Consider the following 114821-nt stretch of genomic DNA (forward strand, 5'->3'; position numbering starts at 1 on the left):
CGTTGCGCGCGTGCTCGAACCTACTGGCGATCTTTCGAAGGCATTGTCGGGATTAGAACAGAGGATTGCTCTCCATCCGGCGCTTAAAAAGGCGTTCCTATCACTCTATGGATATACGAGCGATGAGAAGGGCATCCGACATGCGCTCTTAAGTGAGGCTGAAGCGGACGTTGATGAAGCTGACGCGATCTTCTTTATCGGAGCATGCGCATCGTTCCTCACCTATCTGATTTCCAAGTCGCACACCAGGCGGTAGGGCAATCGGAGTAATCGACGACGTCCGTAAGTGGCTAAACGACGTACCGCTATGGAAGGAACTCGGGACGATACCTGATCGGACGAAGGCGCTTGAGGAAAAGGTTGCCGCATTGGAGGCGGCCCTAAACGGCAAACGGCCAGGCGACGTATGCCCTTCTGCGGTGCCCAAGGCGGTTCCGATGGCGACGATTTACGCAACTCTGGAAGCCCTCGAAAAGAAGGGGTTCGAATCCATGAAAAAGTGCTGCAATTAGCGTAACGCAGCGTAACGGAGCACTAGTCAGCAGAACTAAGGCGCTGCAATCCAGCGCGCGAGGGCGCTGCGATTCGGTGCGAACGAGCGCGCGGATTAATGGACGGCTTCGAGGGCTTCGAGCGGATTGAAGAACGGCTTCGGTTGGCCGCAATACAATTCTTGCCTGCGCTTGAACTTAGCAGCAACAATGAAGACACATTAGTACGGGCTTTGATCTGGGGATCATGCTGTCGGGAATGAGGGTATCAGATGGTCACGTATCGTCTATCGAAACCCCGAATTGTAAAGCAACCATCGGTAGAACTGGCGACGACGAAGTTTCACTGCCCGTGTGTTGGGCTTGCGCCCTTAGCTCCTGGCTTGAAGCCACTCGCGGGGTCAGTTGGTCATATAGCTCAATCATCCAAATGTTTCAGATGTACTGCAATGGAAATGCGCTCGATCTTGCGTACTTTGGTGAGATTGCAAACAGCCTCTCGATCAACATGGATTACGAGGAAATCGACAGAGCCGACCTCACGTTCGACTATGTATACGAAAAGATGTTTCCTCTGGCGGGGCGTCCGGGAACCATCTCTACATAGTAATGGAAGGGAAAAACCCAGCTCATGTAGTCGTCGCTTATGGGATTCAGCGGGACAACACCGACTACATCGCGATTATGGATCCGCTTCGGGGTGTGCTCGCTGCTCCTACCCTTTCTACCTTCAGAAACAAGGCCACTGGCTTCTTGATAGGCTGGCCCAGGCGATAACGATTGTGAAGCCTACGTCGGGCGGCGCAGCGATTTCTTTCTATTTGTTGCGTTGTAGCCCCGCCCTTACCATTTACCACCGTCGCCGTACCCCGGGCAGTTGGGCGCGGTCTCTCTTGTGCTCTATTTTCTCTCTCTTTTTCCTGTCTACACATTAGTGTCCTGTCCATTTCAATTCACTTCCAAGTTGACTCATGTCGTTGGTTCACTGGTTCACCTATAGGGATAACCAAAGTGAAATCAAAACGATTGGAGCCTTCAACCATAGAAGTCGCGCTGGAGCTTGAACGGATCGCTGCTGTGTTGCGGAATAGCCAAGCCATTGCGGACCAATCTCGGAAGCAAATAGCTGAGATGGAAATGAGCGCTTCACCTTGGCAAAGGATCAAACAAGACGGGTATCGAGGATTTGCCGATTCAGATTTGATCAATGCCTTCGAGAAGATATGTGTTGCGTCGCAGGCCATAGGTCTTCTGATCTTAAGGGAGGGAGAGCTAGAAGGCTTTTGCAGGAGCTTTTCCCGCAAACAAGGCCGAATGGTTAGCGTCAGTCTTACAGCTGGACCTTGAACAAGACGAAAGACTGGTCGAGGCTCGAATCTTTGCGACTAGCATGCTGAGCGTCGTCGCTCGAGTAATTGATGGGCTCCCTCGACTCAAACCTGGATCAGCCACTCTGTAGTTTGATGCCGGGGCGAGGGCGGCGGGCGTGCCGGTCGAGCTGCATCTGCTCCGCGAACAGCCGCACAATTACGCGCTGATGCCGACGCCGGAGGGCGACGCGCGCGTGCGATCATTCTGCGGGCGGTGGCTTAAGGGGAAGGTGTGATCGTTGTCACAAAGCGTGCCGCCGCAATGGGGCTGGCGCTGTCGATGCCCGCGCGGAAGGACGATGCGGCCTCCGGGGCGTTTCCTCGTTCGTCGTCTTGGTGTCGGTAGTTTCGCGGGGCCTTAGGCGTGGCCCTTGACCTCGTAGCGACCCGGAACGCATTTGTAGCGATCGAGCCGCCAGTTGGCGTGGTAGATCGGATGCTCGCCCATCCATTTCGCCAATGGAGCCTGTGCGCCGATCGCACACTGCATCATCGACATCTCGGGCGTCATGTTGCTGTCGGTCACGATTTCCTCGATGCAACTGCCTGAGCTGGCTGCACTCAGCCGGCAGAGCACGGCAACGACGGTCACGAACATTCCAGTCACCTCATCGGTAGTTTCTGACCACGAAGAGGATGCAAGCGGAGTGCCAGAGCCTGTGACGCAAACGACACGCTGGCCTGGCCGACTCGACCCAGCGTCCGGATTCCATTTAGCGATTCGGATTGTAAAAAAATTGCCCCTAAACCGAAGCCGGGCAAATACCGGGAACCGGGTCAGTAACAACCGCAGGGATGTCGAATGCTGGGAGCAGCGCCGCGCCGGTGGCGCTTCACAGGCCGCGCGCAGCCGGTAGGCTCGCAGCACCGTGGCCACTCGCCAAAAGAGCGGGGCCGCCACAAGGGATATGGAAACGCGAGGGCAGACCATGAAGGCACGACCGACCGGCGTGATTCCGCCGATGACGACGCCGTTCCGGAAGGATGGCGAGATCGACTACACTCTTGTGGCGCCACAGGTCGACTGGATGATCGGCGCCGGCGCGCATGGCGTCGCGGCCGGCGGCTCGACCGGCGAGGGGCACACGCTCGATCACGAGGAATATCGCGACCTGATGGAGGCGACGGTCGCGGCGGTGAAGGGGCGCATTCCCGTGATCGCCGGGATCATCGTCGATTCCACGCGCGATGCGATCCGCCGCGGCAAGCTGGTGCGCGACATGAATGTCGCGGCCCTCCAGGTCACGCCGGTGCATTATCTGTTCAAGCCGGACGACGAGGCGATGGTGGCGCATTTCCGCGCCATGGCGGACGAGACCGGCATGCCCATCATCATCTACAACGTGGTGCCGTGGTCCTATCTTTCGCCGGCGCTGCTGACGCGGATCATGACCGAGGTGCCGCTGGTGGTCGGCGTCAAGCAGAGCGCGGGCGACCTGAAGCTGTTCGCGGACCTCATGATGATGGCGCCGGACAAGCTGATCTACAGCGCGGTCGATGCCCTGATGTATCCGTCCTACACATTGGGGGCCCATGGCTCGATCGCCGCGATCCTGACCGCCGCGCCGCATGCCTCCGTCGCGCTGTGGGATGCGGTGAAGGCGGGTGATCATCCGCGCGCGCTCGATCTGCACAAGAAGCTGCTGACGCTGTGGAACGCTGTCATCGCCGACAATCTGCCGGCCTGCACGCGCCATGCGCAGACGCTGCAGGGCCTGCCCATGACTTATCCGCGCGCGCCGATGCCGGAGGCCTCAAGCGCGCAGCAGGCGGCGATCCGCAAGGCGCTGGACGGCCTCGGCGCGTTGAACGGGCGGCGGGTCGAGGCGGCCGAATAGTCCGCGCCCCGAAATAACTGATGAGCACGGCAGCGCCGATCCGCTTTTACCTGCGGATGCGGCGCTGCTACATTTTGCGCGCGCTCCGATGCGTGGCGTAGCCATGAAGAAACATACCGACAGGGGAGGGGCCGAAAGTCCCATGAATGATTTTGCAGGAAAGATCGCCGTCATCACTGGCGGCGGTACGGGAATGGGACGCGAGCTCGCGCGGCAGCTCGTCGCCGAGGGCTGCAATGTCGCGATGTGCGACGTCTCGGAAGCCGCGATGGCCGAGACCAAGCGGCTGTGCGAGGTCGAGAAGCTGCCGCAGGGCTTGCGCGTCACGACGCATGTCGCCGACGTCTCGATCGAGGATCATCTCAAGCGATTCCGCGACGAGCTCGCCGAGCAGCAGAAGACCGACCGGATCCACCTTCTGTTCAACAACGCCGGCATCGGCGGCGGCGGCAGCCTGTTCACCAACACGCGCGAGCAGTGGGAGCGCACCTTCAACATCTGCTGGGGCGGCGTCTATCTCGGCGTCCGCACCTTCCTGCCGATGCTGGTCGCGGCCGACGAGGCCCACATCGTCAACACCGCGAGCGTCAACGGCTTCTGGGCCTCCATCGGCATGAACCAGTCGCACACCGCCTACAGCGCGGCGAAGTTCGCCGTGAAGGGATTTACCGAAGCGCTCATCAACGACCTCCGCCTGCACGCGCCGCATGTCAAATGCTCGGTGGTGATGCCCGGCCATATCGGCACCTCGATCGTCTCCAATTCGCGCAAGGTGCAGAGCGCCGACGGCTCGGAGCGGCTCAACGCCGACGAGATCGCGCTGACCCGCAAGCGCATGGTCGCGGCCGGCGTGCCGGATGCCGACAAGATGTCGGACGAGGACATCCAGGCGGCGTTCGCCGAGCGCGCCCGCAGCTTCCTCGAGGATGCGCCGACGACGGCGGCTCAGGCCGCCAGGATCATCCTCGACGGGGTCAAGGCGGAGCAATGGCGCATTCTCGTGGGTGAGGATGCAAAGCGCCTTGACGAGCGCGTTCGTGCTACGCCGGAGCAGGCCTACGACCGCGCCTTCTACGAAAGTTTCACGCAGGAGGTCGGCTGGCGGCTCGGCTGACGCAGGCGACGAGCGCGCGCCGATATAGGTATGATGCGCATCATGGCAAGAGGCGCGCAGGCAATTTCACGTGCCACCTCTTGCCAGTTCGCTGCCGGCGTTTCTTGGCCGTGTCGGCCACTCCTGACGCATTGGAATGTCACGCATGCGACACGTCCCTGCGTTCAAGCGATGGTGATCTCGAACGGCTCTCATTGGGCGCGCCGCAGCTTGGTCAGGGAACCAAAATAGTTTATTCAGTCACGTGTAAGGCGATGACCAGAGCGTAGCTCCCGATGATACCCGCATGCCTCTCCGACGACTGGATCCTTTGCCCGGAGCGAGAGGACATCTCCGCTGAGTTCACGCGGCTCCTCACCGCGGCCCAGGACGGCGGCGCCACGATCGCCGAATGCCTGATGATCGCGCGGCAGCTGAAGCGGGGCGACGACCAGTCCTGGCATCGCGAGTGGAAGAAGCTGGCGCAGGCCAATCGCCATCGTGCCGAGGCCGCGTTCGCGGAAGGTCACAGGGCGACCGCGCAGCGCAATTGGCTCCGCGCCATGAATTACTACAGCGCGGCCGCAATGCCGCTCGATCAGGCGGACGAGCGCCGCTGGGTCGCGGTCCTCGCGATGCAGGATTGCGCCCGCCGCTTCCTCGCCGCGCGCGACCCTGCCGGGGAAGTCGTGACGATACCCTGGCTCGACGGACATTCGTTGCAGGGCTATTTCCTGCCCGCGCACGCGCCGTTGGGACGCGTGCGAGCCCCGACCGTGATCTGCATCGGCGAGCCCGGCCATCGCAAGGAAGAGTTTCTGTTCAAGCTCGCGCCGCACGCGCGCGAGCGCGGCTTTTCGCTGCTGGCGCTGGACCTCTTCGGCGACCAGCGGGACGATTATCTCGACGCGCTGTTGCGGCGCCGGGATCTCGAGAGTGCGATTCCGTGCGTCATGGACTATCTGGAGACGTGCAGCGAGGTCGATTTCGAACGCGTCGCGATCGTCGCCGATGGCTGGGGCTCTTCCTTCGTGGCGCGCGCGGTGCTGCAGGAGCCGCGGCTTGCCGCCGCCGTCTGCGATGGCGGCCTGTGGGACCTGCACGAGCGGGCCTTCTTTGCCAGCCGATTCGCGATGAGCGACGTCAGCATCGTTCCGGTGCCGCATGCTCCGCTGATGGCCTCCAGCGCCGACTGTCCGGTGCTGATCACGCTCGGCGAGGACGGCTGGCTCAAGGCCGATCGGGCGCGTCAGATCGTCCAGACCTCCCGGCTCGGCAGTTCGGATGTCATGTTGAAGGTGTTCACCGCGGCCGAAACTGGCGCGGCGCAGGCCCATGCGGACAATCCGAGCCTTGCCAATGAATACATCTTCGATTGGCTGGAATCGCGGCTCGGCGCCGCGGGGCGCATCTGAGGACGTCGCCTCAGAAGTCGAGGGTCAGGCGGACGCAGGCCTTTTCGAGACGGGTCTTCAACATCGCGAGCTTGGTGGTGAATTCCGTCAGCTCTTTCTCGTCGAACTCCTGGAAGACGAATTCCTTGATCGTCTTGTACTGCTCGTTGAGGCTCGCCAGGTGCTTTTGCGTCTTCTCGGTCAGTGATAGTCGGACCACCCTTGCGTCGGTCGGTGAGGGGCGCCGGCGCAACAGGCCCTTCTTCTCGAGCAGCTTGGACTGGGTGGTGACGAACGACGGATCGACGTGGAGCAGTTTCGAGACGACGTTGACCGGAATGCCGTCGTCCTTGTCGAGGTCGGAGATCGCCATCAGGATCAGCCATTGCGGGCCGCTGATGCCGAGCGTTCTCGCCCAGAACTGACGCAGCTCCTCCAGATACATGTTGATCGACGATATCTCCCAGGTGAAGCGCCTGATGATATCCAGATTGCCGATGGTGCGGAGGCGCGCCCCTTCTTTCCTCGTCGCTGACACAGCGTCACTCCCGTGATCTGATTTGTATGCGGCCGGTGTCGTGCAAGCCATAGTCCACGCAAGCCTGCTCTGACGCAAGTGCAGACCAGGGTAATTTTGTCAGTAAAACTACAAAGATGATCAGCTCACGGAATCGGTTCGCAATGGTGTTGCGAACGGGGCACAGGTTTAGCAAAACCAACAAAGCTGACTAAATAAGGTATTTTGATTACCGAAAGGCGCAGGCATATTGCTTCGTGGCGGTGGGGGGTACTCGATCGTCCCGTTGCAGGTGGTTTGCTCACGTCCCTCGCGTCGAAAGAGGGTGTGTCCGAAGCGCAAAGCGGCCGAGCGGATTTCAAAGACGGGGATCTTGGGGGGCCTCACGGTCCGGTCTTCGTAAAATGAGCAACTTGGAGGTTTTAATATGAAAGTGGTGAAGAGCCTTTTGCTCGGCACTGCGGCGGGTCTGATCGCCGTCGGTGCAGCTCAGGCGGCTGATCTTCCGGTCAAGGCCAAGGCGGTCGAGTATGTGAAGGTCTGCTCGCTCTACGGCGCGGGTTTCTATTACATCCCGGGCAGCGACACCTGCATCAAGCTGGGCGGCTATCTGCGTGCCGAAGTGGCGCTCAATGCCGGCGGCAATTACAGCGCCCAGTACAACAACGTCTTCGCGGCCAACAACCGCCTGACCAACTATTACTCGATGCGCGCTCGTGAAGATCTCAACATCGACACCCGCACCGCAACCGAATACGGCGTGGTCCGCACCTATTTCGATGCGGTCTTCACCTGGACGACCGGCAACTATGTCGGCGCCGGTTCGGGAACGGGTGCGACCCAGTACAGCGGTACGCTCGGCCTCAACGCCGCAGGCACGAGCCTGATCGGCTCCAGCGGCGGCGCCGTCAACGGCACCGACGGCACGATCTCGGGCGGCGCGCTCGGCGTCTACTACGCCTTCATCCAGTTCGCCGGCTTCACCATGGGTAAGGCCGTATCGCAGTTCGACGCGCCCTGGATCAACTATCCCGGCAACAACTTCGACCAGCTCGTCGGCGGCAGCGGCACCACCAACGGTGTTGCCCAGTTCACCTACACTGCCGATCTCGGCCAGGGCGTGACGGCGATCGTCTCGGCCCAGGACCAGACGCAGGTGTTCCAGACCGCGCTCTGGAATACGGCCGGCATGTCCACCGCCGGCGTCCTCGGCGGTGCCTACGGCTCCAACGATCTCGGCGGCACCCGCTCCCCCGATCTCGTCGGCACGCTCCGCGTCGACCAGGCCTGGGGCCTGTTCCAGGCCTCGGTCGCTGCGCACGACAACCACGTCGGCTATTACGGCGCGAGCGAAGTTACCGGTCATCCTGAAGACAAGTGGGGCTGGGCCGTCCAGCTGGCGCTGTCGATCAAGAACATCCCGACCGGTGCAGGCGACGTGATCAACATCTCGGGCGTCTACACCGACGGCGCGAGCCGCTACAACTTCCAGGAGCTGGCAGCGACCAGCTACTCGATGTTCGGCGGTTCGGGCGGCGCGTATCAGAGCATCGGCTTCGCCGGCGTGTCTGACGCGGTGTTCGCACCCGGCAGCGGCCTCGAGCTGACCAAGACCTACGGCTTCCGTGGGGCCTACACTCACAACTGGAGCCCGTACTGGAATTCGGCGCTTTATGGTGCGTGGGCTGCCGTCAACTACAGCGGCACCGCCAAGGGCATGATCTGCGGCAGCGCCGCGTTCGCGACCCTGACCGGCACCTGCAACCCGGACTTCAACATCGGCCAGATCGGTGTCATCACCCGCTGGACCCCGATCAAGAACCTGACCTTCTCGGCTGACTTCACCTACAGCCATCTTGACCAGAAGTACTCGGGCGTGATCACGACGCCGGCGCTCACCAGCGTTGCCAAGCCCGCGGCGACCTATGAGCTAAAGGACCAGGACACCTACAGCCTGTTGGTTCGCGCCCAGCGCAACTGGTAAGCCTTGGTCCTCGGACTTGGGTCTTCACACCTGGGTCTTCGGATAGAACGCAGCCCCGGCGGGACACCGCCGGGGCTTTTTTATGAGATGAGCTTTTTTTACGAAGATGGCCTTCGGAAAATCCGGCGCGTGCGGGCGGCGAAGACGTGCCATGCGAATCGATGGGCCCAAATTTATTTACTTACCTGAGCTACTAAGCTATATTACTTCCAGCCGATGACGAAAGTTGCGGCTCTGACTTGATGCTAAACCTCCAGAAACCTCCGGCAATGCCCTGCCGGAGGTTTTTCGTTTTGGGCATGGCTCCAGGACTCGCCTCCAGGACTTGGCTCTAGCCGCGCATGACGCGCGCGCGGGAATTCGGCCGGTAGGCGAGGCGGCTGTGGCCGGCGCAATAGGACTGGCCGTCGGGTGCGGAGTTGCCGCAGAAGCAGAAATCGTCGGCGCCAGGTGTCGAGATCGGCCAGCGGCAGCGGTTCTCGGCAAGCTCGAGTAGCGAGCAGCGATTGGCGGCGTCGATCGGACCGGTGACCATCGGCGCGCCGGTCTCGCCGTAGATCGTGGCGAGCATCTCATATTGCAGCCGCGGCACGGTCCGCGGCGCGCGCGCCGCCGCCAGGCCCCTGTCGTGAACCTTGCGATCGTCGATGGTTCGGCCGCGCGTGAGATTGAGGCGAGACAGCTTGCCGATCACGGCGTTGCGGCTGACGCCAATGTCGGCGGCGATCTCGCGGCAGGAGAGCCCGGCCTCGAAATGCTGCCTCAGAAGTTCGATGCGTTCGTCGGTCCAGGTGGGTGAGAGAACAGGCATGTGTAACGGTCCCAGGTTGCAGATGTCGGCCATCCGCCTCTCGAGATCCGTCCGCCTCACGTTCGGCGCGCGCTCACGTCCTGCCATTGTCGCGAATCGACAAAAGCCCGTCCTTGATGGCGAGACGGATGCCTTCCTCGATCAAGGTACGTGCGACGCCGGGAACGCTGGTGCCGTGGGTGCCCTGTCTCACCAGCTTCTCCAGATAGGTGATGGTCGAGAGCGCCAGGGTTACGGGAATGCGGTCAGTCTCGGCTTTTTCGGTGGCCATGGCCGAACGCTAGCCTCTTACTCGGGTACATAAAAGTTACGATTAAGACTCTATTTAGGTTTGGAGGCAGAAGTCAAATGCAGGCTGCGGCGCCTGGTCAGCCCGTTGGAATCGCGAGGGAAATTTAGGCATGGCAAGGCACGCCGCGCGGCAGGCCGGCGGCGGCGTGGCTTCGACCGGTCAGGAGTGGGCCGGTCGGCTCAGCCGTGCACGATCGTCTTTTCGATCATGCAATGGATGCCCTTGGAGCCGTTGACGGTCTGGGTCACCCGCAGATCGGCCGCCAGGCTGCACAGCGTATAGGCGTCCTCGCGCGACAAATTGCGCCTCTCGCCGAGCAGCACGATCATGTCGCGCAGCGCCCGCACCACGCACTGGTCCAGATCGGGGTCCATCGCCATGGTCATGTAATGCGTCGCCGTCTCGCCACGGGGATAATCGAGCCTGAGGTCCTTGCGCAGCGTCAGGCGAAAGCGGCCCTGAAGCGCGGTCTCGATCGCGGTGACGCAAACCTCGCCGTCGCCCTGCACGCCATGGCCGTCACCGCAGGAGAACAGCGCGCCCGGGACGAACACCGGCAGATACAGCGTCGCCCCGGCGCCAAGCTCCTTGTTGTCGAGATTGCCGCCCATGGCGCGAGGAACGAGCGAGGAGATGCGGCCCCAGGCCGGCGGCGGCGAAACGCCCATCACGCCGAAGAACGGCTTGAGCGGCAGGTCCAGCCCCCACGGCATGCGGGCGACCATCCGGGAACGGTCGAGCGGGATGTTCAGAATGCGCGTCTCGTGGAAATCGTCGGGCAGGGTGCCGGACAGCGGCTTGATCATGTTCCAGCCCCAATCCTGCCGGAGCTGGACGTCGAGGATCTCGACCGCGAGCACGTCGCCGGGCTCGGCGCCCTCGAGCGCGATCGGGCCGGTGAGGATGTGGCCGGGCAGCATGCGCTCGTTCTGGGCATGAACCTCGTGCATCTCGGGCGGAATGTGAAATTTGCTGCGGTCGGGCAGCATGTCCGGACCGCCACTGATGGTGTCGACCGTGACCTCGTCACCGCTCGCGATGGTGAGGACGGGCTTGAGCGCAGCCTCGAAGAACCCCCAATGGCAGGTCTCGGGGCTGGAATGCAGGTGGTGATGGGTCATGTGGCGTCCGTCCGTTTCACAGGCCCGGGCTTGACCAGGCAATCGATCCTCTTCCAAGAAGCTTTTCTGAAGATCGACGGGCGGGTCAAGCCCGCGCGCAACAGGCACGATCATTCCAGCGAGGCTCCCCTGCTTTTTGTCCTGTCCAAGACCCTCGGCGCAGCGGTGCTGCCGATCAACTTGATGATCGAGCTCGGAATCGTCTCGGTCGTCCTGATGGCGACGCGCTTTGCCGCCTTCGGCCGCAAGCTCGCCGCGGCCACGCTGATCCTGCTGGCGCTCGCCGCGTTTTCGCCGCTCGGCAACCTCTTGCTCTATCCGCTGGAGTCGCGTTTTCCGCCGTGGGATCCGTCGCGCGGTGCGCCCGATGGCATCATCGTGCTCGGCGGCTCGATCGACACCGATCTGTCGGCGGCGCACCGCACGCCGGTCGTCGCGCACGCGGCCGATCGCCTGTTTGCGCCGGCCGAGCTCGCGCGCCGCTATCCGAACACGCGCATTGTCTTCACCGGGGGCACCGCGAACCTGGTTTCGACGGACTCCCGGGAGGCCGACTACTCCGCGCCCATCCTGGAGAATCTGGGCATCGCGAAGCAGCGCCTGATCCTCGAGCGGGACTCCCGCAACACCTACGAGAATGCCATCTTCACCAAACAATTGGTGGCGCCGAAGGCGGGCGAACGCTGGCTCCTGGTCACGTCGGCCTTTCACATGCCGCGTTCGATGGGAATCTTTCGCAAGGCGGGATTCGACGTCGAAGCCTATCCCGTGGACTGGCGAATGGGCGGGCGTGACGATCTCTTCTCTTTCACCAATGTCGGCACGGACGGGCTCGGCCGAACCGAGGTCGCCGTGCGCGAATGGATCGGGCTCGTCGCCTACCGCCTGATGGGCCGGACTGGCGAGTTGCTCCCGGGACCGACGAAGGACTAGAACCGTTCAAGAAGCAATAACAGCACCGGCTCACGGTCGCCGGCCCCGGAGGACGCCATGCAACAGCAGAGTGCAGACAGCATCGATCTTGCCGGCCTCGTCGCCGATCTCAACAGCCTGTTGCGGCTGAAGACCACGGTGATCGGCATGAAGCTGTTCACGCGGACCGCGGACATGGAGGCAATTCCGAAAGTCCGGCGGCCGAACGCGGTCCACACCACCGACCAGATCGTCAGCATGGCCGCGCGTCTGGGCTGGACCGTGGGCATCACGGCCGACGATCTCGTCGGCGCACAATGCCGCGCGGTGATCGGCCTTGCACCGCAGGACGAGAAATGGCTCGCCGGCGAAAACTATGTCGGGGTCTGGCACGGCACCGCGGAGGACGCACGCAAGCGCCAGGAGGCGCTGGATGTGGTTCCGTTCGGGCAATATCAGGCGCTCGCGGTCAGTCCGCTGGCGAGCGGCCGGCTCGATCCGCCCGACATCTGTCTCGTCTATGCGACGCCGGGGCAGATGATCATCCTGATCAACGGGCTGCAATACACCGGCTACAAGAAGTTCGAATGGGGCGTGGTCGGCGAGACCGCTTGCGCCGATTCCTGGGGCAGGGCGCTCAAGAGCGGTGAGCCCAGCCTGTCCTTGCCATGCTACGCCGAACGGCGCTATGGCGGCGTGCCGGACGAGGAGATGCTGATGGCCCTGAAGCCGGAACATCTCGCCAAGGCGGTTGTGGGCATGAAGGCGCTGGCGAAGAACGGCCTGCGTTATCCGATCCCGCCCTATGGTATTCAAAGCGACGTCCGTGCCGGCATGGGCGTGAGCTACGCGAAGAAGTAAAGCAAAGGCGGATCATGAGCTCTGCGAAATTCGACATCGTCGTTTATGGCGCGACCGGTTTTACCGGCCAGCTCGTCGCCGAATACCTGACCCAGCGTTACAAGAGCGACCACGCGCTCAAATGGGCGATGGCAGGCCGCAGCCTCGGCAAGCTGAAATCGGTCCGCGATGCGATCGGCGCGCCCGGGAATACGGCGTTGATTGTCGCGGATGCGTCGGATGCGGCTTCGCTGAAGGCGATGGCGGAGCAGACCATGTCGGTGATCACCACCGTCGGCCCGTATCAGCTCTATGGTGAAGAACTGCTCGCCGCCTGCGTGGCCACGGGCACGGATTATTTCGACCTCTGCGGCGAGCCGATCTGGATGCGCCAGATGATCGACAAGTACGAGGCGGCTGCAAAAGAGAGCGGCGCGCGGATCGTGTTTTCCTGCGGCTACGATTCCGTGCCGTTCGAGCTCGGTACGTTCTTCGTCCAGGAAGAGGCCAAACGTGTCTTCGGCGCGCCGGCCCCGCGGGTGAAAGGGCGTGTGCGCGACATGCGGGGCACGCTCTCGGGCGGCACCGCCGCCAGCGCTAAGGCGACCTTCGATGCGGTGGCCAAGGATCTCAGCCTTGTCGCCATTCTCAACGATCATTTTGCGCTGACGCCCGGCTTCACCGGCCCGAAGCAGCCGAAAGGCAACAGGGCCGCCTTCGAGGAGGATCTGCAATCCTGGGCCGCGCCGTTCACGATGGCGCTGATCAACACGCGCAACGTTCACCGCTCCAACATGCTGATGGGATTCCCCTACGGCCAGGACTTCGTCTACGACGAGATGGTCCTGACCGGTCCCGGCGAGAAGGGCGAGGCCAACGCCAAGCTCGTGATGGCTGCCAATGCGGGCAAGACCGGCCCCGACGCACCGAAGCCGGGCGAGGGGCCGTCGAAGGAAGAGCGTGAAAACGGTCTGTTCGATCTGCTCTATGTCGCGATCGCACCCGATGGCCGCATGGTTCGCGCCGGCGTCACCGGCGACCGCGATCCCGGCTACGGCTCGACCTCGAAGATGATCTCCGAATGCGCCATCTGCATGCTGCGGGACACGACTGACGTCGCAGCCGGCTTCTGGACCCCGGGCGCGGCGATGCAGCACAAGCTGATCAAGCGGCTGGTCGAGAATGCCGGGCTGACGTTCGCGGTGGAGAAGTAGAGGCGGTCACTTGCCGCAATCACGGTGTCATCGTCCGGCTCGACCGGACGATCCAGTATTCCAGAGACGGCACCGATTGAATCGAGAGGCCGCGGCGTACTGGATGCCCGCCCCGGTGCGCAAGTGCGCACAAGGCGGGCATGACAGCGTTCGTGCCACTACACCGCCCGCGCGTCGTAGGCGTACATGAACTCCATGCTTTTCGCGCCCAGCGGCAGCAGCCATTTCATCATCTGATTGCGAATCCACGCGCCGGTGGCGCTGAACTCGCGCTTGTTGTTGCCGTTACGGCGGGCCATGGCGACGATCTTTTCCGTGCGCGGGCGCCGTTCGGCCTCGAAGGCCTGGAAGGTGGCGCCGAGCTCCCGGCCTTGCTGCATCAACCGGGCGAGGCGCATCGCATCCTCCAGCGCGAGCGAGGCGCCCTGGCCGGCATGGGGGCTGGTCGCATGGGCGGCATCGCCGATCAGCAGCGAGCGCTTGCGCGACCAGGTCGGCAGGGTGGCGACGTCGAGCGTGTCGGTGACCACGATGTTCTCGGCTGCCTCGATGATGCCAGGGATCGGATCGTGCCAGCCGCGGTGGAAGCTGCGCAGGTGCTGCTTCAGCGTTGCATGGTCGAGCGCGCGAAACATCGCCGCGTCCATGCCGTGCGCGGGTTGCGTGCTCCACCACATCACGCCGTCGTTCGGATCGGGGCTGCAATAGCCGTAGCCAAAGAAGCCGCTCTGTCCGAACGTGGTTTCAACGTGCCGGCCGATCGGCCGGCCATCCAGGACGGCGTGCGGCACGAAGCCGCCGAAGCCGATCAGTCCGGTATCGAACGGCTGCGGCCCGTCCGGGACGACTTGGCGCCGCGTCACCGAGTGCACGCCGTCGGCGCCGATCACGAAGTCGCCTTCGGCCGTGGTACCGTCGGCGAAGTAGGCGATGATCGGCTGGTCGGCGCGATCCTCGATCTTGATCAGGCGCTTCTCGAAATAAAGTGAAACGCATGCGCACCAGGCCTTGTCGATCAGCATCTCGTTCAGCGTGGCGCGGCAGACATTGACCGCGGGCTGGCCGAAGCGCCGCGCCATGTCGCGATTGATCGAGCCGAGCCTCTCTCCGGCTTGCGAATAGAAGTCGAACGATTCCGCGATCGAGCCGCGGCTGATCAGCTCATTGGAAAGGCCAATCTCGTCCATGACTTGCATGCCGTTCGGCGCGATCTGAAGGCCGCCGCCGATGCCTTTCGAATAGGGCCAGCCTTCGTAGATCGCGGACTCGATGCCGGCGCGGCGCAGCAGGACCGCCGCGACGGGGCCGGCGATGCCGGCGCCGATGATCAGGGCCTTGCGAGGACGATAGGACATGGCTTGCTCCCGACGTTTCCGTGGTGCTAGGAGAATTACAGTCGCTAAATCTCTTAGTGACTAAGATATATATCGACTAAGATACGAGGTTTGCCTTGTCAAGGACGAAGGCGCGCGCCGCGCTGCTGCAGGAGCTCGAGGAGGCGATGCGCAGGTCGTCCGCGCAGGGCGTGCTTTATGGCCAGACCGTTGCGAACGTTGCCGGAATCGCCAATTCCGACCTCGAATGCATGGACATCCTGTACCTCGAAGGCCGCGTCACCGCCGGCCGGCTCGCCGAAGTCACGGGGCTCACGACCGGCGCCATCACCGGCGTGGTCGACCGGCTCGAAAAGGCGGGCCTGGTCCGTCGTGAGCGCGACGATGCCGATCGTCGCAAGGTCTTCATTGCCGTCGTGCCGGAGGCGATCGAAAGGCTCGGCCAGTTCTACGTGCCGATGCAGCAGGCGATGGAGAAGGTTTTTGGCGGCTATTCCGACCAGGAATTGCGCCTGCTGCTGCGCTTCGCCAATGAGGGCTACAAGGGCGTGCTCGCGGCGACCGCGGCGCTGAAGGGCCTGCTCGACACGCCGCCGGAGAAACGCCCCGATCTCAAGCTGAAGAAGCTTCGTCGCCAGACCTAGCCTTGTAGATCTGTGCAGCCGCGATCATGCCCCACATCGCGCCCAGCATCATCCAGAAGTGCCGCCAGTGGTCGGTGTCGATCACGAAGCTTTCGCCGACGGTGCCGACGAAGGCGGAGAACACCGCCAGATAAGCGCGCTGCCAGGGCACGGGCACGAAGATGTGCCTGACACCCATGATGACGGTCGTGAAGACCAGCGCGGGATAGCAGATGCCTGACAGCCAGCCGCCGGACATGAAGGCGTTGAGATAGGAGTTGTGGGTGTCCTCGGGGAAGAAGCGGTGGAATTGCAGAGGGCCGATGCCGAACGGCAGGTCGAGCGCCATCTCCGCTCCCAGGATGTGCCGCCCGAACCGGCCGAAGCGGCCTTCGTCATAGCTCTGATCGAAGCTCGCGCGCTGCTTGAACATCTCGGCGGTGGAATCGAACGACATCAACACCGCGATCAGCGCAAGGCCCAGCACCGCGGCCAGGATCGCCATGACGATGATACGCGAGCGTTGCGCGTTGGTGCGGCTGGTCAGCACCATCAGCGCCAGCATGAAGGCGGATGTCAGCACCAGCCCGCCCCAGGCGGCGCGGGAGAAAGCGAGCAGGATCGCCAGCGACATGATGCCGAAGGCGATGACGTTGCGAAACGCCTTGCCGAACTTGTCGGAGACGACGCTCTGCAGCGAGAACAGTGCCGGCAGGATCAGGAAGGCGCCGAGCACGTTCGGATCCTTGAAGGTGCCGCGCGCGCGTCCGTACAGCGTGAGGAGGTCGTCGCCGCCGGGAACCAGGTGGAAGTAGCCGGCGACCGCCGACAGCGAGGCGACCATCGCGCCGATCACGAGCCCGCGGCGGAGCATATCGAGCCGGGCGGCGGTGTCCTCCGACGTGACCATGGCGAAGAACACGACTGTGACCGCCATGTACCAGGAGGTCGCAATCCAGCTCACCACCTCGGACTGCTCGAACAGCGGGATCGCGCTGATCGTATAGCCGATATTGAGCAGGACCAGCATCAGCACCAGCGGCATCAAAGCGAGCCGCAGACGCAGTCCGGTGGCGAAGAAGGTGACGGTGGCCAGCAGCGTCACGATCTCGTAGGGGCTCGGCTCGATGAACACGATCGCGCCGGAGGCGCCGACCAGCCATACCAGCGCGCGCTGGAGCGCCAACACGCCGGGCGCAGCCCGAACCGCTGCATTCATCTCCCCGGCTGTTGCCGCATACGCCATCACACGCTCATACGTTTACGCAACTGGTACGCCACAAATACCGCTGTCATCGCCCGGCTTGACCGGGCGATCCAGTACTCCGCGGCGTCTATTGCGGAAGCGGCCGGCGCCGCGGAGTACCGGATGCCCCGCCCCAGTGCGCAACAGCGCACAAGGAGGGGCATGACGGAAAAATTCAACTCAATACGCGTTCTCGTTCTTGGTCAGCAGCGAGATCGGCGTCTTCAGCAGAATGACGAGATCGAACAGCACCGACCAGTTCTCGATGTAATAGAGGTCGAACTCGACGCGCTTCTGGATCTTCTCTTCGTTGTCGATCTCACCGCGCCAGCCGTTGATCTGGGCCCAGCCGGTGATGCCGGGCTTGACCCGGTGGCGGGCGAAATAGCCGTCGACGGCTTCGTCGAACCGGCGGCTCTGCAGCTTGCCCTGTACCGCATGCGGACGTGGGCCGACCAAAGAGAGATCGCCGGAGAAGACCACGTTGAAGAGCTGCGGCAGCTCGTCGAGGCTGGTCTTGCGGATGAAGCGGCCGACGCGGGTGACGCGCGAGTCGTTCTTGGTCACGACCTTCGAGGCCGTCGGATCAGCCTGATGATGGTACATTGAGCGGAACTTGTAGACGTCGATGCGCTCGTTGTTGAAGCCGAAGCGCTTTTGGCGGAATAGCACGGGTCCGGGGCTGTCGAGCTTCACGGCCAGCGCCACCAATCCCATCACCGGCAAGGCCACGAGCAGCGCGAGGGTACCGACCACGCGGTCGAACAGCCATTTCATCACCAGGTCCCAGTCGGTGATCGGCGCCTCGAACACGTCCAGCGTCGGTACCTCGCCGATATAGGAATAGGAGCGGGGGCGGAAGCGTAGCTTGTTGGTGTGTGCGGAGAGGCGGATGTCCACCGGCAGCACCCAGAGCTTCTTCAGCATCTCCAAGATGCGCGTCTCGGCGGAGATCGGTAGCGCGAACAGCACGAGATCGACGCGGGTGCGGCGGGCGAATTCGACGATGTCGTCGACCTTGCCGAGCTTGCGCGCGCCGGCACAGGTGTCGAGCGCGCGGCTGTCGTTGCGGTCGTCGAACACGCCGAGCACATGGATGTCGGAATCCTCCTGCTGCTTCAGCGCCTCGACCAATTGTTCGCCGTTGCGGTCGGAGCCGACGATGATGGTGCGGCGGTCGAGCCGGCCCTCGCGCCCCCAGGCGCGCACTAGCGAGCGCAGCACCAGACGCTCGCAGAGGAGCGCGGCGAGCCCGAGGACGTAAAAGGCGGCAAGCCAGAGCCGCGATATTTCGCTGCCGAACTTGGCGAAGAAGGAGATGCCGATGAACAACAGGAAGACGAACGACCAGGACGAGATCATCCGCGTCATCTGCCGGAGCTGACCGCGGAACAACTGCACCTGATAGATGTCGGCGGCCTGGAAGCAGACCACGGCGGAGACCGCGACGGCGATGATCTGCGCGGGATAGATCCAGCTGAAGGAGCCGGCGTGCGGCATGACATAGCCGAGATAGAGTACGATGCCGACGAGGCTCAGCAGCGCGAAATCGGCGAGGCGCACGAAGCCGGTGATCACGATCGGCGAATAGGCGCGGGCGACCTTCTGGTTGACGACGTCGAGCGCGGCGGCCGAGAGCCGTTGACGCCGCTCCACAAAGGGCCAGTCAGCCGGCTTCGCCGCGGCGCTGGTCGCGGCATCGAGCATCGAGCGTGCGTTGAGCGGTTCCACGGGCGTCCACGTCCATTCAAAAAACCCGCGGGCCGCGTCCTTGCGTCCCGGGCGAGTATCCCCTGGCGCTTGGGTTATCGGACAAATCGGAAGATTCTCTAAAGCGGGTCTTAAGAATGGTTAGTGATTGGTAAATGCGTCGCGATAGCCCGCGAGCACGCCCTCGACCATCGCCTGCTGCGAGAAATGCGCGGAGATGCGCTCGCGAAGCGACAAGGCGCGCTGCGCTGTTCCCAGCGGATTGTCGAGCGCGGCCGCGATCGCCTCCGCCATGGCTTCCGCGTTGCTCGGCGCAAACAGCGCCGGGTTCTCCGCGCCGAAAATCTCGAGAATGCCGCCGATCTTGGACGCAATCATCGGTATCCCGGCGGCACCGGCCTCGATCACGACATAGGGCATGGAATCGCCACGCGAGGGAACGACCAGCAGCCGCCCCTTGGAAAAGCCGTAGCGTGCCTTGACGTGACCGATGAAGCGGATGGCGCTGGAGAGGCCGAGCCTCTCGACTTGCGCTTTGAGCGCCGCGGTCTCCTCGCCGTCACCGCCGAGCGTCAGCGTGACCTTCTTACCGCCCTCGTGCAGGCGCGCCACCGCGTCGACCAGCAGATCGGCGCCCTTGATGTGCCTGAACTCACCGACATAAGCGAGGTCGGTGGCGTCGTCGGCCATGACGACAGGTTCGAATTCCTCCGGCGTCACGCCGTTGAAGACGCAATGCACCACGCCCTTCGGCTTGCCGACGATGCGCTGATAGGTGTCGCGGGCAAACGCGCTTTCGAACAGGAACAGGTCGGTCGCATCCATCAGCGCACGCTCGAGCCGCGCGTAAAACTCGCCCTTGAGGGTGTTGAGGGGATAATGCAACGAGCCGCCATGCGGGGTGTAGATGCGGATGGTGTCGTCGGATCGCCGCCGCATCCGGATGAAAGCGCCGGCCTTGGCGCCGTGGCCATGCATGACGTCGGGCTTGAGCGTGGCGATCAGGCGCCGCAAGCGAAACCAGACCAGGACATCGTCAGGCGACGGTTCGCGGCGGATCGCCATCCGGTGCACGCCGAGCTTCAGCCGCGGTGCGAGCTCGGCAAGGGCCTTGTCGGCGCGCTCACCGCCGGTGAGACTGTCGGCGAGAATTCCGACGTGATGGCCACGATCGACCTGGCCGTTGGCGACGTCGAGGATGTGGCGGAAGATGCCGCCGACCGGAGCGCGCACGGCGTGCAGGATGCGAAGCGGCTGGTCGGGAGAGGGGGGCATGATCAAAACCAGCGCTCGACGGCGAATGCTCGAACAATCTGACGAAATATCGAGACGGATTAAGAGGCCTCGTGGTTAACAAACGGTGACGGACGCACCTGCGCGAGCCGCCCGACGCTGCGATTAACCCAGCGGCAACCTTAATGGAGTGTAATCGCCCTGGTTGAGGTAGGTTCGTGGCGTTGCGCCTGCGGGAGTGTTCGATGCGTTTAGCGTTCTGGCGTGCCGGCAAGGACAAGGCGGTGGTCAAGCGGGCTGTCTCGAAGGCAGCAGCCAAGCGGGCTGAACTCGAGCCCAGCATTGAAGCAAAGCCTGCGCCCGTTGCTCCGCGGTCGGCGCCAGTCGAATCCGGCGACATCGACCTGCACGCGCTCGGCGCGGCATTGGCGCGCAAGCGCGGCTGGATCATCGTTCCGACGGTGCTGGCGCTCGTCGCATCCATCGCAATCGTCAATCTCATCACGCCGCGCTACAAGTCTGAATCCCGTATCCTGATCGACGGCCGTGAGAACGTGTTTCTGCGGCCCAATAGCGATCGCGCCGAGGAACGGCAGGCGCTCGACGCCGAAGCCGTCACCAGCCAGGTGCAGCTCGTGCTGTCGCGCGATCTCGCGCGCGAGATCATCAAGAAGAACAAGCTTGCGGAGCGGCCCGAGTTCGATCCGGTGCTGCAAGGCGTTTCGCCGCTGAAGTCTCTTGCGGCGCTGGTCGGCATCGGCCGCGATCCGTTCTCGATGACGCCGGAAGAGCGGGTGCTGGACGCCTATTACGAGCGCCTCCAGGCCTACGCCGTCGACAAGTCACGCGTCATCGTGATCGAATTCCAGTCTGCCGATCCCGATCTCGCCGTGCGCGTCGCCAATTCGATCGCCGACGGCTATCTCGTGCTCCAGCAGGATGCGCGCCAGGACCAGGCCCGAAACGCCAGCCAGTGGTATGCCGGCAGGATCGATGAGCTGCGACGGAATGTCTCCGAGGCCGAAGCGAAGGCCGAGGACTTCCGCTCCAAGTCGAGCCTGTTCGTCGGCACCAACAACACGACGCTATCGAACCAGCAGATGGGCGAGGTCAACACCCAGCTCAACAATGCGCGCGCGCTCAAGGCCGATGCCGAGTCCAAGGCGCGCCTGATCCGCGAGATGATCCAGAGCGGCAAACCGATCGAATCGTCGGAAATTTTGAACTCGGAATCGATGCGCACGCCTTCGCAGCAGCGCGTGGCGTTGCGGGCCCAGCTGGCCGAGCAATCGTCGACGTTGCTCGGCAACCATCCGCGCATCAAGGAGTTGAAGGCGCAGCTCGCCGACCTCGACACCCAGATCCGCGACGAGGCCGCCAAGCTCGCCCGCACGCTCGAAAACGATGCGCGTGCCGCCAGCGGGCGCGTTCAGGAATTGTCGGCGAGCCTCGAGCAGCTCAAGAAGCAGGCGACGGCCACCAACGGCCAGGACGTGCAGCTCCGCGCCCTCGAGCGTGAGGCCAAGGCGCAGCGCGACCTGCTCGAAACCTATCTCGCGAAGTACCGTGAGGCCAACACCCGCGAGACCATCGACACCGCGCCGACGGATGGCCGCATCATCTCGCGCGCCGTCGTCTCGAACACGCCGGCCTACCCGAAGAAGCTGCCGATCGTGCTGATCGCGACGATCGCGACACTGCTGCTCTCGTCGGGCGTCGTCGTCACCGGAGAGTTGTTGCGCCAGACCGCGCCCCGTGCGGTGGCGGTGTTCACGCCAACGCTCATGCGGGCGTCGGCTCGCCAGGAACAAATCGTCCAACCGGTGGTCGTCGAGCCCTTCGCCGATCCGGTCGTCGACCCGGTCATGGCAGAACCCGCGCCGCTGCAGCCGGAGATGACGGCCGATGCCGATGTCGCCGAATTCGCGGAGATCGAGCATCTGGCCGACAGCCTGCGCGCCGCCGGAGCCATGGCGAAGAAGGTCACGGTGCTCGGCACTGCGAGCGGCGAAGCCATCACGCTGTCGACGCTGACATTGGCCCGGCACCTGGCGCGCGATGCGCGGGTCGTCGTGGTCGATCTCGCCGCGTCCTCGCCGACCATGGCCGCCGTGTCCGTCGATGCCTCGGCACCCGGCCTCGCCGAACTGATGCAGGGCGAGGCGTCGTTCGCGCAGATCATCACCCGGGACAAGCTCTCGCGGCTGCATCTGGTCATGGCAGGCCGCCCCGGCTTCGATCGCAGCCTGTTGCAGTCGCCCCGCGTGACGCTCGCGATCGACGCGCTGCTGCGCGCCTACGACCACGTGCTGCTCGATGCCGGCAGTGCCTCCGACCTTCCGGCGGAGCTCCTGACGGCGAATGCCCGCGCCGTCGTCGTGCCCGACGCGTCGATGGCGCCGGATGCGCGCGCACTGATGTGCGAGCAGCTCAGCGCCGTCGGATTCAATGAAGTGACGATGCTGAACAGACCGGTGCAGCCGTCGGATGCGAGGGACGCGCCGCGCGTCGTGGCGGCGTAGGCGTTTCTTACCCTCTCCCCCTGTGGGAGAGGGTGGCTCGCCGCGATAGCGGCGAGACGGGTGAGGGGTCTCTCTCCGCGCGTGCCTCTCGCATTTTGACTTGCTGATACAACCCCTCATCCGGCGCTTCGCGCCACCTTCTCCCACAAGGGGAGAAGGTGGGCAGTCGTGCAATGGCGAGAGCTACCCGAACGCTCGCCGCAGCCGCTGCGCCAGGTCGAACAACATCTGGTTCTGTTTCACCAGCCGCTTGCCGTGGCTCAGCGAGGACATCGCCATGGCCGCGAGCTTTCCGCGTGACGTCAGCGGAACGAAACTGTCGAAGATGTCCTGGTCGTCCTTGCAGAACATCCGCTTGTACTCGTCCGAGCCGATGCCGAGGTCGAGCGAGCGGTAGCCGCGCTCGGCGCAGCGGTCGATGATGTAGCGCATCAGGATCAGCCCGGGGCTGTAGCGGGCGTGCTCGGACATCGTGTAGGTGTTGAACATCATCGAGAAGCGCTGGCCGTCGGCGACGCCAGCGAAGATTGCGATCACCTCGTCGTCGCATTCGAGCGCGTGGATGTCGATGACGCGGCCGTCGCCGCGTGGTGCAAGGCAGGCGCCGCGGACGAATTGCTCGACGCCGGGCTCTGCGAAGACGTTGGGCAGCTTCTGTTCGGCCATCCGAGCCGGCTTGATACGGAAGAACCAGTCGAGCAGGCGGGTGATGTCCGCATCGGTGGTCGCCAAATGATAGCGATAGCCGGCGAGCGCCTGGAGCTTCTTCTCCTTGCTCTTGAGGCGGCGGCGGAAGGAGTTGCTGATCCGCGATGCCGGCGGACCGCCCGGTTCCATCGTGAGCAGCGGGCAGCCGTTGATCGCGCTTTGGCGTGGCAAATGCGCGAACGGGTTCTGCTGGTCGTTCCAGTGCAGCGGCTGCTGCGTCAGTGCGAGCACGTCGGCATGTTCGTTGAGCGGCGCAAGCAGCGCGTCGAGATCACCGCTGGCGACCTGCGCTGCAAATTCGGCGTTCCACAAGCCCATGTTGAAGGTCGTATGCTTGCCGCCCATGAAGCAGGCGGTGCGCACGCCGTGGCTTTGGCGCAGCGAGAGCGGCAGCAGCAGCAGCGGCCGATGCTCGGAGTCGCGGGCAATGACGATAAAGGGGCGGGCGCGTTCCTGCTCGCCGACCAGACGCTGCCAGGGACTGAGCAGATCAAATCGCTGATAGGGCGTGAAGAGATGACCGGGCTGCTCGAAGGCGCGCCAGACGGCCTCGGCCGCGCCGAGATCGGTCACGATATCGACATGCGCGATGCGGCCCGCTTTCGACTGCGCTGGCAATTCTGCCGTCCGGCTTTGCATCGCCGCAGCCATGGTCATTCGCGAACCTGTCGAGAAATCAAAAATATGCGTAATTCGGCCTGTGGCCGACCTTTGCAAAGAAATGTCAACAAAGGGTAATGACTATAAGAGGGGACCGGCCGCCGACGGGCGCGAGGTGGGACATTGGCATCCGACGACAGATGGCTGGAACGGCTGCGACTTGAGCTGACCTGGTTCACGGGCCAGGCTGCGCTGCGCAGTCGTGGAGCCGGCGCCATCCTGCGCTTTGCGCATGTGCGGTCGCGCCGGCGCGGCGGGTTTCAGCCGCTGCGCGAGAACGAGATCACGCCGCATTTCCTCGATCGCGCCATTCGCGCGCTGAAGCGGTGGAACTATGATTTCGTCGGCATGGACGAGGTCTGCCGGCGCGCGGTGACGCTGTCGAAACAGCGGCGCTTCGTGGCACTCACCTTCGACGGCGCCGGCAAGGATCTGATCGACTTTGCCTATCCGGTGCTGGCGCGCCACGCCGTGCCCTTCACGATCTATGTGCCCACGGCGTTTCCCGACGGCGTCGGTGAGGCCTGGTGGCTCGGACTTGAACAGGTGATCGCGCGCGAGAGCCGTGTCAGTCTCTTGATGGGCGAGAAGGAGCAGCGCTTCACTGTGACTGGCAACGCGGAGAAGCAGGCGCTGTTTTCGTTCCTCGAGGCCTGGCTGCGCTCGCTGCCGCCGGCGGATGTGTCGGCTGCGATCGCAGACCTCTGCACGCGCTACCGGGTCGACCTTGCCGCGCTCTCACGCGAGGCATCGATGAATTGGGAGGATCTGGCAAGGCTTTCGGCCGATCCGCTGGTGACAATCGGCAGTGCGACCGTGAACTATCCCGTTCTCGCCAACATGAAGGATGCGGCCGCGCTGCGCGAGATGACGATGGGCAAGGCAGTCGCGGAAGCGGCCTTCGATCGCGACATCCGGCATCTCGCCTTTCCGTTCGGTGATCGCGCCTCGTTCCGGCGCAGCCATGTCATCATGGCGGAGGAGGCCGGTTTTGCCAGCGCGGTGACGACGATCCCGGGCGTGGTGGACGCGGAGGGACGCACCAATCTGCGCGCGCTGCCGCGCATTTCCTGGGATGGCCGGGTGCGCTCGCTGCGCATGATGCGGGTGCTGGTGTCGGGGGTCGCTTTTGCGCCGGTGAAGCCGACCGGGACTGCTGCGACCTAGAAGCGCTACGAACTGGAAGCGCTACGAACTCGACTTGGCCCGATCGGGCCGCTGCATCCAGCTCACGATCGGCATCGCCGGCAGCACCCAGCCCATGCCGACCACCACGTAGTAGATCGCCTGCCGCCAGCCGGATTCGGCGATCCACGGCATCTGCGCCAGCGCCATGCCGAGCAGTGCCCAGACGGTGGCGAGCACCAGGAGCAGGATGGTGCCGAGGAACTTGCGGGTGCGGATCGTCATGACGGAATATCGCGGCTTTCGCGTAACTTGCGCTGCGGGAGCGGGGGACTATAAGGGGCACGCAGTCCGGTTCAAGCTCTGGTTTTGCCTCGAATGACGACGAATTCCGCCCCGTCCGAGCCGTATCGCGCCGTGCGCTGGTGGCTGATCTCAGTGGCTGCGCTGATCGCGCTGATGGTGCTGGTCGGGGGCGCGACGCGGCTGACGGAATCCGGGCTCTCGATCGTCGAATGGAAGCCGGTCACGGGCAGCGTGCCACCACTTTCGGAAGCGCAGTGGACGGCGGCCTTCGAGGCCTACAAGACGATCCCGCAATATCGCGAGCTCAACGCCGGCATGAGCCTGTCCGAGTTCAAGCAGATCTTCTGGTGGGAATGGAGCCACCGGCTGCTCGGCCGTTTCATCGGCGTCGCCTATCTGTTGCCGTTCCTGTTCTTCCTCTGGCGCGGCGGCCTGTCCGGTGAGTTGAAGCGGCGGCTGTGGCTGTTGTTCGCGCTCGGCGGCCTCCAGGGCGCGGTCGGCTGGTGGATGGTGGCCTCGGGGCTGTCCGAACGCGTCGAGGTGTCGCAATATCGGCTGGCGACACATCTTATGCTCGCGCTCGTGATCTTCGCCGGCATCGTCTGGACGGTGCGGCGGCTCGCCGGGCGTCCGCAGATCGCAGCATCGTCGCGGCTGCGCTTTACCAGCGCCTTGCTCCTCGCGGTGACCTTTATCCAGATCTATTTTGGTGCTCTGGTTGCGGGCCTGCGCGCCGGCCGCGCCTACAACACCTGGCCGCAGATCGACGGCGCGTTCATTCCCTCAGGGGAGCGGCTGTGGTTCGAGACGCCGTGGTGGCGCAACATGTTCGACAATGTGCTGACGGTGCAGTTCGAGCACCGGATGACGGCCTATGCGCTGTTCGCGCTGGCGGCGTTGCACGCGTTCGACGCCGTGCGTTCACGCGCGGGTTCGGCGGCAAGCGGCGCGCTTTTGCTGCTGGGCGCGGTCAGCCTGCAAGCATTGCTCGGCATCCTCACGCTGCTCAACCAGGTGCCGATCGATCTCGCGCTCGCGCATCAGGCAGTCGCCATCGTGGTGCTGACGCTTGCGGTGATGCAGACAGAGCGGCTCGCGACGCGTGGCGCAACCGAAGCGCAGCCGCGCGCCGTTCCCGTCGGTCAGGCCGGCTGATCGGATCTGCTCTTCAGCAATAGCCGTAGATGCCGCACGAGTAGGGCAGGCGCCAGAAATAATCGACCTGCTTCCCGCCGTAATACGCGCCCTGGTAATCGTAGTCCCAGGGGCGGCCGTAATAGCCCGGCAGCGTGTGGGAGCCCGGGAGCAGTGGCGTACCCGGCAAATTGCGGATGTAGCTGCCGATGCCGTAGGCCGGCGAGATCAGCGCATCCGGATCGGTCTCGACATAGACCTGCGGCGGCTCCTGCGGCGGAGCGGCCGCCCGCCGCTTTGGCGTGGCCGGCAGATCGGCGGCGAACGCAGCTGAGACTGTCAACATCGCCGCAAGGGCAGGCACCATCCAGCGCAGCATCGTCGGCTCCGAATCAAAGGGGGCGATCCAGTGACGATGTATGCGGCAGATATGGTTAATGACTGTTAACTGGAGCCGGACTCCCGGGGCACATCAAAGCGCCCCGGAATGTCCAGGACAGCTACGTGCCCAGTGCCTGTTCCAGATCGGCGATCAAATCTTCCTTGTCCTCGATGCCGATCGAGAGCCGCACCACGTCGGGGCCGGCGCCGGACTTGACCTTGGCGGCGTCGTCGAGCTGGCTGTGCGTGGTCGAGGCCGGATGGATGACCAGCGAGCGGGTGTCGCCGACATTGGCCAGATGCGAGAACAGCTGCAACTTCGACACCAGGCTGACGCCGGCATCGTAGCCGCCCTTCAGGCTGAAGGTGAACACGGCGCCGGCACCCTTCGGCGCGTATTTGCGCGCGAGCTGGTTGTACTTGTCGCATGCAAGGCCCGCATAGTTCACCGCGGCCACCGCCGGATGGCCGGCGAGGAATTCGGCGACCGCTTTCGCATTGTCGCAGTGCTTCTGCATGCGCAGCGGCAATGTCTCGATGCCGGTGAGGATCATGAAGGCGTTGAACGGCGACAGCGCGGGTCCGAGGTCGCGCAGGCCGAGCACGCGGCAGGCGATCGCGAAGGCGAAATTGCCAAACGTCTCCTGGAGCCGGATGCCGTGATATTCGGGCCGCGGCTCCGATAGCATCGGATATTTGCCGCCTGTCGACCAGTCGAAAGTGCCGGCATCGACGATGATGCCGCCGATCGAATTGCCGTGGCCGCCGAGAAATTTCGTCAGCGAGTGCACGACGATGTCGGCGCCGTGGTCGATCGGGCGGATCAGATAGGGCGAGGCCAGCGTATTGTCGACGATCAGCGGGACGCCCGCCTTGCGCGCCACCGTCGAGATCGCCTCGATGTCGGTGATGCTGCCGGCGGGATTGGCGATGGACTCGATGAAGATCGCTTTCGTGCGCGGCGTGACCGCGCGTTCGAAGCTCGCGATGTCGTCGGGATCGGCCCACACCACGTTCCAGCCGAAGCTCTTGAACGCGTGGGTGAACTGGTTGATGGAGCCGCCATAGAGCTTTCGCGCGGCGATGAACTCGTCGCCGGGCTGGAGCAATTGCTGCAACACCACGACCTGCGCGGCATGGCCCGAGGCCACCGCCAGCGCGGCCGTGCCGCCTTCGAGCGCCGCGACGCGCTCTTCCAGCACGGCGTTGGTGGGATTGCCGATGCGGGTATAGATGTTGCCGAACGCCTGCAGGCCGAACAGAGAGGCGGCGTGGTCGGCATCGTTGAAGACGAACGACGTCGTTTGATATATCGGAGTCGCGCGCGCACCGGTGGTGGGATCGGGCTGTGCACCGGCATGCACGGCGAGGGTCGAAAATCCCGGAAGGCGATCGCTCATTGAGGGCGTCCTGTTCTCGTGGTCTGAAATCGCGCGGCATGCTGATTGGCGCCGCGGCTGCCGTCAAGGCGCGGCTTCACATCGGAACGATCGTGCTACGCATTGTCGCGTTCGCGAATGAAACCTTCGCAATTGCGTCAGCTTTGCTCGGTCTTGTTTTTGGCGGCGCGGTCCGATGCCGCAGTGTCGCCGCCGCCGACACTCATCCGATTGAGGGATAGCCGCATGCCCTGCGTCGGTACCGGAGCGCGTTTGGAGCTCAGCGTGCGCGAATTGACGCCCATCCACGAGATCTCCGACGACAGGCGGCCATATTCGATCTTGGGGCAGCGGTTCATCACCACCTTGATACCGACCGATTCCGCCTTCAGCGCCGCCGCATCGTCGCGCGCCCCCAACTGCATCCAGATCACCATCGGCAGCGGATCGAGCGTGAGGGCTTCCTCGACCACCGGCATGATGTGGCTGGAGTTGCGGAAAATGTCGATCATGTCGACCGGACGGCCGATGTCGGACAGCGAGGCGACGAAGGGTTTTCCGAGCAGCTCCTTGCCGACATGGCCGGGATTAACCGGAATCATGTCGTAGCCGCGCTGGGCCAGATATTTGAACGCGAAATAACTCGGCCGCACGTTGGCAGGCGAAGCGCCGACCATCGCGATCGACTTCACGTTGTTGAGGATGCCCCGGATGTAATTGTCGGGATAGGCGTCGTGGTTCATTGGCTCATCTTTTCGGGCTCATCTTTCGCCGTCATTGCGAGGAGCGAAGCGACGAAGCAATCCAGTCTGTCTCCGAGGAGGGATTCTGGATTGCTTCGCTTCGCTCGCAATGACGAATTACTCATCCCGCCATGTCGGCGTGCGCTTCTCGATGAAGGCGCCGATGCCTTCCTCGGCGTCGCGCGCCATCATGTTTTCGGTCATCACCTCTGCCGCATAGCGATAGGCGTCCGCAAGACTCATCTCGGCCTGGCGGTAGAACGCCTCCTTGCCGAGCTTGACGGTATAGGCGGATTTCAGCGCGACCTGTTCGGCGAGCGCAATGGCGGCGGCGAGCTCGGTGCCGGGCGCAACGACACGATTGACAAGTCCGATCTCGCGGGCGCGTGCGGCCGAGATCGGCTCGCCCGTCAGCAGCATCTCCATCGCCTGCTTGCGCGGCACGTTGCGCGACAGCGCCACCATTGGCGTCGAGCAGAACAGGCCGATGTCGACGCCCGGGGTGGCGAAGTGTGCTGCTTCCGAGGCGATCGCGAGATCGCAGCTTGCCACGAGCTGGCAGCCGGCGGCAGTGGCGATGCCCTGAACGGATGCGACCACGGGCTTGGGCAGGTGCACGATCGCCTGCATCATCGCACTGCAGGCGGTCATCATCTCGGCGAAGAAGGCACGGCCGCGATCCGGGTCGCCGCGACGCGCGGTCAGCTCCTTCATGTCGTGGCCGGCGGAGAAGGCGGGACCGTTGGCTGCGATTACGACGCCGCGGACGGACTTGTCGTCGCGGATCTCGTTGAGCTCGGCATGCAGGCTTGCGATCATCGCCGCCGACAGGCTGTTGCGGGCGGCCGGGCGGTTCAGGGTCAGGACCGCGATAGGGCCGACGGTCTCGCGCAGCAGGATCGGCAGTTGCGGGGAGGGGGCGCGGGCGGCCTGGACGGACATCAAAGCGTTTCCGGTTGGATTATTGCGATTGGATGACGCAGATAACTTAATGTAACAGGGGACGTGAAGCGAGGGTGAGGGGCAGCATGGCGTTAGCGAAAATGAGCGTGGCGGAGCTCGAGCAGTTCCTCCGCAATGAGTTTCCCCAGGCCTTCAGCGGCGACGACATCACGATCGAGAGCGCGGACGGTCAGGCCTGCCTTTTGCGTCAGCGCTATAGCGAAAAGATGCTGCGGCCGGGTGGAACCGTGTCCGGCCCGACCCTGATGGCGCTCGCCGATTTCGCGATGTACGTGGTGCTGTTGTCCGCGATCGGGCCGATCGGGCTCGCGGTGACCACCAATCTCAACATTAACTTCCTGCGCAAGGGCCAGCCCGGGCAGGACGTGCTGGCGGAGGCGCGGCTGCTCAAGCTCGGCAAGCGCCTCGCAGTCGGTGAGGTGAAGCTATTGTCCGGCACCTCGCCCGATCCGATTGCGCATGTCACCTCGACCTATTCCATTCCAAACGTTTGAACTTTTTACGGGTATCTTAATACCATATTTCCAAGCCGTTGATATTTAACAAGTAAATTCCGCCTTTGGGCATTGACCGCGGCGCCTCTGTTCTCTAGAAAACCGCCAGTCCGGTGCGGTGTTCGCGCCGATGCTCCCCGTTCACGGAAACTCTGACATGAAAACCTTTTCGGCAAAGCCGGCTGAGGTGACGAAGAAGTGGGTACTGATCGACGCCAAGGGTCTGGTCGTCGGCCGTCTCGCCACCATCGTCGCCATGCGCCTGCGCGGCAAGCACCTCCCGACCTACACCCCGCACGTTGATTGCGGCGACAACATCATCATCATCAACGCGCAGCATGCGGTTCTCACCGGCCGCAAGCGCGAGCAGAAGACCTATTACAAGCACACCGGCTATGTCGGCCACGTCAAGGAGCGCACCGCGCGCCAGATCCTCGAGGGCAAGCATCCCGAGCGCGTGCTCGAGAAGGCCGTCGAGCGCATGATCCCGCGTGGCCCGCTCGGTCGCGTCCAGATGGGCAACCTCCGCGTCTATGGCGGCGCCGATCATCCGCACGAGGCCCAGACGCCCGAGAAGATCGACATCGCCAAGTTGAACCGCAAGAACACGAGGGCCGCATAACATGGCCGAATCCATCCAGTCGCTCGACCAGCTCTCGCAGCTCAAGACGGCGGCCGCGCCCGACGCGCCCAAGCACGAGAAGAAAGTCGACAAGTTCAACCGCGCCTATGCCACCGGCAAGCGCAAGGACGCGGTCGCCCGCGTCTGGATCAAGCCAGGCGCCGGCAAGGTCACGGTCAACGCGCGCGAGGTCGAGGTCTATTTCGCCCGTCCCGTGCTGCGCATGATGATCGAGCAGCCGTTCTCCGTGGCCGCGCGGTCCGGCCAGTATGACGTGATCTGCACCGTCGCCGGCGGTGGTCTGTCCGGCCAGGCCGGTGCCGTCCGTCACGGCATCTCCAAGGCACTGACCTATTTCGAGCCGGAGCTGCGCACCGTGCTCAAAAAGGGCGGCTTCCTCACCCGCGACTCCCGCGTGGTCGAGCGCAAGAAGTACGGCAAGGCCAAGGCCCGCCGGTCCTTCCAGTTCTCGAAGCGTTAATCGCATCGGTCGCATTCGTCGCGAAAGCGGCTTCAATGAGATGCAAAAGGGCGCTGATTTCAGCGCCCTTTTTGCTGTTCGTTTGTATGCAAATTGATGGCGTGTTTCCTGAAAACTTGGGCTCGCATGAAAACCTGAATGGAACCCGCGGGACATAGCGTCGCTTTTGGAAGGGCGCGCAAATCGGTTGATCCGATCGCGTAACTGCTATGTCTAGAAGGGGGCCGACATGATGTCGCTCGATAGCATCACGCTCTATTTGGTCGCCACCATGGTCGCCGCACTGCTCGGCGCCATGATGGTGTTTTTCGGAAGGCAGGAGAATAGCGCTGCGCTGAAATGGTGGGGCACCGCCTATCTCCTCGGCGCCGCATCGGTCGCGCTCTGGACGGCGGCGGGCGACAGATTGGGGCCGCATCTTTACCTTGCGCTGAACGCGGTCGGCTTCGTCGCGTGCGGCATGGTGTGGAATGCGGCGCGCGTCTTCCACGGCCGCAAGCCGAATTGGCCGGGTCTCCTGGTCGGCGCGCTCGCCTGGGTCGCTGCCGCCACGTTGCTCGATCCCGCCGCGTCCATGCTGCGCATGATCGTCGGCGCCGGCATCGTGTCGGTCTATGCGGCGTTGACCGCCAGCGAGCTCTGGGTCGAGCGACGCAAGAGCCTGCAACGGCGCTGGCCGGCCTTCGTGGTGCCGGTGATGCACGGCTGCGTCTTGATGCTGCCGATCGTGCTCGGCAGCTTCCTGCGTCCGCACGATGCGGGTTTCGCCAGCAGCATCTGGGTCACCGTGTTCGCGGTCGAGCTCGTGCTTTATGCCGTCGGCACCGTGTTCGTGATCTTCATGCTGGTGTCCGAGCGCACCGTCACCGCGCACCGGACCGCCGCCTCCACCGATCCGCTGACCGGCATGCTCAACCGCCGCGGCTTCTCGGAAGCCTGCGGGCGCGTGATCGAGCGCGAGGCAAAGGCCGGACGTCCCGTGACCGTGATGATCTTCGATATCGATCATTTCAAGTCGATCAACGACCGGTTCGGCCATCCCGCCGGCGACGAGATGCTGAAACTGTTCTCGACCGTCGTCGTCAGCAATCTGCGCATCAGCGACATGTCGGGTCGCATCGGCGGCGAGGAGTTCGCCGCCCTCCTGCCGTGTTCGCTCGAGGAGGGCGTGCTGGTCGCTGAGCGCGTGCGCGAGGCCTTCGAGACCTCCGGCGTCGTCGTCGACGAGGGCCCGGTCGACACCACCGTCAGCATCGGCGTCGCCGGCGGTCCGGCCGGCACCGAGCTCGAAGTGCTGCTGGCCTCGGCCGACACCGCGCTCTACCAGGCCAAGCGCGGCGGCCGAAACCGCGTCGAGTCGGCGGAGGAGCTGCCACTGTCGCTGGAGAACTGGCGCCGCCAGAGCGCCGCGCGGATCGGCGTGCCCAACACGCAGTCCAAAGCGCAGCCGGCGACCGCCTAGGCAAAGGAGGCCTCGCGGTAATCCCCTGTTTACCATTCGATCCCTACCATTGCGGTCATGGAATCGATCCGTCGACAGAACCCGCAGACCGCCTTGATGTCGCTCGAAGCCGCGGCGACTTCGGCACGCGGCGGCTTCGCGTGCCTGTTCTCGACCGCGGACGAATACGAGAGCGCGCTGATCACCGAGCGCCGCGCCCAGGGGCGCTACACGCAAGGCCGCAATTACTGGCCGCTCGCGCTGTTCGCCGGTTGTGCGCTGATGGTGGTGGGCACCGTTCTGCTGCTCGCCTGAGTGATCTGCATTCTTGGACCGGGCAGGGCGCCGTTTCGGCGCCTTTTTCTTTGTCGCGGGCTGCGGTAGACACGCCCATCGAACAAAATGGGTGGAAACAGATGATCACCGAGATCGCGCAAATCGACGTCAAGCCGGGCAGCGAGAAGGATTTTGAGGCCGCCGTTGCCAAGGCGAAGGCCGCTTTCGGCCGCTCCAAGGGTTTTCACGGTTTCGAGCTGCACAAGTCGATCGAGAAGCCGCAGCGCTATCGTCTGATGGTGAAGTGGGAGACGCTCGAGAACCACACCGTCGATTTTCGCGGCTCCGAGAATTTCACCGAATGGCGCGGCCTCGTCGGCCAGTATTTTGCGGCACCGCCTGAGGTGGAGCACACCGAAACCGTGCTCATCACCTGAGGCGGCTCAGGCCGCCTCCGCCAGAGGCGGCGCTTCATACGTCTTGAAATGGTCGATCACGACTTTGGCGATGGCGACCAGTGGCAGCGCCAGCGCCAGGCCCCAGATCCCGAACACGACGCCGAGCAGGATCTGGAACGCGAACAGCGTGGCCGGCGGAATGTCCAGTGCCTGCCGCTGCAGCAGGGGCGTCAGCACGTAGCTCTCCATGGCGTGGACGCCCATGAAGAGGAGAAACGCCGACAGCGCCGGAATCCATCCTGAGGCGAGGCTCGCCAGCACGACCACGACGCCGGCTATGATGGCGCCGACGGTCGGAATGAAGCCGAGCAGTCCCGCCTGAATCCCGAGAATGAAGGAGCCCGGGATGCCGATGATGAGAAGCCCGATCCAGGTTACCGCGCCGACCGCGAGCATGACGATCATCTGTGCGATCAGCCATCGTTCAAGTGTCTCGCTGACGCGGTCGATGATGACGGCCGTGCGCGCGCGATGTTTTGCAGGCGCGATGAACAGCAATCCCTCGCGATAGACGCTGGGTTGGGCGGCGAAGGCGACTCCCAGAAACAGCACGATGAAGATGTTTCCCACGCCGTGGATGGTGCCAAGCAGCAGCTTGAACGTCTGGCTCACGATCGCCCCGCCGCTGGAGGCAAGGGCGCCTGCGCCGGGTATTGCCCCGCGCGACGCCGTGCCGGCCGACGGCGTCGGCTCCGGTTGCGCGTCGGGAGACGAACCGGGTCCGGAGCTCCCGAAATCGAAGAAGCTGGTGTCGATGCCGTGATTGTCCAGGAATGATTTGACGTTGCCGATCTGGGATTTGATGGTTTTGCTGAGTCCCGCCGCCTGATCGGCGATGGTGGCGCCGCCGAGATATGCGATGCCCGCGAGCATCAGCGCGAGGGCCAAGCAGACGATCGCGAGCCGCAGCGTATGCGGAAGACGCGCGTGCCGGCCAAGCGCGTTGGTCAGCGCGTTGAGCCCAAGGCCCAGCAGCACCCCGGCGAAGATCAGGAGCAGGGTGGTCGCGAAGTACCAGGAGAACGCGAGCAGCACGGCGAACAGCACCACACCGATGCCGCCGACCGAAATGCCCCAAGCCAGATCAAAACGGGTCGGGGGTCGTTCATTCGGGAATGTGATCACGCAATGGCCTTTAGGTGGAACGGGGGGCACTCTTTCGACAAACACGCTTTTGATCAAGACCGCGTCAACGCGCTGGTTTGACGCTGCCGTATGAACGGTGCAGACCGACGAGGAGAGAACAGGTGGGGCGCGCTTGAGTTTCATCAGCAAATGGGTGGGTCTGCTCGGGCTTCTGGCCGTGCTCGTGATTGGCGACCAGATCCGGATCAATCGGCCCGGTCACAAATATCGCCTCGGGGTCGAGGTGACGACGCCTGACGGGATCAAGACCGGGTCGGGCATTCTGTCCGTCGTGCCCGATCGCGGCTATAGCCGGGGCGGCCGCACCACGATGCGCGGCGAGGCCGTGTTCGTCGACCTCGGCCGGGGAAAGAATGTGGTGGCATTGCTCGCGCATCAGCAGGGCGCGAAGCTCGATCTCGACGACATCAACTATGTCGCGCTCCGCGCTTATGGCGCTGCGCGAGGCAACCGCGTCTCGTTCAACGAGCTCAACCGGCAGACCGGCGTCGTCGCGGTGCAGGGCGACCTAATGCCCACGCTGGTGAGCTTTGGCGATCCCCTGGACCCTACGACCGCGCGCCTTGTCGCCGGCGACCATGTGGAGGCGGTGCTGGGCGACGGTTACGCACTCCGTGGCCTTACCGCCGAAATAGTGCCCAACGGGCTTTGGCCGATCGATTTCGGTGGCGCGCTCGGGGAGCCCGTGACGCGCGGAATCGAGACGAAACTGCCCTGGTTGGCTGCGCCGGGCGACCCGGCGGCGACCGCGCTGAAGACCGCCGGCCTGCCCCTTGGCGGCGCGATCGTGGCCGGGAGGCATTTGCGCGAAAATAGCATTGCCGTCCCGCGTACCCTTCTGTTGAATTTGTTCCACCCCAGGGGCATGTTTGGAGAATCGTCTTCGGCGAGAGGTCTGAACGGGAGATGAGAAAGCCGGTCGTCGGCGTGATCGGGAACGCCCATCGCGTTGAGAATCGATTTCAGGTCCAGATGGTCGGCGAGCGTAATCTGCGCGCCGTGGCCGAGGTTTCCGGCGGTCTGCCGGTGATGTTCGCGGGCTCGCCCGACATCACGGATATCGGCGCGCTGCTCGATACCGTCGACGGAATCGTGCTCACCGGCGCCCGCGCCAACGTCCATCCGACCCGTTTCAACGTCGATCCGTGTGAGGCGCACGAGCCCTACGACATCCACCGCGACGAGGTGGCGCTGGCGCTCTCGGTCGCCTGCGTTGCCCGCGGTATCCCGCTGTTCGGCATCTGCAGGGGCCTCCAGGAGATGAACGTCGCCTTCGGCGGCTCGCTGCATCCCGAGATCCGCGAAATCCCGGGCCGCATGAACCATCGCATGCCAAGGCTTGAGAATGGTGAGATCCATCCCGACCCGACAGTGGTGTTCGCCGATCGTCACGACGTCGATCTGACACCGGGCGGCGCGTTCGCGGAATTGCTCGGCTGTGACAAGATCAGGGTCAATTCGCTGCACGGCCAGGGCATCCTCGATCCCGGCAAGCGCGTGCTGATCGAGGGCATTGCCGAGGACGGCACCATCGAGGCGATCCGCATCGCGGAAGCCAAGACCTTTGCGCTCGGCGTGCAATGGCACGCCGAATACGACCCGCAGCACAATCCGATCAACCGAAAACTGTTCGAGGCGTTCGGTCAGGCCATGGTGGCGAAGCAGCGCGCGGCGGCGTAGCTGCGGGGCTGCGCCGAGGCCTATAAGGCTATCGATCGTTGCGACCGGCGGCGGAGGATTGGCGATTTTCGCAAACAGGCACGAGAACTAGTCTCCAGGATGGATTTCGCGGCGCTGAATGCATCCTGCGAATTACCAACAGCGCTCGCGATCTCTCGGGCGCAATAAACCAGATATCAAGAATTGATGCGCGCCAGTTTTCTCGATTCCGATTCGTTCTTTGAGAACGAAATGGAGTCAGACGCAGAACGAAACTCGATGACCACAAAAAAGGCGCCCCGAGGGGCGCCTTTCGTGCGTCGTGGTCGTTCGGGCCGCCTAGCCCGAATAGTACATCTCGAACTCGACCGGGTGCGGGGTCATTTCGAAGCGGGCGACTTCGGTCATCTTCAGCTCGATATAGGCGTCGATGAAATCGTCGTCGAACACGCCGCCGTTCTTCAGGAAGCCGCGGTCCTTGTCGAGGTTTTCGAGCGCCTCGCGCAAGCTGCCGCACACCGTCGGGATCTGCTTCAGCTCTTCCTTCGGCAGATCGTAGAGGTCCTTGTCCATCGCCGGACCCGGATCGATCTTGTTCTTGATGCCGTCGAGGCCAGCCATCAGCATCGCGGCGAAACCGAGATAGGGATTGGCGAGCGGATCGGGGAAGCGCACCTCGACACGCTTGGCCTTCGGCGAAGCAGTGTAGGGGATCCGGCAGGAGGCCGAGCGGTTGCGCGCGGAATAGGCGAGCAGCACGGGAGCCTCATAGCCCGGGACCAGACGCTTGTAGGAGTTGGTCGACGGATTGGTGAAGGCGTTGATCGCCTTGGCGTGCTTGATGATGCCGCCGATGTAGTGGAGGCAGGTCTCCGACAGGTCGGCGTATTTGTTGCCGGCGAACACCGGCTTGCCGTCCTTCCAGATCGACTGGTGCACGTGCATGCCCGAGCCGTTGTCGCCGAAGACCGGCTTCGGCATGAAGGTGGCGGTCTTGCCGTAGATGTGCGCGACCTGGTGGATGCAGTATTTGTAGATCTGCATGTGGTCGGCCATCAGCGTCAGCGTGTCGAACTTCATGCCGAGCTCGTGCTGGGCGGAGGCGACTTCGTGATGGTGCTTCTCGACCTTCACACCCATCTTGGCCATGGCGCCGAGCATCTCCGAGCGCATGTCCTGCACGGAATCCTGCGGCGGCACCGGGAAGTAGCCGCCCTTGGTGCGGACACGATGGCCGAGATTGCCGCCTTCATATTCGGTGTCGGAGTTGGTCGGCAGCTCCGAGGAGTCGAGGCGGAAGCCGGTGCTGTAGGGATTGGCGGAGAAGCGCACGTCGTCGAACACGAAGAATTCGGCTTCGGGGCCGACGAAGACGGTGTCGCCAACGCCCATCGACTTCACCATCGCCTCGGCCTTCTTGGCGATGCCGCGGGGATCGCGGTTGTAGGGCTCGCCGGTGGTCGGCTCGAGCACGTCGCAGGTGATGACCATGGTGGTCTCGGCGAAGAACGGATCGATCGTCGCGGTCACCGGATCGGGCATCAGGCACATGTCGGACTCGTTGATCGCCTTCCAGCCGGCGATCGATGAGCCGTCGAACATCGTGCCTTCGGCGAAAATGTCCTCATCGATCATGCTGATGTCGAAGGTGACGTGCTGCCACTTGCCGCGCGGATCGGTGAAGCGCAGGTCGACGTATTTGACGTCGTTGTCCTTGATCGATTTCAGGACGTCTTTGGCGGTCTTCATGCATACCCCTTTTGGCTCTGCGGGTCGGTTTCCAAACTTCGAGCGACCGTGTTCACGCTTCTTGAGGCGCGCGAGGCACAAACAAAACGAGGCCGCCGAAGCAGCCTATTTCTTGTCAGAATGTCGCAAAATGCGGGATAGCACCCGGCTCAGATAGCGTCCAGCCCGGATTCGCCGGTTCGGATGCGGATCGCCTCTTCGATGTTGGAGACGAAAATCTTGCCGTCGCCGATGCGCCCGGTTTGCGCGGCGCGGCGGATTGCGTCGATGGCGCGCTCGACCAGATCGTCGCCGATCACGATCTCGATCTTCACCTTGGGCAGGAAGTCGACGATGTATTCTGCGCCGCGGTACAGCTCGGCGTGACCCTTCTGCCGGCCGAAGCCCTTGGCTTCGGTGACGGTGATGCCCTGAAGGCCGACTTCCTGAAGCGCTTCCTTCACCTCGTCGAGCTTGAATGGCTTGATGATGGCTTCGATTTTCTTCACTGCGCGCCTCCCGGCCTTTCGAACAATAGCAACGTCTTCGTCAGGATGCGCTTTTCTTAACGCATGATCTTGTCTTCGCTATGCCGGGATCCCTGACCAATCCGGCAACAACGGCCGGCCACACCCTGATAAATGCCAGTGAGCACGACGAACCGAAGCGACTTCCGCGAAAGCAGGGTCTATGCCAAGTTGCAAATGCCCTGATTACTGGAGCGTTATCAGCCCTTTAACGTGCAGCTCTGATAGGTGGGCGCCGACCCGCACAAAATACCGCAGACTATGAAATAGGCAAACGGTTCAATATCTGTGCAGATCGTCGTTCCGCCGGATGGCCCGGTGCGGAACGTGCCTCTTGAAAAGGCTTTTGGACAGGGAAGTGGCATGGAAGTTCTGACCAACGCCGAAATGCAGCGCGCCGACCAGCTCAGCATTGCGGCAGGCACCCCCGGCTTCAAGCTGATGCTCAGCGCCGGTCAGGCGGTCGCCGAGGCCGCCCACGCGCTGGTGGAGGAGGGGCCAATCCTGATCGTGGCCGGCCCGGGCAACAACGGCGGGGACGGTTTTGTCGCAGCCGCCGAGCTCGCCGCGCAAGGCCGCGAGGTCTCGGTGATCCTGATGTGCGAGCGGGACCAGCTCCAGGGCGATGCGGCCTCGGCCGCGCGGGGTTGGAAACACCCGGTGCTCCCGTTCAACCCGCAGGCGATCGGGCGACCGGCGCTAATCATCGATGCGCTGTTCGGCGCGGGCCTCAGCCGTCCCGTCGAGGGCGAGGCGCGTGAGATGATCGAGGCGATCAACGCCAATGGTGCGCCGGTGCTCGCGGTCGACCTGCCGAGCGGCATCAACGGCACCAGCGCGGCCGTGCTGGGCGTGGCCGTGAACGCCGCCGAGACCGTCACCTTCTTCCGCAAGAAGCCGGCGCATCTGCTGCTGCCGGGGCGCATGCATTGCGGTCACGTCCGCGTCGCCGACATCGGCATCGAGGCGCAGGTGCTGGACGAGATCGCGCCGCAGATTTTTGAGAACGATCCGGACTTCTGGGGCTCGGCCTTTCCGGTGCCGCGCATCGACGGCCATAAATACGCGCGAGGTCATGTGCTGGCGGTCTCGGGCGATGCGGCGGCGACCGGTGCGGCGCGGCTCGCCGCGCGCGGGGCGCTGCGCGCCGGCGCGGGCCTGGTGACTCTGGCCACGCCGCGTGATGCGCTGGCGATCAATGCGGCTGCGCTCACCGCGGTGATGGTTCACCCCGTCGATACCGCCATCGAGTTCGGCGAGCTGCTCGGCGACAAGCGTTACAACACCTGCATCATCGGCCCTGGCGCGGGCGTCGGCGAGCGCACCTGCGATCTCGTCCACACGGCGCTTACCTCCCAGCGGCGCCTGGTGCTCGACGCGGATGCGCTGACGAGCTTTGCCGCCAATCCCGAGCGCCTGTTCGAATCGATCAAGACGTCGCAGGACAAGGCGGTGGTGCTGACGCCGCACGAGGGCGAGTTCCCGCGGCTGTTCTCCGACCTCAGCAACAAACATCCTGGGCGCTCGAAGATCGAGCGCGTGCGCGCCGCCGCCGAGCGCTCCGGCGCGGTCGTGCTGCTGAAGGGCGCGGATACCACGATTGCCGCGCCCGACGGCCGCGCCACCATCGCCGCCAACGCTCCGCCCTGGCTCGCCACCGCGGGTGCCGGCGACGTCCTCGCCGGCATCATCGCAGGCCTCCTTGCGCAGGGCGTCCCGGCGTTCGAAGCCGCCAGCATCGCGGTGTGGATGCATGGCGAAGCGGCGAGCGAGGCGGGGCCGGGCCTGATCGCGGAGGATCTCACCGAGACGCTGCCCGCCGTGCACCGACGGATCTATCATGCGCTGGGGATCGAGTACTAATGCTCAGGCCGCTCGCGCTCACCGATATGGGCGCGGCGGCGCAGGTTCACCGGGCTGCATTCGACCATGCGATGCCCTGGCTTGCTGGGCTGCATACGCCGGATGAGGACCGCTGGTTCTACCGCGAGCATGTCTTGGCGACGTGCCGCGTGTGGGGACGCTTCGATGCCGATGTACTGAGCGGAATCATCGCTGTCCGTGACGGCTGGGTCGAGCAGCTTTACGTGCTTCCTGCTGTTCAAGGGCGCGGCGTCGGCACCGAACTCCTCGATATCGCCAAGCAGGCCAGCGAACAGCTGGAGCTCTGGACCTTCCAGCGCAACGCGTTGGCGCGCCGCTTCTATGAAGCGCGCGGGTTCACGCTGATCGAGCAGACCAACGGGACCCGAAACGAGGAGAAAGAACCGGACGCTCGCTATCTTTGGACGCGTGGCCGATAGCTCACTCCACCTCGTACCAGCGCACCAGCCGCGGCGCGGCCCAGTCGGTGACGACGGATTCGATCAGCCACCGCCCGGGAGAGGCCGCAGCGAATGCGATGCGCTGGGTCTGGCCGGGTTCGATCGCGAGCGTGTCGAGCCAATAGGGCTTCCAGCCGTCGTCGAGCTTGTCGAGCAGGCGGAAATGGTGGCCGTGGAGATGGAAGACGGTTGCGACGGGGGCGGGGTTCTTGAGGGCCAACACGACGGTGCGGCCGGCCTTGGTGCGAAAGGCGGGGGCGGAGGACGTCGAGAAATTTGCGGCCCGTACCCACCCGGCGTCGGCTGCCCCGAGAGCGACATCGAATCGCACGGCGCCCCTCAGATCGAGCCGGTCGGGCAGGTCATTCGGAGGGAGTGGCAAGAGCGGCAACGGCGGCGCGCGCCGGTCAAGCTTGCCGGAGACCGTCAGGCGGCCGACCTGGCGCGCCTCCTTGCCGTCATGCAGCAGGAATGGGGCCGATGTGGCCGCATCCACGAAGGCGTCGGCGCGTGCGCCGGGAGCCAGCACCAGCGCGCCGTTGCGAGCCGGGAACGGCTCAGCCGGCTGTCCGTCCAGGGCCACCACGTGGACCTCGTGACTTTCCAATTTGATCGCCAGAACAGAACGTTGCGAGCCGTTGATAAAGCGCAGCCGCAGCCGCTCATTTGCTGAAGCTGAAAGTTCGAATGAAGTCGTTCCGTTGATTGTATAGAGCGGGGATGTGTCCTTCGGGTCCCGGCCCGGGGCAAGTGCGGTCCCATCCGGCCGCAGCCGCCACTCCTCGATCAAGAGGACCACGTCGCGATCGGCGGCGACCGTGTTGGTCTCGGTGGCGATGATCGGAAGCGGGCGCGCGGGCTGCTTCAGGCCGTCCTCGAACAGCCGGAAGTCGGCCAACAGGGTTCCCGCGGTTGGCACTGAAATGATTGATGTTTCCGTCGCGTCCGGGGCCGTCGGTGCGCGACCCCGAAGCGGGTCGGCCGCGGCCGGGCCATTGAGGCCGTACCAAACTGGTGCAAGCGGCACAGGCAGGTCGTTGCGGAAGACCACCTCGCAGCGGTCGCCACGTTTGAGGCGGACATCCCCGAGATGGCTGACGGCGGCCAGCTCCCAGATGGGTGTAGCCGGCTGCCCCGACCTCAGAGCCAGCGTTGCCGGCCTTGCCTGAAGCGCGAGTTGGGCGGTCACGGCCGAGACTGCGCCGCCCGCCGTCAGCCCGGCCGCAGAGGCGCCAAATCCGGCCAAAACCTCGCGCCTCGTCAGGTCGAAGATCCGCGTTTTCATGGGCCGATCCGGACCACGCCGTGCTGGATAAGTCCAGCCGTCGTGCCTAGGTGAAGCCTGCCTCTATCGGGCCATTTTTTTGCTGCGAACAGGCGGGCACATGCTATAAGCCCGCCGCCCGCGGCATCGCGGCCGGTCTTGATGCAAATTTACGCGGGCGTGGCGGAACTGGTAGACGCGCTGGATTTAGGTTCCAGTGACGAAAGTTGTGGGGGTTCGAGTCCCTCCGCCCGCACCAAGCGCTTTCAGCGTTTGCACGGATTACGCGATCTGCTCCCGCGCGGATGTTTGTCCGCCGGAAGTCGGTCCGATGAACCACCGGCGTTGAGGCGTTCGCCTCGCGCCGGATCGATTAATGACAGCGTCCCGACGCATGCGCGCCGGGACCGAACGAGAAGAAGATTGGACACCATGCAGGTCACAGAAACCCTCTCGGAAGGTTTGAAGCGCGAGTTTAAGATCAGCGTTCCCGCGTCTGATCTCGACGCCAAGGCCGGTGCCAAGCTCGTCGACCTCAAGGACAAGGTTCGCATCAACGGCTTCCGTCCCGGCAAGGTGCCGGTCACGCACCTCAAGAAGGTCTATGGCCGCTCGGTGATGGCCGAGACCATCGACCAGACCATCCGCGACACCAACACTCAGCTGTTCTCCGAGCGCGGCTTCCGCCTGGCGACCGAACCGAAGATCACCATGCCGACCGAGCAGGCCGAGGTCGAGGAGCTGCTCAACGGCAAAACCGATCTGACCTACACGGTTGCGATCGAGGTGGTGCCGTCGATTGCGCTCGCCGACTTCAAGACCTTCGAGGTCGAAAAGCCCGTGGCCGAAGTCACCGACGCCGACGTCGACGAGGCGATCAAGCGCATCGCCGATTCGAACCGTGGCTATGCCGCGAAGGGCGAGGGCGCCAAGGCCGAATCGGGTGATCGCGTCACCGTCGCCTTTAAGGGCACCATCAACGGCGAAGCCTTCGAAGGCGGCGCCGGCGAGGGCATCCAGGTGGTGATCGGATCCAACACCTTCATCCCCGGCTTCGAAGAGCAGCTCATCGGCATCGCCGCCAACGAGACCCGCACGCTGAAGGTGGCGTTCCCCAAGAACTACATGAACGACAAGCTTGCCGGCCAGCCGGCCGAGTTCGAGACCACCGCGACGCTGATCGAGGCGCCGCAGGATCTCGCGATCGACGACGAGTTCGCGAAGACGCTCGGCCTGGAATCGCTGGACAAGCTGAAGGAAGCGGCGCGCGAGCGGCTGGTGGCCGAGTTCGCGACCGCGACCCGCCAGCGCGTCAAGCGCGCGCTGCTCGACCGCCTCGACGAGGCCCATCGCTTCGAGGCTCCGCCCTCGCTGGTCGACGAGGAGTTCAATCTGATGTGGAACTCGGTGAAGGCCGAGATGGACTCCGCCGGCAAGACCTTCGCCGACGAAGACACCACTGAAGACGCCGCCAAGGAAGAGTACCGCAAGATCGCCGATCGTCGCGTGCGGCTCGGCCTCGTGCTCTCGGAGATCGGCGAGAAGAACAAGATCTCCGTGACCGATGACGAGGTCGGCCGCGCCGTGATCGAGCGGGCGCGCTCGATGCCGGGCCGCGAGAAGGAGGTCTGGGACTATTACCGCAGCAACGCCCAAGCGTTGGCCCAGCTTCGTGCACCGATCTATGAGGACAAGGTCGTCGACTTCATCCTCGAGCTTGCCAAGGTGACCGAGAAGAAGGTCTCGCGCGACGATCTCTACAAGGACGACGAGGCGGAAAAGACCGCGGCCTGAGGGCTCCAGAAGAGCCTTTAGGAGAGCCTCCAGGATAGCCTTGCATTAAGGATGATCAGCGAAGAGGTCGAGCTAGCCAGGTGCCCGGCTGGGCCTCTTTGTACGAATCAGCTTCAACTGCCTCACGGATTAAGCCTTAATTCGCTCCGCACTTGTCAGGCGCGAATTGGGCTATATCTGTCGCTACGCCCTCTCCTTCTGCCAAGTGCCTCTACCAAGTTCTTCTGCCAAGTTCCTGCATCACGGGACGTCCATCGGCCTTCCGGCAGATCCAGCCCCGACTGGCAGCCGGGCCTGGCGATGTCCGCCTCTTCAAAACCCTAGGTGACTCATGCGCGATCCGGTTGAAACCTACATGAACCTCGTGCCCATGGTGGTCGAGCAGACCAACCGTGGCGAGCGCGCCTACGACATTTTCTCGCGCCTTCTGAAAGAGCGCATCATCTTCCTGACCGGGCCGGTCGAGGACGGCATGTCGACGCTGATCGTCGCGCAGCTGTTGTTCCTTGAGGCGGAAAATCCGAAGAAGGAAATCTCGATGTACATCAACTCGCCGGGCGGCGTGGTGACGTCGGGCCTCGCGATCTACGACACCATGCAGTTCATTCGTCCGCCGGTCTCGACGCTGTGCACCGGCCAGGCCGCCTCGATGGGCTCGCTGCTGCTCTGCGCCGGCGAGAAGGACATGCGCTTCTCGCTGCCGAACGCGCGCATCATGGTGCATCAGCCCTCCGGCGGCTTCCAGGGCCAGGCCACCGACATCATGCTGCACGCCCAGGAAATCCTGAACCTGAAGAAGCGGCTCAACGAGATCTACGTGAAGCACACCGGCCAGACCTACAAGGCGATCGAGGACGCGCTGGAACGCGACAAGTTCCTGACCGCGAGCGACGCCAAGGAGTTCGGCCTGGTCGACAGGGTGATCGACAAGCGCGCCGAGGAAACCGCGTCGCCGAAGACCCCGTAGCACTACTGTGCCGGCAATCCCTCTGGGACCGCGGGCACCATCAGGGAGCGTTCACGTTAAGGACACGTGCGCGCGTCGCAAAACGCACTTTTGCGCCCTGCGACAGGCAGAAAGTTCCGCTTTCGTGCTTGTTTTTCGTGGCAATCCAGCAACGCCGGGGTGATTTCGATCACTTCGCCCGTGCCAAGACCGGAAATCACGGTATTGTCACGGGTAGCCGGCGACCCCCGATTAGCGAATTCTTGATAGTCGGGTGCCAGCATGGTTCGCTATGACTGATCGGCTATGATCGCGGGGAATCGAATGACCGCGATTCGCACGGCATGTAACGCGTAGGGTCTTTTTTGGTACGGAATTTGCTCTATTTGAAAGACTGTACCGGCTGTCGTGCCGGAATAGGGCGATCGAGCGGACGGGATCGAACCGCGGACGGAGACATGAATGAGTAAGGTCGGCACGAGCGACTCCAAGAACACGCTGTATTGCTCGTTCTGCGGCAAGAGCCAGCACGAAGTGCGCAAACTGATCGCGGGTCCCACGGTCTTCATTTGCGACGAGTGCGTTGAGCTCTGCATGGACATCATTCGCGAGGAGAACAAATCCTCGCTGGTGAAGTCGCGCGACGGGATTCCGACGCCGAAGGAAATCTGCAAGGTGCTGGACGATTACGTGATCGGCCAGAACCATGCGAAGAAGGTCCTCTCGGTCGCGGTGCACAATCACTACAAGCGCCTCAACCACCAGACCAAGCACAACGACGTCGAGCTTGCGAAGTCGAACATCCTGCTGATCGGTCCGACCGGCTCGGGCAAGACCCTGCTCGCGCAGACGCTCGCCCGCATCCTGGACGTGCCGTTCACGATGGCGGATGCGACGACGCTGACCGAAGCCGGCTATGTCGGCGAGGACGTCGAGAACATCATCCTGAAGCTGCTCCAGGCCGCCGACTACAATGTCGAGCGTGCCCAGCGCGGCATCGTCTACATCGACGAAATCGACAAGATCAGCCGCAAGTCCGACAATCCTTCGATCACGCGCGACGTGTCGGGTGAGGGCGTGCAGCAGGCGCTGCTCAAGATCATGGAAGGCACGGTGGCTTCGGTCCCGCCGCAGGGCGGCCGCAAGCATCCGCAGCAGGAGTTCCTGCAGGTGGACACCACCAATATCCTGTTCATCTGCGGTGGTGCGTTCTCGGGCCTCGAAAAGATCATCTCGGCACGCGGACGTTCGACCTCGATCGGTTTCGCCGCTCAGGTGCTCGCACCGGAAGACCGCCGCACCGGCGAAATCTTCCGTCATGTCGAGCCTGAGGATCTCCTGAAGTACGGCCTGATCCCGGAATTCGTCGGCCGTCTGCCCGTCGTGGCGACGCTGGAGGATCTGGACGAGGCTTCGCTCAAGAAGATCCTGGTCGAGCCGAAGAACGCGCTGGTGAAGCAGTACCAGCGGCTGTTCGAGATGGAGAACATCGAGCTGACCTTCGCCGACGAGGCGCTTGGCGCGGTTGCCCGCAGGGCGATCGAGCGCAAGACCGGTGCGCGGGGGCTGCGTTCAATCCTCGAGGCGATCCTGCTCGAGACCATGTTCGACCTGCCGGGCCTCGAAGGTGTGGAAGAAGTCGTGATTTCCCGCGAAGTCGTGGAAGGAACGGCGCGTCCGCTCTACATCTACGCCGATCGGTCCGATCGCGCCGTCGAGAACGCCAGCGCCTGATTTCGGCGCTGGAACGCTCCAATCGTCTCCTCAAGCAGGGGCTGCGGAAAGTATCTCCGCAGCCGGTGTTGCGTCGCTTATTTGCGTGCGTAAGCGCCTGATGGCGCGCGTCTTTCAATGACTTGACACCCCCCGGGTCGATAGCCACCTAATGTCGGCGGCGAGTAAAAATTCTCTTCAAGATTCGCCTCAGTTCCGATTCGGCAAGCCGGTCCAACCTCAAAAGGACCGATCGGTATTGCGGGTCACCTCGGCACCTTGTGGCGGTTGCGCATGAGCATGGCGGGCTGCGTGCAAGGGGGCAAAGCAAAAGGAAAAGGCCATGACCAATCCAAAACCCAGGCCAACCATCGTCCATGGCGAAACGCACGCCTATCCCGTGCTGCCCCTGCGCGACATCGTCGTCTTCCCGCACATGATCGTTCCGCTCTTCGTCGGCCGCGAGAAGTCGATCCGCGCGCTCGAAGAGGTGATGAAGAACGACGCGCTGATCATGCTCGCGACCCAGAAGAACGCGTCCGACGATGATCCGGCACCCGATTCCATTTACGAGACCGGTACGCTTGCCAGCGTGCTCCAGCTCTTGAAGCTTCCCGACGGCACTGTGAAGGTGCTGGTCGAAGGGCTCGAGCGGGCGCGCGTGCAGAAGTACACCGATCGCGCCGACTATTACGAAGCGACCGCGATTGCGCTCGCCGATACCGATGCGAAGTCGGTCGAGGCGGAGGCCATGGCGCGCTCCGTCGTGTCCGACTTCGAGAGCTACGTGAAGCTCAACAAGAAGATCTCGGCCGAGGTCGTCGGCGTCGTGCAGGCGATCACCGATTTTGCCAAGCTCGCCGACACCGTCGCCTCGCATCTCGCCGTCAAGATCGCGGATCGCCAGGGCATCCTGGAGACGCTGTCGGTCACGCAGCGCCTGGAGAAGGTGCTGGGCCTGATGGAGAGCGAGATCTCGGTGCTCCAGGTCGAGAAGCGCATCCGCTCGCGCGTCAAGCGCCAGATGGAGAAGACCCAGCGCGAGTACTATCTCAACGAGCAGATGAAGGCGATCCAGAAGGAGCTCGGCGACGACGACGGTCGCGACGAGCTCGCCGATCTCGAAGAGAAGATCTCCAAGACCAAGCTCTCCAAGGAAGCGCGCGAGAAGGCGCAGCATGAATTGAAGAAGCTGCGCCAGATGTCGCCGATGTCCGCGGAAGCGACCGTCGTGCGCAACTATCTGGATTGGCTGCTGTCGATTCCGTGGAACAAGAAGTCCAAGGTGAAGAAGGATCTGGAAGCCGCGCAGGCGGTTCTGGATGCGGATCACTACGGGCTGGAGAAGGTCAAGGACCGCATCGTCGAGTATCTCGCCGTACAGTCGCGCGCCAACAAGCTGACGGGCCCGATCCTGTGCCTCGTCGGCCCTCCCGGCGTCGGCAAGACCTCGCTCGGCAAGTCGATCGCGAAGGCGACGGGGCGCGAATTCGTGCGCGTCTCGCTCGGTGGCGTGCGCGACGAGGCCGAGATCCGCGGGCACCGCCGCACCTATATCGGCTCGATGCCCGGCAAGATCATCCAGTCGATGCGGAAGGCGAAGTCGTCCAATCCGCTGTTCCTGCTGGACGAGATCGACAAGATGGGCGCCGATTTCCGCGGCGATCCGTCCTCGGCGCTGCTCGAGGTCCTCGACCCCGAGCAGAACGCGACCTTCAACGACCACTATCTCGAGGTCGACTACGATCTGTCCAACGTGATGTTCATCACGACCGCGAATACGCTCAATATTCCGGGACCACTGATGGACCGCATGGAGATCATCCGGATCGCGGGCTACACCGAGAACGAGAAGGTCGAGATCGCGCGCAAGCACTTGATCCCGACCGCGGTGTCCAAGCACGGCCTGGACTCCAAGGAGTTCTCGATCGACGACGACGCGCTGCTGCTTCTGATCCGCCGCTACACCCGCGAAGCGGGCGTGCGCAATTTGGAGCGTGAGCTCTCCACACTCGCCCGCAAGGCGGTGAAGGAGCTGATGATCTCCAAGAAGAAGTCGGTCAAGATCACCGAGAAGACTCTCGAAGAGCTTCTGGGCGTGCCGAAGTACCGCTACGGTGAGATCGAGAGCGAGCCGCAGGTCGGCATCGTCACCGGCCTTGCCTGGACCGATGTCGGCGGCGAGTTGCTGACGATCGAAGGCGTCATGATGCCCGGCAAGGGCAAGATGACGGTCACGGGCAATCTGCGTGACGTGATGAAGGAATCGATCTCGGCGGCGGCGTCCTATGTCCGCTCGCGCGCGATCGTCTACGGCATCGAGCCGCCGCTGTTCGACCGGCGCGACATCCACGTGCACGTGCCGGAAGGCGCGACGCCGAAGGACGGTCCGTCGGCGGGCGTGGCGATGGCCACCGCGATCATCTCGGTCATGACCGGCATCCCGGTCCGCCACGATGTCGCGATGACCGGCGAAATCACGCTGCGCGGCCGCGTGCTGCCGATCGGCGGCCTGAAGGAGAAGCTGCTGGCTGCTGCCCGCGGCGGCATCAAGACGGTGCTGATTCCTGAGGACAACGCCAAGGATCTCACGGAGATTTCCGATGCGATCAAGGGCGGCATGGAGATCATCCCGGTCTCGCGCCTCGACGACGTCGTCGCCAAGGCGCTGGTCAAGAAGCCAGTGCCGATCGTCTGGGAAGAGGACACCAAGGTGACGGTGAAGCCGGACGGCGACGAAGCCGCCGGCGGCCTGACCGCTCACTGAGATCGCAGCTCGAAAAAGATGATAAAACGGCGCCTTCGGGCGCCGTTTTTTTGTGGGGCATTTTGTTTTGGGCAGCGGATGACGACAATGCACATCGACGGGCAATGCCATTGCGGCGAGATTACCTTTGAAGCCGAGATCGACCCGGAGACGGTGTCGGTCTGCCACTGCACCGATTGCCAGACACTGACCGGCTCGCCCTTCCGGGTGACGGCCGTCTGTTCGGGCGCCGAAGTCCGCCTGACTGCCGGCACGCCCAGGATCTACGGCAAGCGCGGCGACAACGGCCGGATGCGCTTCCAGCACTTTTGCGCCGACTGCGGTTCCCCGCTGTTCACGAGCGGCGACGGCGACCAGGAGGACGATTGGGGCATCCGCTGGGGCAGCATCCGCCAGCGCGACAAATTGCGGCCCGTCAGGCAGATCTGGTGCCAGTCGGCGGCGGTGTGGATCGACGCGGTGCCGCTGCTGCCGGGCCGGCCACAGGATTGAGGCCCTGGAATTGGCGTTCCGCGCTTGCCCGTTCGGGGCCGGTAGGGATAAAGAAGCGGCGAGGGGCGGTTAGCTCAGCTGGTTAGAGCATCTCGTTTACACCGAGAGGGTCGGGAGTTCGAATCTCTCACCGCCCACCAGCCTTTGCTCGCTTCGCGAGCTTCGGCTCGGCGAGCCAGCCTCACACGTTATTGGCGCGAAGCGAACGAAGGCTGCCGCGCCGAAGCCGATAGGCGCAGGCGGGCGATATCGAGCCACAGAGGCCCTGATGCAACAACCAAGCGGACACGAGCAGAACGCCGATCAGATCGCCTACTGGAATGGCCCCAGCGGGCAGCGCTGGGCCGATCGCCATGCGGCGCAGGAGAGCCTGCTGGGACCCATTGCCGACGTGCTGATCGCCCGCGCCAGGCCGAAGCCGGGCGAGCGCGTCCTCGACATCGGCTGTGGCTCCGGTGCGACGACGTTCGCGTTCGCGAAGGCTGTCGCGCCTGATGGCTTTGCGCTCGGGCTCGACGTCTCCGAGCCGATGCTGTCGCAGGCGCGCGCGTTTGCGCCAAAAGGCCTGCCGCTCGATTTCGTGCTGGCCGATGCGACGGTGCATCCGTTCGAGCCGGCGAGCTTTGACCTGTTGGCCTCGCGGTTCGGCGTGATGTTCTTCGCCGATCCCATCGCGTCTTTCACCAATCTCCGCCGCGCGCTGAAGCCGACGGGACGGTTGGCGTTTGCCTGCTGGCGCGAGCCGAAGGAAAATCCGTGGATGATGGCGCCGCTTATGGCGGTCTACAAGCACGTTCCCAAGATGCCGCCGGTCGGGCCGGAGGAGCCGGGCCCGTTCGCCTTCGCCTCCGAAGAGCGCGTGACGCGCATCCTGAAAGGCGCGGGCTTCATCGACGTCGCGATGGAGCCGCACAATCTCGCGATGGACGTCGCGATTGGCGGCGGGCTCGATGCCGCGGTCGAAGGCTCGCTCCAGATCGGCCCGGCGAGCCGCGCGCTGCAAGGGCATCCGCCGGAGACCTATGCCGCGGCAAAAGCCTCGATCCGCGAGACGCTCGCGCCGTTCCTGAAGGGTCAGAGCGTGGCGCTCCAGGGCGCGATCTGGATCGTGACGGCGAAGGCGGCGTAGGCGTCGCTCTGTCCCCATCATTGCGAGCGCAGCAAAGCAATCCAGACCGTTCTCCGCGGAGGCAGTCTGGATTGCTTCGTCGCTTCGCTCCTCGCAATGACGATGGGGACGCAGCAACGCAACTACCTCACACCACGTCATCCGGCGCCAGCGCGCAGCCATTGTCCGGATGCGTCTCGATCTGAAGCGTGGTGTGGCCGATGCGGTGGGAGCGCTTCAGCATCTGCGCCGTCTCCATCAGGAAGGCATCGCCGGCGCCGGTGGGCATGACAAGGTGGCAGGTCAGCGCCGTCTCGGTGGTCGAGATCGGCCAGACGTGGAGATCGTGGATCGCAGTGACACCGGGCCGCTCCAGCAGAAGGATCTTGATCGCGGCAATGTCGGTGCCCCTGGGCGCCGCCGCCATCGACATGTCGATGGAGCCACGGAGCAGGCTGGTGGTGCTCCAGAGGATGGTGGCGCAGATGACGAGGCTGGTGACGGGATCGAGCCAGAGCCAGCCGGTCCAGATGATCAGCGCCGCCGAGATGACGACGCCGAGCGAGACCGCGGCGTCGGCCGCCATGTGCAGATAGGCGCCTTCGATGTTGATGTCGTCCTTGCGACCGCGCGCGAACAACATGGCGGTAAAACCGTTGATGAGGATGCCGATGCCGGCGACCACCATCACGGTGATGCCGGCGACCGGCTCCGGCTCCCGCAGGCGCAAAATCGCTTCCCAGCCGATCGCGCCGGTTGCGACCAGCAGGAACACCGCGTTCGCCAGCGCCGCCAGGATGGTGGAGGCGCGCAGGCCATAGGTGAAGCGGCCGCTGGGCGCGCGCCGCGCCGCGATCGACGCGCACCAGGCCACGACCAGGCCGAGCACGTCGCTAAGATTATGGCCGGCATCCGCAAGCAGAGCCGTGGAGTTGCCGATATAGCCGTAGACGGCCTCCGCCGCGACCAGCGCGGTGTTGAGTGAGATGCCGATTGCGAACGCCTTGCCGAAACTGGCGGGCGCATGGGCATGGGCGTGGCCACCATGATCGTGATCATGGCCGTGGCTATGATCATCGTGATGATGGCCGTGATGGTCGTGGCTGCCCACCTCTATCGCTCCCTGGACGCTGCCAAATCAGGCGCCATTGTAGGCGTTTCGGCAGCCCCGTCACGGCGGAACAGCACGTAGAGCGCCGGCAGCACCAGCAGCGTCAGCACGGTTGAGGAGATGATACCGCCGATCACCACGGTCGCAAGCGGCCGCTGCACCTCGGCGCCGGCCCCGGTGGCAAGAGCCATCGGCACGAAGCCGAGGGACGCGACCAGCGCCGTCATCAGCACCGGACGCAGGCGTGTCAGCGCGCCCTCGCGCACCGCGTCGGTAACGGGTTGGCCCTCGCTGCGCAGCCGCTCGATGAAGGCGATGATGACGAGCCCGTTGAGGACAGCGACGCCCGACAGTGCGATGAAGCCGACGCCGGCGCTGATGGACAGCGGAATACCGCGCAGCAGCAGCGCCATGACGCCGCCGGTCAGTGCCAGCGGCACGCCGGAGAACACGAGCGCCGCATCAGCCGCCGATCCCATGCCCATGAACAGCAGCAGGAAGACCAGCAGCAGCGCCAACGGCACCACGAGCGTCAGCCGCTTGGTGGCGGAGACCAATTGCTCGAACTGTCCGCCCCAGCCGATCCAGTAGCCCGGCGGCAGCTTGACCTTCTCCGCGACGGCTGCCTCGGCCTCGGTGACGAAGGAGCCGAGATCGCGCGCGCGGACATTGGCGGTGACCACAATGCGCCGCTTGCCGTTCTCGCGGCTGATCTGGTTCGGGCCAGGCGTCGCTTCGACGGTTGCGACCGACGACAGCGGCACATAGCGCATCTGGGCAAGGGGAGGGGCGGGCAATGCGGTCCGGATTGGCGCGCCGATTGCTGCTTCCTCACCCGGCGGCAGCGGGATCGGGATCGCCCGGATGACCTCGAGATCGCCGCGCAGATGTTCCGGCAGGCGCACGACGATGTCGAAGCGGCGGTCGCCCTCGAACAGCTTGCCGGCCGACTTGCCGCCGACCGCGATCTCGACGATGCCCTGCACCTCGCTGATGCTGAGCCCATACCGGGCGAGCGCCTGGCGGTCGAGGCGGACGGTGAGGATCGGCAGGCCCGAGACCTGCTCGATCTTGACGTCGCTGGCGCCGCGGATGCCGCGGATCGCGGCTTCGACCTGTTTTGCCGCGCCTTGCAGGATCTCGAGGTCGTCGCCGAAGATCTTGACGCCGACGTCGCTTCGCACGCCGGAGATCAACTCGTTGACGCGGAACTGGATCGGCTGGGAGATCTCATAGGCGCTGCCGGGGATGTCGTCAGCGGCACGGGCGATGGCCTCGATCACCTCGGCCTTGGAGCTGCCAGGGTCGGGCCATCCGGCGCGCGGCTTCAGCATGATGTAGCCGTCGGTCTGTGCCGGCGACATCGGGTCGGTTGCGATCTCGGCGGTGCCGATGCGGGTGAAGAACTCCTTCACCTCCGGAATCTGCTTGACGCGCTTTTCCAGCGCCTTTTGCAGGTCCAGCGACTGGGTCAGGCTGGTGCCGGGAATCCGGATCGAGGCCAGCGCGACGTCGCCTTCGTCCAGGCTCGGGATGAACTCGCCGCCCATGCGCGCGGCGGCAACGCAGCTTGCGACCACGATGATGGCGGCCATGATTGCGACGCCGAGGCGATGGTCGATCGCCAGCCGGAGCACGGGGAGATAGGCGCGCTTCGCCAGCCGCATGAACAGGTTTTCGTGTTCGGACACCTTGCCGGTGACGAAGATGGCAACCGCCGCCGGCACGAAGGTGATGGAGAACAGCACCGCGGCGCCCAGGGCCATCAGCACCGTCAGGGCCATCGGCGTGAACATCTTGCCCTCGACGCCGGTCAGCGTCAGCACCGGCAGGTAGACCACTGCGATGATCAGCGTTCCGAACAGGCTCGGCTTGATCACCTCGCTCGACCCACTCCGGATCGCGCGCAGCCGTTCGGAGATCGTGAGCAGGCCGCCTTTCTCGCGCTGGACCTCGGCCAGCATGCGCAGGCAGTTCTCGACGATGATCACGGCGCCGTCGACGATGATGCCGAAATCGATTGCACCCAGGCTCATCAGGTTCGCGCTGACCTTGGCCTCGACCATGCCGGTGACCGTCATGGCCATGGACAGCGGAATGACGCAAGCCACCACCAGCGCGGCGCGGATGTTGCCGAGGATCAGGAACAGCACGGCCACGACCAGGGCCGCGCCTTCCAGCAGATTGCTCTCGACGGTGCGGATGGTGGCTTCGACCAGATCGGTGCGGTCGTAGACGGTCCGCGTCACGACGCCGTCGGGCAGCGATTTGGCGATATCCTCCAGCCGGGCCGCGACACGGCGCGCCACGGTGCGGCTGTTCTCGCCGATCAAAAGCATGGCGGTGCCGAGCACGGTTTCCTCGCCATCGCGCGTTGCGGCTCCCGTGCGCAAATCGCGGCCTTCGGTGACGGTCGCGATATCCCTGATCCTGACGGGATTGCCGCCGCGCGAGCCGATGACGATGTCCCTGATTTCGCCGACATTGCCGACCTGGCCCGGCGAGCGAACCAGATATTGCTCGCCGTTGCGCTCGATATAGCCGGCGCCGACATCGGCATTGTTGGCGGCGAGCGCCGTCATGACGTCGCGAAAGCCGAGCCGGTAGGCCATCAGCTTGCCGGGATCGGGGAGCACATGGAATTGCCGCTCGAAGCCGCCGATGGTGTTGACCTCGATCACCCCCGGCACGTTGCGAAGCTGCGGCTTGATGATCCAGTCCTGCACGGTCCGCAAGTCGGTCAGCGAATAGTCGTGGCCGCCTTGCGTCTTCGCGCCCGCCTTGGCCTCGACGGTGTACATGAAGATTTCGCCGAGCCCGGTCGAGACCGGTCCCATCGCGACCTCGACGCCGGCCGGAAGCTGGTCCTTCACCTGCTGGATCCGTTCGCCGACGAGCTGGCGGGCAAAATAGATGTCGGTGCCGTCCTTGAAGACGACGGTCACCTGACTCAGGCCGTAGCGCGACAGCGAGCGCGTGTAGTCGAGCTTGGGCAGCCCGCCCATCGCGGTCTCGACCGGGAAGGTGATGCGCTGCTCGGTTTCCAGCGGCGAATAGCCGGGGGCGCGGGTGTTGATCTGGACCTGGACGTTGGTGATGTCAGGCACGGCGTCGATCGGAAGGCGTTGGAAATTCCACGCTCCGAAAGCGACGGCGCCGAGCGCGAGCAGCAGGACCAGCCAGCGCTGCTGCAGCGAGACCGCGATGAGACGCTCAATCATGCTCGGCCTCGCCCTTGCCCATCTCCGCCTTCACGACGAAGCTGTTTTCCGCGACGTAATGCTCGCCGGCCGATAGACCGGCCTTGATCTCGACATGGCGCGGGTCGGAATCGCCAAGCTCCACCGGGCGCGCCTCGATCTTGTCGCCGTCCTCACGAACGAACACGATAGTCCTGTTCTCCAGCGTCTGGATCGCGCTTTTGCGCACCGCGACCGCGACGTTGCGGGCGGCGAGGATCAGCCGTGCCGTGACAAACAGGCCGGGACGCAAGCGCCCGTCCGGATTTGGCAGCACCACGCGCGCCAGCGCCGTCTGGGTCTCGCTCGAGCCGATCGGGGCCATGTAGGCGATCGTGCCCTTGATCTCGCCGCGGCCGTCGTCGGGATCGATCAGCACCTCGTCGTTGAGACGAACGCGCCGCAGATCCTGGCGATAGATCGACAGATCGACCCAGATAGTGGAGAGGTCGGCGACGACGAAGGCCGGCTTCTGCTCGGAGGCGTATTCGCCGAGCGAAATCTGCCGCTCGATGACGGTGCCGGCAAGCGGCGCCTTGAGCTCGTAGACGGTGAGACTCTGGTTGCTCTCGATCGCGGCGAGCAGATCGTCCTTGCCGACCTCGTCGCCGATGCGCTTCTGGATCGATTTGGCGACGCCCGGAAAGCGCGGCGTCACCTGCACCACGGCTTCCTGGTTGGCGCGCAGGATGCCGTTGAAGGCGAGCGTGTCGGTCAGCGTGACGCTCGCGGCTTCCGCCAGCGTCACGCCTGCGGCGGCGAGCTTGACGTCGGAGATGCGGATCCGGTCGGCGCCGTGCTCGTCCTGCTCGACATGGTCGTTCGGCTTCTCCGGCTTCTTGTCCGCGGCGTGTTCGGCATGCTCGACCCTGGCCGGGCCGAGCAGGGAAAAGCCGTAAGCGCCAAGTGCGACGCCAAGTGCGGCGGCAACGAATGCGACGAGGATGGTGGAGGACGTCTTCATCGTGCGCTCTCCCGCGCCAGCGTAAAGGGATTGCCGACGAGCCCTTCGATGGTCGCCACCCCCGCGTGGAAATTCTGCAGCGCCTCCTGCTCGCGCAGCCGCGCCTGGGTGACGCTGGCCTGGGCATCGAGCACTTCGAGCAGGCTGAAGCGGCCCTGGCCGTAGCCTTGCGCGATGGCGTCCGAGGCTTCGGTGGCCTTGGGAATGGCGCTCTCGCGCAGCACCGCGAGCTCGCGCAGCGAGCCCTGGAGCGAGTCGTAGGCGCGGCCGGCGACCACGATCAGCGTGTTGCGGTTGGCCTCGCGCTCGGCCTTGGTCTTGGCGAGGCTTTCCTGGGCCGAAAGGATATTGCCCTGGTTCTGGTCGAACACGGGGATCGGCACCGAGACGGTGAGGCGCGCCGCGTCGTCGTTGGTCTCGTTGAAATGGCGCCAGCCGGCGGCGATCCGCACGTCGGGATAGGGCCGCAGCCGCGCCAGCAACAGCTCGGCGTTGCGCTGGGCATAGATCGCGGTCCAGCGCACCAGCTGCGGATTGGCATCGATCGCGGCGACGACCGACTGGAATGTCGGGGGCCGTCCCATGGTGTCGAGCCGGCCGGAGACCTCGCCGAATTTCGGTGCCGCGTCGCCCATCAGGACCGCAAGCTCGCGCCGGGCGCTGGCCAGCGTCGCCTTGAAGCGCTCGCGGTCGGCCTTCACCAGTGCGGACGCCACCTCCGCACGGCCGGTCTCGGCCGGCGAGGAGGCGCCGGCCTCGACGCGTCGGCGCAAAAGCGGCGTCAGCCGGTCGATGGCGGTGATCTGCTCGTCGAGGATCTGGATGCGCCGCTGTGCGCCGAGCACGCTGAGGAAGGCGATCGCGGTCTCCGACAGCACCTCCAGCCTGACGGCTTTGCGCTGGATCGCGGCGACCTCGATGCCGGCGACGCCAGCTGCAATCCGCGCGTCGCGCTTGCCGAACAGCTCGAAGGCCTGGCTGATCTGGAGCGTGGTCTCGGCCGATCGTGTGCCGCGATAGATGCCGGACCCGAACGAATTGTCCTGTTCGTAGGTCAGTTCCGGATTGAGAAGCGCACCTGCCTGGATGCGCTGGCCCGTGGCGATGCCGACATCGCGCTCCGCCGCGGTCAGCCGCGGGCTCGCGGCTAGCGCGCGCGAAAGCGCGCTCCGCATCGTCAGAGTCTGGGCGTGAGATGGCGCAAGCGCCGATCCGGCAATCAGACACGCTGCCGCGCACGCCAGGCGCGCGGCCATTCCCCTGAAAAACATGAAACCGACCTGTGAGGATGAACCGAATGGACGCTCGTGGCGCCCGACCAATCCGTTCAGGCCATATGTTTGGGAGGCGGGGAGTCGGTGTCGGGAACAATGCCGGCGAGCCGGGGTGCGCGTTGCGGGCGCGATGCGGACACGAGCCCGATCGATCCGGCCGGTGGCGTCGGCTGCGCCACCGTCACCGAGAAGCAGCCATGGCAATGATGCCCGCCGATGGCCTTGTGGTCGTTGTGATCCGCCGAGCCGTCAAGCACCGCGCTGATCTCCGAGCTGCCACCGGGCGTGGTGACGTCGATGTCGTGCAGGCCATGCAGCGCTCCCGCGAGCAGGTAGACGACCGCGATCAGCACAGACAGCAGCCCGCGCCAGTTGCGCGGCCGGCATGATCCTGAGGGCTGGCGGTTCGCGAGCACGACGTCACTCTGGTTGCGGTCTGCGCCCGGCCTAGCATGGCGTTGGGAACAGTGTCGACCCGCAACATTGTTACGTTCCGGGAACAATTGCCGCAGCGCTCGCGAAGACGGCAGCTCTTCTCATTGGTGTGTGATCTAGCTCAGCCGAGCATCGGCTGCCGCTCCGCGTGCCACGTTCGGCATATCGCCGCCTTCGACCGTGACGACGGCGCGGCAGCCCGCTTCCATGGCCCGTTCCAGCCATTTGATGGCTTCATCGATCCACTGGTCGTGGTGCTCGGGATCGGCGATCGCCTTTTCCCGGAATGCATCTGCCTGATGAAGGCACGCGGTTCTGCGATCCACGCGGCTCTCCCGATCCGGAGTTCCCGCCCCGAGCGCATCCTTGATGATCCGAGAGCCGGCGTCGTTAACATAGGACAGGAACCGGCGCACAAAAAGAAAGCCCCAGCCGGGACTTACCGGCTGAGGCTTTCGTGCTCACAAACTTCATCCTTGGGACTTGGACAGATAATCCGCATCGCGCGGGTTCGTTCCCGCGGGCTCGGTCCAATTTGGAACGTTCCTTGTTCATTGTGATTAGCGACGAGGAGAAATTGAGGAGGACGGACCATGGACGGATTGATTTATCTCATCGGCTTGATCGTGGTGGTCATGGCGATCTTGTCGTTCTTCGGCTTGCGCTGAGAGAGCGGCGATGACCATGGAAACTCTCATACGGGAAGACATCGTGGAAGGCGGCGGCGTCGCTGCCGATGAAAGGCGCATCATCCAGTGGAGCTCGGTGATCGCAGGCGCTTTGGCTGCCGGAGCAATGTCGTTCATCCTGGTCGGCTTTGGAGTCGCCGTCGGCCTGGGCGTCAGTTCAGCCTCGCCGACATGGCGCGATGCATCGGCGGCGCTGGCTTTGCTGTCGGGGCTGTATCTGATCATCCAGGCGATTATCAGCTTCGGCTTCGGCGGCTATATCGCCGGCCGGACGACGCGACCAGCCCCGGCGGTCACAACGATCGAAGACGAGGGCGAACGGCGGGACGGGCTGCATGGCCTGATGTCCTGGGCGCTCGCCGTGCTGCTTGGTGCCGCTCTGCTCGCGATGCTCGGCGCAGCTGCGATTGACCGCTCGCCGATGCGCAGTTCGGCGAGCAGTACCTCCGCCGCCGAGCCTCTGTTGAGCTACGAGCTGGATAAGCTGTTTCGCGCAGCGCGGCGGCCCCCCAACACCGACCTCAGGGAACCTCGTGCCGAAGCGGGACGCATCCTGATGACGTCGTCGAGCCACAGCGGCGTCAGCACCGATGACCGGGCCTACCTCGTGCAGCAGGTGGCCGCGTTGACGGGACTTGCAGCACCCGACTCGGAGCGACGGGTCGACACGCTGATCGCGGATTCAAGGACGGCCATCAATCGGGGGCGGCGTAACTCCATCATCGTCGCCTTCTCCGTTGCGGCAGCAACCCTGATCGGCGCTGCGGTGGCCTGGGCTGCGGCTGTTGCCGGTGGCCGGCATCGCGACGGCGCGCCGCTCCCGAACTGGATGGCGAGCTCCAACCGCTTCCATCGCTCTCCGCGTGCGATGCGGGTGCCGTAACGTGCAGGACGATGGCCGGGAGCGATCCCGGCCATATTGCCTTTTGACGAGAGGCCTAAGCCTTCTCCTCCCAGATCATAGCGAGATGGACGATCGTCTGCACCGCCTTCTCCATGTCCTGCCGGCTGACCCATTCGAGCCGGGAGTGAAATGCGTGCTCGCCGGCGAAGATGTTGGGGCAGGGCAGTCCCATGAAGGACAGGCGGGAGCCGTCGGTGCCGCCGCGGATCGCGGTGCGCATCGGGCGCAGGCCGGCGCGGCGGATCGCTTCGATGGCGTATTCAAGAATGTGCGGGTGGCGATCGATCACCTGCTTCATGTTGCGGTACTGCTCCCGCACCTCGAATGTGTAAGTCGAGCGCGGAAAATCCTTCATCACGTCCTTGACGATGTTCTCGAGCAGGATCTCCTTCTCCTTCAGCCCTTCCTCGGTGAAGTCGCGCACAATGAAGGAGAGCGTAGCCTGCTCCAGCGCACCCTCGATCCCGATCGGATGCAGAAAACCCTGCTTGCCTGATGTCGTCTCGGGCGAGCAGCCTTCCCGGGGCAGGCGCTCGACGATGGCGGCGGCGATCTTGATGGCGTGCTCCATCTTGCCCTTGGCATAGCCGGGATGGGCGCTGACGCCGTTGATGGTGATGGTGGCGCCGTCCGCCGAGAAGGTCTCGTCCTCGACGCTACCCGCGCTCTCGCCGTCCATGGTGTAGCCGAAATCAGCGCCGAGCTTCTTGATGTCGACATTGTCGACGCCGCGGCCGATCTCCTCGTCCGGCGTGAACAGGATCTTGATGGTGCCGTGCTTCACTTGCGGGTTGTTGATGAAGAAATGCGCGGCATCCATGATCTCAGCCACGCCGGCCTTGTTGTCGGCACCGAGCAGCGTGGTGCCGTCGGTGGTGATGATGTCGCTGCCGATCTGGTTCTTCAGCGCCGGATGCTCGGCGAAGCGGATCACCTGGCTGGTATCGCCCGGCAGCGTGATGTCGCCGCCGCGATAGTTCTTCACCATCTGCGGCTTGACGTCGTTGCCGGTGACGTCGGGCGAAGTGTCCATGTGCGAGCAGAAGCAGATCACGGGCACCTTCTTGGTCGTGTTCGCCGGGATCGTTCCATAGACGTAGCCGTAATCATCGAGATGAGCGTCCTCGACGCCCATCTCCCTGAGCTCGGCGGCGAGCACACGGCCGAGATCTTTCTGTTTCTCGGTCGATGGCGAGGCCGGGGATTCCGGATCGGATTGGGTGTCGATGGTGACGTAGCGCAGGAAGCGCTCGGTCACGGTATGCGAAAAGGTGAGGGAGGACATTTCTGGTCAAACCGCCGGGTCAGGGGAGAGAGGCGGTATACCAGAAAAGCAGGGTGCGGTGAGGCCGGAGGAGGCTGATCAAGCTTAACGAAACGTGAGTGGTCAGATCGCCTCTTTTAGTTCCTTGACGGGGCGGAAGGCGACCTTCTTGGTGGCTTTGATGTGGATCGGCTCGCCCGTGGCGGGATTGCGGCCGGTGCGGGCGGCGCGCTTGCGGACCTGAAGGATGCCAAGGCCGACGATGCGGACGCGGTCGCCCTTCTTCAGGTGCTTGGTGATGAGTTCGACCATGTCGGTCAGAACGGCCTCGGCGCGCTTCTTCGACAGGTCCTGGCTCTCCGCAATGTCGGCGGCGAGGTGCTTGAGCGTGATGGTGGCGGGCGCGGCAGGCTTCTTCGTGGAATCCTTCTTAGCCATATCTGGCCTCCTCAATCACAGGGGCCCCGGAAAAGGCGGTAAAGGGTGGGGATCCCTCCAAGTCCTGCAAGGCCTAGACGATTCGGGCTTCGGCTGACTATGGCGCAAGTTCTCGACGGATGCCGGCGATCGCCGTCACAGCAGCGAAAGGCGTGTAGAAGTTTGTTCTAAGGCTATGAAGGAATTGCCAAAATGGCGCGAGAGACGGGGCTCGAACCCGCGACCTCCGGCGTGACAGGCCGGCGCTCTAACCAACTGAGCTACTCCCGCGTGGTTCGCTGACAGCGCGCGGAACGAGGGGGGACTTAAAGGCGGGGCTGGGTGAAGTCAAGGATGTTGCGCTTCGTCGGCACATCCCGGCTAAGCATTGCTCTGGAAAACGAAAAAGGCCGCCATGCGGCGGCCTCTGTCAGCCCGGAGCGGGGCGGTGTCAGCGGATCTCCGACGTCCCGGCGCTGGTTACCACGACCGGCTTGCCGGCCTTGATCACATGGGCGGACTGGGCGGTCTGGCTGTAATCGGCATTTGTGCGGGCTGCGATCCCGAAGCCGGCCACTGTAATTCCGGCCACCAGCGCCACCACCACGATCTTCAGGTGGGTCGCACGATCAGCAGAGTGGATAGAGTGGTTCATCTGAGCCTCCCGACGGGCTTTGCCGCCGTCTATGGCTCGTCTTGTAAAGACCGTCTGTTTCCGGATGGTTTCGCGGGTTCCGCAAAATGGTTTCATTAATGCGCCCGGTTGGTTTCGCCGGGCTTGCGGCCTGTACCGGCGTCAGGCGGCCGCCCGGCCGATATCGTCCCGGATCGAGCGCGCCGCCCAGACGAACAGGAGTGCCCCCAGCGTGGTCGTGACCGCCGCCGAGAGCAGGGAATAGCGCACCGCGTCGGCGCCGTAAGCGCCCTTCAGGGCATCGTTGACCACGCCCACGGCGAGCGGGCCGAGGCCCTGGCCGAAGCAGGTGGCAGTGAGCGCGATCAGGGCGGAGGCCAGCGCCCGCATGCTCGGCTTGGCGACCGTCTGCGCGATCGCGAAGATCGGTCCGAGATGGAAGCCGACCAGGAACGAGGTCAGCGCCAGCGTGGCCACCATCAGCGCAAAGTCCTGCGTCAGCATGCACAGCGCGAACACCGGGCCGGCAAGGCCCGAGGTGATGGCGGGCGCCCACAGCTTCCAGCGGTCGTCGCGGCGGCTGATCTGCGCCACCACGAAGCCGCCGAGCAGGGTGCCGGCCATGCCGGCGAGACCCTTGAAGGTGCCGGCATAGGTGCCGATCTCCGCGCTCGACAGATGGTGCACACGCGCCAGGAACGGCGGGATCCACGCCGCGGTCGCATAGTTCGTGTAAGTGGTGAGACAGAAGCCGATCAGCACGATGATGAAGCTTCGCTGCGAGGCCAGGAAGCGCAGCGTCGGCCCGAGCGGCTCGGGCACGAAATTCTCCTGCATGGCGCCGCGCTTCGGCTCGGAGATCGTCAGCCACAGGACAACAGCAAGCAGGATGCCGGGCAGGCCCGCAACGTAGAACGCCATCCGCCAGCCATAGTGCTGGTTGACGTACCCGCCCACGAAATAGCCGAGGAATACGCCGAGATAGGTGCCGACGGCGTAGATGCCGAGCGCGCGCGGACGCTCGTTCTTGGCGAAGAGGTCGGCCACGATCGATTGCGAGGCGGGCGAGCCTGCGGATTCGCCGATGCCGACGCCGATCCTCGCCAGCGCCAACGAGGTGACGCTCGAAGCGGCGCCGCACAACGCCGTCATCGCGCTCCAGAACGCGAAGGCGGCGGCGACGATGTTGCGCCGGTTGAGCCGGTCGGCGACGCGCGCGATGGGGATGCCGAGCAGGGAGTAGAACAGCGCGAAGCCGAAGCCCGCGAGCAGGCCCATCATGGTATCGCTGAGCTGAAACTCCTTCTTGATCGGCTCGATCAGCACGTTGAAGATCGTGCGGTCGAGGAAGTTCAGCGCGTAGATGATCGTAAGCAGGCCTAGCACGTAATAGCGCCGCGCCGAGGGTTTTGCCGTCGCGGCCGTTTGCACCGACATTTGTGACGTCACATCGACCATCGCTTCCCCCAATTAGTCTTTGTTATCGTTGTCGGTCCAGCCCTGATTGGGGCTGGCAGGTCAGCCTTCGCGGATGTAATTCCCCGCTTCGAATTCGACGGGAGGCGCGCTTGCATCGAACGAGATTCCGATCGGATCGCGGCCTGCTTCCATCGCCTCGAGCTGGTCGCTCAGCATGCGTCGGATCATGAGGATGCCGCGGTCGCTCTGGCCGAAATGCTCCTCGGAATGGATGGTCTGCGGTCCTTGGCCGACCTGGGCTTCGTAATCGCCCGGAAATCGCTGATGTTCTTCCTCGGTCATGTCCCACCAGAATTTGCCGTTGAATTTCGAGCGCATGCGACCGATGTCGCCGGCGTTCTTGACGCGGCCGGCGACGTAGATGCGGAACGAGGTGTCGTCGATCGGCAGCGTCCAGCCGATCGACTCGACGCGGGCGAATTGCGCCACGCGCGGGTTTGGCACGACGCGCAAGGTGGGGAGCGCCGCCTCGGTGACGCGGTAAAACACCTTGCCGTCATCCTGCTTGCGGATCGAGCGCACGGCGATCCCGCGCGGCGTCTTGTCGAACGTCACCTCCGGCATCGATGCCATCATGTTGGTGAATTGCGGACCCGAGAACGAGCCGTGCAGCACCGGCACGTGGTAGGGATCGACCACGTTCTCGAAATGCTGGAGCCAGTTGCAGGGGATGATCGCGGGACCACCGCCGCCGATCGAGGAATCGTCGGCGTCGACGAACTCGCCGTCCATGGTCTCCAAGCACTCATAGGCCGGCAGCACCGGGCGTTTCTCGGCCGGGCCCATATAGGCGAAGATCAGCCCGTAGCGCTCCTCGACCGGATACCAGGGCTGGCGCACCTTGTCCTTGAACTGGCCGCCATCGGGCTCGCAGGGCTGCTCCAGGCAATGGCCCTCGGTGTCGAACTTCCAGCCGTGATAGCAGCAGCGGATGCCGTCCTCCTCGACCTTGCCATAATAGAGCGTGGTGCCGCGGTGGCAGCAGCGGGCGTGCAGCAGGCCGGCGCGGCCGTGCTTGTCGCGGAACAGCACTAGATCCTCGCCGAGCGCGCGGACCTTCTTCGGAGTGTCGGTTGCGTCTCTGATGAGCCCGACCGGATGCCAGTAGCGGCGGAGCAGTTCGCCCATCGGCGTGCCGCGCATGACCGACGTGAGCTCGGTGCGGGTGTGCGCGGGCTTCATCGCATAGGCCGTGCCGAGATCGCGATCCCGCTGGGTGATGGTCATGCTGGTCCTCCCGCAGTCGGCCGTACCGGCCGGGCTTTTTTGATGCCTTGTACCAAGTGAAGATTAGATCGATGACAATGTCAACGATTTCCAAATGCCTCTTGATCGCATTCGGATCAGGCTGGGGAGGTCGCGCTACCAAGACTTGGCACGCCGCGGCTTTCTTGGCAGAGGTGGACCATGAGCCAGACATCAGGCAGGGACGGGCGCACATCGTCCGATGCGGACGAAAGTCAGTCGCTGGCGCCGATCACCGTCATGCTGTCGTCGCGGCTGATGGTGCTGGCCAATTTGCTCAAGCGCGGCGCCCTCCTGCGCTACAAGCGTCTCGCCGGATTGTCATCGGTCGAGTTCGGCCTGGTCGCCTCGCTTGGCCGGCGGCCGCCGATGAGCGTGGCGCGGCTCGCGGAAGCCGTCGGCCAGGACAAGGGGCAGATCAGCCGCGCGCTTGCGGAACTCGTGTCGCGCAAGCTGATCGCGAAATCGGCGAACCCGAAGGACAGCCGCGAGGTGCTGGTCTCGCTGACCGCAACGGGCCTCGCGGCGCATGATGCGATCGTCGCCGGTGCGCAGGAGCGCAATCGGCGTTTGCGCGAACATTTGAGCGAAGCCGAGTTCGAGACGCTGCTGCAGCAGGTCGATCAATTGACGGCAATCGCCGCCGAGATGCTCGAGAGCGAGAAGATTTCGCGCTGACGTTTCGGCGATCCGGGAACATGTTGGATCGCTTCCAAGACCCTTTCCAAGACTCTTTCTAAGACTCCTTCTAAGAGGCTTTCAATTAGGGAATTCGCGCGCGCTGCCCTAAGCGTCACCGCAAGCGCATGCCGTCATGGGCCGACAGCATGTGCCATCAGAACACGCAGTTTTGGGGTTGCGCGTGAACAGTCTTGGAATGCTGCGATCGGCCATGTTGGCGACCGCATCCGCTTGGGTTTTGCTGCCGCAGGCATCGCTTGCACAATCTCCTGCGCAGATGATTGGCGCGCAGAACATTCCGTCGGTGACCGTCGCCGCGCCGAAGCGCGCCGACGAGCCATCTCCGTGCAGCGCCGTGCGCCGCGATCGTCCCAGCAGACCGCCAACCGAAACAGGCCGCAGCCGCCGCGCAATGTCGGTTTCGTCGAGACCCCGCTCGGCCCGGTGCACGGCTACGTCGCCGGCCGCAGCTCGTCCGGCACCAAGACCAACACGCCGATCATGGAGACGCCGCAGGCGGTGTCGGTGATCGGCGCGGAGCAGATTCGCGACCAGAAGGCGAACAAGCTCGACGAGGTCCTGCGCTATACTGCTGGAGTCCGCGCCGGGACCTTCGGCGCGGACACGCGCAACGACTGGTGGCTGATCCGCGGCTTTAAGTCCGACGACGTCGGACTGTTTCTCGACGGCATGCAGCTGTTCTACACCTCCTATGCGAGCTGGAAGCTCCAGACGCCCAACATGGAGCGCGTCGAGGTGCTGCGCGGTCCATCGGCCGTGCTCTATGGCGGATCGAGCCCGAGCGGCATCGTCAACGTCATCAGCAAGATGCCGCCGGCGGAGCCCGTCCGTTTCATCGAGACCGGCGTCAACAATTTCGGCAACGCCTATGTCGGCTTCGATGTTGGCGGTCCGGTCGCAACGAGCCACGAGAACGGCAAGCTGTTCTACCGCGTCGTCGGTCAGGTCCAGAACGGCCCCACGCAGGTCAATTTCACGCCGGACAACAACTACTTCATCGCGCCGTCGGTGACCTGGAAGCCGGACGCCGACACGAGGTTCACGGTACTGGCTTCAGCTTCCCGGCAGGAAACCCGTGGCATCAACTTCCTGCCCTATGAGGGCACGTGATCAACGCTCGGTTCGGCAAGATCCCGACCAGCTTTTTCGCTGGCGATCCCAGCGTCGACAAGTTCACGCGCGAGCAGGAGATGCTGGGCTATCAGTTCGAGCGCAATCTCACCGACGATTTGACGTTCCGGCAGAATGCGCGCTTTGCCCATGTCGATGTGACCTATCGCGGCTATGTCGGCAATAATTGGGCTGACATCAACACGGCCAGTCTCGGTCGCTATAATTGGTATGCGAAGAACACCGCCAACCAGGCCAATCTCGACAATCAGCTGGAGTACCGCTTCAACACCGGCGCGGTGCGGCATACGATGCTGTTCGGGGTCGATTTGAAGGGCTACCAGATCGACGATTATCAGGCTTTCAACTTCGGCACCGTCCCTTCGATCAACGTCTTCAATCCCGCCTACGGGTTTGACATTCCGTTGACGGGCGCACCGTTCCGCAACTTCCAGATCACGCAGAAGCAGGCCGGCACCTATCTTCAGGACCAGATGAAGCTCGGCAACTTCACGCTGGTGCTGAGCGGCCGCAACGATTGGGTCGAGACGACGCAGGCTGCCCGTGATACCGGCGCCACGCTTGCCAGCCGCGACGACAGCAGGTTCAGCGGGCGCGCCGGGCTGATCTACAATTTCGACAACGGCATCGCGCCCTATGTGTCCTACGCCACGAGCTACAATCCGATCATCGGCCTCAACGCGCAAAACCAGCTGTTCCTGCCGGAGACCGGCCAACAGACGGAAATCGGCGTGAAGGTCGCGCCGCGGGGATTTGACGGCTACTTCACCGCTTCGGTGTTCGACTTGAAACGTCAGCATGTGGCAACGACCGATCCGGTTTTCACGACCTTGCAGAACCAGACCGGCGAGGTGACCTCGCGCGGCATCGAGATCGAAGCGGTGGCGAACGCCACGCGTGAGCTGAAGCTGATCGGCTCGTTCACGGCCTACCGTTTGTTCAACAGCAGGGATCTGGACCCGGCGCTGGTCGGCAAGACCCCGACCAACACGCCTGAGCTCCTGGTGTCCGGCTGGGCGGACTACACCTTCAAGGACGGGCCACTCGCGGGGTTCGGCTTCGGCGGCGGTCTCCGCTATATCGGTTCGTCGTGGGCGGATACCGCCAATACCCTCGAGGTTCCCGCGGTCGTGCTCGGCGATCTCGCGCTCCACTACGAATGGCAGAACTGGCGCACCGCGCTGAACGTGGTCAATTTGACCGACAAGATCTACGTCGCGAGCTGCGCGGCGGCGTCATCCTGCTTCTACGGCGACCGCCGGCGCGTCACCGCCAGCGTCTCCTACAAATGGTGAGGCAAATGACGAGAACAGGCGAGGGAAGGCCATCGTGAGAGCCTGACCGGCCCGTCGCCGGCTTCCACCACGAGATCGATGAGCTCGCGGGTCATGCCCCCCGGCCCGAAGCTCATGCGAGCGCGGCGCGCGACGACCCAGCCACGTCGCCGCCGCGCTCGCCACCCATTTTCCGCTGGGGCGAAGTGGGCCTCCTGCCCGACACATTCGCCAGACGAGCCCAGGTCCGATCGTGATGCATGGCTCCCGGGTCGCTCGCCCGATAATGGGCGCGCTTGGCCTCGTTATAATCTGGACTTTGCAGCGTCGCGGCCTAGATAAAGTGAGCCTTCCCAACCACGGACGTCACGGCCCAGCGCGTGTGGACTGATCGGGGCGCCCTTGCTGGGGCTGTCGATCTGCTCCATACCAGCCGCGGGGTGATTCCGGGATTTCCACCGTTCTGAGGGCGACAAAGGGCCTAAAAAGAGCGTGTCTTGCGCCCATTGGTGCACTGCGCTAAGGCTCAGAACAATTCCAAACTGGACGAATCCGTGGCTGTCCCGAGGCTGCGGGAAAAAGGGCTCGTCAATGAGCGGCATTCTGCAGAACTATCTTCCACTCGTCGTCTTCATAGGGGTAGCGGGCCTCATTGGCCTGGTGCTGCTGATCGCGCCGTTCATCGTGGCGTTCCAGCAGCCGGACCCGGAAAAGCTGTCGGCGTATGAGTGCGGTTTCAACGCCTTCGACGACGCCCGCATGAAGTTCGACGTCCGCTTCTATCTCGTCGCCATCCTCTTCATCATCTTCGACCTCGAGGTGGCGTTCCTGTTTCCCTGGGCGGTGGCGTTCGGCAAGCTTGGCGCGACCGGCTTCTGGTCCATGGTGGTGTTCCTCGCCGTGCTGACGGTCGGGTTCGCCTATGAATGGAAGAAAGGCGCACTGGAATGGGATTGACCCCTACGTCGTCCGCCGGTCCGGTTCTCGCGCCGGCCCCCAAGGGCATCCTGGACCCGTCGACCGGCAAGCCGGTCGGGGCCAATGATCCGTTCTTCCTCGAGGTCAATTCGGAACTGTCCGACAAGGGCTTCTTCGTGGCCGCGACCGACGACCTCATCACCTGGGCGCGCACCGGCTCGCTGATGTGGATGACCTTCGGTCTCGCCTGCTGCGCAGTCGAAATGATGCAGGTCTCGATGCCGCGCTACGACGTCGAGCGCTTCGGCTTCGCGCCGCGCGCTTCACCGCGTCAGTCGGACGTGATGATCGTCGCGGGGACCCTGACCAACAAGATGGCGCCTGCGTTGCGCAAGGTCTACGACCAGATGCCCGAGCCGCGCTACGTCATCTCGATGGGCTCCTGCGCCAACGGCGGCGGCTATTATCACTATTCCTACTCGGTCGTGCGCGGTTGTGACCGCATCGTGCCGATCGACATCTATGTGCCGGGCTGCCCGCCCACGGCGGAAGCGCTGCTCTACGGCGTGCTGCTGCTGCAGAAGAAGATCCGCCGCACCGGCACAATCGAACGCTAAGGTTTTACGTCATGGACGACGCCAAGCTCGACGCCCTGGGGCAGACGATCGTTAGCGCGCTTCCGGGCGCCGCCATCGGTCATTCGGTGGCCTTCAACCAACTCACGGTGGATGTCGAGGTCAGCAAAATCGTCGAGGTGGTCAAGTACCTGCGCGATGACCCGAACTGCCGCTTCATCAACTTCACCGACATCACGGCCGCGGATTATCCGTCGCGCGAAAAACGCTTCGACGTGATCTATCACTTCCTGTCACCGACCCTGAACGCGCGGATCCGGCTCAAGGCCCAGGCGGACGAGACCACGCAGGTGCCGTCGCTGATCGAGGTGTTTCCCGGGGCCGACTGGTTCGAGCGCGAAGCCTACGACCTCTATGGCGTGATCTTCGTCGGCCATCCCGACATGCGCCGCCTCCTGACCGATTACGGCTTCGAGGGTCATCCGCTGCGCAAGGATTTCCCGACCACCGGCTTCCTCGAGGTCCGCTACGACGACCAGGAGAAGCGGGTGGTGTACGAGCCGGTCAGGCTCAACCAGGAATTCCGCAAGTTCGACTTTTTGTCCCCGTGGGAGGGCGCCGACTATCCGGTCCTTCCGGGCGATGAAAAAGCGGGGCCGAAGGTCTGATCATGAACGAGCAACCCGAAGTCCTTCGCAACTTCACCATCAACTTCGGTCCGCAGCATCCGGCGGCGCACGGCGTGCTGCGCCTGGTGCTGGAGCTTGACGGCGAAGTCGTCGCCCGCGTCGACCCGCATATCGGCCTGCTTCACCGCGGCACCGAAAAGCTGATCGAGCAGAAGACCTATCTGCAGGCGATCCCTTATTTCGACCGCCTCGACTACGTCGCGCCGATGAACCAGGAGCACGCCTTCTGCATGGCTGCAGAAAAGCTGCTCGGCATCGAGGTGCCGCGCCGCGCGCAGCTGATCCGCGTGCTCTATTGCGAGATCGGCCGCATCCTGTCGCATTTGCTCAACGTCACCACGCAGGCGATGGACGTCGGCGCGCTGACCCCGCCGCTGTGGGGCTTTGAAGAGCGCGAAAAGCTGATGGTGTTCTACGAGCGCGCCTCCGGCAGTCGCATGCACGCAGCCTATTTCCGCCTCGGCGGCGTGCATCAGGACCTGCCGCAGAAGCTAGTCGACGACATCGACGCCTGGTGCGATCCGTTCCTGAAAGTGGTCGAGGATCTCGACCGGCTGCTCACCGCCAACCGCATCTTCAAGCAGCGCAACGTCGACATCGGCGTCGTGTCGCTGAAGGAAGCCTGGGAGTGGGGCTTCTCCGGCGTGATGGTGCGCGGTTCGGGCGCGGCCTGGGATCTGCGCAAGTCGCAGCCCTATGAATGCTACGCCGAGATGGATTTCGATATCCCGATCGGCAAGAACGGCGACTGCTATGACCGCTATCTGATCCGCATGGAAGAGATGCGCCAGTCCGTGCGCATCATGAAGCAGTGCATCCAGAAGCTGAACGCGGCCGACGGGAAGGGTCCCGTCGTCGTCGAGGACAACAAGGTCGCGCCGCCGCGCCGTGGCGAGATGAAGCGCTCGATGGAAGCGCTGATCCACCACTTCAAGCTCTACACCGAAGGCGTCCACGTGCCCGCCGGCGAGGTCTATGCGGCGGTCGAGGCGCCGAAGGGCGAGTTCGGCGTCTTTCTGATCTCGGACGGCACCAACAAGCCCTACAAGTGCAAGATCCGCGCGCCCGGCTTTGCGCATCTGCAGGCGATGGACCACATCTGCCGCGGTCATCTGCTCGCCGACGTCTCGGCGATCCTCGGCTCGCTCGACATCGTGTTCGGAGAGGTCGATCGGTGATGGCGCAGGCGCCGATCCAGTTTGACCGCGCCTCGGGGGCCCTTGAAGGGGCCAACCTGTGGGAGCGGACGGCTGCCTTGGCGCTGGTGACGGGATCGAAGATCTCGTCGCACTTCTCGCATATGGGCTACATCGCCTGCGCCAATCTGCTGCGCAAGACGCTGCCCGAGCGCAATATCGCGATCAAGCTCAATCCCGACGCCGTGTTCGAATTTCCCTACGGCGATGGCTATTGGAGCAAGCTGCTCAACCGCTCCTACAATTACGAGGACGAGCTGGAGCTGTTGTTCGCCGATTCCATCGACGTCGACTACACGCTGCTCGATTGCGGCGCGAATTACGGCTATTGGTCGGTGCTGGTGTCGAGCAAGCCGTTCGGCTCGCACAAGGCGATCGCGATCGAGCCGTCGGGGCAGAACTATCCGAAGCTTGACAACAACGCCCGCATTAACGCCAGCCGCTTCGAGACCATGAAATGCGCGATCGGCGCGGCCCGTGGCACCGCGCGTCTGTCAGGCACCAAGCACGAGGCCTTTAGCATCGCCGGCGATGCGTCGGCGGGCGGCGAGGATGTGCCGGTCATTGCGCTGGATAATCTGATCGACGACGGCAAGGTCGCAGGCACCGGCAAGTACCTGATCAAGCTCGACGTCGAGGGCGTCGAGATCGAGGCGATCAAGGGCGGCGCCCGGCTGCTCCAGGCCGACAGCGTCATCATGTGCGAGGAGCACGGCAGCGACCGTTCGCACGCGGTCTCGCGCTACATCCTCGAACACACCCCGCTGAAGCTGATCGTCTACGATCCCAGCACCCGACGTATGGAAACGGTGACCGAGCTGTCGATCCTCGACCGCATCAAGGTCTCCACCCACGTCGGCTACAATGTTTTCGGCACCGCAAGCGCATTCTGGCAGGACAGGATCAATGCCCTGAATGCGAAAACAGCGCGCCGCGTGCAGTGAGAGATTGAAGAGATGTCCGTTCGCCGATTAGCACCGAAGGAAGTCCAGCCCGCGAGCTTTGCGTTCACGGAGGAGAACCTCGCGTTCGCCAAGCAGCAGATCGCGAAATATCCGGCCGGACGCCAGGCTTCGGCCGTCATCGCCATCCTCTGGCGGGCGCAGGAGCAGCACGACGGCTGGGTCTCGGAAGCCGCGATCCGCGTCATCGCCGACATGCTCGACATGCCCTATATCCGCGTGCTCGAGGTCGCCACCTTCTACACGATGTTCCAGCTCGCCCCGGTCGGCAAGAAGGCCCACGTCCAGGTCTGCGGCACCACGCCGTGCCGCCTGCGCGGCGCCGAGGATCTGATCCACGTCTGCGAGCACCGCATTCATCACGAGCCCTTCCATCTCTCCAAGGACGGCAATTTCAGCTGGGAGGAGGTGGAGTGCCTCGGTGCCTGCGTGAATGCGCCGATGGTGCTGATCGGCAAGGACACATATGAGGATCTGACCAAGGAAAGCTTCGGCAAAGTGCTCGATGGCTTTGCCTCGGGCAACCCGCCCAAGCCCGGTCCGCAGAACGGCCGCCAGTTCTCGGCGCCGACCGGTGGGCCGACAACGCTGAAGGAAATCACCTGATGCGTGATCTCTCACCGCCAGTTGAAGGGAGCAGTGTTGTGAAGAAGTGGGGCTTCGTCGCAATGCATTCCACCGTGGCGGCCACCTTCATTTTCCTGCTTCAGCGCTTCGCACTGAACGCGTCGCTGGAATCCAGTCTGCTCTGGGCGCTGACCTTCGCCGTCTGCGCCGCCGGGCTTGCCTACAAGCAAGCCAACCGTTGATCGGAAAGCACTGACATGCTCGAGGACAAGGACCGCATCTTCAAGAACCTCTACGGCCTCCACGATTGGGGCCTCGAGGGCGCGCGGCGCCGCGGCGCCTGGGATGGTACGAAGAACATCATCGACAAGGGCCGTGACTGGATCATCAACGAGATGAAGGCGTCGGGGCTGCGCGGCCGCGGTGGCGCCGGCTTCCCGACCGGCCTGAAATGGTCGTTCATGCCGAAGGAATCGACCGACGGAAGGCCGAGCTATCTCGTCGTCAATGCCGACGAATCCGAGCCCGGCACCTGCAAGGATCGCGAGATCATGCGGCACGATCCGCATCTCCTGATCGAGGGCTGCCTGATCGCGAGCTGCGCGATGAACGCGCATGCCTGCTACATCTATGTCCGCGGCGAGTTCATCCGCGAGCGCGAGCATCTCCAGGCGGCGATCGACCAGGCCTATGAGGCCAAGCTGGTCGGCAAGGACAACGTCAACGGCTGGCCGTTCGACATCTACGTCGCCCACGGCGCCGGCGCCTATATCTGCGGCGAGGAAACCGCGCTGCTCGAGAGCCTCGAAGGCAAGAAGGGCCAGCCGCGCCTGAAGCCGCCGTTCCCGGCCAATGTCGGCCTGTACGGCTGCCCGACCACCGTCAACAATGTCGAGTCGATCGCGGTTGCGCCCGACATCCTGCGCCGTGGCGCGGCATGGTTCGCCGGCATCGGTCGTCCGAACAATGTCGGCACCAAGCTGTTCTGCATCTCCGGCCATGTCGAGCGGCCCTGCAACGTCGAAGAGGCCATGGGCATTCCGTTCCGTGAGCTGATCGAGAAGCATTGCGGCGGCATCCGCGGTGGTTGGGACAACCTCAAGGCCGTGATCCCCGGCGGCTCCTCCGTGCGCATGGTGCCGGCCGAGCAGATCATCGACACGCCGATGGATTTCGACAGCTTGAGCAAGCTGCGCTCGGGTCTCGGCACCGCGGCCGTGATCGTGATGGACAAGTCGACCGATTTGATCCGCGCCATCGCCCGCATCTCCTATTTCTACAAGCATGAGAGCTGCGGCCAGTGCACGCCGTGCCGCGAAGGCACCGGCTGGATGTGGCGCGTCTTGACCCGCATGGCCGAAGGCCGCGCCCACAAGCGCGAGATCGACATGCTGCTGGAAGTCACCAAGCAGGTCGAAGGTCACACCATCTGCGCGCTCGGCGATGCGGCGGCGTGGCCGATCCAGGGCCTGATCGCGCATTTCCGTCATGAGATCGAAGCGCGCATCGACCAATATTCGCACAAGTCCGACATCGACGATATCGGCGTCCGCGATCCCATGAACATGGTCGCGGCGGAGTAGAGAGAATGACCAAGCTCATCATCGACGGTAAAGAGATCGATGTCCCCGCCGAATACACGCTGCTCCAGGCGTGCGAAGCGGCCGGCGCCGAGATTCCGCGCTTCTGCTATCACGAGCGGCTGTCGATCGCCGGCAATTGCCGGATGTGCCTCGTCGAGGTGAAGGGCGGCCCGAAGCCGGTCGCGAGCTGCGCCTGGGGCGTGCGCGATTGCCGTCCGGGTCCCAAGGGCGAGCCGCCGGAGATCTCCACCCGTTCGCCGATGGTGAAGAAGGCGCGCGAAGGCGTGATGGAATTCCTTCTGATCAACCATCCGCTGGATTGCCCGATCTGCGATCAGGGCGGCGAGTGCGACCTCCAGGACCAGGCGATGGGCTACGGTGTCGACACCAGCCGCTTCGCCGAGAACAAGCGCGCGGTCGAGGACAAATATCTCGGCGCGCTGGTCAAGACCTCGATGAACCGCTGCATCCAGTGCACCCGCTGCGTCCGCTTCTCGGCGGAAGTGGCCGGCGCCCCCGAAATGGGTGCGACCGGCCGCGGCGAGGACATGGAGATCACGACCTATCTCGAGCACGCGCTGACCTCGGAATTGCAAGGCAATCTCGTCGACATCTGCCCGGTCGGCGCGCTGACCTCGAAGCCCTATGCTTTCGCCGCGCGCCCGTGGGAGCTCGGCAAGACCCAGTCGATCGACGTGATGGACGGCGTGGGATCCGCGATCCGCGTCGACACCCGCGGCCGCGAAGTGATGCGTATCCTGCCGCGCATCAACGAGGCCGTGAACGAGGAGTGGATCTCCGACAAGACCCGTCACGTCGTCGACGGCCTGCGCACCCAGCGCCTCGACCGGCCCTATATCCGCGAAGCCGGCAAGCTGCGCGCGGCGAGCTGGCCCGAGGCCTTTGCCGCGATCGCCGCGAAAGCGGCCCGCACCGACGGCAAGCGCATCGGCGCGATCGCGGGCGACCTCGCCGGCGTCGAAGAGATGTTCGCGCTGAAGGACTTGCTGGCCCAATACGGCTCGGCCAATCTGGCGGTGCAGGGCGGCGACGCCTTCGATCCCGCGCTCGGCCGCGGCTCCTACATCTTCAATCCGACGCTCGCCGGCGTCGAGCAGGCCGATGCGCTGCTCATCATCGGCGCCAATCCGCGGAAAGAGGCGGCCGTGTTCAACGCCCGCATCCGCAAGCGCTGGCGCGCCGGCGGCTTCAAGGTCGGCGTGATCGGCGCCAAGCCCGACCTCACTTACGACTATGATCACCTCGGCGCGGGCACCGACACGCTCGGTGAGCTCGCGGCCGGCAAGCACTCCTTCATGGACGTGCTGAAGAACGCCAAGAACCCCATCATCCTGGTCGGCGCGGGCGCCGCCTCGCGCCACGACGGCGCCGCCATTCTCGCAGCCGCGGCCAAGCTCGCGCTCGACGTCGGCGCGCTCAAGGACGGCTGGAACGGCTTTGGCGTGCTGCACGAGAGCGCCTCGCGCGTCGGCGCGCTCGACATCGGCTTTGTCGCCGGTCAGGGCGGGCTGAATGCGGCGCAGATGACGACGTTCGGGACGCTCGATCTGCTGTTTCTGCTCGGCGCCGACGAGATCAAGCCGTCGGACGGCACCTTCGTCGTCTATATCGGCACCCACGGCGACCGCGGCGCCCATCGCGCCGACGTGATCCTGCCGGCCGCCGCCTATACCGAGAAGTCCGCGATCTACGTCAACACCGAAGGCCGCGTGCAAATGACCGGACGGGCCGCATTCCCGCCGGGCGAGGCCCGCGAGGACTGGGCGATTATCCGCGCGCTGTCGGAGGCGCTCGGCAAGAAGCTCGGCTATGACTCGCTTTCGGCCCTGCGCCAGGCGATCTTCAAGGCAGTGCCGCATCTGAACCGTCTCGACCAGATCGAGCCCGGCTCGGCCGACCAGATCAGGAAGCTCGCGGGGAAGGGCGGCTCGACGGAGAAGGCCCCGTTCAAGCCGCTTGTCGAGGACTTCTATTTGACCAACCCAATCGCGCGTGCGTCCGCCGTGATGGCGGAATGTTCGCGGCTTGCCTCCGGGCAGATGCTGACCGCAGCGGAGTGAGCCGATGGAATTCTTCGAAAGCGCATTCTGGACCGGGTTCCTCTGGCCGCTGATCATCATGATCGCGCAGAGCGTCCTGGTGCTGGTCGTTCTGCTGGTGGCGATCGCCTACATCCTGCTCGCCGACCGCAAGATCTGGGCGGCGGTGCAGATCCGCCGCGGCCCGAACGTGGTTGGTCCCTGGGGCCTGCTGCAATCCTTCGCCGACCTCCTGAAGTTCGTGCTGAAGGAGCCGATCATCCCGTCCGGCGCCAACAAGGGCGTGTTTCTTCTTGCTCCCTTGATCTCGTGCGTGCTCGCGCTCGCGGCCTGGGCGGTGATCCCTACCAATCTCGGCTGGGTGATCTCCGACATCAACGTCGGCGTTCTCTTCATCTTCGCGATCTCGTCGCTGTCGATCTACGGCATCATCATGGCCGGCTGGTCGTCGAACTCGAAATATCCGTTCCTCGCGGCGCTGCGCTCGGCGGCGCAGATGGTGTCCTACGAGGTCTCGATCGGCTTCGTCATCATCACGGTGCTGCTCTGCGCCGGCACGCTGAACCTCTCGGCCGTGGTCGAGGCGCAGCATGTCCGGGGCCTCGCCAGCCTGATCGGGCTGCCGCAGCTCACCATCCTGAACTGGTACGTCTGGCCGCTATTCCCGATGTTCGTGATCTTCTACGTCTCGGCCCTGGCTGAAACCAACCGTCCGCCGTTCGATCTCGTCGAAGCGGAATCCGAGCTCGTCGCCGGCTTCATGGTCGAGTACGGCTCGACACCGTATCTTCTGTTCATGCTCGGCGAGTATGTCGCGATTGCCACGATGTGCGCGATGGCAACGATCCTGTTCCTCGGAGGCTGGCTGCCGCCGGTGGACCTGCCGCCCTTCAACTGGGTGCCGGGGATCATCTGGTTCTCGCTGAAACTGTTCTTCATGTTCTTCCTGTTCGCGATGGCCAAGGCGATCGTGCCGCGCTACCGCTACGATCAACTGATGCGCCTCGGCTGGAAAGTGTTCCTGCCGTTGTCGCTGGCGATGGTGATCGTGGTGGCCGGTGTGCTGCACTTCGCCGACATCGCGCCGAAGTGAGGGCCGTCATGGGTATCAACATCAACGCCACTGCACGCTCGCTCCTGCTGTCGGAATTCGTCTCGGCGTTCTTCCTCGCCATGCGCTATTTCTTCCAGCCGAAGCCGACGCTGAACTATCCCTTCGAGAAGGGCCCGATCTCGCCGCGCTTCCGCGGCGAGCATGCGCTGCGCCGCTATCCGAACGGCGAAGAGCGATGCATCGCCTGCAAGCTGTGCGAAGCGGTCTGCCCGGCCCAGGCCATCACCATCGAGGCCGGCCCGCGCCGCAACGACGGCACCCGCCGCACCGTGCGCTACGACATCGACATGGTGAAGTGCATCTATTGCGGCCTCTGCCAGGAAGCCTGTCCGGTCGATGCCATCGTCGAAGGTCCGAACTTCGAGTTCGCGACCGAGACCCGCGAGGAACTGTTCTATGACAAGGCCAAGCTGCTCGCCAATGGCGACCGCTGGGAACGCGAGATCGCGAAAGCGATCGAACTCGACGCGCCGTACCGGTGAGATGAGAGCATGATCCTTCCCGCGCTGTTCTTCTATCTGTTCGCCGGCGTCTGTGTCGCCTCGGCGGTGATGGTGATTGTCTCGCGCAATCCCGTGCACTCGGTGCTGTACCTGATCCTGGCCTTCGTCAACGCCTCCGGTCTGTTCGTGTTGATGGGCGCCGAATTCCTCGCGATGATCCTGATCGTCGTCTATGTCGGTGCGGTCGCGGTCCTGTTCCTGTTCGTGATCATGATGCTCGACGTCGACTTCCTCGAACTGCGCGAGGGCTTCATCGAATACCTGCCGGTCGGCCTCGTGATCGGCGGCATCTTCCTGTTCGAGCTGCTGCTCACGGTCGGCTTCTGGGTCATCAACCCCGGCGTCGCCAAGACGATCACGGCGGCGATCCCGACCAACGTCTCCAATACCGAGGCGCTCGGCCTGGTGCTCTATACCAAGTACATCCACTACTTCCAGCTCTCGGGCATGGTGCTGCTGGTCGCGATGATCGGCGCCATCGTGCTGACGCTGCGGCACAAGGCGAGCGTCAAGCGGCAGGACATCAACATTCAGAACGCGCGCACGCCCGAAATAGCGATGGCGATACGCAAGGTGGCGCCGGGGCAGGGGCTCCAGGACTCTGACGCGGCGGAGTGGGTGAAATGACGATCGGGCTCGGACACTATCTTGCGGTCGGCGCGATCCTGTTCACGCTCGGGATCCTCGGCATCTTCCTGAACCGCAAGAACATCATCGTCATCCTGATGTCGATCGAGCTGATCCTGCTCGCGGTCAACGTCAACCTCGTGGCGTTCTCGACCTTCCTCGGCGACATCGTCGGGCAGGTCTTCGCGCTCCTGGTGCTCACCGTCGCGGCCGCTGAAGCCGCGATCGGTCTCGCCATCCTGGTGGTCTATTTCCGCAACCGCGGCTCGATCGCGGTTGAGGACGTCAATCTGATGAAGGGCTGATCGCATGATCCGGAAAAGTGGACACCGGTTTTCCGACCAGATCATGCGGAAAGAGTAAATCATGGTCCAGGCAATCGTCTTCCTGCCTCTGCTGGGCGCCATTCTGGCTGGCCTGATCGCGCTGTTCGGCGCGCATGCCCGCAACCCCTCGGGCGACACGGTCGAGCATCACGATGATCACGGTCATGGCGCGCACGCCCATGCGTCGGACACGATCAACGAGGATGCGTCGGTCGTCCACGAGACTCATCACGAACCCGGAGATGGCCACGACGACCACCACGTCTCCGAGCCGCCCGCGGCGGGCTCGCGCGCTGCCGAGCTGATCACCACGGCGTTGCTGTTCGTGTCGGCGGCGCTGTCCTGGATGACGCTGGTCGATGTCGGCTTCATGCACCACGACATGCGCATTCCGCTGCTGCCGTGGATCCTCTCCGGCGATCTCCAGGTCTACTGGACGCTGCGGGTCGACACGCTCACCGCCGTGATGCTGGTGGTCGTGACCACCGTGTCCTCGCTCGTGCACCTCTATTCCATCGGCTACATGGACGAGGATCCGAACCGGCCGCGCTTCTTCGGCTATCTCTCGCTGTTCACCTTCGCCATGCTGATGCTGGTGACCGCCGACAACCTCGTGCAGCTGTTCTTCGGCTGGGAAGGCGTGGGTCTGGCAAGCTACCTCCTGATCGGTTTCTGGTACCAGAAGCCGTCGGCGAACGCCGCCGCCATCAAGGCCTTCGTGGTCAACCGTGTCGGCGATTTCGGCTTCGCGCTCGGCATCTTCGCGATCTTCCTGCTGGCCGGCTCGACCGATTTCGAGACCATCTTCCACGCTGCGCCCGGCTTGACCGGCAAGACCATCGACTTCCTCGGCTGGCACGCCGACGCGCTGACCCTGACCTGCCTGCTGCTGTTCATGGGCGCGATGGGCAAATCGGCGCAGTTCCTGCTGCACACCTGGCTGCCGGACGCGATGGAAGGCCCGACCCCGGTGTCGGCGCTGATCCACGCCGCGACCATGGTCACCGCCGGCGTCTTCATGGTGGCGCGCCTGTCGCCGCTGTTCGAACTCGCGCCGAACGCGCAGGCCGTCGTGATGTTCTTCGGCGCCACTACGGCGTTCTTCGCGGCGACCATTGGCCTGGTCCAGAACGACATCAAGCGCATCGTCGCTTACTCGACCTGTTCGCAGCTCGGCTACATGTTCGTGGCGATGGGAGCAGGGGCCTATTCGGTAGGCATGTTCCATTTGTTCACGCACGCCTTCTTCAAGGCGCTGTTGTTCTTGGGCTCCGGCTCGGTGATCTATGCGATGCATCACGAGCAGGACATCCGCAACATGGGCGGCCTCTGGCGCAAGATCCCCTACACCTACGCGGTGATGGTGGTCGGCACGCTCGCGCTCACGGGATTCCCGCTGACCGCGGGCTATTTCTCCAAGGACGCGATCATCGAGTCCGCCTACGCCTCGCACAATCCGTTCGCGATGTACGGCTTCCTGATGACGGTCGTCGCGGCCGGCCTGACCTCGTTCTACTCGTGGCGCCTCATCTTCAAGACCTTCCACGGCGAGCCGCATGACGAGCACCACTACGAGGCCGCGCATGAAGCGCCGATCTGGATGCTGATCCCGATCGGTGTGCTTGCGGTCGGCTCTATCCTGGCCGGCTTCCCGTTCAAGGAGCTGTTCGCCGGTCACGGCATCGAGGAGTTCTTCCGCGAGTCCGTGAAGATGAACCCGCATATCATCGAGGAGATGCACCAGATTCCCGAGACCATCGCCTTCCTGCCGACGGTGATGATGGTGCTGGGCTTCCTGGTGTCATACCTGTTCTACATCCGCCGGCCTTATCTGCCGGTCGAGCTCGCGAACACGCAGCCAATGCTGTACAAGTTCCTGCTCAACAAATGGTACTTCGACGAGCTCTACGACATCATCTTCGTCCGTCCGGCGAAGTGGATTGGCTATCAGCTCTGGAAGAAGGGTGACGGCTTCATCATCGACGGTCTCGGCCCCGATGGCGTCTCAGCCCGCGTGCTGGACGTCACCCGCAACGTCGTGAAGATCCAGACCGGCTATCTCTACCACTACGCGTTCGCCATGCTGATCGGTGCCGCCGGCCTGATCACCTGGTTCATGTTCGGCTTTGGAGGCCAGTAAATGACGACCTGGCCAATTCTATCCGTCACGACGTTCCTGCCGCTGGTCGGCGCGCTGATCGTCTATCTCAGCCGTGGCGACGACGAGGCGGCCCGGCGCAACTCGCGCTGGATCGCGCTGTGGACCACGCTGATCACCTTCGCTGTGTCGGTGATCCTGGTCATGCGGTTCGATGCGTCGAGCGCCGACTTCCAGTTCGTCGAGAAGGCGAACTGGCTTGCCACCGGCATCACCTACCACATGGGCGTGGACGGCATCTCGTTGCCGCTGGTGATCCTGACCACCGCCATCATGCCGTTCTGCATCATCGCGAGCTGGAAGGCGATCACCAACCGCGTCCGCGAATACATGATGGCGTTCCTGATCCTGGAAACGCTGATGATCGGCACCTTCTCGGCGCTCGATCTCGTGCTCTTCTACCTGTTCTTTGAAGGCGGCCTGATCCCGATGTTCCTGATCATCGGCGTCTGGGGCGGTCCGCGCCGGGTCTATGCATCTTTCAAGTTCTTCCTCTACACGCTGCTCGGCTCGGTGCTGATGCTGCTCGCGATCATGGCGCTGTACTGGAACGGCGGCACCACCGACATCCCGACCCTGATGCACACCGCCGTGCCGCGCTCGCTGCAGACCTGGGCGTGGCTCGCCTTCTTCGCCTCGTTCGCGGTGAAGATGCCGATGTGGCCGGTGCACACCTGGCTCCCCGACGCCCACGTCGAGGCGCCGACCGCAGGCTCGGTGGTCCTGGCCGCGATCCTTCTGAAGATGGGCGGCTACGGCTTCCTGCGCTTCTCGCTGCCGATGTTCCCGCTGGCTTCGCACGACTTCGCGCCGCTGGTCTTCACGCTTTCGGCCATCGCCATCATCTACACCTCGCTGGTGGCGCTGATGCAGGAGGACATGAAGAAGCTGATTGCGTACTCCTCGGTGGCGCATATGGGCTTCGTCACCATGGGCATTTTCGCCGGTACCATGCAGGGTGTCGCCGGCGGCGTGTTCCAGATGATCTCGCACGGCATCGTCTCCGGCGCGCTGTTCCTCTGCGTCGGCATCGTCTACGACCGCATGCACACCCGTGAGATCGCGGCCTATGGCGGCCTCGTCAACCGGATGCCGCTCTACGCGCTGACCTTCATGGTCTTCACCATGGCCAATGTCGGCCTGCCCGGCACCTCCGGCTTCGTCGGCGAGTTCATGACGCTGCTCGGTACCTTCAAGGTCTCGATCCCGACCGCGTTCTTCGCCACCTTCGGCGTGATCCTGTCGGCCTGCTACGCGCTGTGGCTCTACCGCAAGGTCGTGTTCGGGGCGCTGGTCAAGCCGTCGCTGGCGAGCATGAAGGATCTCACCTTCCGGGAGGGCTTGACGCTGTTCCCGCTGATCGCGCTGACGATCCTGTTCGGCATCTATCCGAAGCCGGTGCTCGACATGTCGGCGGCCTCGGTCCAGCAACTCGTCAACAATTACAACACCGCTGTGACGGCCGTGAAGGCCGCCGCACTGCTCCAGTGAGCGGGCAGGTCAGGATATCGCCATGAGCTTTGAGACTGCAGGTTATCAACTGGCGCCGGTGCTGCCCGAGCTCGTGCTCGCGGTCGGGGCGATGGCACTCCTGATGCTCGGCGCCTATCGCGGGCAGGAGACCACCAAGACGGTCACGACGCTTGCGGTGCTGCTCCTGATCGTTGTCGGCGTGCTCGAATACATGCTGCCCGCGGGCAAGCACGTGACCTTCGGCGGCAGCTTCATCGTCGATGATTTTGCCCGCTTCATGAAGATCCTGGCCCTGATCGGCTCGGCGGTGACGCTGGTGCTGTCGACCGAGTTCCTGTCGGATCCGTCGCGCCGCATCTTCGAATATGCGATCCTGGTGCTGCTCTCGACGCTCGGCATGATGGTGCTGATCTCGGCCGGCGATCTGATCTCGCTTTATCTCGGCCTCGAATTGATGTCGCTGGCGCTCTACGTTGTCGCGGCCTCGCACCGCGACAACGCCAAGTCGACCGAAGCCGGCCTGAAGTACTTCGTGCTCGGCGCGCTGTCCTCGGGCATGCTGCTCTACGGCTCCTCGCTGATCTACGGCTTCACGGGCACGGTGGCCTTCACCGGCATCGCGGCGGCCGCGACGATCTCGAATGTCGGCCTGGTGTTCGGCCTGGTGTTCCTGCTCGCCGGCCTCTGCTTCAAGGTCTCGGCGGTGCCGTTCCACATGTGGACACCCGACGTCTACGAGGGCGCACCGACCCCGGTCACCGCGTTCTTTGCATCGGCGCCGAAAGTGGCCGCGCTTGCGGTCTTCACCCGCGTCACGCTGACCGCATTTCCGGGCATCGTCTCGCAGTGGCAGCAGATCCTGGTGTTCGTGTCGATCGCCTCGATGGCGCTGGGCTCGTTCGCCGCGATCGGCCAGAGCAACATCAAGCGCCTGATGGCCTATTCCTCGATCGGCCATATGGGCTTTGCCCTGGTCGGACTTGCCGCAGGCACGGTCGAGGGCGCGCAGGGCGTCTTGATGTACATCGTGATCTATGTCGCGATGACGCTGGGCTCCTTCGCCATCATCCTGGCGATGAAGCGGAACGGCCAGCCGGTGGAGCAGATCAGCGATTTCGCAGGTCTCTCTCGGACCAATCCGCTGCTCGCCTTCATGTTCGCGATGCTGCTGTTCTCGCTCGCCGGCATCCCGCCGCTCGCCGGCTTCTTCGCCAAATGGTACGTCTTCGTCGCCGCCATCAAGGCGAACCTGTTCACGCTCGCCGTGATCGGCGTGCTCTCCAGCGTGGTCGGCGCCTACTACTATCTCAGCATCGTCAAGACGATGTATTTCGACGAGCCGGCCGGGCAGGTCGATCCGGTGCGCGTCGAAGTCAAGACGGTGCTGGCGGTCGCGGGCCTGTTCAACATTCTGTTCGCCCTGTTCGCGGGCCCGGTGGTGAGCGTCGCCTCCGCCGCCGCCAAGTCGCTGTTCTAGGATGGCATTCGCGCTCGGTCCTCGTGCGGCGTCGGCGGGCTACAAGCTCGCAGCTTTCGAACGGACCGGCTCGACCAATACCGAGGCGATCGAGCACGCGAGGGGCGGCGAACGCGGCCCGATGTGGTTCGTGACGTTGGAGCAGACCGCCGGCCGCGGCCGCCGCCAGCGCCCCTGGATCGCACCAAAGGGCAACCTTGCAGCCAGCGTCCTCGAAGTCCTGGACGTTGCCCCTTCCGTCGCCGCGACGATCGGCTTTGCGGCCGGGCTGGCCGAGGAGGCCGCCCTGGAGAAGGTCAGCCTGGAGGCTGCACTGCGCCTCGGCGAGGGCCGTCCCCGCTACGCCCTGAAATGGCCGAACGACGTGCTGGCCGGCGGCAAGAAGCTGGTCGGCATCGGCCTGGAGGCCGAAGCCATCGGCGACCGTCTTGCCATCGTCGTCGGCATCGGCACCAACGTCGTCGCCGCGCCCGAGGGTACGCCGACGCCTGCGGTGTCGCTGGCCGCGCTCGGCGTCCAGATCAGCGCGGAGGAACTGTTCTCGGCGCTCTCCGATGCCTGGGTGGAATTCCGCGGTATCTGGGACAATGGCCGTGGCTTTGCCGAAATTCGCAAATTGTGGCTGGAGCGCGCCGCCGGCCTCGGCGAGCGGGTCGCGATCCACACGGGAGTGATGACGCTGGACGGCATTTTTGACACGATCGACGACACCGGCTGCCTGATCGTCCGCACCGCGGAGGGCCGGCGCGTGCCGGTCGCCGCGGGCGAGGTGTTCTTCGGCACGGCCGCCTCCGTGGGAGCTGCGTGATGGCGAAGCCGGAAGAACTGGTATTTGCACCGCTCGGCGGGGTCGGCGAGATCGGCATGAATTTGTCGATCTACGGCCTCGGCAACCGCCAGCAGCGCGCCTGGCTGGCGATCGATCTCGGCGTCTCCTTCGGCGACGAGGAGCATCTGCCGGGCATCGACCTGATCATGCCCGACGTCAGCTTCCTGGAGAAGGAACGCAAGAATCTGATGGGGCTGGTGCTGACCCACGCCCATGAGGATCATTTCGGCGCCATCATCGACCTTTGGCCGAAGCTGAAATGTCCGATCTACGCGACGCAGTTCAGCGCCGCGCTGTTCGAGGCCAAGTGCGCCGCCGAGCGCAATGCGCCCAAGATCCCGGTGACGGTGGTGCCGTCGGGCGGGCGCGTCGATATCGGCCCGTTCAACGTCGAGTTCATCCCGGTCGCCCATTCGATTCCGGAGTCGCATGCGCTCGCGATTCACACCGAAGTCGGCACGGTGCTGCACACCGGCGACTGGAAGATCGATCCGACCCCGATCATCGGCCGCCCGACCGACGAAAAGCGGCTGCGGGAGCTCGGCGATGCGGGCCTGCTCGCCCTGATCGGTGATTCCACCAACGCCGTGCGCGACGGCCGCTCACCCTCGGAAGCCGAGGTTGCGAGCTCCATCACCGAGCTCGTCAAGGCCGCCAAGGGCCGCGTCGCGGTCACGACCTTTGCCTCCAATGTCGCGCGCCTCAAGGCCGTCGCCATCGCTGCGAAGGCCGCCGACCGTGAGGTCGTCGTGGTCGGCCGCGCCATGGAACGCGTGGTGCAGGTCGCGCGCGAGACCGGCTATCTCGACGGCGTGCAGAGTTTCCGCTCCGCCGAGGTCTACGGTCATCTGCCGCAGGACAAGGTGCTGGCGCTCTGCACCGGCAGCCAGGGCGAGCCGCGTGCCGCGCTGGCGCGCATCGCCAATGACGACCATCCCGAGATCACGCTCAACCGTGGCGACAGCGTCATCTTCTCCTCGCGCACCATTCCCGGCAACGAGAAGGCGGTCGGGGCCATCATCAATGGCCTGGTCTTGCAGGGCGTGGAGGTCATCACCGACCGCGACCAGCTGGTCCATGTCTCCGGTCATCCCCGCCGCGACGAATTGCGCGACATGATCGCCTGGACCAGGCCGCAGCTCCTGATCCCCGTCCATGGCGAGGCCCTGCACCTGAATGAGCACGCCAAGCTCGCGCGTGCCGCCGGCGTGCCGCGCGTGCTGGTCTGCCGCAACGGCGATCTCGTCAAGCTCGGCCCCGGCGATCCCGGCATCATTGGGCAAGTGCCTGCGGGCCGTCTCTACAAGGACGGCACGATTCTGGAGGACTCCAAGTCCCGCGCGGTGGGCGAGCGGCGCCGCATGGCCTTCTCCGGCTGCGCCTTTGTCGCCATCGCCATGACGGAGCAGGGCGAGCTTGCCGACGATCCCGCGGTCGAACTCGTCGGTATCCCCGAGAAGAACAAAGCGGGCGAGCCCTTCGACGACCTCGTCTTCGACGCCGTGGTCTCCACCGTCGAGGGCCTGCCGAAGGCGCGCCGTCGCGACCCGGATGCGCTGGCGGAGTCGGTGCGACGCGCTGTCCGCTCCGTGATCAACGAACATTGGGGCAAAAAGCCCCCCTGTCTGGTACATGTGCTGACAGTGTAACGGGAGAGAAACATGCTGGGCCGGCTCAACCATGTCGCGATCGCGACCAAGGACGCCGTCAAGGCCGCCAAAATCTATGGCACCGCATTCGGGGCCCAGATCTCGGAGGCCGTCGCGCTGCCCGAGCATGGCGTCACCACGGTGTTCGCGACGCTGCCCAACACCAAGATCGAGTTCATCGAGCCGCTCGGCGAGGCCTCGCCGATCGCAAAGTTCCTGGACCGCAACGCCGACGGCGGCATCCACCACGTCTGCTACGAGGTGGTCGACATCATCGCCTCGCGCGACACGCTGGTGAAGGAGGGGGCAAGGGTGCTCGGCGACGGCGTGCCGAAGATCGGCGCCCACGGCAAGCCGGTGCTGTTCCTGCACCCGAAGGATTTTTCCGGCGCGCTGGTCGAAATCGAGCAGGCATAGGCCGAAGCCATGGCCATCCAGATATCAACCGCGATCGCGATCTACTTCGTCATCTGGTGGGTCGCGCTGTTCCTGACGCTGCCGTTTGGCGTGCGCAGCCAGCACGAGGACGGCGTCGGAGTGCCGGGCAGCGACCCCGGCGCGCCGATCCTGACGCGGATGGGGGGCAAGCTGATCTGGACCACCATCATCTCGGCGGTCATCTACGGGATCGCCATGGTCGCCTATCACGCCGGCTATTTGTCGATCGAGCGCCTGTCGAAATTGATGGGCATGCCGTTTTAATTTCGTGGTTGGCTTGGTTGGGGGAAGAATGACTTTTCAGAGGATCGTCGTCGCGCTTCTGGTGCTGATCGTCGCCGGTCTCGGCGCCATCGGCTATTTCGAGTGGAAGATGGCCGTGCAGGTGCGCACCCTGAAGGCGTTCGTCGAGGGCTATGTCTTCAACGAGGCCGTGATCGCCTGCGAGCAGGCCAAGAGCTCGACCCCATTCAAATGGAACGGCGGCAAGAGCACCGCGGTGATCGGCCTGAACTCGGTCAAAACAGACAAATACACCGTCAGCGCCAGCTACACGCTGGTGGCGGACAGCGTCTATTGTGATTACGATCCGATCAAAAGAAAGGCCGAGATCGGCTCGAGCTTCCTGGAGCGGGAGTAACGATTCGGCCATGCCAAGCATGGGATGGGATCGTCATGGCGCAGGGGCAGGGGGACTACCGGATTTTGCATGAGGCGGCGTTGCGGGACTATCTCGCGGGCGTTGCGGATCTCGCCGCGACCCTCGGCGGCGAGCCGGCCTCCTGGTCGATCACCGAAGTCGGCGACGGCAATCTCAATCTCGTTTTCATCGTCAAGGGCGGCCGCGGCGGCATCGCCGTGAAGCAGGCGCTGCCCTATGTCCGCCTCGTCGGCGAGAGCTGGCCGCTGCCGTTGTCCCGGGCTCATTACGAATATCTCGCTTTGTCGCGGCAGGCCGAGCTCGCGCCCGGCCTCGTGCCGGCGCTGCTGCATCACAACGAGGCCGTGGCGCTGACGGTGATGGAGCTGCTCGAGCCCCACATCATCATGCGCAAGGGGATGGTTGCGGGCTCGCAGTATCCGCGCTTTGTCGATGACATCACCACCTTCATGGCGCGGACATTGTTCTTCACCTCCGACCTCGCGGTGTCGGCGGCCGAGAAGAAGCAGGCCATCGCAGCTTTCGCCGGCAACCATGCGCTGTGCAAGATCACCGAGGATCTGATCTTCACCGATCCTTACCGCGTCGCCGAGCAGAACCGCTGGACTGCGCCGTATCTCGATGCGCTCGCCGCAGAGCTTCGCGAGGATATGGACCTCCACGTCGCGATCTCCCGGTTGAAGCTGAAGTTCATGGCGAGCCCCGAGGCGCTGCTCCACGGCGACCTGCACACCGGCTCGATCATGGTCACGGGCGGCGAGACGCGGGTGATCGACCCCGAATTCGCGTTCTACGGCCCGATGGGTTTCGATGTCGGCGCCGTGCTGGCCAACCTCCTGATGGCCTATTTTGCCTCCGCCGGGCATGAGCGCACGCCGGGCGAACGGCGTGCTTTCGAGGCCTGGGTGCTGGAGACGGTGGAAACGGTCTGGAACGATTTTGCGCGAAAGTTCCTCGAGCTCTGGCGCGCTGGCGCCGCAGGCGATGCCTATCCCGCCTCACTGTTCGCCGGCGAGACAGGCGCGGCACGGCTGGAAGCCGAGCGGCAAGCCTACATGCAGCGGCTGTTCGCGGACACGGTCGGCTTCGCCGCGGCCAAAACCATCCGCCGCATCTTCGGCCTCGCCCACAATATCGACTTCGAGCTGATCGAGGATCCGCGCCGGCGCGCGATCAGCGAAGCACGCGCCGTCAGGCTGGCAAGGGCGATGATGCTCGAGGTGGGGGCGTTTCCGACCATCGCGGATGTCACCGCTGCAGCGCGAAAATTGCGCGACTGGCAGCCGGAGTTCTAGCGAGCTTCTGCGCAAATCGGTCGGGCCCGCGCGCGACGCTCGCATACGTCAACCCCTTCAAGACGCTTGCGCTCGACGTGCCGTGGATGGTCAACTCTCGGACCAGAGCACGCTGCTTGTCGGAGGGACCATGATGTTCAGGATAGTGGCGATCGTCGCGGGTTTGGGGCTGGCACTGGCGGCCTCGGCGGAGGCCCAGACGCCGCGCAAGGGCGGAACCATCCGCATGACCGCGCCTTATGGCTCGAGCTTCACCAGCCTGGACATTCTTACCACGCAACGCGCCCAGGACGAGATCTACGCCAAGGCCCTGCACCGGTCGCTCTACATCTGGAATTCCACGGAAGGCAAGCCTGTTCTGGAGCTCGCCAAGGAGGACGTCGTCTCGGGCGGAGGTCTCGTCCACACCTTCAAGCTGCGCGACGACGCCTATTTCCACAACGGCCGCAAGATGACGGCCGACGACATCATCTGGACCTACAACCGCATCATGGACGGGACCAAGGCTTATCCCGGTGCGCGCTATGTCCGCGTGATCGAGGGCGCGGCGGCGGTCGAGAAGGGCCAGGCCAAGGAGATCTCCGGCCTGAAGAAAGTCGACGACTTTACCATCGAGATGAAGCTGACCGAGAAGGTCGATCCAGGTTTCTACTTCTGGAACGCGATCACGTCGATCTATCCCGCCGACGAGGCCGCCAAGGAGAGCTTTCTCCAGAAGCCGATCGGCCTTGGACCCTTCAAATTCGTCGAGCACGTGCCGGGATCGCGCATCGTGCTGGAGCGATGGGACCGGTTCTACAAGCCCGGCAAGCCCTACGCTGACAAGATCATCGTGTCGGTCATGGGCGAGGCCGCGGCACGCGATGTCGCCTTCCGCAACAAGGAGATCGACACCTCGGTGCTGGGACCGGCGCAATATGTCGCCTATCAGAACGACGCCGACCTCAAGGGCACGGTCGTGGAAGTCGCCGAGGTCTTCACCCGCTACATGGGGATGAATCCCGCGTTCAAGCCGTTCGCCGACAAGCGGGTCCGGCAGGCGATCAACTACGCGATCGACACCGACCTGATCATCAACAAGCTGGTCAAGGGCAAGGCCTACCGGGCCACCAGCTGGCTGCCGCTCACCTCTACCGCCTACGACAAGGCCATGAAGCCCTACGCCTTCGATCCCGCCAAGGCCAAGCAGCTGCTCGCCGACGCCGGCTATCCCTCAGGCTTCGAATTCGAATGGACCACCAGCCAGAACGAGAGCTGGGGTCTGCCGATCGTCTCGGCCGTGATCCCGATGCTGGACAGGGTGGGCATCAAGGCCAAGGTCAAGCAGGTCGAGACCGCGGTGCTGGCGGAGGTGGTTCGCAGCGGCGACTACCAGGCCTTTGTCTATTCGCAGGCGACCGGACCCGATCCGCAGGCCGCCCTCAAATGCTTCCACTCATCGACACCGCAGTCGGCCTGCAACTACATGAACTTCAAGAATGCCGAGTTCGACAAGCTGATCGACGAGGCCGGGCAGTCCGATGACGCTGCAAAGCGTACCCAGCTGCTGCAGAAGGCCAATGCTGTTCTCTACGAAGAGGCGCCGGTCTGGTTCTTCAACTACAACAAGGCGGTCATGGCCGTGCAGCCGTGGCTCAGGGGGGTTCAGCTGAATGCGACCGAACTGACCCATCAGAACGTCGAAGACCTCTGGGTCGACGAGACCTCGCCCGCGAAGTGACACGCGCTCTCGCGCTCCCTCCGTCGCCATGAACGACGGAGGGAGAGAGGAAAAGTGCCGATGCTCTCCTTCCTGTTCCGCCGCCTGCTGCAGACCATTCCGACCGTGCTCGCAGTGGTGGCTCTGGTGTTCGTGCTGTTCAGCGTCGTTCCCGGCAGCATCGTCTCGTCGATGAGCGACGATGCCGATCCGCAGGTCGAGCTGCGCATGAAGAAGCAGCTCGGGCTCGACGATCCCGTCTATGTCCGCTTCGGCGCCTACATCGCCAAGCTTGCGACGGGTGATTTCGGAACGTCGTTCCGGACGCGCGAGCCTGTGACGTTCATGATCGCCAAGCGGATATGGCCGACGCTCCAGCTCATCTTCACCGCCATGGCGTTTTCCGTCGTGATCGGTGTTCCCCTGGGTTTCATCGCCGCGCTGAAGCCGGGGGGTATCGTCGACACGCTGGCCATGGTCGTGGCGGTATCAGGCCTTTCGATCGCCAAATTCTGGCTCGGACTGGTGCTGATGTACTTGTTCGCGTTGAAGCTCGGCTGGCTGCCGAGTTTCGGCTATGGCGATGGCGGACTGAAATATCTGATCCTCCCGGCCGTGACGCTCGGCGTCTCGCCGATGGCGCTGTTCGCGCGGACGACACGCGCCGCGGTCCTCGAGATCATGACCGCGGATTTCGTCCGCACCGCGCGCTCCAAGGGCATGAGCGAGACCCGAGTCGTGAAGTGGCATGTGATGCGCAACGCGCTTGTCATCATTCTCACCACCGTCGGCCTGCAGTTCGGCGGGCTGATGGGGCAGGCGGTCGTGGTCGAGAAACTGTACTCCTGGCCGGGCATCGGCTCGCTGCTGGTCGACAGTGTCCTGCAGCGCGACATTCCGGCCGTCCAGGGCTCCATTCTTGTCGTGGTGCTGTCCTTTCTCGCTATCAATCTGCTGATCGACGTGCTCTACGGCGTGATCGATCCCAGGATCAGATACGCATGAAGCTCCGCGCCAATCTCATCATCGGTGGCGCGCTGTTCGCGCTTGCGATCCTGGTCGGCCTGCTCGCGCCATGGCTGGCGCATACCGATCCTGTCCTGGACGCCAATCTGCTCAACGCCGAAGAGCCTCCGAGCTGGACCTGGTGGTTCGGCACCGACGACCAGGGCCGCGACATCTATTCCCGCGTCGTCTATGGCGCGCGGGTTTCGCTGACGGTCGGCATCGTCTCGCAGCTCATCAACAGCGTCATCGGCGTCGCGTTGGGCCTGAGCGCCGGCTATTGGGGCGGCTGGTGGGACGACGTCGTCAACGGCCTGACCAATCTCATGCTCGCGATCCCCTCGCTGATCTTCGCGCTGGCCATCATGGCGGTGCTTGGTCCCGGCCTGACCAGCCTGCTGATCGCACTCGGCTTGACCAACTGGTCCTTCACGTGCCGGATCGCGCGGGCCTCGGCGCTGTCGCTGAGGAGCCAGGGCTATGTGCAGGCCGCGACCGTGCTCGGCTACGGCGATCTGCGCATCATGATCACGCAGCTACTGCCGAACATGCTGGGGCCGATCGTCGTCATCGGCACGCTCGGCATGGGCAGCGCTGTGCTGTCGGAAGCCGCATTGTCGTTCCTCGGCCTCGGCGTCCGCCCGCCGTTTCCGAGCTGGGGCAGCATGTTGTCGGATGCCCGCGACCAGATCACGACCGCGCCGTGGCTCTCGGTGTTTCCCGGTCTTGCGATCTTCCTGACGGTGCTCGGCCTCAATCTGCTCGGCGACGGCCTGCGCGACATTCTCGATCCGCAATCGCGGAGCCGGCGCACATGACCCGCACGCCGCTGATCGAAGTCGAGGATTTGCGTATCGATCTCGACGATGGATCGCGGCGCGTTGCGGCGGCCGAGGGCATTTCATTCCGCATCGATCGCGGCGAGACGTTCGGCCTCGTCGGCGAATCCGGCTGCGGCAAAAGCATCACGGCGCTGGCCTTGATCGGCCTGTTGCGGCAGCCGTTGTCGATCGGCGGCGGTGTCATCCGGTTTGAGGGACGGGAGATCCAGCACCTTTCAGCCGGCAGGCAACGGGATCTGCGCGGCAATCGCATCGCCATGATCTTCCAGGAGCCGATGACGGCGCTCAACCCGGTCTCGCCGGTGGGCCGGCAGATCGCCGAGATGTTCGTGCTGCACAAGGGCAAGAGCTGGCGGGAAGCCGATAGACTGGCGGTCGAGGCGCTGGCGAGCGTGCGCGTTCCCGCCCCGGAGCGGCGCGTGAAGGATTACCCGCACCAGCTGTCCGGCGGCATGCGCCAGCGCGTGATGATCGCCATCGCGCTCGCTTGCGGTCCGGATCTCCTGATCGCCGACGAGCCGACCACGGCGCTCGACGTGACCGTGCAAGCCGAAATCATCGAGCTGATGCGGAATCTGTGTGCCGAGCGGGGAACCGCAATCCTGATGATCAGCCACGATCTGGGGCTGGTCGCCAATGTCTGCCGCCGCGTGGCCGTGATGTATGCCGGCCGCATCGTCGAGGAGCGCGGCTCGGTCGATATTTTCCGGGCACCCTCGCACCCCTATACGCGAGGCCTGGTTGCCTCGCTGCCGCGGCTCGGCAGTCGCGCAGCCCTTGGCCGCAGCCGCCTGACGGAGATCGCGGGCGTGGTTCCGGCCATCACGAATTTCCCCAACGGCTGCCGGTTCAATCCGCGTTGCGCGCAGGCGACCGATATTTGCCGGACCACCCCGCCGGAAGCGGATTTGCTGGACGCCGGCGGCCTGGTCAGGTGTCACCACCATGCATGAGCCGCAAGCTAGTTTGGTTGAAACACGGCCGGACGACGATGTCATTCTCAGCGTCAGAGATCTCGCGGTCCATTTTCCGCTCGGAGGCGGCCTGCTCGGGCGCGGCCGGCGGCTGCTCCGTGCCGTCGACGGCGTCGATCTCACCCTGAAGCGGGGCGAATGCCTCGGCCTCGTCGGCGAGTCCGGCTCCGGCAAGTCGACGGTCGCATTGTCGATCCTTGGCCTCGTGACCCCGACGCGCGGCCGCATCGTGCTGGACGGACAGGACGTGACCAACCGACCATCCGGCGATCGGAAGGCGCTGGCCCGCATCGTGCAGATCGTGTTTCAGGATCCCTACGCCTCGCTCAATCCGCGCCAGACCGTTCGCCGCACGCTGGAAGATCCCCTGCGCGTGCATGGCGTCACGGCCAAGAGCGAGATCGAGGACCGCGTCGCGAAGATGCTGCGGCATGTGGGCCTGCGGCCGGAGCAGGCCGACCGCTACCCGCATGAATTCTCAGGCGGCCAGCGCCAGCGCATCGGCATTGCGCGTGCGCTGATCCTCAATCCGAAGATCGTCATCTGCGATGAACCGGTCTCGGCGCTCGACGTCTCGATCCGCGCCCAGATCATCAATCTGCTGCTGGAATTGAAGGAAACGCTCGGCCTCTCCTACATCATGATCAGCCACGATCTCGGCGTCGTCGAACACATGAGCGACAAGGTCGCCGTGATGTATCTCGGCCGCATCGTCGAGAACGGCCACTGGCGCGAGATCTTCGAACGGCCCGCGCACCCCTATACGCAAGCCCTGATCGCCGCCATCCCCGATCCCTTGCGCCATGCACCGCTGGCAACGACAGGCGGCGACCTTCCCAATCCGCTCAATCCGCCGAACGGATGCGCCTTCAGCCCGCGGTGCCGTTATGCGGAAGCTGTGTGTCGGAGCGAGCCGGGGCCTGTGCTGGAGACGCGAGCCGACGGGCACGCGGTGAGGTGTTGGCGGAGTGAAGAGATTGGTGCAGCGAGCGTCGCTCTATCTCCGTTACCCTCCGTGCCGGTCGAGCCTATCGTCTGCCACCAACCAGACGAGGGCGGCGATTCGCTATCGAGTTCTCCGCCGGCAGCGCACGCAGCCACGCGCGAAAACTGACGATCTCCGGGCAATCCGCGGTGCCTTCAGGCGCAACCAGCCAATCGCCCAAACCCGATCCCTCATCGATCCGGTCGCAGCGATAGCCGGGATGGTGGCCGAGGCCGCGGGCGAGCAGCAGGTCGACCTTGCCCTCGACCAATTCGTGCAGGCCGGCCGGATGCAGCACCCGCAAGCCGATCTCCGCATGCGTGCTGCGAAACGCCGCGAGGTCGAGGCGGCGGAGGTCGAAGCCGCCATGGATGCCCAATTGCAGCAGCACCGCACCTGCCGGTTTCAATTGCGAGGTCGCCTCCGCAATGTGGCGAAAGCCTTCGGAGACCCCAGGCAGATAGGTCTGACCGGCGACGGTGAGGACGAGCTGCTTATGCAGCCGCTCGAAGAGCTGCACGCCGAGGCGCGCCTCCAGCGCCTTCACCTGCTGCCCCACGGCGGCGGGCGTCACGTGCAGCTCGTGCGCGGCCAGTTTGAAGCTGAGATGCCGCGCGGCGGCCTCGAAGGCGCGCAGCGCGTTGAGTGGGGGAAGGGCGTAGGTCATCGGGCTCCATTTTGACACTGATGGGCTGTGGCCTTGCAATAGATTTTCTTGCGCTGAACCGCAGCAATGATGCTTTGCGGAGCGGTGATGGCGCCGGATACGGTCCGACCCGCAATCCGGAGAAACCTCGTGCCCCCAGCTCACCTCGTCAGCCACAATCCCGCAACAGTCCATGCGCCTGCCGGCGGCTACTGCATGGGACTTGAATTGACGCAGTATCGCCGCCTGTTGTTCATCAGCGGCCAGGTGCCGGAGAGACTCGACGGCACCGTGCCCGAAGGTTTCGAGGCGCAGTGCGAGCAGGCCTGGAGCAATTTGATCAAGGTGCTTGCTGCCGCCGGCCTTGGCATCGCGCATCTGGTCAAGGTCACCACGTTCCTGACTGACCGCAATCAACTCGTGACCAACCGCTCCATTCGTCGCGCGATGCTGGGCGAACACCAGCCTGCGCTGACGGTCGTGATCGTCGAGACCGTCGACAGCAAATGGCTGCTGGAGATCGAGGCGATCGCCGCGGAGTGAACCAGCCGACTTTGCAATGAGCCAATCATATCGGGTGTCCCATGGCTGAGATCATCCATCCGTTTTACGAAGCGCATCGCGGTGCCATGCAGGCCGCCATGCGCGAGCGGCTCGATTTGGCCGAAGCGATGTTGTGTGAGCGCGCGCAAGTTTCCAAGATCGACGAGATCAGGCGCGAGGTGATGGACGAATTCGAAATCGTGCTCACCCAAATGCCCTATGTCGGCGGCGCGGCAAGCCGCATGAGCGATTTCTTCATGCGTCTGATGGGTTTTATGGCCATCAGCCGGGTGTTGCGGCGCCACGGCGTGCCGGTGCCCGTGATCGGCGAGATCGAGCGCGAAACCTACAAGGCGCAATTGCTCACCGCGCCTGAAGCGGAGCGTCTCGCCTCAGGGCGTCAATTCATGTCGCCGAAGAACCAGGCCTTGCTGCGCGAGCAGGCGGCAAGAAGCGCGACTGAAAGCCATCAGACCGAATTTCCGGAAGATTTCGTCTACGATTTCGTCGAGCCTGATACGGGTGACAGTTTTGAGTTCGGCATCAACTACAAGGCTTGCGGCTTCTGCAAACTCGCGGCGCGCCATGGCGACAAGGACATTTTGCCGAACATCTGCGGGCTCGATTTCGTTGCCTACGCAGCGCGAGGCATCCGGCTGGAAAGGACACAGACGTTAGCGGGCGGTGCGAGCCACTGCAATTTCCGGTTCTCGCGGCTTGCGCCGGATGAGAAAGCGGAGAGCTAAGCCGCGTTCTCATGCTCCGCGATCGAGGTGAGGCTGGATTGCCCCTGCTGTCACGTCGTCATTGCGAGCGCAGCGAAGCAATCCAGAATCTTTCCGCGGCGGCAGCCTGGATTGCTTCGCTGCGCTCGCAATGACGGAGTTTGGGGAGCGACCCTGAGCCCATCCGCGCCCGCTGCCACGATGACATCCTGCTCCTGTTTTGCCCGACGAGTCAAATGCCGCCACGGTCGCAGCTACACAATTTCGGGTTTTTGTAAGTCGTTGAATTCCCTCACAGTCTCTACTGTGCATGGGGTTGTTTTCGCGCTTTTTGTTTTGAGGGGCGGCTATTCCACCGCTTTCTCCCTCAGCCGCTGCGCATAAACATTGATCACCAGCGCTGCCAGCAGGATCAGGCCGCGGATCAGGATCTTCAGGAAGCTGTCGATGTTGACGTGGTCGAGGCCGTTGTTGAGAACACCGAGAACGAAGAGACCGACGATGGTGTTGCCGATGCCGCCGCGACCGCCGAACAGGCTGGTGCCGCCGACGACGACGGCGGCGATGGAGTCGAGCAGATAGGTATCAAACTCGTTCTGCTGCGCGCTGCCGAAATGAGCGACACCGAGCATGCCGCCGATACCGGAGCACACCGCCGAGATCACCATGACGGCGCCGAGGATGAGCTTGACGTTCAGCCCGGAATATTCCGCCGCCTCGCGGTTGCCACCGACCATGTAGACGTAGCGGCCGAAGCGCGTGTAGGTCAGCACCAGATGTCCCAAGAGCAGCATGATCGCGGCGACGATGACGATCCATGGGATGCCGCCGATCGAACCGGAGCCGAGCGTGGTGATCACGCCGGGCACCTTGTAGGCGATCTGGCCGCGCACCAGCAGCGCCGAGATGCCGGCCGCGATCTGCATCATCGCCAGGGTCATGATGAAGGAGGGGATGCCGATCACGGTCAGTCCCAGCGCATTGACGAGGCCGAGAAACGCGCAGAGCAAGATGGCGAGCAGGATCGCCGCGGCCCCGGGCAGGGGAATGTTGGGAATGTTGACGTAGGATTCCTGGAGCGTGAAGTAGGCGACCGCGATGCCCGTGACGTTGGCGATGCTGGCGATCGAGAGGTCGATCTCCGCGCAGAGGATCACGAAGGTGAGGCCGACGGCGATGATGCCTGTGACGGAGACCTGCGTCAGGATGTTGCCGAGATTGTCCAGCGTCGCGAACGACGGACTGGCCAGCGCGAAGAAGCCGGACAGGAAGATCAGCGTCAGGAACGGGGCGATGTTGCGCATCTGCGACCGCAGGAGCGGCGCTAAGCCGCGCGTCCGCTGCCCCGCCGCCAAAGCCGTGTCACTGCTTGCCATGGTGCTTCTCCGTCACGCCGCTTCCAGCAGGCGGTCCTTGCTGACCGGCTCGTTCTTGAATTCGCGCACCAATGCGCCGCGCTTGAGCACCAGGATGCGGTCGGCCAGCGACAGCACCGTTTCCGGCTCGGTCGACAGCACGATGATCGCGAGCCCCCTGGCGCGGAGATCACGGACGATGTTGATGACGTCGTTCTTGGCGCCGACATCCATGCCGCGGGTGGGCTCGCACAACACCAGGAGTTTTGGCGGATAGGTCAGCCATTTCGCCAGAGCGACTTTTTGCTGATTGCCGCCGGAGAGCATGCCGAGATCGAGGCCGACAACCGGCGGCCTGATCTGGAGCTGTTCGACCTGGCGCTTTGCGATGTCGCGCTCCTGCGCCGGCTTGAGCAGCAGCGCCGAGATGCGATCGAGGATGCTGATCGAGATGTTCTTGTAAACCGGCTCCTGGTGAAACAGCATCGCGCGCCGGCTCTCCGGCACCAGCGCCACCCCGGCGCGCCGTGCCGCCGCCGTGCTCGCGAAGGTCTTGGGCTTGCCCTCGACAGCGAGCGTGCCGCCGTCCGGCTTCAGCTTGCCGAACAAGATGCGCGACAGCTCCTGCTGGCCGCAGCCCATGAAGCCGTAGATGCCGAGCACTTCGCCGGCGCGCGCCTCGAAGGAGATGTCCTTCAGGCTGCGGGCCAGCGACAGCTGGTCGACCCTTAGGACAACCGAGCTGTCGCTCGGTTGGGGCAGCATCAAATCGTCGCTGTAGCTGTGCTCGAGCGCTTCGCCGCCGCGGCCGATCATGGCCTCGATCAGCGCGCCCTTGTTGGTCGCGGCACTTGCCGTCTCCGCGACCTTCCGCCCGTTGCGGAACACGGTGACCGTGTCGGACACGCGCAAGATGTCCTCGATGAAATGCGAGATGAAGACGATCGCCGTGCCTTCTTCGCGCAGGCCCCGCAGGGTCGCGAACAATCGCTCGACCTCGGGCGGAGAGAGGGCGGACGTCGGCTCGTCCAGGATGACGATGCGCGCGCCGGAGAACAGCACGCGCGCGATCTCGATCAGCTGCTGCAGCCCGATCGGGAGGTCGCCGAGCCTGCTCATCGGATCGACGTCGATGCCGAAGCGGGCGAGCTGCTCGCCGGCCTCCCGCGCCATCCGCCGCCATTGCACGAGGCCGAGCCGGTTGGTCGGCTGGTTGCCCAGAAACACGTTCTCCGCAACCGTGAGGTCGGGCGCGACCGACAGCTCCTGGTGCACCATGGCGATGCCGGCGCTGTGAGCGTCGCGGGCCGAGCGGAAATGCGTCTCCTGTCCGTCGATCAGGAAGCGACCCGAGAATTCGGTGTGCACGCCGGCGATGATCTTCATCAGCGTGCTTTTTCCTGCGCCGTTCTCGCCAACGAGACCATGGATCTCGCCGGGTGAGAGCGCGAAGTCGACACCACGAAGCGCCTCGACGCCGCCGAAGCTCTTCGTGATGCCCTGCAGTTCCAGAATGGGCGAACGATCCTCTCGCATGGAGGCTCAGATCAGGAAGTGATCCTGCATCCACTGCATGCCGGCGGCGTTGGCCTTGGTCACGACCGGACCGTCGGTGACGACGTTCTTCGGGATGCCCTGTCCGCTCTTTTCGCCCCCGACCACGGCGGAGACGCCCGCAATGATGGCGCCGCCATGAATGCGGCAGGACGGATTGCGCACGGTGGCGAACATGCGGCCTTCGCTGACGGCCTGGATCGCCGGCGGCATCGCATCCACACCGCCGATCAGGATGTTGGTGCGGCCCCGCGCCTTCATGATGTTGGCGGCGGCGAGCGCCATGTCGTCATTGTGGAAGAACGCCGCGTCGATCTGCGGATACTTCGTCAGGTAGGTTTCCCAGAGACGCGCGGTCTTCGACACATCCCAGTCGGCCGGCTGGGTGTCGAGCACCTCGATCCCAGGGAATTGCTTCACGACGTTGTTGAAGCCCTTGGCGCGGCCCTGCGCGCCGGTGTGGCCGAGGGCTCCTTGCGTCATGATGATCTTGCCCTTGCCGCCCATGGCGTTGCACAGCGCCTGCGTCACCGAGGCGCCCATGAACTCGTTATCGGGGGCGAGGAAGGAGTGGACGTTGATCTGGTCGAGCGGCGCAATCAGCGTGTCCATGTCGATCACGGGCGTGCCGGCGTCGATCATCTTCTGCACCGGCTGGGTGAGCGTGCCGATGCCAAAAGCCTGGATCGCGACGAAGTCCCATTTCTGCGAGGCCATGTTGTCGATCGCCGTGCGCTGCTTCACGGCATCGAGCTGGCCGTCGAACCAGGTGACCTCGACATTGAACAGCTTGCCCCAGAATTCCGCGGCCTGCTTGCCCTGCGCGCACCAGGTCGCCTGGAGGCCCGCGTTGGAGAACGCCGCCTTCAGCGGCTTCTCGCTTCGTCCGACTTCGGCTGCAAGGGCGGGGTTTATGCCCATGCTGCCGAGGATGGCAGTCGCGGCGCCGGCGGTTGCTGCCGCCTGAAGAAGATCGCGCCTCGTCGTCGAGAAATCTTTCGTCCCGGACATCGCTCGCTCCCATACAATTCTATCTCGGCGCGTCATTGATTGCGCGACCGATGTTCGAAAGTGTCTCACAAGAGTTGGTGCCACTCAATCCGCAATCAACGGCGGGGTCGCCGCGAGCGCGTGTTGGTGCAGCGCAAAGCGTCAGGCCTGTACGGCGGCGAACGCGTCGATCTCGATGAGCAATCGGTCCCATGCCTGCGCCATGCCCGGCGACCATTCATCGCGGAGAAGATCGCGCAGCGTATCCCTGATGACGGCGAAGAAGGCGATGAACAGCTCGCGCGGCGTGCCGTAGCCATCGTGCGATACGACCTCGCATGTGATCAGCCGGAATTGCCCGCGGCGATCACCGGCGAAGTCGAGAATCGCCTCGATCGTGAGTGCGAGCATCGATCCCATCACGATCTCGCTGCCTAGCGTGCGGAACATCGCCCGGGTTTCGGGATGCTGCTCGAACAGCCGCTGATAGACGAGTGGCGTGAGATCGATGCAGCGCGAGGCTGCAAGTTCAAAGCTCTGTTCGATCGGATTGGGAGAAGGATTCATCGGTGCTTTAGCCCCGCAGACAAAAAAAGAGCGGGGCCCTAGCCCCGCTCGAAAATTGTGTCGACCCTATTATCCCCGATTCTAAGATTTGATCTTGATTGGCGGGGCGACGCTGCATTTTGCGCGTCAGGGGCTCCTCCCGAGACTTGGACCACCAGACTTCGACCTCGCGGCCAGCCTGAGCAAAAGGATGCTAGATCAACTTTTCTCACTTGTCATCATTTTCGGCAACGAATGTTCAAAATTCGAGCAATTGACGAAATGATCGGGCGGCCGGCCGCGTAAGTGTATGACAAATATAAGAAATCTGTGGATGGGCCAGGGCTCGACTGCCTCAAATTCCGGAGGTCCCCTCCCTTGGGCCGGCCGGACCACAGTTTCCGGGGAATCTGCGCTGGACCAAGAAGGCGGCGGAACCGGGCTCGACTTGGCCATCCACCGGTGTTTAGTTAGTAGACGAACAAACGGTTCAGTGGATGCGCGCACGGCTGCAAAAATTCCTACCTCTGGTCCTGCTTGCCCTAGTGATGCAGGTGCTGGCGCCGATTGCCGCCTGTCTGGCGGCCGGCCGGGCCGTGGCCGATCCGCTGTCCGCCGCCGTCATCTGCCACAGCGCAGGCGAGCAAGGCGGGCTGAACGATCCGGCGGGTACGCCGGTCGCACATGCCGGTGCGTGTGCCCTCTGTTGCCTGGCGCAGGTGGGCGCGTCGCTCGATTCGCCGCCGCACGCCGCACTCTTCGTTCCCTTGCGCCACGCCCAGCGCGTGGTGTGGCGCGCGGCGGAGGCATTCGCCGGCGCGGCCCATAAGGGCACAAACGCCCAGGCGCGCGCCCCGCCTCAATTTTCCTGACGACTCTCGTGATCGCCGCGGTCCGCCGCAGGCGATTGATGCTGTCGAATGGCCGGAGAGAAAGCCCGGCGTCAGGAATGCCCCATGTTACGTTGTCATGCCCGCCGTGGCGTGAGCGTCGTTGCCATTCAGGCCGCGCTGCTTGCGTCGTCGAGCGGAGCCTTTGCCCAAGACAGCAGCGCAGTGCTGCCGCCGATCACCGTTGAGGCGCCTCAGCAGAAGCGTGCGTCGGCGGTCCGACCGCCACGCAATTCTGCGCGATCGGCGCGCGTCACGCGAAGCCTGCGAACGACCCCATCACCGCAGCAAACCGCGAGCGAACAGAGTACAGGGGCTCCGGGTGCCCTGACGGTTCTGACGGCGCAACAAGCGCTGGCAGAGATTAACCAGACGCCGGGCGGCGTGGCGCTCGTGTCGGCCGAGGCGTACAGGAACTCGACGCCGTCCAACACGATCAAGGATGTTCTGGATTACGTGCCCGGCGTGTACGCCCAGCCCAAATGGGGCGACGACACCCGCCTTTCGATTCGTGGGTCCGGCCTGTCGCGCAATTTTCATCTGCGCGGTGTGCAGCTCTATATGGACGGCATTCCGATCAACACTGCGGATGGCTATGGCGATTTCCAGGAGATCGATCCGAGCGCCTACAAACATGTTGAAGTCTTCAAGGGCGGCAACGCGCTTCAGTTCGGCGCCAATTCGCTGGGAGGCGCGATCAACTTCGTGACCCCGACCGGCCGCGACTCGTTTCCGAATGGTGTGTCCTTCGATGTCGGAGGATTCGGCTACAAACGACTTCAGGCGAACGCAGGAGGCGTCAACGGTCCGTGGGACGGCTTCGTGACCGCTTCCACGCAGGCCGCAGACGGATTTCGCGATCACAGCTTCGGCTCGAGCAACCGCTTGAGCGGTAATGTAGGCTATCAGTTCTCGCCGGATGTCGAGACACGGTTCTACCTCAATGCCAACGAGGTGCGGCAGCGAATTCCGGGTACCGTGACCAAGACGTCCGCTTTGACCGATCCGGAAGCTGCTGCACCCGCGAATGTTGCGATGGATCAGCAGCGCAATATCGATACTGTCAGGCTCGCCAACAAAACCACCGTTCGTTTCGATGACACCAAAGTCGAATTCGGCGCCTTTGGCGTCGATCGCCATTTGATGCATCCGATCTTCCAGTGGCTGGACTACCGTTACAAGGACTACGGCGGATTCGCGAAGATCACGGATGACCGCACCATTGGCGGCTTCCGCAACAAGTTGGTCGCAGGCGTCAATGTGCTGAACGGCAGCATTGACAACCAGCAGTTCGCCAACATTGGCGGGCAGAAGGGCGCACTGCTTTCTTCCTCGATCGATCGGTCGGAGAATATTTCCGCCTATGTCGAGGACAGCTTCTACGTCCTTCCAAATCTTGCGCTGATCGGCGGCACGCAATTTCTGTACGCGACCCGCAATCGGCAGGATCGCTTCATCAGCGACGGGGATCAATCGGGGGCAACGCGCTTTAATCTCTGGTCGCCGAAAGGCGGTGTGTTGTGGCAAATTGATCCGGCCTGGCAAGCCTTCGCCAATGTCTCGCGGAGTGCCGAGGTGCCGAGCTTCGGCGAAAGCGCGATTGGTCTCGGCATTCCGACGATCCCGTTCACCAGCATCCGCCCGCAGATTGCGACCACGTACGAAATCGGGACTCGCATGAAGCGATCTGATTATGCCTGGGAACTGACGGCCTACCGGGCCAACATTCGCGACGAATTGCAATGCCTCTATAGTACTTTCGGCAATTGCAATGTGACCAATGCCGACCGCACCTTTCATCAAGGCATCGAGGCCGGCGCGAGCGCAGCAATCCTTCGTGACATCTTCGTCAATGGCCCGGCGCCGGACAAGGTCTGGCTGAATGTCGCCTATTCCTTCAACGACTTCCGCTTCGACAAAGATCCGACCTTCGGAAACAATCGATTGCCGGGAGCTCCAACTCACTACCTGCGGGCGGAGCTTCTCTACAAGCACCCTTCCGGGTTCTATGTTGGACCCAACGTCGAATGGGTGCCACAGGCCTACTTCGTCGACAGCATGAACACGCTGACGACAGAGCCTTACGCCCTGTTGGGATTGAAAGCCGGCTTCGACAATGGTGGCCCGATGTCTGCCTACATCGAGGGGCGTAATCTCACCAACAAGACCTACACAGCCAGCGCGAGCATCATCGATCGAGCGACGGCGACGTCAGCATTGTTTGAGCCGGGCACGGGACGGGCAGTGTACGCTGGAATGAGGTATCGATGGTGACGTGCAAATGGGCGCTTGGGTCTATATTCGGCCCGCGGCAGGCCGGCATTCGAATGCCGATGCTGACGGTGGCGGAAGGTCGTCGTGGAAGAATGCAGGGCCATCCGTGGCCGGATCAATCGAGAAAGAGGCAATCAACATGAAGACTATCGGACGAGCTCTGCTTACAATTTCGCTATTGCTGACCGGCTATGCCGTCGCACGGGCCGACGACGTCAAGGCGGGCGATCTTGTCATCTCGCAACCGTGGAGCCGGGCGACGCCGGGCGGCGCCAAGGTCGCCGGCGGCTATCTCACCATCGAGAACAAGGGCACAGTGGCCGACAAGCTGGTCAGCGTTTCCGCGGATATCGCGGGGAAGGCCGAGGTTCACGAGATGGCGATGGAGAACGGCGTGATGAAGATGCGCCTGCTCGACAAGGGCCTGGTGATCGATCCCGGCAAGACGGTGAAGTTCGCCCCCGGCAGCTACCACCTGATGCTCCAGGAGCTGAAGGGCCCCTTCAAGCAGGGCGACAAGGTCCCCGTGACGCTTCAGTTCGAGAAGGCCGGCAAGGTCGTCGTCTCCCTCGATGTCCAGGGCGTCGGCGCCCAGGCGCCCGGCGATAGCGGACACATGATGAAGAAAATGCCGGATCATTCGGGAATGAAGATGTGATGAAACAGATCAAGCCTTCCATGACAATGCATCGAATCCTTGCGAGTTTGATCGCCGCGCTCGCAGCGTCGCCCGCGGCGGCGCATATCACGCTAGAGACCAAACAGGCGGCGGTCGGCTCCTACTACAAGGCCGTCTTCGCCGTGCCGCACGGCTGCAAGGGCTCGCCCACGGTGAAGATCCGGGTGCAGATTCCGGAAGGCGTGATCGCGGTGAAACCGATGCCGAAGGCGGGCTGGACCGTCGATATCGTCGAGGGCAAATACGCCAATGAGTACGACTACCACGGCAACAAGCTTTCCTCCGGCGTCAAGGAGGTGGCCTGGTCCGGCGGCAAGCTGCCGGACCACAATTACGATGAGTTCGTCATCAGCAGCTTCCTCACCACGAGCCTGAAGCCGAATACGACGCTGTATTTCCCCGTCGTCCAGGAATGCGAGACGGGCGTCAGCCGCTGGATCGAGATCCCCGCGGATGGGACCGGGCATTCGCACGAGGACAAGTCACCGGCGCCTGGCCTGAAACTCCTGCCAAAACCCTGATGCGCCTGCTCGCCGCGTTCGCGACGCTGCTCCTCTTTGTCGGTTTAGCGACCGGCGCCTCGGCGCACGCGGCGCTCGTCGCGGTCGAGCCGGCGAGCGGCAGCATGCTCGCGAGCGCGCCGAAGGCCGTGGAGCTGCACTTCAACGAGGCGGTCACGCCGGGCGCGATCCGGCTGATCGACGGCGCGGGCAGGGCGCGGGATGATGTGCGCGTCAACGCATCGGGCGAGACCATCTCGGTCGCGATGCCGATGAACATGCCGCAGGGCACGGCGGTCGTCAGCTATCGCGTGATCTCGCAGGACGGCCATCCCGTCACGGGATCGGTGATCTTCTCTATCGGCATGCCGACGGGGACGCAACCTCCCGCAAACGCCGATCGCGGATTGAACGTGCTGATCTGGCTGGCGCGGGTCGGTCTCTATCTTGGCCTGTTCGTCGGCGTCGGCGGCGTTTTCTTTGCACGCTGGGTTGCGTGGTCGATGACCGGCATAACTGTTCCGTGCGTGGCGCTTGCCATCGGCGTCCCGAGCGCGGTGGCGTCCCTTGGTGTGTTGGGGCTGGATCTCCTCGGGCTACCGTTGTCGGCTCTCGCGACGATGGCTCCCTGGAAAGTGGCATTCGGGACCAGCGCGGGCCCCGCCTTGCTCGTGGCCGTCGCTGCAATGCTGTTCGCATTGCTGGCGCTAGGCAGCGCGTGGTGCGCGCGCGCTCTGGCCATTATTGCCTTCGTCGGCGTCGGCTTGTCGCTGGCAATGACCGGGCACGCCGCTACGGCACCGCCCGAACTGTTGACCCGGCCGGCAATCTTTGTCCATGGTCTTGGTGTTGCCTTCTGGATTGGAGCCCTCGCACCGCTGGTCGCCCTGTTATCGAAGCGGCCCGCCGTGGCATTGCCTATCGTGAACCGCTTTTCTCGCCTCGCCGCGCCGGTCGTTGGTGTTCTCGCATTGACCGGCCTCGCGCTCGCCATCGTCCAGCTTGAGAATCCGTCTGCATTGGTCGAGACCCGCTACGGGCTCATCCTCTCGATCAAGCTCGCGCTGGTCCTCGTGCTGTTGGCGCTTGCCGCGCTCAACCGCTTCCGCCTGACCCCGGCGCTGGCGGGAGATCACAAGGCTGCGCCGGCCCTGAAGCGCTCGATCGTGATCGAATGCGCCATCGCGCTCGGCATCTTCGCCGTGGTCGCCGGCTGGCGCTTCACGCCGCCGCCGCGGACGATCGTTCCGGAGACCCCGCTGGCGATCCACATCCATACGGAGAGGGCGATGTTTCAGATCCTGGTCTCGCCGGGTAAGGCGGGTATCGACGATTTCGTCCTGCAGCTCATGACTGGCGAGGGGGCGGTGCTGGAGGCCAAGGAGGTGACGCTGACGCTGAGTCTGCCCGAACGCGGCATCGAGCCGATGGAGCGGAACGCCTCGCTCGGGCCGGACAGCTACTGGCACGTGCGCAAGGTCGAGCTGCCCTTTGCGGGCCGCTGGCATGTGCGGATCGACGCGCTGGTGAGCGATTTCGAGAAGATCACGCTGGAGGACGAGCTTGAGGTGGCGGCGCCCTGAATCGGGCTCTTCGGCACATCACGTCGAATCTGAAGTCGACGGAAAAATGACAGGAATTCCGCTGTGTTAGCGGGTTTTCCTCATTCCCGGTCTTGTGTTTTGGCTCCCAATCCGGTTTCACTGCAAGTCATCACTGATTCCTCGAGTATTGCCATGCGGTTGTCGCGGTTCTTTCTGCCCATTCTGAAGGAAAATCCGAAAGAGGCGGAGATCGTCTCGCATCGGCTGATGCTGCGTGCCGGCATGATCCGGCAGGAGGCCGCCGGCATCTATGCCTGGCTGCCGCTCGGCTTCCGCGTGCTCAAGAAGATCGAGCAGATCGTGCGCGAGGAGCAGGACCGCTCTGGCGCGCTGGAACTGTTGATGCCGACGCTGCAGCTTGCCGACCTCTGGCGCGAGAGCGGCCGCTACGATGCCTATGGCCCCGAGATGCTGCGCATCGCCGACCGGCACAAGCGTGAGCTGCTGTATGGCCCGACCAACGAGGAAATGATCACCGAGATCTTCCGCGCCTATGTGAAGTCCTACAAGAGCCTGCCGCTGAATCTCTATCATATTCAATGGAAATTCCGCGACGAGCAGCGTCCGCGCTTCGGCGTGATGCGCGGCCGCGAGTTCCTGATGAAGGACGCCTATTCATTCGACCTCAACGAGGCCGCGGCGCGCGTCGCCTACAACAAGATGTTCGTCGCGTATTTGCGCACCTTCGCGCGGATGGGGCTGAAGGCGATCCCGATGCGCGCCGAGACCGGCCCGATCGGCGGCGATCTCAGTCATGAGTTCATTGTGCTGGCCGAGACCGGCGAATCCGGCGTGTTCATCAATCGCGACGTGCTGGACCTGCCGGTGCCGGGCGAGGACGTCGACTATGAGAGCGATTTGACGCCGATCATCAAGCAATGGACGTCGGTCTATGCGGCGACGGAAGACGTTCACGACGCCGCGCGCTTCGAGCAGGAAGTGCCCGCGGACAAGCGGGTGAACACCCGCGGTATCGAGGTCGGGCAGATCTTCTATTTCGGCACGAAGTATTCCGAGGCGATGAAGGCGCTGGTGGCAGGCCCCGACGGTGTCGACGTGCCGATCCACGGCGGCTCCTACGGCGTCGGCGTCTCGCGCCTGCTCGGCGCCATTATCGAGGCCTGCCATGACGATGCCGGCATCAAATGGCCGGAGGCCGTTGCCCCGTTCCGCGTGTCGATTCTCAACCTCAAGCAGGGCGATGCCGCGGTCGATGCGGCCTGCGAGAAGCTCTATGCGGAGCTGTCCGCCAAGTGCGTCGACGTGCTCTACGACGACACCGACCAGCGCGCCGGAGCCAAATTCGCCGCCGCCGACCTGATCGGCATTCCGTGGCAGATCATGATCGGGCCGAAAGGGCTCGCCGACGGCAAGGTCGAGCTCAAGCGGCGAAGTGACGGCGCCCGCGAGATCATGTCGCCTGCGGACGCGGTCGCAAGACTTGTGGGCTGATAAGGCTGGTCGGCTGAATATTGTTCATCGCCCGAGATCGCGGCCGCCAATCCGGCCACATTTGACCCCGAATCATGGGACTATCGAGCGATGGATGAGACCATGACCGAAACTGTTCAAACCGCGCCTTTTGCGCCATTCGAGTGGATGCTGTCGGGGCGTTACCTACGGGCGCGCCGCAAGGAGGGATTCATCTCGGTCATCGCTGGGTTCTCCTTCCTCGGCATCATGCTGGGCGTGGCGACACTGATTATCGTCATGGCCGTCATGAACGGCTTCCGCAAGGAGCTGCTCGACAAGATCCTCGGGCTCAACGGCCACATCCTGGTCCAGCCGCTGGAATCGCCGCTGACCGACTGGAAGGACGTCGCCGACCGCCTCAGTCAGGTCCAGGGCATTCGGCTCGCCGCGCCCGTGGTGGACGGCCAGGCGCTGGCGTCATCGCCGTGGAACGCCTCCGGCGTCCTGGTGCGCGGCATCCGCTCCGACGACCTCAACAACCTCACCTCGATCGCCAAGAACATCAAGCAGGGCTCGCTCGAGGGTTTTGATGACGGGCAGGGGGTCGCGATCGGCCGGCGCCTCGCTGACCAGCTGTCGCTGCACGCCGGCGACAGCATCACGCTGGTGGCGCCTAAGGGCGCAGTCACGCCAATGGGCACGACACCGCGCATCAAGCCGTACAAGATCGCCGCGGTGTTCGAGATCGGCATGTCCGAGTATGATCTCGGCTTCGTGTTCATGCCGCTCGCGGAGGCGCAGGCCTATTTCAACCGCAGCAACGACGTCACCTCGATCGAGGTCTTCACCACCAATCCGGATCAGATCGTCGCGTTCCGCCAGGCCGTGACGGAGGCGGCGGGCCGGCCGGTGTTTCTGGTGGACTGGCGGCAGCGCAACTCGACCTTCTTCAACGCGCTCCAGGTCGAACGCAACGTGATGTTCCTGATCCTCACCATGATCGTGCTGGTCGCCGCGCTCAACATCGTTTCCGGCCTGATCATGCTGGTGAAGGACAAGGGCAGCGACATCGCGATCCTGCGGACCATGGGGGCCTCGCAAGGCTCGATCATGCGCATCTTCCTGATCACGGGCGCCTCGATCGGCGTGGTCGGTACGATGGTCGGCTTCATCGTCGGGCTGGTGATCTGCCTGAACATCGAATCGATCAGGCAATTCCTGTCCTGGCTGACCAGCACCGAACTGTTTTCGCCAGAGCTATATTTCCTGTCGAAGCTGCCCGCCGAGATCGACATCGGCGAGACCTCGGCCGTCGTGATCATGGCGCTGACGCTGTCGTTCCTGGCGACGCTGTATCCGTCCTGGCGCGCCGCGCGCCTCGATCCCGTCGAAGCGCTGCGGTACGAGTGAGGGGCTGATGGAGCAGCAGGGGGCGGAAGATGTACCGGTCATTTATCTCCACGAGATAAAGCGACAGTACTTGCAGGGCGAGGTGCCGCTGACGATCCTCGACGGCGCCAAGCTCGCGCTGTGGGCGGGCCAGTCCGTCGCGCTGGTGGCGCCGTCAGGCTCGGGCAAGTCGACGCTGCTGCACATTGCGGGTCTGTTGGAAGCGCCCGATTCCGGCGAGGTCTACGTCAATGGCGCGCCGACCTCGCAACTGCCCGACATCGAGCGCACCCAGCTTCGCCGCACCGATATCGGCTTCGTCTACCAGTCCCACCGGCTGTTGCCGGAGTTCTCGGCGCTGGAGAACGTCATGCTGCCGCAGATGATCCGCGGCCTCAAGAAATCCGAGAGCGTCAAGCGCGCCAAGGAGATCCTTGGCTATCTCGGCCTCGGCGAGCGCATCACGCACCGTCCGTCCGAGCTGTCGGGCGGCGAGCAGCAGCGCGTTGCAATCGCGCGCGCGGTGGCCAATGCTCCGCGGGTGCTGTTTGCGGACGAGCCGACCGGCAATCTCGATCCGCACACCGCTGACCACGTCTTCCAGGCCCTGATGCAGCTCGTCAAGGCGACCAAGGTCTCGATGCTGATCGCGACCCACAACATGGAGCTCGCCGGCCGGATGGACCGCCGCGTGTCGCTGTCGAACGGCCAGGTGGTCGAGCTCGAGTAAAAACCGCGAAAACAACCCCATGCACAGTAGCCAAGTGCTTGGGCGCACTGACGAAAAAAATGGTGCTCCCGGGAGGTTCAAGGCCGGATCACCGTCAATTTGAACGGCCCGCCATTGGCTGCGGCATGGGCTACCGCCTCATTGGCGTGGTCGAGGTCGAAGGCCGTGGCCTCGTACTCCTCCAGCCTCAGCAGTCCCGCGCGCACCAGCGCGATCAGGCGGCTTGCCGCATCCGGCGGATACATCCAGACGCCGTGGATGCTGATGCAGTTGCGCATGATCCAGGGGTAGGGCAGCTCGAGGCCAGCGCCGCCGGCCATGCCGACGCCACCCATCAGCACGACGCGGCCATTGGGGCGCACCGTCATGATCGCCGCGCGCACCACATTCGTGCTCACCGAGGGCGGCATGATGTCGAGCACGCAGTCGATCGGCCCGGGCGCCGCACGCTTCATGCTCTCGCGGTCGTGATCCTCGTTGCCGGAGAGTTTGACCGGCTTCACGCGATCGCCGAAACGGCGGACGAGGTCGGCCAAGATCTTGTCGTTGCGGCCGGGCGCGACCACGCAGGCCGCGCCCATCGCGAGCGCGACGGAGACGGCTGCGCTGCCGAAATTGCCGGTGGCCCCGCTCACCAGCACGGTCTCGCCGGGCTGAAGGCTGGCGGCGAGAAAGCCGCCATAGGGCACCAGCAGCGTCCCCAGCGCGCACCATCGCGTGGCGTCCTCCGACGCGATCGTGCCAAGCCGTTTGACGTTCTCCGTCGGCACCCGCATCTGCTCGGCGAACGAGCCATGGCGAAAATGCTGTTGCAGGCGCATGGCGCCGGCACCGGGGGCAGTGAGTCCTTGCAGGGCAATGTCGGGCGCTGCGGCGTCGTCGCGCGAGCGCACCGTCGGGTCGCAGAACACCCAGTCGCCAACGCTGAGCTTGGTTGCGTCCGGGCCGATGGCGCGCACCCGGCCGATGCCGCCTGGCCCCGGGATGATCGGCAGGTCGAGGGCATAGTTGCGTGCCCCGCTGAAGACCTCGTTCATGTAGGACAGCACCCGCGTTGCGATGACGTCCACGATGACCTCGCCCGTGCCGAGCACAGGGTCCGCGGCTTCCTCAATCGCAAGCGGCGATCCAAATGATTTCAATACGGCAGCTTTCATGATCTCACCTCAAAGTGGGTTGAAGCCCATATGCGCCGCCTTTCCAGGCCCAGGAAGGCCTGGTATTATCCTAGTATTCCCCAAGCCCTCCATCGAGGCACGTCACCATGGCCGACCCACGCCGCGTCGAATTCGGCGACTTCCTCAGGTCCCGCCGCGAAAAGCTGTCGCCGAAGACGGTCGGGCTTCCCGCGGGCCGGCGGCGTCGCACGGCGGGCCTGCGCCGCGAAGAGGTGGCGCAGCTCGCCGGCATCGGCGTCGACTGGTACATCCGCCTCGAGCAGGGCCGCACCGTCAGCCCCTCGGTCACCACCGTGGATGCGCTGGCGCGAGCGTTGCGCCTCAGCAAGACCGAGCACGCCCATCTCAAGGCACTTGCGCGCGACGGCGATAGGCGCGCGTTCACGCGCGAGATCGTGCCGCCCCCCGTTCGGCGGATGATCGAGAGCCTGGCGCAGCCGGCCTATGTCACGGGGCGGCGCTGGGACGTGCTGGCCTGGAACGCGGCGGCCGAGGAGATCTTCGGGTTCGGACAATTGCCCGAGCAGGACCGCAACACGCTGCTGCTGGTCATGACGAACAAGCAGACGCGAAAATTCTACGGTGCCGGCTGGGCTGACATCGCCAAGAGCATGGTCGCGATGTTTCGCGCCACTCACGACGTCTGGGCCGGCGATCCCGCCTTTACGGAATTGCTGACGCGGCTGCGCCAGGGCAGTCCGGAATTCGTCAAATGGTGGGAGGCGCACGAGATCCGCAGCACTGCCGCGGGCCTCAAGATCATGAACCATCCGACCAAGGGCGTGCTCCGGTTCGAGCACACGAGCTTTCAGGCCAATGACGATCCGGCGCTGAAGCTCGTGATCTACACGCCGGTGTAGATTGCGGAAACATGGGGTCGAAGCTCGTCACGTATGACGGTCGATGATCTGAAGGAGCCGATCGCAGGACGCCTCGATCCTCTTGTGGGGAGATGTGGCGACGCCCAGCAACAGGCCGGATCGCGCCGAGGCCGCGGACGCATGCCATAGCGACAGGGGCGTGGGCGCCAACCCAAACGATGCTGCTTCCCTCGCGATCGCGACGTCGGAGGTTCCGTCCGGCAGTCTCAGGACCGCGGCCAATCCGGCGATCGCAACGTCCTTCGCAACGTCCTTGGCGCGTGCCTTCAAATATTTCAGCAGCGCATCGCCTTGCGCGGCATAGGCCCGCTTCGTGCGTCGAAGATGCCGCAGATAGTGGCCGTCGCGGATGAATTCGGCGGTTGCGAGCTGTACGGAGGGCCCGGGCGCCGGAGCGAGGCATGCCGCTACCTCGGCAAAACGGGATGCCAGAGAGGCGGGTGCAACGACGAAGCCCAGCCGCAAGGCAGGAGTCAGGGTCTTGCTGAACGACCCGATGTGAATCACGCGCCCGAAACGATCGAGAGAGGCGAGCGCCGGTGTGGCCCGCCCTCTCAGCTGAAGCTCGCTCAGATAGTCGTCCTCGATCACCCACACCCCTTCCTGGGCTGCCCAGTCGAGAAGACATGAACGTCTTGCCAGCGACAAGGTGGAGCCAAGCGGTGCCTGCTGTCCTGGCGTCACGACCACCAACGCAGCATCAGGAGCGTGTTTCAGGCCGTAACGGACGTCAATGCCGTCTACATCAACCGGGATCGGCCTGATCGACAACCTTGCAAGCTCAAGGCCGTGTCTTGTGAAGGGGAAGCCCGGGTCCTCCATCCAGACCTTCTTCTGCTCGAGGCCGAGAACCCGCAGTGCCAGTCCGAGGCCGCTGCTGAAGCCGCCGGTGATGATGATCTGCGACGGTGCACATTCGATCCCCCGCGCCAGCGCGAGATATGCCGCAATGTCGCGCCTCAATTCCAGCTCGCCGCGGGGATCCCGATAAATGGCCGGTGCGCTGGTTTCCGCGCGCACCGCCCGCGTGCGCATCCTCGAGAAGAGCTTGGCGGGAAAGGTCTCGTGAGCGGGCACACCCATTTGGAAAACGGCCGGTCCCGCAGTGAGCTCCTGGTACATCTCCATGAACGAGCCGGGGTGGGGAGCGGCTTCCTGCCGAGGGGTAAAGGCGGGTCGATCCGCAACACGCGTTCCGGTCGCGCGCGACGCGACGATCAGTTGCGCAGAGGAAAGTTTTTCGTAGGCCGATCGCACGGTGCCGCGCGCCACGCCCAGCTGAGCCGCCAAATCCTGCCATGAGGGCAGACGAGCTCCCGGAGCCAGCACGCCGCTCTCGATGGCAGCTCCGATACCTCTGCGGATTTGTTCCGCCAATGGCGTCTTCGCAGATCGATCGAGCTCCAGCTGCAGCGGTTTGACCATGCCCCCGTGGTACACGATTTTCGTCCATTCTTGGTGCTTTTTTGTAGACCAGGGCGGGGCCATTTATCGGGCAGGGAAGTACATGGCGGAAGTACATGGCGACAGCCGCCGAACAGAACCGATCATGGAGTATGAAAATGGCTAAGCGTCTCGACTACGACCGCATTGCACCCGCAGGCATGAAAGCGCTCGGCGGCGTTTACGGCTATGTCATGCAGAGCAATCTTCCTGCAACGCTCGTCACTCTGGTTTATCTGCGCATTTCGCAGATCAACAATTGCGCCTACTGCCTCGACATGCACACGCGCGATCTGCTGAAGAGCGGACAGAAGATCGAAAAGATCGCGCTGGTGCAGGCCTGGGCGGAAGGCGGTCATCTCTTCGACGAGCGGGAGCGTGCCGCCCTCGCATGGGCTGAAACGGTGACCCGTGTGGCCGACACCGGCATCCCGGATCAAGCTTACGAGGCTGCCCGCGCCGTCTTCGAGGAGCGCGAGCTCGTCGATCTCACCATCGCGATCGGCCTGATGAATGCGTACAATCGCATGGCAATCAGCTTCCGAAATACGCCACAGGCCGCGAAAGAGATGGCAGCCTGACCCCGGTGCCGGACGGCAAGAGGGTAAACACATGCCATCGACTGCGACGGCATGTCCTGAGATATCGGCGATTCAAGGCAGGAGCTTGAAATGACCATCGCAATTTCCGGCGTGAAGATTCCCGACAGCAAGATCGCACGGGAGGCCGCCGAGCTGGTGCGCCAGTACGAAAACGACATGTTGTTCAACCACTCGGTCCGCGTCTTTGTGTTCGGCGCGATCAAGGGACATCGGCAAAATCTGAAATTCGATTCCGAGCTGCTCTACATCGCGGCGCTGTTCCATGATCTCGGGCTTGTCGACCATTACCATACACAGACCAAGCGATTTGAAGTTGATGGCGCCGATG

General features: G+C 63.9%; 109 protein-coding genes and 3 tRNA genes (1 of these 112 cut by a window edge). 74 read left to right on the plus strand and 38 right to left on the minus strand.

The window, feature by feature from the left end:
• Positions 1-1502: 1502 nt before the first annotated feature.
• Complete coding sequence (locus RX329_RS20640; protein WP_143275387.1) at positions 1503-1838, plus strand: hypothetical protein; 336 nt, start codon at positions 1503-1505, stop codon at positions 1836-1838.
• A 381-nt stretch (positions 1839-2219) separates the two neighbouring features.
• Here RX329_RS20640 and RX329_RS20645 read toward each other — a convergent pair whose 3' ends face one another.
• The gene (locus tag RX329_RS20645) at positions 2220-2459 is read right to left on the minus strand and encodes a hypothetical protein (protein WP_162496319.1); all 240 of its coding nucleotides are present in this window, start codon (positions 2457-2459) and stop codon (positions 2220-2222) included.
• Between the two features lie 331 nt (positions 2460-2790).
• On the opposite strand from RX329_RS20645, the gene RX329_RS20650 reads away from it, so the two are divergent.
• The 3 genes from RX329_RS20650 to RX329_RS20660 all read left to right on the plus strand — a co-directional run bounded on the left by RX329_RS20650 (position 2791) and on the right by RX329_RS20660 (position 6207).
• Positions 2791-3699, plus strand: coding sequence for a dihydrodipicolinate synthase family protein (locus tag RX329_RS20650; RefSeq protein ID WP_085394858.1), 909 nt, complete (start codon positions 2791-2793; stop codon positions 3697-3699).
• Positions 3700-3841: 142 nt separating this feature from the next.
• A complete protein-coding gene (locus tag RX329_RS20655) occupies positions 3842-4813 on the plus strand; it encodes an SDR family NAD(P)-dependent oxidoreductase (RefSeq protein ID WP_085353399.1) in 972 nt (323 codons plus the stop codon).
• A 275-nt stretch (positions 4814-5088) separates the two neighbouring features.
• Positions 5089-6207: an alpha/beta hydrolase family protein gene (locus RX329_RS20660; protein ID WP_018455141.1), complete on the plus strand. Its 1119-nt coding sequence runs from the start codon at positions 5089-5091 to the stop codon at positions 6205-6207.
• A gap of 10 nt (positions 6208-6217) precedes the next feature.
• On the opposite strand, the gene RX329_RS20665 is transcribed toward RX329_RS20660, so the two are convergent.
• Entirely contained in the window at positions 6218-6724 is a 507-nt protein-coding gene (locus RX329_RS20665) for a MarR family winged helix-turn-helix transcriptional regulator (protein WP_007611061.1), read from the minus strand.
• 406 nt (positions 6725-7130) lie between these two features.
• Here RX329_RS20665 and RX329_RS20670 point away from each other — a divergent pair, with 406 nt between their 5' ends.
• Positions 7131-8687, plus strand: a complete 1557-nt coding sequence (locus RX329_RS20670) for a porin (protein WP_085353395.1) — start codon at positions 7131-7133, stop codon at positions 8685-8687.
• Between the two features lie 331 nt (positions 8688-9018).
• Here RX329_RS20670 and RX329_RS20675 read toward each other — a convergent pair whose 3' ends face one another.
• The 3 genes from RX329_RS20675 to RX329_RS20685 all read right to left on the minus strand — a co-directional run bounded on the left by RX329_RS20675 (position 9019) and on the right by RX329_RS20685 (position 10911).
• The gene (locus tag RX329_RS20675; RefSeq protein ID WP_162496318.1) at positions 9019-9498 is read right to left on the minus strand and encodes a GcrA family cell cycle regulator; all 480 of its coding nucleotides are present in this window, start codon (positions 9496-9498) and stop codon (positions 9019-9021) included.
• A 73-nt stretch (positions 9499-9571) separates the two neighbouring features.
• Positions 9572-9769 carry a hypothetical protein gene (locus RX329_RS20680; protein ID WP_007603456.1) on the minus strand — a complete coding sequence of 66 codons (198 nt, stop codon included), beginning with the start codon at positions 9767-9769 and terminating at the stop codon, positions 9572-9574.
• 200 nt (positions 9770-9969) lie between these two features.
• Entirely contained in the window at positions 9970-10911 is a 942-nt protein-coding gene (locus RX329_RS20685; RefSeq protein ID WP_018455138.1) for an acetamidase/formamidase family protein, read from the minus strand.
• Positions 10912-11076: 165 nt separating this feature from the next.
• On the opposite strand from RX329_RS20685, the gene RX329_RS20690 reads away from it, so the two are divergent.
• Genes RX329_RS20690 through RX329_RS20700 form a run of 3 tightly spaced genes read left to right on the plus strand, consistent with a single transcriptional unit; the run spans position 11077 to position 13877 of the window.
• Positions 11077-11844, plus strand: coding sequence for a YdcF family protein (locus RX329_RS20690; protein WP_162496324.1), 768 nt, complete (start codon positions 11077-11079; stop codon positions 11842-11844).
• 57 nt (positions 11845-11901) lie between these two features.
• The gene (locus tag RX329_RS20695) at positions 11902-12684 is read left to right on the plus strand and encodes a DUF169 domain-containing protein (protein ID WP_085353389.1); all 783 of its coding nucleotides are present in this window, start codon (positions 11902-11904) and stop codon (positions 12682-12684) included.
• A 14-nt stretch (positions 12685-12698) separates the two neighbouring features.
• Positions 12699-13877, plus strand: a complete 1179-nt coding sequence (locus RX329_RS20700; RefSeq protein WP_085353387.1) for a saccharopine dehydrogenase family protein — start codon at positions 12699-12701, stop codon at positions 13875-13877.
• A 158-nt stretch (positions 13878-14035) separates the two neighbouring features.
• Here RX329_RS20700 and RX329_RS20705 read toward each other — a convergent pair whose 3' ends face one another.
• The gene (locus tag RX329_RS20705) at positions 14036-15232 is read right to left on the minus strand and encodes an FAD-dependent monooxygenase (protein ID WP_085394855.1); all 1197 of its coding nucleotides are present in this window, start codon (positions 15230-15232) and stop codon (positions 14036-14038) included.
• Positions 15233-15378: 146 nt separating this feature from the next.
• On the opposite strand from RX329_RS20705, the gene RX329_RS20710 reads away from it, so the two are divergent.
• On the plus strand, positions 15379-15855 hold the full coding sequence (locus RX329_RS20710) for a MarR family winged helix-turn-helix transcriptional regulator (RefSeq protein ID WP_051112981.1): 477 nt from the start codon (positions 15379-15381) through the stop codon (positions 15853-15855).
• Here RX329_RS20710 and RX329_RS20715 read toward each other — a convergent pair.
• From RX329_RS20715 to RX329_RS20725, 3 genes are all read right to left on the minus strand, one after another.
• The gene (locus RX329_RS20715) at positions 15824-17080 is read right to left on the minus strand and encodes an O-antigen ligase family protein (RefSeq protein WP_026232883.1); all 1257 of its coding nucleotides are present in this window, start codon (positions 17078-17080) and stop codon (positions 15824-15826) included. The genes RX329_RS20710 and RX329_RS20715 overlap by 32 nt on opposite strands.
• A gap of 180 nt (positions 17081-17260) precedes the next feature.
• Entirely contained in the window at positions 17261-18811 is a 1551-nt protein-coding gene (locus RX329_RS20720; protein WP_317246356.1) for an undecaprenyl-phosphate glucose phosphotransferase, read from the minus strand.
• A gap of 120 nt (positions 18812-18931) precedes the next feature.
• Positions 18932-20065 (minus strand): glycosyltransferase family 4 protein, encoded by a 1134-nt coding sequence (locus RX329_RS20725; RefSeq protein ID WP_085353585.1) that lies wholly within the window; start codon positions 20063-20065, stop codon positions 18932-18934.
• A gap of 203 nt (positions 20066-20268) precedes the next feature.
• On the opposite strand from RX329_RS20725, the gene RX329_RS20730 reads away from it, so the two are divergent.
• The gene (locus RX329_RS20730) at positions 20269-22545 is read left to right on the plus strand and encodes a GumC family protein (RefSeq protein WP_085353383.1); all 2277 of its coding nucleotides are present in this window, start codon (positions 20269-20271) and stop codon (positions 22543-22545) included.
• A 183-nt stretch (positions 22546-22728) separates the two neighbouring features.
• Here the strand turns inward: RX329_RS20730 and RX329_RS20735 are convergent, their stop codons facing one another.
• Positions 22729-23910: a GNAT family N-acetyltransferase gene (locus RX329_RS20735; protein ID WP_317246357.1), complete on the minus strand. Its 1182-nt coding sequence runs from the start codon at positions 23908-23910 to the stop codon at positions 22729-22731.
• 126 nt (positions 23911-24036) lie between these two features.
• Here RX329_RS20735 and RX329_RS20740 point away from each other — a divergent pair, with 126 nt between their 5' ends.
• Positions 24037-25080 carry a polysaccharide deacetylase family protein gene (locus RX329_RS20740; RefSeq protein ID WP_094183547.1) on the plus strand — a complete coding sequence of 348 codons (1044 nt, stop codon included), beginning with the start codon at positions 24037-24039 and terminating at the stop codon, positions 25078-25080.
• A 21-nt stretch (positions 25081-25101) separates the two neighbouring features.
• On the opposite strand, the gene RX329_RS20745 is transcribed toward RX329_RS20740, so the two are convergent.
• The gene (locus RX329_RS20745) at positions 25102-25323 is read right to left on the minus strand and encodes a DUF2842 domain-containing protein (RefSeq protein WP_007603477.1); all 222 of its coding nucleotides are present in this window, start codon (positions 25321-25323) and stop codon (positions 25102-25104) included.
• A gap of 93 nt (positions 25324-25416) precedes the next feature.
• Here RX329_RS20745 and RX329_RS20750 point away from each other — a divergent pair, with 93 nt between their 5' ends.
• Entirely contained in the window at positions 25417-26499 is a 1083-nt protein-coding gene (locus RX329_RS20750; protein ID WP_085353379.1) for a COX15/CtaA family protein, read from the plus strand.
• 13 nt (positions 26500-26512) lie between these two features.
• Here the strand turns inward: RX329_RS20750 and RX329_RS20755 are convergent, their stop codons facing one another.
• From RX329_RS20755 to RX329_RS20770, 4 genes are all read right to left on the minus strand, one after another.
• Complete coding sequence (locus RX329_RS20755; RefSeq protein ID WP_085353377.1) at positions 26513-26857, minus strand: hypothetical protein; 345 nt, start codon at positions 26855-26857, stop codon at positions 26513-26515.
• A gap of 121 nt (positions 26858-26978) precedes the next feature.
• Positions 26979-28259, minus strand: coding sequence for an O-acetylhomoserine aminocarboxypropyltransferase (locus tag RX329_RS20760; protein WP_317246358.1), 1281 nt, complete (start codon positions 28257-28259; stop codon positions 26979-26981).
• Between the two features lie 137 nt (positions 28260-28396).
• Positions 28397-28981 (minus strand): CoA-binding protein, encoded by a 585-nt coding sequence (locus tag RX329_RS20765; RefSeq protein ID WP_018455123.1) that lies wholly within the window; start codon positions 28979-28981, stop codon positions 28397-28399.
• Positions 28982-29098: 117 nt separating this feature from the next.
• Positions 29099-29923 (minus strand): enoyl-CoA hydratase, encoded by an 825-nt coding sequence (locus RX329_RS20770; protein WP_085394853.1) that lies wholly within the window; start codon positions 29921-29923, stop codon positions 29099-29101.
• A gap of 86 nt (positions 29924-30009) precedes the next feature.
• Between RX329_RS20770 and RX329_RS20775 the strand changes: the two genes are divergently transcribed.
• The 6 genes from RX329_RS20775 (at position 30010) to RX329_RS20800 (ending at position 33695) form a co-directional block, all read left to right on the plus strand.
• A complete protein-coding gene (locus RX329_RS20775) occupies positions 30010-30438 on the plus strand; it encodes a PaaI family thioesterase (protein ID WP_007603483.1) in 429 nt (142 codons plus the stop codon).
• Between the two features lie 157 nt (positions 30439-30595).
• Positions 30596-31060 carry a 50S ribosomal protein L13 gene (gene rplM, locus RX329_RS20780; protein ID WP_018455120.1) on the plus strand — a complete coding sequence of 155 codons (465 nt, stop codon included), beginning with the start codon at positions 30596-30598 and terminating at the stop codon, positions 31058-31060.
• Position 31061: 1 nt separating this feature from the next.
• The gene (gene rpsI, locus RX329_RS20785) at positions 31062-31541 is read left to right on the plus strand and encodes a 30S ribosomal protein S9 (RefSeq protein WP_007603485.1); all 480 of its coding nucleotides are present in this window, start codon (positions 31062-31064) and stop codon (positions 31539-31541) included.
• A 229-nt stretch (positions 31542-31770) separates the two neighbouring features.
• Positions 31771-33003 (plus strand): sensor domain-containing diguanylate cyclase, encoded by a 1233-nt coding sequence (locus tag RX329_RS20790; RefSeq protein ID WP_018455119.1) that lies wholly within the window; start codon positions 31771-31773, stop codon positions 33001-33003.
• Positions 33004-33060: 57 nt separating this feature from the next.
• Positions 33061-33297, plus strand: a complete 237-nt coding sequence (locus RX329_RS20795; RefSeq protein ID WP_018455118.1) for a hypothetical protein — start codon at positions 33061-33063, stop codon at positions 33295-33297.
• A 101-nt stretch (positions 33298-33398) separates the two neighbouring features.
• Complete coding sequence (locus RX329_RS20800) at positions 33399-33695, plus strand: antibiotic biosynthesis monooxygenase family protein (protein WP_018455117.1); 297 nt, start codon at positions 33399-33401, stop codon at positions 33693-33695.
• A gap of 6 nt (positions 33696-33701) precedes the next feature.
• On the opposite strand, the gene RX329_RS20805 is transcribed toward RX329_RS20800, so the two are convergent.
• Positions 33702-34838 carry an AI-2E family transporter gene (locus RX329_RS20805; protein ID WP_039799329.1) on the minus strand — a complete coding sequence of 379 codons (1137 nt, stop codon included), beginning with the start codon at positions 34836-34838 and terminating at the stop codon, positions 33702-33704.
• A 136-nt stretch (positions 34839-34974) separates the two neighbouring features.
• On the opposite strand from RX329_RS20805, the gene RX329_RS20810 reads away from it, so the two are divergent.
• Both RX329_RS20810 and RX329_RS20815 read left to right on the plus strand, forming a co-directional pair.
• Complete coding sequence (locus RX329_RS20810; RefSeq protein WP_317246360.1) at positions 34975-35772, plus strand: hypothetical protein; 798 nt, start codon at positions 34975-34977, stop codon at positions 35770-35772.
• The gene (locus RX329_RS20815) at positions 35769-36542 is read left to right on the plus strand and encodes a gamma-glutamyl-gamma-aminobutyrate hydrolase family protein (RefSeq protein WP_018455114.1); all 774 of its coding nucleotides are present in this window, start codon (positions 35769-35771) and stop codon (positions 36540-36542) included. Before RX329_RS20810 ends, RX329_RS20815 begins: the two co-directional genes overlap by 4 nt.
• 318 nt (positions 36543-36860) lie before the next feature.
• Here RX329_RS20815 and glnA read toward each other — a convergent pair whose 3' ends face one another.
• Both glnA and RX329_RS20825 read right to left on the minus strand, forming a co-directional pair.
• Positions 36861-38270, minus strand: coding sequence for a type I glutamate--ammonia ligase (gene glnA, locus RX329_RS20820; RefSeq protein ID WP_007603494.1), 1410 nt, complete (start codon positions 38268-38270; stop codon positions 36861-36863).
• Positions 38271-38419: 149 nt separating this feature from the next.
• On the minus strand, positions 38420-38758 hold the full coding sequence (locus RX329_RS20825; RefSeq protein WP_007603495.1) for a P-II family nitrogen regulator: 339 nt from the start codon (positions 38756-38758) through the stop codon (positions 38420-38422).
• A 381-nt stretch (positions 38759-39139) separates the two neighbouring features.
• Here RX329_RS20825 and RX329_RS20830 point away from each other — a divergent pair, with 381 nt between their 5' ends.
• Positions 39140-40639, plus strand: a complete 1500-nt coding sequence (locus tag RX329_RS20830) for an NAD(P)H-hydrate dehydratase (protein ID WP_085384770.1) — start codon at positions 39140-39142, stop codon at positions 40637-40639.
• A complete protein-coding gene (locus RX329_RS20835; RefSeq protein ID WP_204511359.1) occupies positions 40639-41079 on the plus strand; it encodes a GNAT family N-acetyltransferase in 441 nt (146 codons plus the stop codon). Before RX329_RS20830 ends, RX329_RS20835 begins: the two co-directional genes overlap by 1 nt.
• 1 nt (position 41080) lies before the next feature.
• On the opposite strand, the gene RX329_RS20840 is transcribed toward RX329_RS20835, so the two are convergent.
• Positions 41081-42385, minus strand: a complete 1305-nt coding sequence (locus tag RX329_RS20840) for a multicopper oxidase family protein (RefSeq protein ID WP_317246362.1) — start codon at positions 42383-42385, stop codon at positions 41081-41083.
• Positions 42386-42538: 153 nt separating this feature from the next.
• On the opposite strand from RX329_RS20840, the gene RX329_RS20845 reads away from it, so the two are divergent.
• From RX329_RS20845 to RX329_RS20880, 8 genes are all read left to right on the plus strand, one after another.
• Positions 42539-42623: transfer RNA gene (locus RX329_RS20845), tRNA-Leu, on the plus strand.
• 173 nt (positions 42624-42796) lie between these two features.
• The gene (tig, locus tag RX329_RS20850) at positions 42797-44158 is read left to right on the plus strand and encodes a trigger factor (RefSeq protein ID WP_085362115.1); all 1362 of its coding nucleotides are present in this window, start codon (positions 42797-42799) and stop codon (positions 44156-44158) included.
• Between the two features lie 331 nt (positions 44159-44489).
• Positions 44490-45125: an ATP-dependent Clp protease proteolytic subunit gene (locus RX329_RS20855; RefSeq protein ID WP_007611005.1), complete on the plus strand. Its 636-nt coding sequence runs from the start codon at positions 44490-44492 to the stop codon at positions 45123-45125.
• Between the two features lie 441 nt (positions 45126-45566).
• On the plus strand, positions 45567-46838 hold the full coding sequence (clpX, locus tag RX329_RS20860; protein WP_007603503.1) for an ATP-dependent Clp protease ATP-binding subunit ClpX: 1272 nt from the start codon (positions 45567-45569) through the stop codon (positions 46836-46838).
• A 322-nt stretch (positions 46839-47160) separates the two neighbouring features.
• Complete coding sequence (gene lon, locus RX329_RS20865) at positions 47161-49584, plus strand: endopeptidase La (RefSeq protein ID WP_018455109.1); 2424 nt, start codon at positions 47161-47163, stop codon at positions 49582-49584.
• An 87-nt stretch (positions 49585-49671) separates the two neighbouring features.
• On the plus strand, positions 49672-50076 hold the full coding sequence (locus RX329_RS20870; protein ID WP_018455108.1) for a GFA family protein: 405 nt from the start codon (positions 49672-49674) through the stop codon (positions 50074-50076).
• A gap of 63 nt (positions 50077-50139) precedes the next feature.
• A tRNA-Val gene (locus RX329_RS20875) sits at positions 50140-50216 on the plus strand.
• A 128-nt stretch (positions 50217-50344) separates the two neighbouring features.
• Complete coding sequence (locus RX329_RS20880) at positions 50345-51205, plus strand: class I SAM-dependent methyltransferase (protein ID WP_085384772.1); 861 nt, start codon at positions 50345-50347, stop codon at positions 51203-51205.
• Between the two features lie 127 nt (positions 51206-51332).
• Here RX329_RS20880 and RX329_RS20885 read toward each other — a convergent pair whose 3' ends face one another.
• The 6 genes from RX329_RS20885 to RX329_RS20910 all read right to left on the minus strand — a co-directional run bounded on the left by RX329_RS20885 (position 51333) and on the right by RX329_RS20910 (position 58623).
• On the minus strand, positions 51333-52295 hold the full coding sequence (locus RX329_RS20885) for a cation diffusion facilitator family transporter (protein ID WP_162496492.1): 963 nt from the start codon (positions 52293-52295) through the stop codon (positions 51333-51335).
• Between the two features lie 2 nt (positions 52296-52297).
• Positions 52298-55516: an efflux RND transporter permease subunit gene (locus RX329_RS20890; protein WP_085394851.1), complete on the minus strand. Its 3219-nt coding sequence runs from the start codon at positions 55514-55516 to the stop codon at positions 52298-52300.
• On the minus strand, positions 55509-56498 hold the full coding sequence (ihpB, locus tag RX329_RS20895; RefSeq protein ID WP_085353359.1) for a divalent metal ion exporter adaptor subunit IhpB: 990 nt from the start codon (positions 56496-56498) through the stop codon (positions 55509-55511). The genes RX329_RS20890 and ihpB overlap by 8 nt, the downstream gene beginning before the upstream one ends.
• Entirely contained in the window at positions 56495-57769 is a 1275-nt protein-coding gene (ihpA, locus tag RX329_RS20900) for a divalent metal ion exporter subunit IhpA (protein WP_085353357.1), read from the minus strand. Before ihpA ends, ihpB begins: the two co-directional genes overlap by 4 nt.
• A gap of 56 nt (positions 57770-57825) precedes the next feature.
• Entirely contained in the window at positions 57826-58188 is a 363-nt protein-coding gene (locus tag RX329_RS20905) for a hypothetical protein (protein ID WP_085394850.1), read from the minus strand.
• Positions 58189-58323: 135 nt separating this feature from the next.
• Positions 58324-58623 (minus strand): hypothetical protein, encoded by a 300-nt coding sequence (locus tag RX329_RS20910; RefSeq protein WP_245329466.1) that lies wholly within the window; start codon positions 58621-58623, stop codon positions 58324-58326.
• Positions 58624-58885: 262 nt separating this feature from the next.
• Between RX329_RS20910 and RX329_RS20915 the strand changes: the two genes are divergently transcribed.
• A complete protein-coding gene (locus RX329_RS20915; protein WP_085394849.1) occupies positions 58886-59779 on the plus strand; it encodes a hypothetical protein in 894 nt (297 codons plus the stop codon).
• Between the two features lie 55 nt (positions 59780-59834).
• On the opposite strand, the gene pepT is transcribed toward RX329_RS20915, so the two are convergent.
• From pepT to RX329_RS20945, 6 genes are all read right to left on the minus strand, one after another.
• Positions 59835-61085 (minus strand): peptidase T, encoded by a 1251-nt coding sequence (gene pepT / locus RX329_RS20920; RefSeq protein ID WP_085394848.1) that lies wholly within the window; start codon positions 61083-61085, stop codon positions 59835-59837.
• A gap of 102 nt (positions 61086-61187) precedes the next feature.
• The gene (locus RX329_RS20925; protein ID WP_018455099.1) at positions 61188-61502 is read right to left on the minus strand and encodes an HU family DNA-binding protein; all 315 of its coding nucleotides are present in this window, start codon (positions 61500-61502) and stop codon (positions 61188-61190) included.
• Between the two features lie 193 nt (positions 61503-61695).
• Positions 61696-61772: transfer RNA gene (locus tag RX329_RS20930), tRNA-Asp, on the minus strand.
• 160 nt (positions 61773-61932) lie between these two features.
• Positions 61933-62136, minus strand: a complete 204-nt coding sequence (locus RX329_RS20935) for a hypothetical protein (RefSeq protein WP_026232877.1) — start codon at positions 62134-62136, stop codon at positions 61933-61935.
• 141 nt (positions 62137-62277) lie between these two features.
• The gene (locus RX329_RS20940; protein ID WP_026232876.1) at positions 62278-63573 is read right to left on the minus strand and encodes a spinster family MFS transporter; all 1296 of its coding nucleotides are present in this window, start codon (positions 63571-63573) and stop codon (positions 62278-62280) included.
• A 60-nt stretch (positions 63574-63633) separates the two neighbouring features.
• Positions 63634-64821 (minus strand): aromatic ring-hydroxylating dioxygenase subunit alpha, encoded by a 1188-nt coding sequence (locus RX329_RS20945; protein WP_317246364.1) that lies wholly within the window; start codon positions 64819-64821, stop codon positions 63634-63636.
• 180 nt (positions 64822-65001) lie between these two features.
• Between RX329_RS20945 and RX329_RS20950 the strand changes: the two genes are divergently transcribed.
• The 30 genes from RX329_RS20950 to RX329_RS21090 all read left to right on the plus strand — a co-directional run bounded on the left by RX329_RS20950 (position 65002) and on the right by RX329_RS21090 (position 94680).
• Positions 65002-65517 carry a MarR family winged helix-turn-helix transcriptional regulator gene (locus tag RX329_RS20950; protein ID WP_317246365.1) on the plus strand — a complete coding sequence of 172 codons (516 nt, stop codon included), beginning with the start codon at positions 65002-65004 and terminating at the stop codon, positions 65515-65517.
• A gap of 348 nt (positions 65518-65865) precedes the next feature.
• Positions 65866-66651, plus strand: a complete 786-nt coding sequence (locus RX329_RS41960; protein ID WP_410706450.1) for a TonB-dependent receptor plug domain-containing protein — start codon at positions 65866-65868, stop codon at positions 66649-66651.
• Entirely contained in the window at positions 66648-67967 is a 1320-nt protein-coding gene (locus RX329_RS41965; protein ID WP_410706452.1) for a TonB-dependent receptor domain-containing protein, read from the plus strand. The genes RX329_RS41960 and RX329_RS41965 overlap by 4 nt, the downstream gene beginning before the upstream one ends.
• A 570-nt stretch (positions 67968-68537) precedes the next feature.
• Positions 68538-68903 (plus strand): NADH-quinone oxidoreductase subunit A, encoded by a 366-nt coding sequence (locus RX329_RS20960; RefSeq protein WP_008136158.1) that lies wholly within the window; start codon positions 68538-68540, stop codon positions 68901-68903.
• Positions 68900-69481 carry a NuoB/complex I 20 kDa subunit family protein gene (locus RX329_RS20965; protein ID WP_026232875.1) on the plus strand — a complete coding sequence of 194 codons (582 nt, stop codon included), beginning with the start codon at positions 68900-68902 and terminating at the stop codon, positions 69479-69481. Before RX329_RS20960 ends, RX329_RS20965 begins: the two co-directional genes overlap by 4 nt.
• A gap of 11 nt (positions 69482-69492) precedes the next feature.
• On the plus strand, positions 69493-70107 hold the full coding sequence (locus RX329_RS20970) for an NADH-quinone oxidoreductase subunit C (RefSeq protein ID WP_018455092.1): 615 nt from the start codon (positions 69493-69495) through the stop codon (positions 70105-70107).
• 2 nt (positions 70108-70109) lie between these two features.
• A complete protein-coding gene (locus RX329_RS20975; protein WP_317246366.1) occupies positions 70110-71306 on the plus strand; it encodes an NADH-quinone oxidoreductase subunit D in 1197 nt (398 codons plus the stop codon).
• Positions 71306-72268 (plus strand): FkbM family methyltransferase, encoded by a 963-nt coding sequence (locus tag RX329_RS20980; protein WP_018455090.1) that lies wholly within the window; start codon positions 71306-71308, stop codon positions 72266-72268. Before RX329_RS20975 ends, RX329_RS20980 begins: the two co-directional genes overlap by 1 nt.
• A gap of 12 nt (positions 72269-72280) precedes the next feature.
• A complete protein-coding gene (nuoE, locus tag RX329_RS20985) occupies positions 72281-72892 on the plus strand; it encodes an NADH-quinone oxidoreductase subunit NuoE (RefSeq protein WP_018455089.1) in 612 nt (203 codons plus the stop codon).
• Positions 72892-73095: a hypothetical protein gene (locus RX329_RS20990; protein WP_317246367.1), complete on the plus strand. Its 204-nt coding sequence runs from the start codon at positions 72892-72894 to the stop codon at positions 73093-73095. Before nuoE ends, RX329_RS20990 begins: the two co-directional genes overlap by 1 nt.
• Positions 73096-73110: 15 nt before the next feature.
• Positions 73111-74436 carry an NADH-quinone oxidoreductase subunit NuoF gene (gene nuoF / locus RX329_RS20995; protein WP_247370261.1) on the plus strand — a complete coding sequence of 442 codons (1326 nt, stop codon included), beginning with the start codon at positions 73111-73113 and terminating at the stop codon, positions 74434-74436.
• A 5-nt stretch (positions 74437-74441) separates the two neighbouring features.
• Entirely contained in the window at positions 74442-76517 is a 2076-nt protein-coding gene (gene nuoG / locus RX329_RS21000) for an NADH-quinone oxidoreductase subunit NuoG (RefSeq protein ID WP_085353339.1), read from the plus strand.
• A gap of 4 nt (positions 76518-76521) precedes the next feature.
• Positions 76522-77589, plus strand: coding sequence for an NADH-quinone oxidoreductase subunit NuoH (nuoH, locus tag RX329_RS21005; protein WP_085353336.1), 1068 nt, complete (start codon positions 76522-76524; stop codon positions 77587-77589).
• Between the two features lie 14 nt (positions 77590-77603).
• The gene (gene nuoI, locus RX329_RS21010) at positions 77604-78092 is read left to right on the plus strand and encodes an NADH-quinone oxidoreductase subunit NuoI (RefSeq protein WP_026232873.1); all 489 of its coding nucleotides are present in this window, start codon (positions 77604-77606) and stop codon (positions 78090-78092) included.
• 9 nt (positions 78093-78101) lie between these two features.
• The gene (locus tag RX329_RS21015) at positions 78102-78740 is read left to right on the plus strand and encodes an NADH-quinone oxidoreductase subunit J (protein WP_018455084.1); all 639 of its coding nucleotides are present in this window, start codon (positions 78102-78104) and stop codon (positions 78738-78740) included.
• Positions 78737-79045, plus strand: a complete 309-nt coding sequence (nuoK, locus tag RX329_RS21020; RefSeq protein ID WP_007603558.1) for an NADH-quinone oxidoreductase subunit NuoK — start codon at positions 78737-78739, stop codon at positions 79043-79045. Before RX329_RS21015 ends, nuoK begins: the two co-directional genes overlap by 4 nt.
• A 61-nt stretch (positions 79046-79106) precedes the next feature.
• Positions 79107-81206: an NADH-quinone oxidoreductase subunit L gene (gene nuoL / locus RX329_RS21025; RefSeq protein ID WP_317246368.1), complete on the plus strand. Its 2100-nt coding sequence runs from the start codon at positions 79107-79109 to the stop codon at positions 81204-81206.
• Entirely contained in the window at positions 81207-82715 is a 1509-nt protein-coding gene (locus RX329_RS21030) for an NADH-quinone oxidoreductase subunit M (protein ID WP_018455082.1), read from the plus strand.
• Between the two features lie 22 nt (positions 82716-82737).
• On the plus strand, positions 82738-84174 hold the full coding sequence (nuoN, locus tag RX329_RS21035; RefSeq protein WP_317246369.1) for an NADH-quinone oxidoreductase subunit NuoN: 1437 nt from the start codon (positions 82738-82740) through the stop codon (positions 84172-84174).
• Between the two features lies 1 nt (position 84175).
• On the plus strand, positions 84176-84982 hold the full coding sequence (locus RX329_RS21040) for a biotin--[acetyl-CoA-carboxylase] ligase (protein ID WP_317246370.1): 807 nt from the start codon (positions 84176-84178) through the stop codon (positions 84980-84982).
• Positions 84982-86652, plus strand: coding sequence for a ribonuclease J (locus tag RX329_RS21045; protein ID WP_018455079.1), 1671 nt, complete (start codon positions 84982-84984; stop codon positions 86650-86652). Before RX329_RS21040 ends, RX329_RS21045 begins: the two co-directional genes overlap by 1 nt.
• 12 nt (positions 86653-86664) lie before the next feature.
• A complete protein-coding gene (mce, locus tag RX329_RS21050; protein ID WP_018455078.1) occupies positions 86665-87069 on the plus strand; it encodes a methylmalonyl-CoA epimerase in 405 nt (134 codons plus the stop codon).
• 9 nt (positions 87070-87078) lie between these two features.
• Complete coding sequence (locus RX329_RS21055) at positions 87079-87354, plus strand: DUF1467 family protein (RefSeq protein ID WP_018455077.1); 276 nt, start codon at positions 87079-87081, stop codon at positions 87352-87354.
• Positions 87355-87382: 28 nt separating this feature from the next.
• Positions 87383-87730 carry a hypothetical protein gene (locus RX329_RS21060; RefSeq protein ID WP_007603574.1) on the plus strand — a complete coding sequence of 116 codons (348 nt, stop codon included), beginning with the start codon at positions 87383-87385 and terminating at the stop codon, positions 87728-87730.
• A gap of 35 nt (positions 87731-87765) precedes the next feature.
• Positions 87766-89046, plus strand: coding sequence for an S-methyl-5-thioribose kinase (mtnK, locus tag RX329_RS21065; protein ID WP_317246371.1), 1281 nt, complete (start codon positions 87766-87768; stop codon positions 89044-89046).
• Between the two features lie 130 nt (positions 89047-89176).
• Entirely contained in the window at positions 89177-90766 is a 1590-nt protein-coding gene (locus RX329_RS21070; RefSeq protein WP_317246372.1) for an ABC transporter substrate-binding protein, read from the plus strand.
• Between the two features lie 60 nt (positions 90767-90826).
• The gene (locus RX329_RS21075) at positions 90827-91750 is read left to right on the plus strand and encodes an ABC transporter permease (RefSeq protein ID WP_018455074.1); all 924 of its coding nucleotides are present in this window, start codon (positions 90827-90829) and stop codon (positions 91748-91750) included.
• The gene (locus RX329_RS21080; protein ID WP_007603580.1) at positions 91747-92568 is read left to right on the plus strand and encodes an ABC transporter permease; all 822 of its coding nucleotides are present in this window, start codon (positions 91747-91749) and stop codon (positions 92566-92568) included. The genes RX329_RS21075 and RX329_RS21080 overlap by 4 nt, the downstream gene beginning before the upstream one ends.
• The gene (locus tag RX329_RS21085; protein ID WP_085353328.1) at positions 92565-93545 is read left to right on the plus strand and encodes an ABC transporter ATP-binding protein; all 981 of its coding nucleotides are present in this window, start codon (positions 92565-92567) and stop codon (positions 93543-93545) included. Before RX329_RS21080 ends, RX329_RS21085 begins: the two co-directional genes overlap by 4 nt.
• The gene (locus tag RX329_RS21090) at positions 93538-94680 is read left to right on the plus strand and encodes an ABC transporter ATP-binding protein (RefSeq protein WP_085353325.1); all 1143 of its coding nucleotides are present in this window, start codon (positions 93538-93540) and stop codon (positions 94678-94680) included. Before RX329_RS21085 ends, RX329_RS21090 begins: the two co-directional genes overlap by 8 nt.
• Here the strand turns inward: RX329_RS21090 and RX329_RS21095 are convergent.
• Complete coding sequence (locus RX329_RS21095; protein WP_085353322.1) at positions 94595-95218, minus strand: LysR family transcriptional regulator; 624 nt, start codon at positions 95216-95218, stop codon at positions 94595-94597. The two genes, RX329_RS21090 and RX329_RS21095, sit on opposite strands and share 86 nt — an antisense overlap.
• A 129-nt stretch (positions 95219-95347) precedes the next feature.
• On the opposite strand from RX329_RS21095, the gene RX329_RS21100 reads away from it, so the two are divergent.
• Both RX329_RS21100 and RX329_RS21105 read left to right on the plus strand, forming a co-directional pair.
• Entirely contained in the window at positions 95348-95740 is a 393-nt protein-coding gene (locus RX329_RS21100; RefSeq protein WP_317246373.1) for a RidA family protein, read from the plus strand.
• Between the two features lie 41 nt (positions 95741-95781).
• Positions 95782-96486, plus strand: coding sequence for an L-2-amino-thiazoline-4-carboxylic acid hydrolase (locus RX329_RS21105; RefSeq protein ID WP_317246374.1), 705 nt, complete (start codon positions 95782-95784; stop codon positions 96484-96486).
• A gap of 326 nt (positions 96487-96812) precedes the next feature.
• On the opposite strand, the gene RX329_RS21110 is transcribed toward RX329_RS21105, so the two are convergent.
• The 4 genes from RX329_RS21110 to RX329_RS21125 all read right to left on the minus strand — a co-directional run bounded on the left by RX329_RS21110 (position 96813) and on the right by RX329_RS21125 (position 100931).
• The gene (locus tag RX329_RS21110; RefSeq protein WP_317246375.1) at positions 96813-97841 is read right to left on the minus strand and encodes an ABC transporter permease; all 1029 of its coding nucleotides are present in this window, start codon (positions 97839-97841) and stop codon (positions 96813-96815) included.
• Positions 97842-97853: 12 nt separating this feature from the next.
• Positions 97854-99356: a sugar ABC transporter ATP-binding protein gene (locus RX329_RS21115; RefSeq protein ID WP_317246376.1), complete on the minus strand. Its 1503-nt coding sequence runs from the start codon at positions 99354-99356 to the stop codon at positions 97854-97856.
• A gap of 6 nt (positions 99357-99362) precedes the next feature.
• Positions 99363-100385, minus strand: coding sequence for a sugar ABC transporter substrate-binding protein (locus RX329_RS21120; RefSeq protein WP_317246377.1), 1023 nt, complete (start codon positions 100383-100385; stop codon positions 99363-99365).
• A 141-nt stretch (positions 100386-100526) separates the two neighbouring features.
• A complete protein-coding gene (locus tag RX329_RS21125) occupies positions 100527-100931 on the minus strand; it encodes a globin (protein ID WP_085353314.1) in 405 nt (134 codons plus the stop codon).
• Between the two features lie 476 nt (positions 100932-101407).
• Here RX329_RS21125 and RX329_RS21130 point away from each other — a divergent pair, with 476 nt between their 5' ends.
• The 8 genes from RX329_RS21130 to RX329_RS21165 all read left to right on the plus strand — a co-directional run bounded on the left by RX329_RS21130 (position 101408) and on the right by RX329_RS21165 (position 110389).
• Positions 101408-101782, plus strand: a complete 375-nt coding sequence (locus RX329_RS21130; RefSeq protein WP_085353311.1) for a DUF2946 family protein — start codon at positions 101408-101410, stop codon at positions 101780-101782.
• An 84-nt stretch (positions 101783-101866) separates the two neighbouring features.
• Entirely contained in the window at positions 101867-104074 is a 2208-nt protein-coding gene (locus tag RX329_RS21135; RefSeq protein ID WP_317246378.1) for a TonB-dependent receptor family protein, read from the plus strand.
• A gap of 139 nt (positions 104075-104213) precedes the next feature.
• Entirely contained in the window at positions 104214-104732 is a 519-nt protein-coding gene (locus tag RX329_RS21140; RefSeq protein WP_085384803.1) for a copper chaperone PCu(A)C, read from the plus strand.
• A gap of 26 nt (positions 104733-104758) precedes the next feature.
• On the plus strand, positions 104759-105274 hold the full coding sequence (locus RX329_RS21145; RefSeq protein ID WP_231190891.1) for a YcnI family protein: 516 nt from the start codon (positions 104759-104761) through the stop codon (positions 105272-105274).
• Entirely contained in the window at positions 105274-106836 is a 1563-nt protein-coding gene (locus tag RX329_RS21150) for a copper resistance CopC/CopD family protein (protein WP_317246379.1), read from the plus strand. The genes RX329_RS21145 and RX329_RS21150 overlap by 1 nt, the downstream gene beginning before the upstream one ends.
• A gap of 153 nt (positions 106837-106989) precedes the next feature.
• Complete coding sequence (gene proS / locus RX329_RS21155) at positions 106990-108309, plus strand: proline--tRNA ligase (RefSeq protein ID WP_085394834.1); 1320 nt, start codon at positions 106990-106992, stop codon at positions 108307-108309.
• Positions 108310-108399: 90 nt separating this feature from the next.
• Complete coding sequence (locus RX329_RS21160; RefSeq protein WP_018455057.1) at positions 108400-109680, plus strand: lipoprotein-releasing ABC transporter permease subunit; 1281 nt, start codon at positions 108400-108402, stop codon at positions 109678-109680.
• Between the two features lie 7 nt (positions 109681-109687).
• Positions 109688-110389, plus strand: coding sequence for an ABC transporter ATP-binding protein (locus RX329_RS21165; protein WP_018455056.1), 702 nt, complete (start codon positions 109688-109690; stop codon positions 110387-110389).
• Positions 110390-110466: 77 nt separating this feature from the next.
• Here RX329_RS21165 and RX329_RS21170 read toward each other — a convergent pair whose 3' ends face one another.
• Complete coding sequence (locus RX329_RS21170) at positions 110467-111546, minus strand: zinc-binding dehydrogenase (RefSeq protein WP_018455055.1); 1080 nt, start codon at positions 111544-111546, stop codon at positions 110467-110469.
• 107 nt (positions 111547-111653) lie between these two features.
• Here RX329_RS21170 and RX329_RS21175 point away from each other — a divergent pair, with 107 nt between their 5' ends.
• A complete protein-coding gene (locus tag RX329_RS21175) occupies positions 111654-112427 on the plus strand; it encodes a helix-turn-helix transcriptional regulator (RefSeq protein ID WP_018455054.1) in 774 nt (257 codons plus the stop codon).
• A 27-nt stretch (positions 112428-112454) separates the two neighbouring features.
• Here the strand turns inward: RX329_RS21175 and RX329_RS21180 are convergent, their stop codons facing one another.
• A complete protein-coding gene (locus RX329_RS21180; protein ID WP_085384787.1) occupies positions 112455-113873 on the minus strand; it encodes a PLP-dependent aminotransferase family protein in 1419 nt (472 codons plus the stop codon).
• A gap of 137 nt (positions 113874-114010) precedes the next feature.
• Here RX329_RS21180 and RX329_RS21185 point away from each other — a divergent pair, with 137 nt between their 5' ends.
• Positions 114011-114472, plus strand: a complete 462-nt coding sequence (locus RX329_RS21185) for a carboxymuconolactone decarboxylase family protein (protein ID WP_085353296.1) — start codon at positions 114011-114013, stop codon at positions 114470-114472.
• A gap of 90 nt (positions 114473-114562) precedes the next feature.
• On the plus strand, positions 114563-114821 hold the 5' end (the start) of the coding sequence (locus RX329_RS21190) for an HD domain-containing protein (protein ID WP_085353295.1). 380 nt of this gene lie beyond the right edge of the window; 259 of the gene's 639 nt are visible here — the first part of the coding sequence; the start codon lies at positions 114563-114565; its stop codon lies beyond the right edge, outside the window.

This window comes from Bradyrhizobium sp. BWC-3-1 (genome assembly GCF_032917965.1).
Classification (GTDB): Bacteria; Pseudomonadota; Alphaproteobacteria; order Rhizobiales; family Xanthobacteraceae; genus Bradyrhizobium; species Bradyrhizobium canariense_D.

Bases quoted from the DNA above. Each gene is read 5' to 3' on its own strand.
- RX329_RS20705 (WP_085394855.1), bottom strand. From the start codon at position 15,232: ATGTCCTATCGTCCTCGCAAGGCCCTGATCATCGGCGCCGGCATCGCC.
- glnA (WP_007603494.1), bottom strand. From the start codon at position 38,270: ATGAAGACCGCCAAAGACGTCCTGAAATCGATCAAGGACAACGACGTC.
- nuoN (WP_317246369.1), top strand. From the start codon at position 82,738: ATGAGCTTTGAGACTGCAGGTTATCAACTGGCGCCGGTGCTGCCCGAG.
- pepT (WP_085394848.1), bottom strand. From the start codon at position 61,085: ATGTCCTCCCTCACCTTTTCGCATACCGTGACCGAGCGCTTCCTGCGC.
- RX329_RS21185 (WP_085353296.1), top strand. From the start codon at position 114,011: ATGGCTAAGCGTCTCGACTACGACCGCATTGCACCCGCAGGCATGAAA.
- RX329_RS20695 (WP_085353389.1), top strand. From the start codon at position 11,902: ATGCAACAGCAGAGTGCAGACAGCATCGATCTTGCCGGCCTCGTCGCC.
- RX329_RS20680 (WP_007603456.1), bottom strand. From the start codon at position 9,769: ATGGCCACCGAAAAAGCCGAGACTGACCGCATTCCCGTAACCCTGGCG.
- RX329_RS20765 (WP_018455123.1), bottom strand. From the start codon at position 28,981: ATGAACCACGACGCCTATCCCGACAATTACATCCGGGGCATCCTCAAC.
- RX329_RS21115 (WP_317246376.1), bottom strand. From the start codon at position 99,356: ATGCGAGAGGATCGTTCGCCCATTCTGGAACTGCAGGGCATCACGAAG.
- RX329_RS20795 (WP_018455118.1), top strand. From the start codon at position 33,061: ATGGAATCGATCCGTCGACAGAACCCGCAGACCGCCTTGATGTCGCTC.
- RX329_RS21070 (WP_317246372.1), top strand. From the start codon at position 89,177: ATGATGTTCAGGATAGTGGCGATCGTCGCGGGTTTGGGGCTGGCACTG.
- ihpA (WP_085353357.1), bottom strand. From the start codon at position 57,769: ATGTTTTTCAGGGGAATGGCCGCGCGCCTGGCGTGCGCGGCAGCGTGT.
- RX329_RS21140 (WP_085384803.1), top strand. From the start codon at position 104,214: ATGAAGACTATCGGACGAGCTCTGCTTACAATTTCGCTATTGCTGACC.
- nuoE (WP_018455089.1), top strand. From the start codon at position 72,281: ATGTCCGTTCGCCGATTAGCACCGAAGGAAGTCCAGCCCGCGAGCTTT.
- RX329_RS20840 (WP_317246362.1), bottom strand. From the start codon at position 42,385: ATGAAAACGCGGATCTTCGACCTGACGAGGCGCGAGGTTTTGGCCGGA.
- RX329_RS20655 (WP_085353399.1), top strand. From the start codon at position 3,842: ATGAATGATTTTGCAGGAAAGATCGCCGTCATCACTGGCGGCGGTACG.
- lon (WP_018455109.1), top strand. From the start codon at position 47,161: ATGACCAATCCAAAACCCAGGCCAACCATCGTCCATGGCGAAACGCAC.
- ihpB (WP_085353359.1), bottom strand. From the start codon at position 56,498: ATGAAGACGTCCTCCACCATCCTCGTCGCATTCGTTGCCGCCGCACTT.
- nuoF (WP_247370261.1), top strand. From the start codon at position 73,111: ATGCTCGAGGACAAGGACCGCATCTTCAAGAACCTCTACGGCCTCCAC.
- RX329_RS20675 (WP_162496318.1), bottom strand. From the start codon at position 9,498: ATGCCTGTTCTCTCACCCACCTGGACCGACGAACGCATCGAACTTCTG.
- mce (WP_018455078.1), top strand. From the start codon at position 86,665: ATGCTGGGCCGGCTCAACCATGTCGCGATCGCGACCAAGGACGCCGTC.
- RX329_RS21165 (WP_018455056.1), top strand. From the start codon at position 109,688: ATGGAGCAGCAGGGGGCGGAAGATGTACCGGTCATTTATCTCCACGAG.
- RX329_RS21075 (WP_018455074.1), top strand. From the start codon at position 90,827: ATGCTCTCCTTCCTGTTCCGCCGCCTGCTGCAGACCATTCCGACCGTG.
- RX329_RS21040 (WP_317246370.1), top strand. From the start codon at position 84,176: ATGGCATTCGCGCTCGGTCCTCGTGCGGCGTCGGCGGGCTACAAGCTC.
- rpsI (WP_007603485.1), top strand. From the start codon at position 31,062: ATGGCCGAATCCATCCAGTCGCTCGACCAGCTCTCGCAGCTCAAGACG.
- RX329_RS21105 (WP_317246374.1), top strand. From the start codon at position 95,782: ATGGCTGAGATCATCCATCCGTTTTACGAAGCGCATCGCGGTGCCATG.
- RX329_RS21080 (WP_007603580.1), top strand. From the start codon at position 91,747: ATGAAGCTCCGCGCCAATCTCATCATCGGTGGCGCGCTGTTCGCGCTT.
- RX329_RS20650 (WP_085394858.1), top strand. From the start codon at position 2,791: ATGAAGGCACGACCGACCGGCGTGATTCCGCCGATGACGACGCCGTTC.
- RX329_RS20815 (WP_018455114.1), top strand. From the start codon at position 35,769: ATGAGAAAGCCGGTCGTCGGCGTGATCGGGAACGCCCATCGCGTTGAG.
- RX329_RS20755 (WP_085353377.1), bottom strand. From the start codon at position 26,857: ATGCTGCGCTGGATGGTGCCTGCCCTTGCGGCGATGTTGACAGTCTCA.
- RX329_RS20980 (WP_018455090.1), top strand. From the start codon at position 71,306: ATGGCGCAGGCGCCGATCCAGTTTGACCGCGCCTCGGGGGCCCTTGAA.
- RX329_RS21145 (WP_231190891.1), top strand. From the start codon at position 104,759: ATGCATCGAATCCTTGCGAGTTTGATCGCCGCGCTCGCAGCGTCGCCC.
- RX329_RS20745 (WP_007603477.1), bottom strand. From the start codon at position 25,323: ATGACGATCCGCACCCGCAAGTTCCTCGGCACCATCCTGCTCCTGGTG.
- clpX (WP_007603503.1), top strand. From the start codon at position 45,567: ATGAGTAAGGTCGGCACGAGCGACTCCAAGAACACGCTGTATTGCTCG.
- tig (WP_085362115.1), top strand. From the start codon at position 42,797: ATGCAGGTCACAGAAACCCTCTCGGAAGGTTTGAAGCGCGAGTTTAAG.
- mtnK (WP_317246371.1), top strand. From the start codon at position 87,766: ATGGCGCAGGGGCAGGGGGACTACCGGATTTTGCATGAGGCGGCGTTG.
- RX329_RS21150 (WP_317246379.1), top strand. From the start codon at position 105,274: ATGCGCCTGCTCGCCGCGTTCGCGACGCTGCTCCTCTTTGTCGGTTTA.
- nuoL (WP_317246368.1), top strand. From the start codon at position 79,107: ATGGTCCAGGCAATCGTCTTCCTGCCTCTGCTGGGCGCCATTCTGGCT.
- RX329_RS20945 (WP_317246364.1), bottom strand. From the start codon at position 64,821: ATGACCATCACCCAGCGGGATCGCGATCTCGGCACGGCCTATGCGATG.
- RX329_RS20730 (WP_085353383.1), top strand. From the start codon at position 20,269: ATGCGTTTAGCGTTCTGGCGTGCCGGCAAGGACAAGGCGGTGGTCAAG.
- RX329_RS21060 (WP_007603574.1), top strand. From the start codon at position 87,383: ATGACTTTTCAGAGGATCGTCGTCGCGCTTCTGGTGCTGATCGTCGCC.
- RX329_RS21135 (WP_317246378.1), top strand. From the start codon at position 101,867: ATGTTACGTTGTCATGCCCGCCGTGGCGTGAGCGTCGTTGCCATTCAG.
- RX329_RS20645 (WP_162496319.1), bottom strand. From the start codon at position 2,459: ATGTTCGTGACCGTCGTTGCCGTGCTCTGCCGGCTGAGTGCAGCCAGC.
- RX329_RS20760 (WP_317246358.1), bottom strand. From the start codon at position 28,259: ATGAGCGATCGCCTTCCGGGATTTTCGACCCTCGCCGTGCATGCCGGT.
- RX329_RS20990 (WP_317246367.1), top strand. From the start codon at position 72,892: ATGCGTGATCTCTCACCGCCAGTTGAAGGGAGCAGTGTTGTGAAGAAG.
- RX329_RS20835 (WP_204511359.1), top strand. From the start codon at position 40,639: ATGCTCAGGCCGCTCGCGCTCACCGATATGGGCGCGGCGGCGCAGGTT.
- RX329_RS20970 (WP_018455092.1), top strand. From the start codon at position 69,493: ATGGACGACGCCAAGCTCGACGCCCTGGGGCAGACGATCGTTAGCGCG.
- RX329_RS21085 (WP_085353328.1), top strand. From the start codon at position 92,565: ATGACCCGCACGCCGCTGATCGAAGTCGAGGATTTGCGTATCGATCTC.
- proS (WP_085394834.1), top strand. From the start codon at position 106,990: ATGCGGTTGTCGCGGTTCTTTCTGCCCATTCTGAAGGAAAATCCGAAA.
- RX329_RS20775 (WP_007603483.1), top strand. From the start codon at position 30,010: ATGGCGTTAGCGAAAATGAGCGTGGCGGAGCTCGAGCAGTTCCTCCGC.
- RX329_RS21175 (WP_018455054.1), top strand. From the start codon at position 111,654: ATGGCCGACCCACGCCGCGTCGAATTCGGCGACTTCCTCAGGTCCCGC.
- RX329_RS20880 (WP_085384772.1), top strand. From the start codon at position 50,345: ATGCAACAACCAAGCGGACACGAGCAGAACGCCGATCAGATCGCCTAC.
- RX329_RS20725 (WP_085353585.1), bottom strand. From the start codon at position 20,065: ATGCCCCCCTCTCCCGACCAGCCGCTTCGCATCCTGCACGCCGTGCGC.
- RX329_RS20660 (WP_018455141.1), top strand. From the start codon at position 5,089: ATGATACCCGCATGCCTCTCCGACGACTGGATCCTTTGCCCGGAGCGA.
- nuoK (WP_007603558.1), top strand. From the start codon at position 78,737: ATGACGATCGGGCTCGGACACTATCTTGCGGTCGGCGCGATCCTGTTC.
- RX329_RS21090 (WP_085353325.1), top strand. From the start codon at position 93,538: ATGCATGAGCCGCAAGCTAGTTTGGTTGAAACACGGCCGGACGACGAT.
- RX329_RS21055 (WP_018455077.1), top strand. From the start codon at position 87,079: ATGGCCATCCAGATATCAACCGCGATCGCGATCTACTTCGTCATCTGG.
- RX329_RS21160 (WP_018455057.1), top strand. From the start codon at position 108,400: ATGGATGAGACCATGACCGAAACTGTTCAAACCGCGCCTTTTGCGCCA.
- RX329_RS20940 (WP_026232876.1), bottom strand. From the start codon at position 63,573: ATGGTCGATGTGACGTCACAAATGTCGGTGCAAACGGCCGCGACGGCA.
- RX329_RS20830 (WP_085384770.1), top strand. From the start codon at position 39,140: ATGGAAGTTCTGACCAACGCCGAAATGCAGCGCGCCGACCAGCTCAGC.
- RX329_RS21170 (WP_018455055.1), bottom strand. From the start codon at position 111,546: ATGAAAGCTGCCGTATTGAAATCATTTGGATCGCCGCTTGCGATTGAG.
- RX329_RS20950 (WP_317246365.1), top strand. From the start codon at position 65,002: ATGAGCCAGACATCAGGCAGGGACGGGCGCACATCGTCCGATGCGGAC.
- RX329_RS20670 (WP_085353395.1), top strand. From the start codon at position 7,131: ATGAAAGTGGTGAAGAGCCTTTTGCTCGGCACTGCGGCGGGTCTGATC.
- RX329_RS20710 (WP_051112981.1), top strand. From the start codon at position 15,379: ATGCGCAGGTCGTCCGCGCAGGGCGTGCTTTATGGCCAGACCGTTGCG.
- RX329_RS20935 (WP_026232877.1), bottom strand. From the start codon at position 62,136: ATGAACCACTCTATCCACTCTGCTGATCGTGCGACCCACCTGAAGATC.
- RX329_RS21130 (WP_085353311.1), top strand. From the start codon at position 101,408: ATGCGCGCACGGCTGCAAAAATTCCTACCTCTGGTCCTGCTTGCCCTA.
- RX329_RS20790 (WP_018455119.1), top strand. From the start codon at position 31,771: ATGATGTCGCTCGATAGCATCACGCTCTATTTGGTCGCCACCATGGTC.
- nuoG (WP_085353339.1), top strand. From the start codon at position 74,442: ATGACCAAGCTCATCATCGACGGTAAAGAGATCGATGTCCCCGCCGAA.
- RX329_RS20715 (WP_026232883.1), bottom strand. From the start codon at position 17,080: ATGGCGTATGCGGCAACAGCCGGGGAGATGAATGCAGCGGTTCGGGCT.
- RX329_RS20925 (WP_018455099.1), bottom strand. From the start codon at position 61,502: ATGGCTAAGAAGGATTCCACGAAGAAGCCTGCCGCGCCCGCCACCATC.
- nuoH (WP_085353336.1), top strand. From the start codon at position 76,522: ATGGAATTCTTCGAAAGCGCATTCTGGACCGGGTTCCTCTGGCCGCTG.
- RX329_RS20870 (WP_018455108.1), top strand. From the start codon at position 49,672: ATGCACATCGACGGGCAATGCCATTGCGGCGAGATTACCTTTGAAGCC.
- RX329_RS20770 (WP_085394853.1), bottom strand. From the start codon at position 29,923: ATGTCCGTCCAGGCCGCCCGCGCCCCCTCCCCGCAACTGCCGATCCTG.
- RX329_RS20855 (WP_007611005.1), top strand. From the start codon at position 44,490: ATGCGCGATCCGGTTGAAACCTACATGAACCTCGTGCCCATGGTGGTC.
- RX329_RS20685 (WP_018455138.1), bottom strand. From the start codon at position 10,911: ATGACCCATCACCACCTGCATTCCAGCCCCGAGACCTGCCATTGGGGG.
- RX329_RS21015 (WP_018455084.1), top strand. From the start codon at position 78,102: ATGATCCTTCCCGCGCTGTTCTTCTATCTGTTCGCCGGCGTCTGTGTC.
- RX329_RS20960 (WP_008136158.1), top strand. From the start codon at position 68,538: ATGAGCGGCATTCTGCAGAACTATCTTCCACTCGTCGTCTTCATAGGG.
- RX329_RS21045 (WP_018455079.1), top strand. From the start codon at position 84,982: ATGGCGAAGCCGGAAGAACTGGTATTTGCACCGCTCGGCGGGGTCGGC.
- RX329_RS20750 (WP_085353379.1), top strand. From the start codon at position 25,417: ATGACGACGAATTCCGCCCCGTCCGAGCCGTATCGCGCCGTGCGCTGG.
- RX329_RS21030 (WP_018455082.1), top strand. From the start codon at position 81,207: ATGACGACCTGGCCAATTCTATCCGTCACGACGTTCCTGCCGCTGGTC.
- RX329_RS21110 (WP_317246375.1), bottom strand. From the start codon at position 97,841: ATGGCAAGCAGTGACACGGCTTTGGCGGCGGGGCAGCGGACGCGCGGC.
- RX329_RS20800 (WP_018455117.1), top strand. From the start codon at position 33,399: ATGATCACCGAGATCGCGCAAATCGACGTCAAGCCGGGCAGCGAGAAG.
- rplM (WP_018455120.1), top strand. From the start codon at position 30,596: ATGAAAACCTTTTCGGCAAAGCCGGCTGAGGTGACGAAGAAGTGGGTA.
- RX329_RS20915 (WP_085394849.1), top strand. From the start codon at position 58,886: ATGACCATGGAAACTCTCATACGGGAAGACATCGTGGAAGGCGGCGGC.
- RX329_RS20735 (WP_317246357.1), bottom strand. From the start codon at position 23,910: ATGACCATGGCTGCGGCGATGCAAAGCCGGACGGCAGAATTGCCAGCG.
- RX329_RS21120 (WP_317246377.1), bottom strand. From the start codon at position 100,385: ATGTCCGGGACGAAAGATTTCTCGACGACGAGGCGCGATCTTCTTCAG.
- RX329_RS21125 (WP_085353314.1), bottom strand. From the start codon at position 100,931: ATGAATCCTTCTCCCAATCCGATCGAACAGAGCTTTGAACTTGCAGCC.
- RX329_RS20975 (WP_317246366.1), top strand. From the start codon at position 70,110: ATGAACGAGCAACCCGAAGTCCTTCGCAACTTCACCATCAACTTCGGT.
- RX329_RS20890 (WP_085394851.1), bottom strand. From the start codon at position 55,516: ATGATTGAGCGTCTCATCGCGGTCTCGCTGCAGCAGCGCTGGCTGGTC.
- RX329_RS21095 (WP_085353322.1), bottom strand. From the start codon at position 95,218: ATGACCTACGCCCTTCCCCCACTCAACGCGCTGCGCGCCTTCGAGGCC.
- RX329_RS21180 (WP_085384787.1), bottom strand. From the start codon at position 113,873: ATGGTCAAACCGCTGCAGCTGGAGCTCGATCGATCTGCGAAGACGCCA.
- RX329_RS20700 (WP_085353387.1), top strand. From the start codon at position 12,699: ATGAGCTCTGCGAAATTCGACATCGTCGTTTATGGCGCGACCGGTTTT.